This is a genomic window from Sphingomonas sp. JUb134 (genome assembly GCF_004341505.2).
In the GTDB taxonomy this organism is placed as follows: domain Bacteria; phylum Pseudomonadota; class Alphaproteobacteria; order Sphingomonadales; family Sphingomonadaceae; genus Sphingomonas.
Genome location: NZ_SLYP02000001.1, coordinates 322,610 through 435,681 on the forward strand (window position 1 = coordinate 322,610; position 113,072 = coordinate 435,681).

General features: G+C 68.1%; 98 protein-coding genes, 2 tRNA genes and 1 pseudogene (2 of these 101 running past the window's edge). 37 read left to right on the forward strand and 64 right to left on the reverse strand.

The genetic code is table 11. From position 1 onward, the window contains the following. The 3 genes from EDF69_RS01390 to EDF69_RS01400 form a co-directional block, all read right to left on the reverse strand. Positions 1-431: the 5' portion of a SapC family protein gene (locus EDF69_RS01390; protein WP_132884156.1), read on the reverse strand. 292 nt of this gene lie to the left of the window's left edge; only the first 431 of its 723 coding nucleotides appear in the window; its start codon is at positions 429-431; its stop codon lies beyond the left edge, outside the window. Between the two features lie 134 nt (positions 432-565). Further along, a complete protein-coding gene (locus EDF69_RS01395) occupies positions 566-3,769 on the reverse strand; it encodes a TonB-dependent receptor (protein ID WP_132884199.1) in 3,204 nt (1,067 codons plus the stop codon). 218 nt (positions 3,770-3,987) lie between these two features. Then, positions 3,988-6,807: a cation-translocating P-type ATPase gene (locus EDF69_RS01400; protein WP_132884157.1), complete on the reverse strand. Its 2,820-nt coding sequence runs from the start codon at positions 6,805-6,807 to the stop codon at positions 3,988-3,990. Positions 6,808-6,975: 168 nt separating this feature from the next. Between EDF69_RS01400 and EDF69_RS01405 the strand changes: the two genes are divergently transcribed. Beyond that, positions 6,976-7,587, forward strand: coding sequence for an outer membrane protein (locus EDF69_RS01405; RefSeq protein ID WP_165890063.1), 612 nt, complete (start codon positions 6,976-6,978; stop codon positions 7,585-7,587). On the opposite strand, the gene EDF69_RS01410 is transcribed toward EDF69_RS01405, so the two are convergent. Further along, a complete protein-coding gene (locus tag EDF69_RS01410; protein WP_339537583.1) occupies positions 7,575-9,032 on the reverse strand; it encodes an alginate export family protein in 1,458 nt (485 codons plus the stop codon). The two genes, EDF69_RS01405 and EDF69_RS01410, sit on opposite strands and share 13 nt — an antisense overlap. 209 nt (positions 9,033-9,241) lie before the next feature. Here EDF69_RS01410 and EDF69_RS01415 point away from each other — a divergent pair, with 209 nt between their 5' ends. Beyond that, complete coding sequence (locus EDF69_RS01415; RefSeq protein WP_132884159.1) at positions 9,242-10,234, forward strand: SphA family protein; 993 nt, start codon at positions 9,242-9,244, stop codon at positions 10,232-10,234. Positions 10,235-10,246: 12 nt separating this feature from the next. Here the strand turns inward: EDF69_RS01415 and EDF69_RS01420 are convergent, their stop codons facing one another. Next, positions 10,247-11,146, reverse strand: a complete 900-nt coding sequence (locus EDF69_RS01420; RefSeq protein ID WP_204991413.1) for a formylglycine-generating enzyme family protein — start codon at positions 11,144-11,146, stop codon at positions 10,247-10,249. Between the two features lie 47 nt (positions 11,147-11,193). Continuing rightward, complete coding sequence (locus EDF69_RS01425; protein ID WP_239555235.1) at positions 11,194-11,859, reverse strand: DUF202 domain-containing protein; 666 nt, start codon at positions 11,857-11,859, stop codon at positions 11,194-11,196. 202 nt (positions 11,860-12,061) lie between these two features. Between EDF69_RS01425 and EDF69_RS01430 the strand changes: the two genes are divergently transcribed. From EDF69_RS01430 to EDF69_RS19500, 5 genes are all read left to right on the forward strand, one after another. Further along, positions 12,062-12,916, forward strand: a complete 855-nt coding sequence (locus EDF69_RS01430; RefSeq protein ID WP_165890064.1) for a transporter — start codon at positions 12,062-12,064, stop codon at positions 12,914-12,916. Between the two features lie 262 nt (positions 12,917-13,178). Continuing rightward, positions 13,179-14,711 carry an arylsulfatase gene (locus EDF69_RS01435; protein WP_132884162.1) on the forward strand — a complete coding sequence of 511 codons (1,533 nt, stop codon included), beginning with the start codon at positions 13,179-13,181 and terminating at the stop codon, positions 14,709-14,711. A 104-nt stretch (positions 14,712-14,815) separates the two neighbouring features. After that, positions 14,816-15,637: an acid phosphatase gene (locus tag EDF69_RS01440; protein ID WP_132884163.1), complete on the forward strand. Its 822-nt coding sequence runs from the start codon at positions 14,816-14,818 to the stop codon at positions 15,635-15,637. Between the two features lie 106 nt (positions 15,638-15,743). Beyond that, a complete protein-coding gene (locus EDF69_RS01445) occupies positions 15,744-16,529 on the forward strand; it encodes a DUF2092 domain-containing protein (protein ID WP_132884164.1) in 786 nt (261 codons plus the stop codon). A 496-nt stretch (positions 16,530-17,025) separates the two neighbouring features. Next, positions 17,026-17,247, forward strand: coding sequence for a hypothetical protein (locus EDF69_RS19500; RefSeq protein WP_132884165.1), 222 nt, complete (start codon positions 17,026-17,028; stop codon positions 17,245-17,247). A 43-nt stretch (positions 17,248-17,290) separates the two neighbouring features. Here the strand turns inward: EDF69_RS19500 and EDF69_RS01455 are convergent, their stop codons facing one another. Next, complete coding sequence (locus tag EDF69_RS01455; protein ID WP_132884166.1) at positions 17,291-17,722, reverse strand: EF-hand domain-containing protein; 432 nt, start codon at positions 17,720-17,722, stop codon at positions 17,291-17,293. 438 nt (positions 17,723-18,160) lie between these two features. On the opposite strand from EDF69_RS01455, the gene EDF69_RS01460 reads away from it, so the two are divergent. After that, the gene (locus EDF69_RS01460) at positions 18,161-19,153 is read left to right on the forward strand and encodes a porin family protein (RefSeq protein ID WP_132884167.1); all 993 of its coding nucleotides are present in this window, start codon (positions 18,161-18,163) and stop codon (positions 19,151-19,153) included. 11 nt (positions 19,154-19,164) lie between these two features. Here EDF69_RS01460 and EDF69_RS01465 read toward each other — a convergent pair whose 3' ends face one another. Then, complete coding sequence (locus tag EDF69_RS01465; protein WP_339538693.1) at positions 19,165-19,809, reverse strand: BamA/TamA family outer membrane protein; 645 nt, start codon at positions 19,807-19,809, stop codon at positions 19,165-19,167. Beyond that, on the reverse strand, positions 19,701-20,042 hold the full coding sequence (locus tag EDF69_RS01470; protein WP_165890067.1) for a DUF1622 domain-containing protein: 342 nt from the start codon (positions 20,040-20,042) through the stop codon (positions 19,701-19,703). The genes EDF69_RS01465 and EDF69_RS01470 overlap by 109 nt, the downstream gene beginning before the upstream one ends. A 254-nt stretch (positions 20,043-20,296) precedes the next feature. On the opposite strand from EDF69_RS01470, the gene EDF69_RS01475 reads away from it, so the two are divergent. Then, complete coding sequence (locus EDF69_RS01475; RefSeq protein ID WP_132884169.1) at positions 20,297-21,493, forward strand: sensor histidine kinase; 1,197 nt, start codon at positions 20,297-20,299, stop codon at positions 21,491-21,493. Between the two features lie 111 nt (positions 21,494-21,604). Here the strand turns inward: EDF69_RS01475 and EDF69_RS01480 are convergent. The 5 genes and pseudogenes from EDF69_RS01480 to EDF69_RS01500 form a co-directional block, all read right to left on the reverse strand. After that, positions 21,605-22,162: pseudogene (locus tag EDF69_RS01480) on the reverse strand (response regulator); the annotation flags it as partial. Positions 22,163-22,618: 456 nt separating this feature from the next. Further along, positions 22,619-23,503, reverse strand: a complete 885-nt coding sequence (locus EDF69_RS01485; protein WP_132884170.1) for a hypothetical protein — start codon at positions 23,501-23,503, stop codon at positions 22,619-22,621. Positions 23,504-23,551: 48 nt separating this feature from the next. Then, entirely contained in the window at positions 23,552-24,676 is a 1,125-nt protein-coding gene (locus EDF69_RS01490) for a BamA/TamA family outer membrane protein (RefSeq protein ID WP_204991287.1), read from the reverse strand. 160 nt (positions 24,677-24,836) lie between these two features. Further along, positions 24,837-25,205 carry a response regulator gene (locus EDF69_RS01495; RefSeq protein ID WP_165890069.1) on the reverse strand — a complete coding sequence of 123 codons (369 nt, stop codon included), beginning with the start codon at positions 25,203-25,205 and terminating at the stop codon, positions 24,837-24,839. Positions 25,206-25,207: 2 nt separating this feature from the next. Then, positions 25,208-25,933 carry a sensor histidine kinase gene (locus EDF69_RS01500; RefSeq protein ID WP_132884173.1) on the reverse strand — a complete coding sequence of 242 codons (726 nt, stop codon included), beginning with the start codon at positions 25,931-25,933 and terminating at the stop codon, positions 25,208-25,210. A gap of 231 nt (positions 25,934-26,164) precedes the next feature. Between EDF69_RS01500 and EDF69_RS01505 the strand changes: the two genes are divergently transcribed. After that, positions 26,165-27,202 (forward strand): cupin-like domain-containing protein, encoded by a 1,038-nt coding sequence (locus EDF69_RS01505; protein ID WP_132884174.1) that lies wholly within the window; start codon positions 26,165-26,167, stop codon positions 27,200-27,202. 23 nt (positions 27,203-27,225) lie between these two features. Here EDF69_RS01505 and EDF69_RS01510 read toward each other — a convergent pair whose 3' ends face one another. Genes EDF69_RS01510 through EDF69_RS01530 form a run of 5 tightly spaced genes read right to left on the reverse strand, consistent with a single transcriptional unit; the run spans position 27,226 to position 34,367 of the window. Then, positions 27,226-28,236, reverse strand: coding sequence for a cupin-like domain-containing protein (locus EDF69_RS01510; protein WP_132884175.1), 1,011 nt, complete (start codon positions 28,234-28,236; stop codon positions 27,226-27,228). Then, positions 28,233-29,765 carry a tryptophan 7-halogenase gene (locus EDF69_RS01515; RefSeq protein ID WP_132884176.1) on the reverse strand — a complete coding sequence of 511 codons (1,533 nt, stop codon included), beginning with the start codon at positions 29,763-29,765 and terminating at the stop codon, positions 28,233-28,235. Before EDF69_RS01515 ends, EDF69_RS01510 begins: the two co-directional genes overlap by 4 nt. Beyond that, positions 29,762-31,366, reverse strand: a complete 1,605-nt coding sequence (locus EDF69_RS01520) for a tryptophan halogenase family protein (RefSeq protein ID WP_132884177.1) — start codon at positions 31,364-31,366, stop codon at positions 29,762-29,764. Before EDF69_RS01520 ends, EDF69_RS01515 begins: the two co-directional genes overlap by 4 nt. Continuing rightward, positions 31,363-32,850 carry a tryptophan 7-halogenase gene (locus tag EDF69_RS01525; protein WP_132884202.1) on the reverse strand — a complete coding sequence of 496 codons (1,488 nt, stop codon included), beginning with the start codon at positions 32,848-32,850 and terminating at the stop codon, positions 31,363-31,365. The genes EDF69_RS01520 and EDF69_RS01525 overlap by 4 nt, the downstream gene beginning before the upstream one ends. A 2-nt stretch (positions 32,851-32,852) precedes the next feature. Further along, on the reverse strand, positions 32,853-34,367 hold the full coding sequence (locus EDF69_RS01530; protein ID WP_132884178.1) for a tryptophan halogenase family protein: 1,515 nt from the start codon (positions 34,365-34,367) through the stop codon (positions 32,853-32,855). A gap of 233 nt (positions 34,368-34,600) precedes the next feature. On the opposite strand from EDF69_RS01530, the gene EDF69_RS01535 reads away from it, so the two are divergent. Continuing rightward, the gene (locus EDF69_RS01535) at positions 34,601-38,140 is read left to right on the forward strand and encodes a TonB-dependent receptor (protein WP_339537594.1); all 3,540 of its coding nucleotides are present in this window, start codon (positions 34,601-34,603) and stop codon (positions 38,138-38,140) included. Between the two features lie 121 nt (positions 38,141-38,261). Here the strand turns inward: EDF69_RS01535 and EDF69_RS01540 are convergent, their stop codons facing one another. The 3 genes from EDF69_RS01540 to EDF69_RS01550 form a co-directional block, all read right to left on the reverse strand. Beyond that, positions 38,262-39,389: an endo-1,4-beta-xylanase gene (locus tag EDF69_RS01540; protein ID WP_132884179.1), complete on the reverse strand. Its 1,128-nt coding sequence runs from the start codon at positions 39,387-39,389 to the stop codon at positions 38,262-38,264. A gap of 50 nt (positions 39,390-39,439) precedes the next feature. Beyond that, on the reverse strand, positions 39,440-41,266 hold the full coding sequence (locus EDF69_RS01545; RefSeq protein WP_239555237.1) for a glycoside hydrolase family 9 protein: 1,827 nt from the start codon (positions 41,264-41,266) through the stop codon (positions 39,440-39,442). A gap of 236 nt (positions 41,267-41,502) precedes the next feature. Then, positions 41,503-41,593: transfer RNA gene (locus EDF69_RS01550), tRNA-Ser, on the reverse strand. 102 nt (positions 41,594-41,695) lie between these two features. Here EDF69_RS01550 and EDF69_RS01555 point away from each other — a divergent pair. Beyond that, positions 41,696-42,595, forward strand: coding sequence for a peptidylprolyl isomerase (locus EDF69_RS01555; protein WP_132884180.1), 900 nt, complete (start codon positions 41,696-41,698; stop codon positions 42,593-42,595). A 66-nt stretch (positions 42,596-42,661) separates the two neighbouring features. On the opposite strand, the gene EDF69_RS01560 is transcribed toward EDF69_RS01555, so the two are convergent. Genes EDF69_RS01560 through EDF69_RS01575 form a run of 4 tightly spaced genes read right to left on the reverse strand, consistent with a single transcriptional unit; the run spans position 42,662 to position 46,137 of the window. After that, the gene (locus EDF69_RS01560) at positions 42,662-43,243 is read right to left on the reverse strand and encodes an ABC-type transport auxiliary lipoprotein family protein (protein WP_132884181.1); all 582 of its coding nucleotides are present in this window, start codon (positions 43,241-43,243) and stop codon (positions 42,662-42,664) included. Between the two features lie 8 nt (positions 43,244-43,251). Then, entirely contained in the window at positions 43,252-44,217 is a 966-nt protein-coding gene (locus EDF69_RS01565) for an MlaD family protein (RefSeq protein ID WP_132884182.1), read from the reverse strand. A 7-nt stretch (positions 44,218-44,224) separates the two neighbouring features. Continuing rightward, entirely contained in the window at positions 44,225-45,034 is an 810-nt protein-coding gene (locus EDF69_RS01570) for an ABC transporter ATP-binding protein (protein ID WP_132884183.1), read from the reverse strand. After that, on the reverse strand, positions 45,031-46,137 hold the full coding sequence (locus EDF69_RS01575) for an ABC transporter permease (protein WP_425336569.1): 1,107 nt from the start codon (positions 46,135-46,137) through the stop codon (positions 45,031-45,033). Before EDF69_RS01575 ends, EDF69_RS01570 begins: the two co-directional genes overlap by 4 nt. Positions 46,138-46,199: 62 nt before the next feature. Between EDF69_RS01575 and EDF69_RS01580 the strand changes: the two genes are divergently transcribed. Then, positions 46,200-46,874, forward strand: a complete 675-nt coding sequence (locus EDF69_RS01580) for an HAD family hydrolase (protein WP_132884185.1) — start codon at positions 46,200-46,202, stop codon at positions 46,872-46,874. A 19-nt stretch (positions 46,875-46,893) separates the two neighbouring features. Here EDF69_RS01580 and EDF69_RS01585 read toward each other — a convergent pair whose 3' ends face one another. The 3 genes from EDF69_RS01585 to EDF69_RS01595 all read right to left on the reverse strand — a co-directional run bounded on the left by EDF69_RS01585 (position 46,894) and on the right by EDF69_RS01595 (position 52,748). Further along, positions 46,894-48,159 (reverse strand): DUF445 domain-containing protein, encoded by a 1,266-nt coding sequence (locus EDF69_RS01585; protein ID WP_239555239.1) that lies wholly within the window; start codon positions 48,157-48,159, stop codon positions 46,894-46,896. A gap of 250 nt (positions 48,160-48,409) precedes the next feature. Next, complete coding sequence (locus EDF69_RS01590) at positions 48,410-51,550, reverse strand: efflux RND transporter permease subunit (protein ID WP_125959434.1); 3,141 nt, start codon at positions 51,548-51,550, stop codon at positions 48,410-48,412. A 4-nt stretch (positions 51,551-51,554) separates the two neighbouring features. Then, a complete protein-coding gene (locus EDF69_RS01595) occupies positions 51,555-52,748 on the reverse strand; it encodes an efflux RND transporter periplasmic adaptor subunit (protein WP_132884186.1) in 1,194 nt (397 codons plus the stop codon). A 208-nt stretch (positions 52,749-52,956) separates the two neighbouring features. Here EDF69_RS01595 and EDF69_RS01600 point away from each other — a divergent pair, with 208 nt between their 5' ends. Next, positions 52,957-53,685 (forward strand): SIMPL domain-containing protein, encoded by a 729-nt coding sequence (locus EDF69_RS01600; RefSeq protein ID WP_132884187.1) that lies wholly within the window; start codon positions 52,957-52,959, stop codon positions 53,683-53,685. A gap of 78 nt (positions 53,686-53,763) precedes the next feature. Here EDF69_RS01600 and EDF69_RS01605 read toward each other — a convergent pair whose 3' ends face one another. The 5 genes from EDF69_RS01605 to EDF69_RS01625 form a co-directional block, all read right to left on the reverse strand. Then, positions 53,764-54,015, reverse strand: coding sequence for a GlsB/YeaQ/YmgE family stress response membrane protein (locus EDF69_RS01605; protein WP_125959437.1), 252 nt, complete (start codon positions 54,013-54,015; stop codon positions 53,764-53,766). A 120-nt stretch (positions 54,016-54,135) separates the two neighbouring features. Further along, positions 54,136-54,909, reverse strand: coding sequence for a TSUP family transporter (locus tag EDF69_RS01610; RefSeq protein WP_125959438.1), 774 nt, complete (start codon positions 54,907-54,909; stop codon positions 54,136-54,138). A gap of 208 nt (positions 54,910-55,117) precedes the next feature. Beyond that, a complete protein-coding gene (locus tag EDF69_RS01615) occupies positions 55,118-58,477 on the reverse strand; it encodes an error-prone DNA polymerase (RefSeq protein WP_132884188.1) in 3,360 nt (1,119 codons plus the stop codon). After that, a complete protein-coding gene (locus tag EDF69_RS01620; protein WP_239555241.1) occupies positions 58,474-60,729 on the reverse strand; it encodes a DNA polymerase Y family protein in 2,256 nt (751 codons plus the stop codon). Before EDF69_RS01620 ends, EDF69_RS01615 begins: the two co-directional genes overlap by 4 nt. Beyond that, positions 60,647-61,282: an ImuA family protein gene (locus tag EDF69_RS01625; protein ID WP_239555584.1), complete on the reverse strand. Its 636-nt coding sequence runs from the start codon at positions 61,280-61,282 to the stop codon at positions 60,647-60,649. The genes EDF69_RS01620 and EDF69_RS01625 overlap by 83 nt, the downstream gene beginning before the upstream one ends. A gap of 273 nt (positions 61,283-61,555) precedes the next feature. On the opposite strand from EDF69_RS01625, the gene EDF69_RS01630 reads away from it, so the two are divergent. Further along, the gene (locus EDF69_RS01630) at positions 61,556-63,709 is read left to right on the forward strand and encodes a M3 family metallopeptidase (RefSeq protein WP_132884189.1); all 2,154 of its coding nucleotides are present in this window, start codon (positions 61,556-61,558) and stop codon (positions 63,707-63,709) included. Between the two features lie 39 nt (positions 63,710-63,748). Here EDF69_RS01630 and EDF69_RS01635 read toward each other — a convergent pair whose 3' ends face one another. From EDF69_RS01635 to EDF69_RS01645, 3 genes are read right to left on the reverse strand one after another with little or no spacing between them, the layout of a single operon-like run. Continuing rightward, complete coding sequence (locus EDF69_RS01635; RefSeq protein ID WP_132884190.1) at positions 63,749-64,135, reverse strand: DUF1622 domain-containing protein; 387 nt, start codon at positions 64,133-64,135, stop codon at positions 63,749-63,751. 44 nt (positions 64,136-64,179) lie between these two features. Continuing rightward, complete coding sequence (locus EDF69_RS01640) at positions 64,180-64,842, reverse strand: HAD family hydrolase (RefSeq protein WP_132884191.1); 663 nt, start codon at positions 64,840-64,842, stop codon at positions 64,180-64,182. Further along, a complete protein-coding gene (locus EDF69_RS01645; RefSeq protein ID WP_132884192.1) occupies positions 64,842-65,507 on the reverse strand; it encodes a YggS family pyridoxal phosphate-dependent enzyme in 666 nt (221 codons plus the stop codon). The genes EDF69_RS01640 and EDF69_RS01645 overlap by 1 nt, the downstream gene beginning before the upstream one ends. A 58-nt stretch (positions 65,508-65,565) precedes the next feature. Between EDF69_RS01645 and EDF69_RS01650 the strand changes: the two genes are divergently transcribed. After that, positions 65,566-66,057 (forward strand): thiamine phosphate synthase, encoded by a 492-nt coding sequence (locus EDF69_RS01650; RefSeq protein WP_239555243.1) that lies wholly within the window; start codon positions 65,566-65,568, stop codon positions 66,055-66,057. Positions 66,058-66,069: 12 nt separating this feature from the next. Here EDF69_RS01650 and EDF69_RS01655 read toward each other — a convergent pair whose 3' ends face one another. Further along, complete coding sequence (locus EDF69_RS01655; RefSeq protein ID WP_339537611.1) at positions 66,070-66,771, reverse strand: hypothetical protein; 702 nt, start codon at positions 66,769-66,771, stop codon at positions 66,070-66,072. A 204-nt stretch (positions 66,772-66,975) separates the two neighbouring features. On the opposite strand from EDF69_RS01655, the gene EDF69_RS01660 reads away from it, so the two are divergent. The 6 genes from EDF69_RS01660 to EDF69_RS01685 all read left to right on the forward strand — a co-directional run bounded on the left by EDF69_RS01660 (position 66,976) and on the right by EDF69_RS01685 (position 74,680). Next, positions 66,976-67,416: a DUF3576 domain-containing protein gene (locus EDF69_RS01660; protein ID WP_125959444.1), complete on the forward strand. Its 441-nt coding sequence runs from the start codon at positions 66,976-66,978 to the stop codon at positions 67,414-67,416. A 16-nt stretch (positions 67,417-67,432) separates the two neighbouring features. After that, entirely contained in the window at positions 67,433-69,934 is a 2,502-nt protein-coding gene (gene leuS, locus EDF69_RS01665; RefSeq protein WP_132884195.1) for a leucine--tRNA ligase, read from the forward strand. After that, on the forward strand, positions 69,931-70,440 hold the full coding sequence (lptE, locus tag EDF69_RS01670) for an LPS assembly lipoprotein LptE (RefSeq protein ID WP_132884196.1): 510 nt from the start codon (positions 69,931-69,933) through the stop codon (positions 70,438-70,440). Before leuS ends, lptE begins: the two co-directional genes overlap by 4 nt. Then, positions 70,437-71,450 carry a DNA polymerase III subunit delta gene (gene holA, locus EDF69_RS01675; RefSeq protein ID WP_132884197.1) on the forward strand — a complete coding sequence of 338 codons (1,014 nt, stop codon included), beginning with the start codon at positions 70,437-70,439 and terminating at the stop codon, positions 71,448-71,450. Before lptE ends, holA begins: the two co-directional genes overlap by 4 nt. A 323-nt stretch (positions 71,451-71,773) precedes the next feature. Then, positions 71,774-72,799, forward strand: coding sequence for an IS110 family transposase (locus tag EDF69_RS01680; protein WP_132884636.1), 1,026 nt, complete (start codon positions 71,774-71,776; stop codon positions 72,797-72,799). A 309-nt stretch (positions 72,800-73,108) separates the two neighbouring features. Next, positions 73,109-74,680, forward strand: a complete 1,572-nt coding sequence (locus EDF69_RS01685; RefSeq protein WP_132882847.1) for a peptide chain release factor 3 — start codon at positions 73,109-73,111, stop codon at positions 74,678-74,680. A 193-nt stretch (positions 74,681-74,873) separates the two neighbouring features. Here EDF69_RS01685 and ppc read toward each other — a convergent pair whose 3' ends face one another. The 5 genes from ppc to recF form a co-directional block, all read right to left on the reverse strand. After that, the gene (gene ppc / locus EDF69_RS01690; RefSeq protein ID WP_132882848.1) at positions 74,874-77,549 is read right to left on the reverse strand and encodes a phosphoenolpyruvate carboxylase; all 2,676 of its coding nucleotides are present in this window, start codon (positions 77,547-77,549) and stop codon (positions 74,874-74,876) included. 136 nt (positions 77,550-77,685) lie between these two features. Beyond that, positions 77,686-80,205: a DNA topoisomerase (ATP-hydrolyzing) subunit B gene (gene gyrB, locus EDF69_RS01695; RefSeq protein WP_132882849.1), complete on the reverse strand. Its 2,520-nt coding sequence runs from the start codon at positions 80,203-80,205 to the stop codon at positions 77,686-77,688. A gap of 60 nt (positions 80,206-80,265) precedes the next feature. Then, positions 80,266-81,024, reverse strand: coding sequence for a ZIP family metal transporter (locus tag EDF69_RS01700; RefSeq protein WP_132882850.1), 759 nt, complete (start codon positions 81,022-81,024; stop codon positions 80,266-80,268). 95 nt (positions 81,025-81,119) lie between these two features. Beyond that, positions 81,120-82,532: a DEAD/DEAH box helicase gene (locus tag EDF69_RS01705; protein WP_132882851.1), complete on the reverse strand. Its 1,413-nt coding sequence runs from the start codon at positions 82,530-82,532 to the stop codon at positions 81,120-81,122. 188 nt (positions 82,533-82,720) lie between these two features. After that, positions 82,721-83,794: a DNA replication/repair protein RecF gene (recF, locus tag EDF69_RS01710; protein WP_132882852.1), complete on the reverse strand. Its 1,074-nt coding sequence runs from the start codon at positions 83,792-83,794 to the stop codon at positions 82,721-82,723. 80 nt (positions 83,795-83,874) lie between these two features. On the opposite strand from recF, the gene EDF69_RS01715 reads away from it, so the two are divergent. After that, positions 83,875-84,231, forward strand: a complete 357-nt coding sequence (locus tag EDF69_RS01715) for a hypothetical protein (RefSeq protein WP_125959454.1) — start codon at positions 83,875-83,877, stop codon at positions 84,229-84,231. 182 nt (positions 84,232-84,413) lie between these two features. Here the strand turns inward: EDF69_RS01715 and dnaN are convergent, their stop codons facing one another. Both dnaN and EDF69_RS01725 read right to left on the reverse strand, forming a co-directional pair. Beyond that, on the reverse strand, positions 84,414-85,532 hold the full coding sequence (dnaN, locus tag EDF69_RS01720; protein ID WP_125959455.1) for a DNA polymerase III subunit beta: 1,119 nt from the start codon (positions 85,530-85,532) through the stop codon (positions 84,414-84,416). A 180-nt stretch (positions 85,533-85,712) separates the two neighbouring features. Continuing rightward, positions 85,713-86,366, reverse strand: a complete 654-nt coding sequence (locus EDF69_RS01725; protein WP_132882853.1) for an outer membrane protein — start codon at positions 86,364-86,366, stop codon at positions 85,713-85,715. Between the two features lie 135 nt (positions 86,367-86,501). Here EDF69_RS01725 and EDF69_RS01730 point away from each other — a divergent pair, with 135 nt between their 5' ends. The 4 genes from EDF69_RS01730 to EDF69_RS01745 all read left to right on the forward strand — a co-directional run bounded on the left by EDF69_RS01730 (position 86,502) and on the right by EDF69_RS01745 (position 89,684). After that, positions 86,502-87,158, forward strand: a complete 657-nt coding sequence (locus EDF69_RS01730; protein ID WP_132882854.1) for a histidine phosphatase family protein — start codon at positions 86,502-86,504, stop codon at positions 87,156-87,158. Next, complete coding sequence (locus EDF69_RS01735) at positions 87,155-87,640, forward strand: hypothetical protein (RefSeq protein ID WP_132882855.1); 486 nt, start codon at positions 87,155-87,157, stop codon at positions 87,638-87,640. The genes EDF69_RS01730 and EDF69_RS01735 overlap by 4 nt, the downstream gene beginning before the upstream one ends. A 66-nt stretch (positions 87,641-87,706) precedes the next feature. Then, positions 87,707-88,921 carry a 23S rRNA (adenine(2503)-C(2))-methyltransferase RlmN gene (rlmN, locus tag EDF69_RS01740; RefSeq protein ID WP_132882856.1) on the forward strand — a complete coding sequence of 405 codons (1,215 nt, stop codon included), beginning with the start codon at positions 87,707-87,709 and terminating at the stop codon, positions 88,919-88,921. A gap of 7 nt (positions 88,922-88,928) precedes the next feature. Next, positions 88,929-89,684 carry a sulfite exporter TauE/SafE family protein gene (locus EDF69_RS01745; RefSeq protein WP_125959460.1) on the forward strand — a complete coding sequence of 252 codons (756 nt, stop codon included), beginning with the start codon at positions 88,929-88,931 and terminating at the stop codon, positions 89,682-89,684. On the opposite strand, the gene EDF69_RS19505 is transcribed toward EDF69_RS01745, so the two are convergent. The 3 genes from EDF69_RS19505 to EDF69_RS01755 all read right to left on the reverse strand — a co-directional run bounded on the left by EDF69_RS19505 (position 89,685) and on the right by EDF69_RS01755 (position 91,004). Further along, the gene (locus EDF69_RS19505; protein ID WP_239555245.1) at positions 89,685-89,864 is read right to left on the reverse strand and encodes a hypothetical protein; all 180 of its coding nucleotides are present in this window, start codon (positions 89,862-89,864) and stop codon (positions 89,685-89,687) included. A 177-nt stretch (positions 89,865-90,041) separates the two neighbouring features. Next, positions 90,042-90,350 carry a hypothetical protein gene (locus tag EDF69_RS19510; protein ID WP_239555247.1) on the reverse strand — a complete coding sequence of 103 codons (309 nt, stop codon included), beginning with the start codon at positions 90,348-90,350 and terminating at the stop codon, positions 90,042-90,044. A gap of 42 nt (positions 90,351-90,392) precedes the next feature. Further along, positions 90,393-91,004 carry a flavin reductase family protein gene (locus tag EDF69_RS01755; protein WP_125959461.1) on the reverse strand — a complete coding sequence of 204 codons (612 nt, stop codon included), beginning with the start codon at positions 91,002-91,004 and terminating at the stop codon, positions 90,393-90,395. Between the two features lie 69 nt (positions 91,005-91,073). Between EDF69_RS01755 and EDF69_RS01760 the strand changes: the two genes are divergently transcribed. Both EDF69_RS01760 and EDF69_RS01765 read left to right on the forward strand, forming a co-directional pair. Continuing rightward, entirely contained in the window at positions 91,074-91,787 is a 714-nt protein-coding gene (locus EDF69_RS01760) for a cytochrome b/b6 domain-containing protein (RefSeq protein WP_132882857.1), read from the forward strand. Next, positions 91,784-92,545 (forward strand): molybdopterin-dependent oxidoreductase, encoded by a 762-nt coding sequence (locus tag EDF69_RS01765; RefSeq protein ID WP_132882858.1) that lies wholly within the window; start codon positions 91,784-91,786, stop codon positions 92,543-92,545. Before EDF69_RS01760 ends, EDF69_RS01765 begins: the two co-directional genes overlap by 4 nt. A gap of 4 nt (positions 92,546-92,549) precedes the next feature. Here the strand turns inward: EDF69_RS01765 and EDF69_RS01770 are convergent, their stop codons facing one another. From EDF69_RS01770 to ftsE, 4 genes are read right to left on the reverse strand one after another with little or no spacing between them, the layout of a single operon-like run. Continuing rightward, positions 92,550-93,251, reverse strand: a complete 702-nt coding sequence (locus tag EDF69_RS01770; protein ID WP_239555249.1) for a lysophospholipid acyltransferase family protein — start codon at positions 93,249-93,251, stop codon at positions 92,550-92,552. Then, the gene (locus tag EDF69_RS01775; protein WP_132882859.1) at positions 93,248-93,787 is read right to left on the reverse strand and encodes an ElyC/SanA/YdcF family protein; all 540 of its coding nucleotides are present in this window, start codon (positions 93,785-93,787) and stop codon (positions 93,248-93,250) included. Before EDF69_RS01775 ends, EDF69_RS01770 begins: the two co-directional genes overlap by 4 nt. Beyond that, entirely contained in the window at positions 93,784-94,665 is an 882-nt protein-coding gene (locus EDF69_RS01780; RefSeq protein WP_132882860.1) for a cell division protein FtsX, read from the reverse strand. The genes EDF69_RS01775 and EDF69_RS01780 overlap by 4 nt, the downstream gene beginning before the upstream one ends. Beyond that, positions 94,665-95,375: a cell division ATP-binding protein FtsE gene (gene ftsE, locus EDF69_RS01785; RefSeq protein WP_132882861.1), complete on the reverse strand. Its 711-nt coding sequence runs from the start codon at positions 95,373-95,375 to the stop codon at positions 94,665-94,667. The genes EDF69_RS01780 and ftsE overlap by 1 nt, the downstream gene beginning before the upstream one ends. Positions 95,376-95,526: 151 nt before the next feature. On the opposite strand from ftsE, the gene EDF69_RS01790 reads away from it, so the two are divergent. Beyond that, the gene (locus EDF69_RS01790; protein ID WP_132882862.1) at positions 95,527-96,321 is read left to right on the forward strand and encodes an MJ0042-type zinc finger domain-containing protein; all 795 of its coding nucleotides are present in this window, start codon (positions 95,527-95,529) and stop codon (positions 96,319-96,321) included. Here EDF69_RS01790 and EDF69_RS01795 read toward each other — a convergent pair. After that, a complete protein-coding gene (locus EDF69_RS01795; RefSeq protein ID WP_425336570.1) occupies positions 96,318-97,721 on the reverse strand; it encodes an MATE family efflux transporter in 1,404 nt (467 codons plus the stop codon). The two genes, EDF69_RS01790 and EDF69_RS01795, sit on opposite strands and share 4 nt — an antisense overlap. A gap of 208 nt (positions 97,722-97,929) precedes the next feature. Here EDF69_RS01795 and EDF69_RS01800 point away from each other — a divergent pair. Then, positions 97,930-98,016 (forward strand) — tRNA-Leu (locus EDF69_RS01800). Between the two features lie 177 nt (positions 98,017-98,193). Here the strand turns inward: EDF69_RS01800 and EDF69_RS01805 are convergent. From EDF69_RS01805 to crtY, 4 genes are read right to left on the reverse strand one after another with little or no spacing between them, the layout of a single operon-like run. Then, on the reverse strand, positions 98,194-99,159 hold the full coding sequence (locus EDF69_RS01805; protein WP_204991288.1) for a phytoene/squalene synthase family protein: 966 nt from the start codon (positions 99,157-99,159) through the stop codon (positions 98,194-98,196). 4 nt (positions 99,160-99,163) lie between these two features. After that, on the reverse strand, positions 99,164-99,745 hold the full coding sequence (locus tag EDF69_RS01810) for a TIGR00730 family Rossman fold protein (protein ID WP_132882863.1): 582 nt from the start codon (positions 99,743-99,745) through the stop codon (positions 99,164-99,166). Between the two features lie 35 nt (positions 99,746-99,780). Continuing rightward, a complete protein-coding gene (locus EDF69_RS01815) occupies positions 99,781-101,259 on the reverse strand; it encodes a phytoene desaturase (protein WP_132882864.1) in 1,479 nt (492 codons plus the stop codon). Next, entirely contained in the window at positions 101,256-102,437 is a 1,182-nt protein-coding gene (gene crtY, locus EDF69_RS01820) for a lycopene beta-cyclase CrtY (protein WP_132882865.1), read from the reverse strand. The genes EDF69_RS01815 and crtY overlap by 4 nt, the downstream gene beginning before the upstream one ends. Positions 102,438-102,520: 83 nt before the next feature. Here crtY and EDF69_RS01825 point away from each other — a divergent pair, with 83 nt between their 5' ends. The 3 genes from EDF69_RS01825 to EDF69_RS01835 all read left to right on the forward strand — a co-directional run bounded on the left by EDF69_RS01825 (position 102,521) and on the right by EDF69_RS01835 (position 104,643). Further along, positions 102,521-103,345 carry a sterol desaturase family protein gene (locus EDF69_RS01825; RefSeq protein ID WP_132882866.1) on the forward strand — a complete coding sequence of 275 codons (825 nt, stop codon included), beginning with the start codon at positions 102,521-102,523 and terminating at the stop codon, positions 103,343-103,345. Next, complete coding sequence (locus EDF69_RS01830; RefSeq protein WP_132882867.1) at positions 103,251-103,700, forward strand: DUF2141 domain-containing protein; 450 nt, start codon at positions 103,251-103,253, stop codon at positions 103,698-103,700. Before EDF69_RS01825 ends, EDF69_RS01830 begins: the two co-directional genes overlap by 95 nt. A 70-nt stretch (positions 103,701-103,770) precedes the next feature. Then, positions 103,771-104,643: a MipA/OmpV family protein gene (locus tag EDF69_RS01835; RefSeq protein WP_239555251.1), complete on the forward strand. Its 873-nt coding sequence runs from the start codon at positions 103,771-103,773 to the stop codon at positions 104,641-104,643. Positions 104,644-104,706: 63 nt separating this feature from the next. Here EDF69_RS01835 and nth read toward each other — a convergent pair whose 3' ends face one another. The 3 genes from nth to EDF69_RS01850 all read right to left on the reverse strand — a co-directional run bounded on the left by nth (position 104,707) and on the right by EDF69_RS01850 (position 106,554). Then, positions 104,707-105,372, reverse strand: coding sequence for an endonuclease III (gene nth / locus EDF69_RS01840; RefSeq protein WP_132882868.1), 666 nt, complete (start codon positions 105,370-105,372; stop codon positions 104,707-104,709). Continuing rightward, a complete protein-coding gene (gene dapB, locus EDF69_RS01845) occupies positions 105,369-106,097 on the reverse strand; it encodes a 4-hydroxy-tetrahydrodipicolinate reductase (RefSeq protein ID WP_132882869.1) in 729 nt (242 codons plus the stop codon). Before dapB ends, nth begins: the two co-directional genes overlap by 4 nt. Before the next feature lie 130 nt (positions 106,098-106,227). Next, a complete protein-coding gene (locus tag EDF69_RS01850) occupies positions 106,228-106,554 on the reverse strand; it encodes a hypothetical protein (RefSeq protein ID WP_239433888.1) in 327 nt (108 codons plus the stop codon). A gap of 123 nt (positions 106,555-106,677) precedes the next feature. On the opposite strand from EDF69_RS01850, the gene EDF69_RS01855 reads away from it, so the two are divergent. Then, on the forward strand, positions 106,678-107,382 hold the full coding sequence (locus EDF69_RS01855) for an NAD-dependent deacylase (RefSeq protein ID WP_132882870.1): 705 nt from the start codon (positions 106,678-106,680) through the stop codon (positions 107,380-107,382). A gap of 3 nt (positions 107,383-107,385) precedes the next feature. Here the strand turns inward: EDF69_RS01855 and era are convergent, their stop codons facing one another. From era to lepB, 3 genes are all read right to left on the reverse strand, one after another. Continuing rightward, positions 107,386-108,288, reverse strand: a complete 903-nt coding sequence (era, locus tag EDF69_RS01860; protein WP_132882871.1) for a GTPase Era — start codon at positions 108,286-108,288, stop codon at positions 107,386-107,388. Positions 108,289-108,358: 70 nt separating this feature from the next. After that, entirely contained in the window at positions 108,359-109,030 is a 672-nt protein-coding gene (rnc, locus tag EDF69_RS01865) for a ribonuclease III (RefSeq protein ID WP_425336664.1), read from the reverse strand. After that, a complete protein-coding gene (lepB, locus tag EDF69_RS01870; protein ID WP_125959477.1) occupies positions 109,027-109,833 on the reverse strand; it encodes a signal peptidase I in 807 nt (268 codons plus the stop codon). The genes rnc and lepB overlap by 4 nt, the downstream gene beginning before the upstream one ends. A 114-nt stretch (positions 109,834-109,947) precedes the next feature. Here lepB and pgi point away from each other — a divergent pair, with 114 nt between their 5' ends. Then, positions 109,948-111,447, forward strand: a complete 1,500-nt coding sequence (gene pgi / locus EDF69_RS01875; protein ID WP_132882872.1) for a glucose-6-phosphate isomerase — start codon at positions 109,948-109,950, stop codon at positions 111,445-111,447. Positions 111,448-111,558: 111 nt separating this feature from the next. After that, positions 111,559-112,908: a glutathione-disulfide reductase gene (gene gor / locus EDF69_RS01880; RefSeq protein WP_132882873.1), complete on the forward strand. Its 1,350-nt coding sequence runs from the start codon at positions 111,559-111,561 to the stop codon at positions 112,906-112,908. A 162-nt stretch (positions 112,909-113,070) separates the two neighbouring features. On the opposite strand, the gene EDF69_RS01885 is transcribed toward gor, so the two are convergent. After that, positions 113,071-113,072, reverse strand: a 2-nt sliver of a protein-coding gene (locus EDF69_RS01885) for a dicarboxylate/amino acid:cation symporter (RefSeq protein ID WP_132882874.1). 1,282 nt of this gene lie beyond the right edge of the window; just 2 of its 1,284 coding nucleotides fall inside the window; the start codon falls outside the window, past its right edge; only part of the stop codon is in view: it crosses the right edge, with 2 bases visible at positions 113,071-113,072.

Consider the following 113,072-nt stretch of genomic DNA (forward strand, 5'->3'; position numbering starts at 1 on the left):
ACGCCCGTCATGGCGTCCAGATAGGGAGAGTTACCGCCGTGGGGCAGGAAAATCGCCTGTGCCTGCGCGCCGCCGACCCGGGGATGGTCGAGGTCGACGTGGATCATCGGTTCCGCCTCCGCGCCATCTTCCGAAGCCTGGAGCCCGATGGAAAAAGGCCCGCGCTGGTGCAGGGCGGGCACGTAGCGACCGTCCCAGACGCCATCACCGAGGAACAGGTTCTCGTCGCGGTCGAACCCGAGCAGCAGCACCGACTGGAGCCGCCCGTCGTCGCCGCGACGGAACAGGATCGGGTATTCGCGCTGCGCCTCTTCCCATTCAGTCGGGAAGACCAGCGTCTGGTTCACCGCGTCGCCGAACTCCGGGCCGTGGCCGATCGCGACCGTGAGATCCGCGTGGTCGACATTGTTGAGGAGGACGATGTTCGTCACGTTGCGCCCTTTGCGGCTTGCAAGCGTTCGCGCCGCAGCCGCGGCATCATGCGGGCGCCGGTGCTTGAGTGCAATCCGCCCAACGACGATGGGGCCGCCTCTGCAGACGGCCCCATCTTCTTCAAGCTCCGCGCTCAGAAGCGGAAGCGGCCACCCAGCAGGAACCGGCGCTGGAGTTCCTGCGCGAACCAGAGCTGGCTCTTGCTGCGGGCATAGGTCCGCAGCGACTCCTCGGTCAGGTTGATGCCTTCGAACGAGACCGCGAAGTTGGGCGTGATGTCGTAGCTGATGTTGAGATCGAGCTGCCCGAACGGCTCGGTGAACTCCGGATTGCGCGAACCCTGGCGGTTGATGCCCGACAGGAACTTGTCGCGCCAGTTGTACGCCACCCGGGCCGACAGGCCGTTCTTGTCGTAGATCAGCGTCGCATTGAACGTGTCGGAAAGGCCGAGCAATGCGAACTGGTCCTGCGACGGGCTGGCACCGATGTTGAACCCGACGTCGCCACGCACCAGCGTATAGGCGGCGCCGATACCGAACCCGGTCGATCCGAAGAAATGCTGCCCCGCAATCTCGAGGCCGTAGATCTCCGCATCGCGGTTGTTGACCGGCTGGGTCACCTGGAACTGGTAGAGCACGTCGGTGCCGTTCGCCACGACGTCGCGCGCGCTGTTGATCTGCTTGACGAAGTCGTCGTTCAGCGAGCCGGTCGTGGTGTTGTAGTTCGCCTGGAACGCGGCCGTGGCAGCGGCGACCGAGCCGGTCTGGTCGATCAGCGCCGTCAGCGCGAACAGGTTCACGTCGCTCTGGTCGGCACCCAGTGACTGCAGTGCTGCGCGTGCTTGGCCGGACCGGGTGCCTTCGGCGCCCGAGCTCGGGTCACGCAGGCCGAACAGTTCCGAGGTGAACTGCCCGTTGCCGATGAAGTTGCGCACGCGCTTGTCGAACAGGCCGAGCGAGATGTAGCTGTCCGGCTTGTAATACCATTCGATCGACGCATCGAAATTGTCGGATTCGAGCGGGATCAGCCGGGCGTTGCCGGTGGAGCCGGTCGCGACGCCGCCGTTGGCGATCGGGCGCGGCGGCCCGCCGACGCTGGTGGAGGTGAACAGGCTGCCATATTCCGGCCGGGCGATCGTCTTGCTGTACGACACGCGGCCGATCACGTCGGGACGCAGCTCGACCTGGAAATCGATCGAGGGCAGGAAATTGTCGTACGAGCCGCCGTCCGTCAGGAAGCTGTTCTCGTTCGAGATCACGACGGTGAAGTCGTTGTCCGACACCCAGTTGATGGCCGCCGGCACTGCGACCAGCGAGGTCGATTCCGAATCGGTGTGTTCATAGCGCAGACCGCCGACCAGCGTCGCCGGGCTGTTGCCGATGTCGCCCTTCCAGGTGACCTGGGCATAGAGCGACCAGATCTTCTCGCGGACGCGATTGTCCTCGTTGCTGGTCGTGCCGATCGCATTGCCTTGCCCGGCGTAATAGGGCGAGAGGATCGAATAGATGTTGGCCGCATCCCCGCGGAAGGCCGTCTGCGAGTCGGGATCGTTCCCCGGATCGAAGGCGTTGAACTTGCAGACCAGGCAGAAGGTCTGGAGTGCGCCCGGCGCCAGCCGCTCGATATCGCCGGGGCTGGTGATGCCCCAGTCGCCGAGCGTCTGCTGGGTGGCCACGCGGGTCTGCCGCATGCGCGTGTCGCGATAGTTGCCGCCGAAGTCGACGCGGCTGCCTTCACCCAGGTCCCAGCCGAAGTCGGCACGCACCTCCTTCACCGTCTGGGACTGGGACGACGCATAGGTGCGCCCCATCTGCGACCCGACTTCGGCGAGGGTGAGCGGGCCGTTCAGGGTGACGTCCTGCTTGGGGATGTCGCCGCTATAGTCGACCGAATGCTCCGTCACGACGTTGGCGCCGATACCCACGAGGGTCGAGCTGTTGCCGTTGGGATTGTTCGGGCGGCTCCACGCCTTGCTGTAATGGCCGTCAAGGTTGAGCGAGAAGTTGTCGGCGATGTCCCACTTGCCGTTCAGGCCATAATCCTGGATCCGGCTCTTCTGGCCGCGGTTCTGCGCCTCGAAGCCTACGTCCTTGGCGCCGTTGATGGTTTCGTGGAGGTAGGTGGCGGTCGCAACGGTGGGGTTGCCGTCGAACTGCACCTCATCGAACGGCCGGCTGAACCAGTTCGACAGGTCGGACCGGACTTCCTCCTGGGTGTTCTGCGCGAACAAGGTGTCCGCGGTCAGCGTCAGCGTCTCGACCGGCCTGAACTGGAACACCGCCTGGCCGTTGATGCGCTCGCGGCTGCCCTCGGCATAATGGTAGCGGCTGTCGTTCGGGACGCCCACCAGCTGGTCCGGATCGGAAGGTGCGCCGGTGATCTCGGTGCTGCCGTCCGCCTTGACGAACCCGCCGCTCAGGAAGGTGCTGTAGGGAATGATGTTCCAGTCGTTGGACGTCGCGCTGATCGAGGTGAAGTTGCGCTTCTGGTAGCTGCCGAACAGCGACACGCCGAAGCGGTTGGTCGGATTGGCCCAGCTGACGACGCCGGACAGTTCGGGCGTCACCTTGGATCCGCAATCCAGGCAGCCGTGGGTGCTGGTGTCGTAGAGCGCCTTGGCGCCGATGCTGCCGGTGAGACCGCCCTCGCCGTCGAGAGGTCGGCGGGTGACGATGTTGATGGTCGCGCCGATGCCGCCGGTCGGGATCGAGGCGCGGCCGGTCTTGTAGACCTCCAGCGTCCGCACGCCTTCGGAGGCGAGGTTGGAGAAGTCGAACGAGCGGCTCGATCCTTGCGCGCTGTCCGAATTCTGGTCGCCGCCGACCACCTGCACGTTGGCAGTGGCGAGCTGGCGCCCGTTCAGGGTCACCAGATTGTAGCTTGGCCCGAAGCCGCGCACCGTGACCTGGGAGCCTTCGCCGTTGGTGCGGTTGATCGACACGCCGGTGATGCGCTGGAGCGACTCGGCGAGGTTGGTGTCCGGGAACTTGCCGATGTCCTCGGCCGAGATCGCATCGACGATGCCGGTCGAGTTGCGCTTGATGGCGATGGAGCGCTCAAGGCTGGCGCGGATGCCGGTGACGACGATGTCGCTGCCGGTCGAGTCCTGATCGGTCGACGCGGCCTCCGACGTGGGCGCCGCCTGCGGCGACGTCAGCTGGCCGGCGTCGCCCGCCGGATCTGCCGTCGTGCCCGGAGCCGTGGTCGGCTGCGCATTGGTCGCTTCCGCGCCGCTTTGCGTCTGCGCAAAGGCAGCCCCCGAGACCGTCAGACACGTGGCGAGCGCCATGCCGGAAGCCGAGCGCGCGAGCGCCGACGCAAGACCCTTGGCCTTCATCATCATCCCCTCCCTAGTCGCGGTCGCTGACCGCGTATGCTTTTCCGGTCGTACGCCGGCTATGTGACCGCTATCGTAACGCCAGTTCTTCGGCTTTCACAAGCGCTTTCAAGACCAGCGGGAGCAGTTTTCTTGAACTTGGCTTCGCAGCTTTAATCATACGAAATATTTGTCGGACATTCGGCAGGATACCGATAGATGTCCGGAATACAGCCGGATCAAGCGCTCGCCGGAACCGCCGCCATCCGCCGAAGCAGCCATTTGCGCGCCTCGGCGAACCACAGCACCGCGCTTCCCATGCCCAGGCACAGCAGCCAGTCGGCACCGGTGAGCGGGGTGGTGCCGAACGCGGTGTTGAGAAGGGGCAGATGGACGACCGCGACCTGCAGCAGCGCCGAGAGGATCACCGCGCCCCACAGCCAGTGATTGGCAAATAGGTGGCGGAAGGCGCTGGCTGTTTCTGAGCGGGCGCTGAAGCAGTTGAACAACTGGGCGAACACCAGGACCGTGAAGCCCGCCGTTCGCGCATATTCGAGCGCATGGCCTCCCTCGAACAGCCCGCCGGGCAGGAACAGGTCGATGGTGAGGAGCGTGGCGATCGCCATCACCAGGCCCATTTCCAGGACACCGCGCCACATGGCGGCGTCGATCGCGGGCTCTCCGGACCGCCGCGGCGGGCGGGTCATCACGTCCTCCGTCTCCGGATCGACTCCCATCGCCAGGGCGGGACCTGAATCGGTGATGAGGTTGATCCACAGGATCTGCGTCGCAAGCAGCGGCGCGACCAGTGTCTTGCCATCGCCGGCCTCGTTCAATCCGATGAACCCGGCCGCGATCACGCCCAGGAAGACGGTAAGCACCTCGCCCATGTTCGAGGACAGGAGGTATCGCAGGAACTTGCGGATGTTGTCGAAGATCGCGCGCCCCTCGCGCACGGCGACGACGATGGTCGCGAAATTGTCGTCGGCCAGGATCATCTTGGCCGCTTCCTTGGTCACCTCGGTACCGGTAACGCCCATCGCGATGCCGATGTCGGCGGACTTGAGCGCGGGCGCATCGTTGACCCCGTCGCCTGTCATCGCCACGACCTCCCCGTTCGCCTGGAGCGCGTCCACGATCCGCAGCTTGTGGACCGGGGCGACACGGGCATAGACCGAGGTCTCGCGCACGGCCTTGGCGAGTCCGGCCTCGTCCAGCGCCTCCAGATCGGTGCCCGTCAGCACGGGAGCATCCGCCGGCGCGATGCCCAGCAGTGCGGCGATGCGGGCTGCGGTTCGGGGATGGTCGCCGGTGATCATCATCACCCGGATACCGGCGCGGTGCGCCTCGGCGATCGCGACCGCCGCCTCTTCGCGCGGCGGATCGATGATGCCGACGGTCCCGACGAAGATCAGATCGCGTTCCAGAGCCGGATCGAGGGACCGTTCCTCCCCCTTCGCCAGCGGACGATAGGCCACCGCCAGCGTGCGCAGCGCCTCGCCGGAGAGCCGCTCGACCTCACCCGCGGCGCGGGCGCGATGGCCTGCGTCGAAGGGAAGTACCTCCATGCCGACGCGCACGCGGGTGCAGCGCTGCATCAGCACATCGGGCGCCCCCTTGGCGACGAGCACCAGTTCGCCGCCATGCTCCATGTCGCGGGCGATCGTGGACATCATCTTGCGTTCGGACGTGAAGGGAAGCTCCGCGACCCGCTCGAAGCGCGTCTGGCGCCGCCGGTCCGCGCCCAGCTTCTTCTCGGCGACCAGGAAGGCGGCTTCGGTCGGATCGCCCTCGATCTCCCACACGCCGTTCGGCGTCTGATGCAGGCCGGCGTTGCTCGCCAGGCTGCCGCCGCTCAGCACCACGACGAGCTCCGCCTTCAGCGCGCCTGCGATTGCGGCTTCGCCCGGGGCGGTGATGGCGCCCTCCGGGACATAGCCGACGCCTGCCACGCGGCTGTCGCCGGACGCGGTGGCGATCCGCTGGATCGTCATCTGCGAACGGGTGAGCGTCCCGGTCTTGTCGGAGCAAATGACCGTGGCGGCGCCCAGCGTCTCCACCGACGAAAGCCGCTTCACCACCGCCTTGCGCGCTGCCATGCGCTGGACCCCGAGCGCCAGCACCAGCGAGAGGATCGCCGGCAGCCCTTCGGGCACCGCCGCGACCGCGAGGGAAACGCCGAGGAGCAGCACCGCGACGACACCGCTGAAGGTGGCGACGTCGGACACGGCGAATACCGACGCGATCACGATCAAGGCGATGACGACCACGGCGAGGCCGAGCATGCGGCCGATGCGGGCGACCTCCTGCTCCAGGGGCGTCGTGCTCTCCTCGGTCGCGTCGAGCAGCGTGGCGATCGCCCCCATCTGCGTGTCCATTCCCGTGGCGGTGACGACGGCCCGCCCCGTTCCCTGCGCCACGGCGGTGCCCTTGAAGACCATCGACGTGCGATCCGCGAGCGGCGCGGCCGCGGCGAGCGGGTCCGGGCTCTTTGATACGGGTTCGCTTTCTCCCGTCAGCGACGCTTCCTGGACGCGAAGCGCCGCAGCGGCGATCAGGCGCGCGTCCGCGCCGACGGAGTCGCCTTCCTCCAGCAGCAGGATGTCGCCGGGAACCAGTTTGATGCTCGGGATCCGATGGCGCTCGCCCGCCCGCAGCACCGACGACGTCACTTGCGTCATCCGCCCCAGGGCGGCGACCGCATCCGCGGCCTTGTTCTCCTGGGCAAAGCCGAGGGCCGCGTTGACCAGCAGCACCGCCAGGATGACGATGGTGTCGATGGGCCAACCGCCCTCATGCTCGAACCACCAGGCGAGGAACGCGACCGCGCTGGCGCCGAGCAGCAGATAGACGAGCGGATCCCGGAACTGCGCGGCGATCCGGCGCCAGAGCGAGGGGCCAGCGGTTGTTCGAAGCGCATTGGGACCATGGTCGGCCAAGCGCCGGGCCGCTTCCCCGGCCGACAGACCAGACTCCGGATCCACGCCCAGCGATGCGGCCACGCCCTCTGCCCGCTGCGTCGAGGGATCGGCGGTCGAGGCTGACTCGGTCCTGCTCATGCGCCTGGATTAGCGTCTCTCCACGCCCGCTTCGATCCCCCTCTCACGGGCGCGGCGCTGCGCCGGGACGGGAATAGGGCGTGATCGCGTCCGCTTTGCGGGTTTTGGCCGATGTTGATGCCACTGCGCATGCGCAACCTAGACGCGGCAAGCAGAAAGGGAAGTTCGATGCGTGTTCTGAGTACGGCGACCATCTTTCTCGTCGCGGCCGGGTTTGCCGCTCCGGCGTCTGCCCAAGAGGACGGGAGTTTCACGGGCCCCAGGGTCGAGGCAATCGCGGGCTGGGACAATTTCAGCGCCGGACACGGCGAATCCGATTCCGAGGACGACTTCGTGTTCGGCGGTGCGATCGGCTACGACTACCAGATGCAGAACATCGTCGTCGGTGCCGAGCTGGAACTCACCGGCGCCGGCACCTCGTCGACGGTCAGGAGCTACATGACTCCGTCCGATCTCTTTCGCGTGGAAGCGGATCGCGACATCTATATCGGCGCACGGCTGGGCTACGCCTTTACCCCGCAATTCCTCGGCTATGTGAAGGCAGGCTACACCAACCTGCGCATCGAGAGCACCTACATCCCGAGCGTGCCGGGCCAGAACACCATCGACGATGCGGCGGACAGCGACGGCTTCCGGGCAGGCCTGGGCCTGGAGTACCGCTTCTCGCAAGGCTTCTATGGCAAGGGCGAGTATCGCTATTCGAACTATGGGGACGTCCGGGGCTACGACCTCGACGTCGACCGGAACCAGATCGTCGTCGGCCTCGGCTACCGCTTCTGAACGACGCTGCCGAAGGGGATCGACAGCGACACCGCGCCATAGAGCGTATCCCCCGTCGACGGAGCATTGGGCGCTTCCTTGAGGAAGCGCCCTTTCTTTAGCCAGGCCGCATTCAACTCGAGCTGCGCCCGGTGAGGCAGCAGCCACCAGCGGACCCGCCCCTCCACCTGGTGCCCGGCAAAGCGCCCCGATCCGCCGGAGGCGTCGCGCACCGCCGTGGTGGAAAAGCTGTCCGTGCGGGAATCAAGCCACATCGCCCGATAGGCGAGGAAGCCGTCGAGCCGCTGGTTCGGCGTCACCTCCAGGCGGACCGACGGCGTTAAGATGTTCGCCCGCCCGACCGCACCATAGATCGCGCCTGGCCCGAGGTCCGACCGCCGGGCCCCGAACAGCGTGTCGAACCGGCCGTAGCGCCCGCCCGATCCGTCGCCGCTCGCCTGATCATAGGTCAGGGAGACCCGTGCATGAGGGGCGCCGGGGAATCGATAGCCGGCGGCCGCGTGCACGAACCAGGCGGAGACCGGCAACTCGGCGGCATCGGCGGTCGTGTCGGCGCGGATCGAGCCGAACTGGTACACTGCCTCCAGTTCGAAATCGGCCCCGTCCCGCCCCGGCGCATCGGCCAGCCGCAGGTCCAGGCTGTGCAGCTTGCGATTGCGGGTGGGCCTGTCCGGCGTGTCCCGCTCGTTCAGCCCGAAATAGCCGATGTCCAGCGTGCCCGAGCCGATCGGGACCCCGGCCAGGTGCGTGCCCCAGAACTGCAGATCGAACCCCTCATGATCCCATTGCACCCGGTTGGCGAGCACCGCATCCTGGTCGTCGGGGCGGTGCTGTTGCGGCAGCGTGTAGAACAGCGTCGCCGTGCCGCCACTCGCCGGGAGAGTCGCGACCAGGCCGGTGAAGGCACTTGCCGTGTTCCGGTAATCATGCGCCGCGACGAGCCGCCGAGATCCGACGTCGAACTTGACCCGGCCGATCCGGACGAGGCCTTCGCTGCCCACCGTCAGCCCGGCATAGGCCTGGATCCATTCGAACGCGTTCACGTCGTTCGCGCTCACTTCGCCGCCCCGCTTTCCGAAATAGCCGCGGCTGTCCTGGAGTTCGACGCCGGCGCGCAGCCGGTCCTGGGCATAGGCGAGCAGCACCGTGGTCCGGATGCTGAGCAGCGAGTCCGTGTCCGGAAACCCGGCATGGGCCTGGCCACGCAACGCTTCGTAGCGCACGCGCATCGACCCGGTCAGGGAAAGGGGATGGTGCGGCGCCGGCTCGGGAGCGCTGGTTTCCGCCTCCTGCGCATGTGCGGCAGGCGCGCCGGTCCACGCCAGCGGCAAACACGAGAGCAGCAATCCCAGCCGCACTGCCCGGCCGGAGCGCGAGCTCGGGCGGAACGTCGCGCCGGGACCGGAACGCACCCGCTGCCCGCCACCGACCCGATCCAAGGACACCGCGCCGCCTCCTCCACGGGCCGGAGAATGCGCCGCGGTGGCCGGGTCTCGCGATCGGCGATTCCCCGGACCCATGCGCAAACGCGCTCCGGAGAACGATCCCGAGGCGAACCGGGGGGAGTTCCCCCCGCCCCGTCTCGGGGATGTCCCGATGCTGGCGGCTCAGGAAGGTCGATACCGACTAGGGGTCCGCAATAGGGGTGAGTGTCATGCCGCGTGATCCTTTGCACCAGAATAGCTGCCTGTTCCTGATCGCGGCCGCGGTGCTCCCGCTAGGAGCAGTGCCCGCGATGGCCGACGAAAACGGCGCAAGTCTCTATCTGCTGGGGTCGGGCGGGCCAGGCGCGGCGGTCTCGCCGCCGCTGCCGGGCGTGTACCTGGACAATATCGTCATGGTCTATGATGCCAGCTCGCATGCCAGCCGGGACCTCACCATCGGGGGCAACGTCGTGGCGGACGTCGATTCGACGGTGGCCGCCAACTTCACGACGCTGCTCTGGGTCCCGAGCACGAACGTGCTCGGCGGCACCCTGACGGTCGGCGGCACGCTGCCGGTCGGCGCACCGATGATCGATGCCTCTGCCGTGCTCACCGGACCCCGCGGGCGCCAGCTCGGCGTCCGCACCCATGACTCCGCACTGATGGTCGGAGATCCGATCGCCACGGCGATGATGGGCTGGAAAAGCGGCAACATGCATTACGCCGTCAGCGGCATGCTCAACGTTCCGGTGGGGCATTATCGGGTCGGCAGGCTTGCCAACATCGCCTTCCACCGCTGGGCCGGGGACGTTTCCGTCGCCGCGACGTGGCTCGACCCGAAGACCGGCTGGGACGTCAGCGGCAAGGTCGGCTTCACATTCAACGGTCACAACGAAGACACCGACTATAATTCCGGCAACGACTTCCACGCGGAGCTGGCAGCGGAGAAAAAGCTCTCCTCGAAGTTCTCGCTGGGTGCCCAGGGCTATTACTTCCAGCAGGTGAGCGATGACACCGGCGCGGGCGCGAAGCTGGGCGCCTATCGAGGACGCGTGCTCGCGGCGGGTGGGACGCTGGCGTATGACACCGTGCTCGGACGCAGCCCCGCGACGATCCGGCTGCAGGTCCTGCAGGAGTTCGATGCCAAGAACCGCGTCGAAGGCACGAACTTCATGCTGAGCCTCAGCCTGCCGTTGCACATGAAGATGCCCGCAAAGGAGTGAGCGGCACCCGCGTCAGGGGCGCCGCACGCAGCGGAAGCCGACGTGCGACGTGGACGTGTCGATCGGATGCGCATGGCGCGCCGCCGGCCGATAGCGTCGGCAATAGTTGGGCGCACACAGGTGCGATCCGCCCTTCAGCACCTTGCGGGCGATCCGGGCGGCATCGCCGGGATCGGCGCTGGCCTTGACCTTGTCTTGCAGGGACGCGCCGCAGCAACTTCCGCGCATGGCGCCCGGCGTGCTCCACCAGTCGGCCGTCCACTCCCAGACATTGCCGATCATATCCACCAGGCCATAGCCGTTGGCCGGGAAGCTGCCCACCGGCGAGGTCCGCTCCCATCCGTCCAGCGCGAGGTTGCGGTGCGGGAACTCGCCCTGCCAGGTGTTGGCCATGTGGGCGCCGTCCACCAGCAGCGCATTGCCCCAGGCGAACTCGGCGCTCTCGAGGCCGCCGCGCGCGGCAAACTCCCACTCGACCTCGTTCGGCAGGGACAATCCCGCCCAGGCGGCATAGGCCTCCACGTCCGCAAGCGCGACGTGAACCACCGGATGGTCCTCCAGCCCCTCGATCGTGCTGTCGGGACCCGTCGGGTGCCGCCAATCCGCGCCGGGAACGAAGCTCCACCATTGCGACGAAGGACCTCGCGGATCGATCGCGCCCGCAGGCGGTGCGAACACGAGCGACGCAGCCACCAGCATCTCGGGAAGCGCGCCGGGGTAGTCGGCCGCATCCGGCGGCGTTTCGGCCATCGTGCGATGTCCCGTCGCAGCGACGAAGGCGGCGAACTGCCGGTTCGTCACCGGCGCACGGTCGATCCAGAAGCCGCTCACCGACGCGCGCCGGCTGGGGCGCTCCTCGGGATAATGATGGTCCGAACCCATGGTGAACGCGCCCCCGCCGATCCAGACCATATCCGGGTGGGAGTTGCCGCGACCATCTGCTTCGAAACGCGTCTCGGTCATGCGCCGAATACCTCGATGTGGAACACGATGCCCGTGATCGCGAGAACGCCGATCGCGAGCAGCAGGATGCTGGTGATGAGCGTGAGGGAGACCGGATAGTCCATCTCTCCGTGGACGAGCCCTGCCTCCTTCAGTTCGGCCCGGACGTGGCGCAACTGGAACGCGAACTGCAGGTGACGCGAGATGCCGCCGACCAGCAGCAGGATGCCGAGGACGATCAAGGCTGCGCCAAAATTCCGAGGCGCTGCCGAACTGCGGATCGTGCCCATGTCGTGCAGTTTGTCGAACGTCTGGTACAGCGTGAAACCAAAGCCGATCAGCGAAAGCGACGTCCGCTGCACCGACATCAGCGTCCGATCCGCGCTCATCCTGGTGCGCTGGATCGACATGCCGGTCCGGCGCATCGACATCTCGGTACGTTCGCCGGACAGATCGGTACGGTGCTCCGAAAGATCGGTACGGTGCTGGGAAAGGCTGGTCCGGAACTCCGAAAGGTCGGTGCGGTGTTCCGACATGCGGCTGCGGAGTTCGGAAAGCTCGCTGCGGAAGCGGGAAAGCTCGACCGATGCCGCACCGGTTTCCTGGCCAGCGGTGTCCGGAACGGGCGGTAGCGGCGGCAGGGCCATGGGCGCCGGGCGCTGGAGATGAGAATCTTCGGCCATCGCTTTCCCCATTGCTGTCGGGGGCAAGAATCGCCGAGCGGTCGCGGCAAGCCCATCGGGACAACTCCCGAGCGGCGCGAGCGCCAGAACCCCGGCTTGAGGACGATCGCTCCGGCTTGTGCCCTGCCCTGCCAGCGGGTTGATCCCGATGGCTGGCCTGCGGGTCCGTGGCGACGATGGCCCATCAGCCAGGGAGGCCGCCATGACCCTTTTCAGCGCAATCGGTGCCGTACTCCTGATGGCGGACCCGACGTCCGCCGGTCCCGAGGATCCGCCCGTGGAGCAGGGTGCGCTGGCACCGGCACCGGCACCGGCAGCGCAGGGTGTCGGCACGCCGGGGAGTGATGCCAATCTGGCGCAACAGGTTGCGAACCCGGTGGCGGAACTGATCAGCGTGCCGTTGCAGAGCAATCTCGATTGCTGCTTCGGCCCCGCCGACGCGAACCGCTATACGCTCAACATCCAGCCGGTCATCCCCGTCCGGTTGAACTCGGAACTGAGCCTGATCACGCGCACGATCCTGCCGTTCATCGCGCAGGAACGAACCGTCTCGGACGGGCGCGGCACGAACGGCTTCGGCGACATCACGCAGAGCTTTTTCTTCAAGCCCCAGATCAACGGCATCACGATCGCCGCCGGACCGGCTGTCGTCTGGCCGATCGGGAACAAGGAATTCGGCAGCGGGAAGTGGTCGGCAGGCCCGACCGCCCTTGTGGTTAAACAGACGCCCAAGGGGACCACGCTCGGCATGCTCGCCAACCATCTCTGGTCCTATGCGGGCAAGGATGACCGGCCGGGCGTCAGCGCCACCTTGCTGCAGCCGTTTGTGACACAGACGTTTCACAACGGCATGAGCATCGGTGCGAACACCGAGGCGAGCTACAACTGGAAGCAGAAGCAGTGGACCGTGCCGATCGACATCACGCTGGGCCAGCTGATCCGCATCGGCCGGCAGCCCATGCAGATCTCGATGAGCGGCAAATATTATGCCGAGCGGCCGAGCGGCGGGCCCGACTGGGGACTGCGGTTGACCCTGACCTTCCTGTTCCCCGAATGATGGCGTCAGCGACTCGCCGCTGACCTCCTCGACTCGCTGATCGCCGCGTGCCGGCGCAGGGCGCGTCGTCCCTTCTCAACAACTGCTCAAGACCAAGTCCCTGCGGCTTCGCAGCGGGCCGCTGCTAGGCTGCGCGCAGCGCCGGTGGCGCGCAGACCGCCGCCCCGGGACTCGACCGATGCTGGTCCGCGGGAAACCCCTGATGCCAGCCGGTCTCGGGACTCGGCACCCTTCCGGCGCAACGGCAAGAAGGAGTCCGATCATGCCCAAAGGCAAACCAAACATCCTTGTGATCTGGGGCGACGACATCGGCATCAGCAATCTGAGTTGCTACAGTCACGGGCTGATGGGCTATCAGACGCCCAACATCGACCGGCTCGCCCGAGAGGGCATGATGTTCACGGACAGCTATGGCGAGCAGAGCTGCACGGCCGGGCGCTCGTCCTTCATCACCGGGCAGAGCGTGCTGCGCACCGGCCTCTCCAAGGTCGGCATCCCCGCCGCGCCGATCGGCATGAACGAAAAGACGGCGACCATCGCCGCGCTCCTCAAGGAGCAGGGCTATGCCACCGGCCAGTTCGGCAAGAACCACCTGGGCGACCTCAACCACATGCTGCCCACGAACCATGGCTTCGACGAGTTCTTCGGCAACCTCTACCACCTCAACGCCGAGGAAGAGCCGGAGATGACGGATTATCCGAAGGATCCGCGCTTCCACGAGGCGTTCGCCCCGCGCGGCGTCATCCATAGCTGGGCCACCGATACCGACGATGGTACCGAGCACGAGCGCTGGGGCCGCGTCGGCAAGCAGCGGATCGAGGACACGGGCCCGCTGACCAAGAAGCGGATGGAGACCGTCGACGACGAATTCGCCGCGGCCGCCAAGGATTTCATCAAGCGGGCCGCCAACGACGACCAGCCGTTCTTCCTGTGGCTCAACACCACCCACATGCACCTGTTCACCCACCCCAAGCCCGAGAGCAAGGGACAGGCGGGCCGCTGGCAATCCGACTATCACGACACCATGGTCGATCACGACAAGCTGATCGGGGAGGTGCTCGCCTTCCTCGACGAGCTCGGCATCGCCGACGACACGTTCGTGCAATATTCGACCGACAACGGCCCGCATCGCAACACCTGGCCGGACGGCGGCATGACGCCGTTCCGCAGCGAAAAGAACACCAATTGGGAAGGCGCCTTCCGCGTGCCCTTGCTCGTGCGGTGGCCGGGCAAGATCGCGCCCGGATCGATCGCCAACGGCATCGTCCAGCATCACGACTGGCTTCCGACGTTTCTCGAGATGGCCGGAGCCCCGGACGTCGTTGAGAAGCTGAAGAGCGGCTATGACGCGATCGGGCGCACCTACAAGAACCACATCGATGGCATGAGCCTGCTCGGCTATATCACCGGGGAGGAGGAGAAGAGTCCACGCGAGTTCTTCTTCTACATCAGCGACGATGGCGACATTCTCGGGATGCGCTACGACAATTGGAAAATCGTCTTCATGGAGCAGCGTGTCGCCGGCACGATGCGGGTGTGGGCCGAGCCTTTCACCCGGCTGCGGCTGCCGAAGGTCTTCAACCTGCGCACCGACCCGTACGAATATGCCGACATAACGTCGAACACCTATTACCACTGGTTCCTGCACAACGACTATTTCATCTTCATCGCACAACTCGCTGCGAAGAAGTTCGCGGAAACGTTCCGAGAGTTCCCGCCCGTGCAGCGGCCGAACAGCTTCACGATTGACGATGCGATCGCAAAGATGGCCGACGCGAACGCCGGCGCCAGCTGACGCGGCGCATCATCACGCGGGCTCCGCTTCCTCTCCGGCGGAGCCCGCACCCGCCGCACCGCTCAAGGACGGGCGGCATTTCGAACCGGAATTCGGAGGTTGCGATGGCGCCTTTCCACCGAACCGCCGGGCGTCGGGCGGCGCGTGCCGCCGCCCTCGCCGGCACGTTGCTTCTCTTGTCGAGCGGCGCTGTCTCACAGGACGCGCCGCCGTCGATACCGCCGTCGCTGCAAGGCGCCCATGCGACCCCGCAGGGCTATCTTGCGCCCTCGGAACTTCCCGACAGCCTGGCGCTGCTGCCGCCCCCGCCGCCGCCGAACTCCGCGGGCTTTGCCCGGGACGAAGCGGTCAGCAAGGCCATGTCCCTGCCGCCGGGAAGCAGTCGCTGGACGCAGGCGGCGCAGGACGCGGACCTGACCTTCGGACATCTGACACAGACCTTCGACTGCGCGGCAGGATTCGCTCCCGATCCCAAGCGGACCCCGGTGCTCTACCGGCTGCTCCAGAAGTCGATGATCGACATCGGCCTTTCGACCTACAAGGCCAAGAACCACTATCGCCGGACGCGGCCGTTCGTCGCCCATGCGGGCGCGACCTGCTTCCCCAAGGATGAGGCGGCGCTGCGTACCGACGGCTCCTACCCTTCCGGACACAGCGCGATCGGCTGGGGCTGGGCGCTGATCTTTACCGAGATCATGCCGCACCAAGCCGACGCCATTCTCGCGCGCGGTCGCGACTTCGGCGAAAGCCGCCTGGTCTGCAACGCGCACTGGGAAAGCGACGTGGAGGCAGGTCGGACGATCGCGGCCGCCACGGTAGCGCGACTCCACGGCGATCCCGGCTTCCGCCGCGACATCCTGGCCGCCCAGGCCGAGGCGACACGCGCGCCCCCGCCCCCGGCCGGTACTTGCCGCGCCGCGTCCTAGAGACGTCGCCCGGCCAAGTCCCGAAAGATTCAGCGGGTTTCCCCTGATTGGAGAGCCAAGGCCCCGGGACAATTCTTTCAAGGTCAACAAGCAATGGAGATGCACGATGTATCGACAAGTGCGATGGAAGCTGGGCTTGGCCGCAGCCGTTCTGATCGGTTCGCCGGCATATGCCCAGAGCGCGCCGCAAGCAGGTGTGGCCGGGACGGCCGCCACCACCGTCGATCCCGTGGCGATCCAGGCGCTTCGATCGATGGGGAATTATCTGAAGACCCTCAACTCGTTCGAATTGCGCAGCAAGGCGACGATCGAGACCAACATGGAGAACACCGATCTCAAGGTGAGCCTCGGTCTCGAGAACACCTATCGCGTGCAGCGTCCGAACGCGTTCTTCATCGAATTGCGCTCCGATCGACAGTACCGCCAGTTCTACTATGACGGGCGCAAGTTCACGGTGAACGTCCCGCGCCAGGGCTTTTATGCCGCCGTCGACGCGCCGCCGACCATCGGCGACCTGATCGATGCCATCTACGAAGACTATGGCATCGCCCTGCCGCTCTCGGACATCTTCTATTGGGCGGATGCCGGTACGCCCACCGAGGATGTGCGCTCGGCGGTACGCGTCGGCTATGCCAAGATCGGCGGCGTCGACACCGACCAGTTCGCATATCGCGGGGACGATCTCGACTTCCAGCTGTGGATCGCGCGGGGGTCACGGCCGCTGCCGATGAAGATTGCGATCATCAACCGCGAAGATCCGATCCACCCGTCCTTCACGGCGGAGCTGACCTGGAACACCAACACCCGGTTCGCACCGTCGACCTTCGCGTTCAAGCCTCCCAGCGGCGCCAGCAGCATCCAGATGGCGCGTCTCGACAGCCAGGAGAAGTAGCATGCGGCAATCCACTTTCCTGATAAGCGCCTGCACCGCCTTCGCGCTCGTGGCAGGGTCGATCGAGGCGGAGGCACAGCGCCGTTTCGGCGGCGGCGGCTTCCACATGCGGGGCGGGAGCATGCATGCGCGCGTACCCACCAACGTCCGCGGACCCGGCAGCGGCAAGATCCATACCGCTACCCCGCCGCGCCCGGCTGGCGGTGGCGCCCGTCCCGCTGGCGGGCCGCCCCCGGGACCGCATCCCGGTCCCAATCCCGGGCCGCACCCCGGCCCCAATCCGGGTCCCGGCCCACATCCTGGACCGGGCCCGCACCCGGGACCTGGACCTGGACCAGCCCCCCATCCCGGGCCCGGGCCGGGACCGGGTCCGCACCCTGGCCCTCCGCCGCCGCCACCGCCGCGGCCGCTGCCGCCGCCCCCACCGCCGCCGCCTGGATGGGGCTGGGGATGGGGCTGGGACGATGATCCGTTCTGGGATCTCGCTGCCGGTGCGGTGATCGCCGGCACGACCGCGGCGGTGGTTTCCTCGGCCACGCAGCCCGACGTGGTGGTGGTCGACACGTCCAACGCACCCGGTACGGTCGTCTATGCGCTGCCGCCGAACTGCCCCAAGGTCATTCGCAGCAACGTCACCTACTTCTCGTGCAACAACGTCTGGTACCGGCCGCAGTATCTGTCCTCGGGCGTCTCGTACGTGATCGTCACCGCCCCCTGAGGTACCTCCTGGGGCCCGCATCCCTGCGGGCCCCTTTTGCGGCTCAACGGCGCTGAGGACGCGCCGCGTCCATTTCGGCACGGGTGACATACCCGTCGCGATCGGCGTCCACCCGGTCGAAGCCCGGTGCCGGCGCCTTTTTCAATTCCGCTCGCGTGACCTTGCCATCGCCGTTGCGATCCGCCTCTCCGAGCAGCGTGTCCAGCCGCGCAGAGGCCTGCGGGTTCCCTGCCGCGCGCGGAAAGTCGGATCGGGTCACCACGCCGTCGCGATCATGGTCGAGCTGGTCGAATCGCTGCGATCGCGCTGCCACATACTCTGCGCGGCTGACGCGCCCGTCCTTGTTGGTGTCCATCTTGGCGAACATCGCCGCGGGATCGGGGCGCGGCGGCGGGTTCTGTGCGAGCGCCGGCATCGCGGATGCGGCAACCACGACGACGAACAGGCTGCGGTGTGACCGGATATGCGGGGTCATGGGAGATTCTCCATCTACGCTGTGCAAAACGCACGCTCGTGGCTTGTCACCTGCGTCGCCGCCTTCGCACCGGGAGATGGCGCAGATTCGTTGCCCACCGCTCCCTAGTTCGCGGATGCGAGCGCATCCGGTGCGCGGTCCGGACTTCCCGCCCGAGCTTCACGGTAGAACCCCCGATCCAGATCGCCCGTTCGGCGGCCCAATCTCGTCATGTCTCCGCTCCCCGCGCAGCTGCATTCCTTTGCCAGGCGCTGCTCATCCCGGTGGAGACAGAAAAGGGGGAGGCTGGGCTGGTTCGGGATCATTCCCGGACCAGCCCACCCTTCGCGGCGGCAGGGCCCAGGCTCGTGCGGCATGCCGCACTCGGTAGTTTGGCCTCGATCGCGGAGAGGGCGTGGGCATGTGGAAGGATGGGATCGCTCCACAGGTACTTCGGCCGTGATCGCCCTCGACGACACCGCCTGGGTTTCCTTGGTGGTTCCGCCGACGCCGGTTCAGGAGGTTGCAGCGGCGCCGGAAGGCGGTCCGACCCCGCCAGACGCGGAGCAATCGGTTGTTCCCGCCGCGCCCGCGAGCGATGCCCCGGTTCCGCCTCCGGAGCCCGTCTCCAAGGGGCTTCGCCTTCCCTTCGGCCGGGATCGCGCCCTCGCGCGGGGATATGAACTGCCGCGCACCGCGGGTCTGAGCATCCTCCTGGTGGGCAATCACCAGAAGCTGGACGCCGGCGATCTGGCGGTGGCGATAGGGACGCCAGCTGGCGTGGCCGGCCGGACGTTGACGCCCGTTCCCTTTGTCACCACCGATCAGATCAAGGCGCACAATCATGTCGTCGAGTTCAAGGCGGACGTGTGGCTGTTTCCGTACCTCAACCTGTTCGCGAGCATCGGCCGGACGAACGGGGGAATGGACATTGCCGTCAACATCGACCTGACCGGGCTGTTGCCGCCGGTTTTGTGCCGGCCGCCGGCGGACTGCAGCCGCGACCTGCGCTTTCACGCCGAGATCGACAACACCACCCTCACCTTCGGCGGAATGGTCAGCTATGGCGCCGAGGACTGGTTCGCCGCGTTGCTGGCGTCCCGCACGTTGAGCATGTCCAGCCGCGATCGTTCGGACATCACCAGCACCGACGCCGGCTTGCGGGTCGGCCCCCGGCTGAAGCTCCCCTCCAATTCGCGGCTGGCACTCTATGGGGGCGTCAACTACGTCGACCTCGACACCACGGTCGAGGGTAGCCTCTCCGGCGAGGTGCGGGATCCCGCCGGCGCCCCGCTCACGCTGCGGTATCGCACAAGCTTGCACAACCCGTGGAAGTGGTCGGGGCTGGTCGGCGCCAACTTCGAGTTCGCCAGGCGCTGGAATCTTCAGGCGGAGCAGGTGTTCGGCAAGGGCGGCGATCGCACGGTCGTGTCCGCCAGCGTTCGCTTCTGAACGCTTCTCGATCAGAATGCCTCGGCGATGCCCAGGTACAGGCCCGGCCCGTGCCAGCCTACCGCGACATCGAGGCGCAGGTTGACGTCGTTCTTTCGAAACGGCTGGTAGCGCACGCCAAGTCCGGCGCTGGGCAGCAGCGTGCTGTCATCGAGCACATGGCCAAAGGAGGGGGCGATCCCGCCCACGCCAAAGAAGGCGACTCCACCGAACCGTCCTCCCAGATGCTGGCGAACCTCTGCCTGCGCCGCCCAGCTCGCCCGGTCGCGGTAGCGCCCGCTCTCGTAACCGCGCAGATCGGCACCCGAGCCGAAGTCGCAAAGATTGTTGAAGGGCACGTGACCGGTGACCGCGCAGGTCGCCACCCGCGTCGCGAGCACGGTCGTCTTCCGCATGGGCACATACCAGTTGCCCAGGACCTGTAACCGCGTGTGGCCGAAGCTGTTGCCGAGAAACCCCGCTCCGACAAGCCAAGTCGCCGCGGCATAGGTCCCGGAATGCGGCTGCAGCGCGCTGTCGCGCGTGTCGTAGCTCACCGTCGGGCCAATCATCGAGAGGGTGCTGTCGAGTTCCTCCTCCGGAGGTGCGGCGACCTGGTCGACGTCGCCCCTGGGGTTCTTCCAGCGCGAATCGGCGAAGCGCCAGCGCAGGCCGATGCGATCGCCGTGTCGACGAGGTCGGCGGCGAGCGCGAACTCCAGCGCGAGCATCAGCCAGCGCGCAAAGCCCATCCAGATACCGCGCCGGTTTCCCGTCGGGTGCACTCCCGTCGTCACGTACCGCAGCGTCCCGTAGATCGCCACTCCTGCCCCGGCACAGACGGAAACGATCACCAGCGCGTCGAGCAGCAGCGAAACGCCCGCTGCAAAGGCATGAAACCAAGCTTCCATTTGCGTCTCCCGGCCCGATGATGGGGTGCCGGGCCACGCGGGCGGAATCGGGATTTCTATTGGCGTGGCTGCGGTGCCGATGGGGAGCGGGCCGCGTCCGTCGCTGCGATTAAAGGCAAAAGGGCGCTGCCGCTCGTCTCAGGGGTTTCCCTGATAACCTCCCGGCGGCTAAGTGCTCAGTATGTGGTGAAAAACTGTTCGACTGGCTTCCGGCGGATGGGCTCCCGGAGGCTCAAAAAACAGGGGAACGGACGATGACCAGCGAGTGGCCTCGAAAGAGGAGGGGCGGCAATGCGGCTTCAACCCCTGCCAAGTTGGGGGATGGCCCCGATCTGCTTGCCTTTCGGACGCTCCCGGTCCTGAAAGATCCGGCGCTCGAGCAACCGCCCTTCCGCAATCCGCCCGTTGCGCTTGCCGACCTCAATTGGCGCCTGCTGACCGGCGATCCCGGCACGTCCCCGCACGATCCGTGTGCGCGCCTGTTCGGGCACGTCGCCCCGGGCGACGATCTCCTCGCACGCATGAGGGTTTTGGCGGAGCGCGATCCCGCACAGTTCGCTCCGCTGCTCGGGGCGATGCGCGCCGTGGCTGCCGGGGAGCGCGCGGAGTCGATCCACCTTTACACTGCACCGGACGGGGGCGAGGAACGGCAGCAATTGTGCCTCGGCAGGCTGGAAATCGCCGGGGTGCCGTACCTCAAGCTGACATGGCTGCCGGCGACCGAGATATTCGCGCTTCGCAAGGAACGCCAGCGGCTGGGCCGCTTGCTGATGCGCAGCCAGGCCGACCTCATCCGGGCGCAGGAGCAGGAGCGCCAACGCGTCGCGCGCGACTTGCACGACAACGCGGCCCAATATCTGGCCGCGTTGAGCCTATCCATCGCGCGTCTGCAGTCGATCAACAAGGATCCCGCCGTCGCGGCGGTGGCTGCCGAACTGAGTGAGTTCCTGGCGAACTATCATCGCGTGGTTCGCGGAATGACCTACGCGCTCCACCCGCCGGATCTCCAGCAGCACGGCTTGAATGCGGCAGTGCATGGGTTGTGCGAAGGCCTGACGCGGCGCAGCAATCTCGCGATCGCTCTGCAGATCTATGGGCTGGACAGACGCCGGGGAACTGCCGTCGAGAGCGCCGTCTTCCGGCTCGTCCAGGAGGCACTGAGCAACGTGCAGGCGCACGCCGGGGCGGGTCGCGTGCGCGTGCGGCTCGTCGGTCGCGAGTGCTGCCTGCTCGCGGTCGTCCAGGACGACGGCAAGGGGCTCCCCTCGGACTGGCAGGATCGCCCGTCGATCGGAGTGGGTATTCCGGGCATGGCCCGCCGGATCACGGAACTGGGCGGCACGATCCGCATCCGTGCAAGGCGCTCTGGCACCGGTACCATCGTCGCTGCTGTGATACCGCGCAGTGGCGCGCAGGATTTCGTCTTTGCGGCGGGGAGCTTCCCGGCGTGAACCGCAGTGAAGAACCGACAGGTCGTCAGGCTTGGATGATGTCGTTGCAACTGCGAAACGGACCAACTCGGCAGTGGTGCGCAGCTTCAGTTTCTGCATCGCAGACGCGCGATGCGTCTCGACCGTCTTCACGCTGATATCCAGGATGAAGCCGATCTCCTTGTTGATCTTACCTTCGGCGATCAACTGGACCACTTCGCGCTCCCGGTGGGTCAGAGTAGCCTGGGTAGCTGGCGACGACTTCAGAAATCGTTCGAGGAGCGTTTCCGAAACCACGTCCGAGAAATACGGTCGCCGGACCGAGAGTGCGTCGACCGCAGCCAGCAGATGTTTCTCCGTATCGGACTTGAGGACATATCCGCGTGCACCAGCTCGCAATGCGTCCAGCGCGAGATCCTCACGATCATGCATGGTGTAGACCATGATCTCGATGCGAGGAAGTTCCAGCTTCAAGGCGACGGTGAGATCGAGGCCATTTAGTTCCGGGATCGAAAAGTCGACGATTGCAATGTCCGGCTTGACTGCTCGTGCATCTTCCAGAGCTGCCCGCCCTGTCGGAGACTCGGCGACGACACAAAGGTTAGGCCTCGTCTCCAACAGATTCCTGACGCCCCGACGCACCGCGTAATGATCATCTGCGATCAGGACTCGCCGAACCGGACTGCTCATCGCCGAAAGATCCTTCCATGTTAGAATGGAATCGGTTGTTCAGGCCATTCTCGATCTTTTTCTATTTGTATTTTCCGTTTCTATTTGCGCGAAGTCAATCAGAATTAAGTAATAATAATGGTGTAACGAACATTAACCCGTTCTGCAGCTTATACGATATCCGCGTGCGTTTCTTTTTGTTGCTGAAGTAGGCGAAGACCGCGCGCGGAGTTGCCGGGGAGCCCTGCACTAGGCTTCGGGTATGCGCTGACCAGCGATGGCTCGTTGCAGGGCGTGGCGGCAGATCGCTGTCCCTATCTGCCGCCACGCCGCGGTACGCGGCACGCACCCTGGGGGGCAGGTGCGCTTACGCACATTGCGGGCGGGGGATCTGCGTTCGCAAGGATCTTGGTCCGCCCGCTAGGATACAATGGCCGACGAACGCGCCCACGCCGATCGGCACTTACCCCTATAACGTCAGTCGGCTGCTCCGGAGGGGGCCTCGCGTGAGATTGCGCCGGGCGCGCTCCGTCGGAGCCAGGCTTGGTACAAGGCGACGATCACCGCGCTGTTCAAAAGAAACAGCAGGATCGCGACCGTCGTCTGCGTGCTGCCGCCGCTCGCCTGGCTGATCGCGATCGCCATGCCGGGGTGGCGGATCGCCGCGGTGATACCCAGCGTAGCCCGCCCCGTGCGATCTGGGCCGCCGAGCCAATATCCGGCAAGCAACGCGCCGAAAGCCGTGCACGCGAAGGCGATGATCGTGCCATCGCCGAGCAGCTCCAGGAATTCGCGCCCCTCTGCCCACAGCAGCAGCAGCACGAACAAGAGCAGGATCAGGTTCGACAGGATCTTCAGCACCCGGGCTGCGCGCCGGGCGAGCGCCGGCAGCAGCGCCGCGAACGCCAGCCCAAGGACGATCGGCAGCAGGCCCGACACCACCACGATGCGCGCGATCAGTGCGACCGGGGCATTCGCATGATGCGCGAAGAACGGGTTGATGATCACGACCGTCAAGGGGACCAGGAAGATCGCCAGTGCGATCAGCACCGCGTACAGCGCCAGCACGTCCGATCGGTCCGCACCGGATTTGAGGGCGTTGCCCGGCACCAGCGGCGCGAGCGGCGAGACCGACATCAGGATCAGGCCGGCGGCGACCGGCGGATCGAGCGCCATGATCTTCACCAGGATGAAGGCCAGCAACGGCACCACGACGTTCACGGCGATGATGGCCCGCAACAGGCGTGCCGGCTGGCGCAGATGCGCAAGCACGGATCGCCAGTCGCTCTCCATCGCCACTGCCGCGATCATCAGAAACAGACTGGCCTGCACCAGCAACCCGATCATCTGCTTAGGCTCCATGTGGGTCTTCCTCCTCAGCCGTGGCCGCTGGCACGGGCGTGCCGGCGATCAGAACGCCTCGCCGATACCGAAATAGACTGCGTGGCCGTCGATCCCGGCCGCGAAGTCCAGGCGCAGGTTGACGTTGTTGCTCTTCGACGCCTGGTAGCGGAGGCCCGCGCCCACCGAGGGGAGGACCTTGCTGTCGCCAATCTGGTCCGCACTCGGCGCCACACCCCCGACCCCGCCGAACGCCACCGCGCCGAACTTGCCGAACAGCTTCTGGCGAAACTCGCCCTGAAACGCCCAGGTGAAGCGGTCGCGATAGCGCCCGGCCTCATAGCCGCGCAGATCGCCGCTCTGGCCGTACATGCACAGGTCGTAGAAGGGCACGCGCTTGGACACGCTGCAGGTCGATCCGCGGAAAGCCGCGACCGTCGTTTTGGTGACGGAGGCATAGAAGTTGGCGCCGACTTGCAGTTTGTCGTGCGAGAAGTCGCTGCCCAGGAACTTGCTGCCGAACGTCCAGAACGCCGTCACGTAACTGCCGCGGCTGGGATTGAGCGAACTGTTGCGGCTGTCATAGGTCAGCGACGGCCCGAGCATCGCCAGCGTGCTCTTGAGCTCCAGCGGCGGCAGGTTCAGGTCCGGATAGTTGGGGTGCGGGATCTCGGCGGTCGAATCGACGTTCAGATATTCGAGCCGCACCCCGCCGTAGAGATGGTTGGCGAGGCGGACCTGCGCCTGGGCGAGGCCGCCCAGGCCCTTGTCCTCCAGGTCGACGTGCACGCCCCGGGCGCCCGCATCGGCGCCGATGCCATAGAATTTCAGCTTCGCGTCGGCATAGCCTGCGAACACCAGGAAGCGAAAGCGATCGTGATCCAGCGACATGCTGTGGAACGCGCCGGCCCCCTTGGTGCCAGTGCTGGTCGCCATGACCCCAACGCCGGAAATCCAGGGCTGCGGGGCGTCGTTGGGATTGTAGAACACCACCCCCGTCAGCATGGCACCGGTCCCGAGCGCCGGGTTCGTGAGCGGGATCGGCACGACCAGCAGGTCCGCCTTTTTCGATTTCGGCTCTGGCTCCTCGGTCGCGGATCTCGCGCGCGGAAGGGTTTCCAGCTCGTCCCGCACCTCGGCGATGGGCTGCTGCTGCGCAAAGGCGCCGGGCGCACCGAATGCTGTCGATGCCAACACCGACGCCAGGGAGAGCGCCCAGATGCGGCACCCAGCACGTACGCGCCCACGTCGATTTCGCATCGCTTCCTCCTGAGCCTCCGCCCAGACCTTAGGGAAGCCCTGTACCGCGGCCATCAGGATCACCCCGCAGGTCGCGGACGGAACGTATCCGACGTCAGGCGAGAAGGCGGGTCAGGGCACGGACCACTTCCGCCGCGCGCATCGGCTTGCGGCAAACGGGAATCTTGCGGTGCGCATGGGGGAGCGCCGGCAGATCGAGCCCGGTGACGAACAGGATGGGCACTTTCCGCTTGGCCAGCGCATCGGCGACCGAGAAACTCTGGCTGCCGTTCAGATCGATGTCGAGGATCGCTGCGTCCGGGTAATCGCGTTTTAGGAGAAGCGCGAGTGCTTCCTCCACATGGGAGGCCGGGCCCAGTACGCGGCCGCCGGCCTGCTCGATCGCCGCGCACAAATCCTCTGCGATGAAGTAACTATCTTCCAGGACAAGGACCACCCGGCCGCGAAGGACGTCTCGGATCATGATCAGGATCGCGCTTGCGGGCCGGCGTCGAGCGGCAGGTCGATGGTGCAATGGACACCATCGGGTTTGAAATCGTAGCCGGTCTTCGCGCCGAACTGGAACGGAAGCGCCCGCTCGATCAGTTCGCGCCCATAGCCGCCTCCGCCCGCCGACGGCGGAGCGATGGAGACGGGGCACGTCTCCTGCCATTCGAGCCTCACGCGTTCGCGCGCACCGCTCCCCTGCACATCCCAGCCGATCGATACCTGCCCCTCGTGCCGCAAGGCGCCGTATTTCAGTGCGTTGGTCGCGAGTTCGTGCAGCACGAGCGCGAGAACCTGTGCGGACGCGGCCGGCAGTTGCACGTCGACGGTTGCCGACACGCAAATGCGTTCGCGCGACCTTCCTGGTTCCGGATAGCCGATCGCCCGGAGTTCGGCCTCCACCAGTTCCCCGAGCGTGATCGGAGCATGGGTCTCGCCGCGCGTGAGCAGGTCTTGCACGCGGGCAAGCGCCGCCAGCCGCTCGTCGAAGGCTTCGATGAAGTCGTCCGACGAGCGGGTCTCGGCCATGGTGCGGCTGGCGAGCGTACGGATCACCGCCATCAGATTGCGCGCGCGGTGTTGCAGTTCGAGAACCACGACTTTCAGGCGGCCCAGCTCGTTCTTGAGCGCCTCCCTCTGCAGCGACGCAACGGGCCGGCGCCTCGCTCGGCGCGTGCGAATCGTGGGTCGGCCCGTCGATTTCATTTTTTCCCCGTGGCTTGCTGGCGCCAATCTGCGGTCCGGGTCCGGCTCCCGGTATCCCGGCTTTCCACTAGCGCCGGATGGAGAATGTACGGGTTCGGCGGCCCGAATCGGGTGTCAGCATTCCGAACCGCCATGCTGCTGTGGCGGCATCCTTGGAGCCGGTATCGACGGCGCCCCGGCCACCCCGTCATTTTCTCTGACGGTTGCGCGGGAATGCACTAGCTTCGAGGCATGGCCAGCACCCCCTCCATCCCCCTCCCCGGCCGCGTCGCGGACCGCCCCGCCGTCGATGCGGAAACCTTCTCAAAGGAAATTCTGCAGGAGTACCGGCCCGTGATCTTGCGGGGGCAGGTGCGGCACTGGGCCGCGGTCCGGGCGGGCGCGCACGGCGATCGGGCGATGGCCGAGTATCTCGCGGGTTTCGGCGGCGGCCGGCCCCTGGAGGTGATGATCGGCGCGCCGGAGATTGCGGGGCGGTTTTTCTACAATGACGATCTGTCGGGCTTCAACTTCCAGCGACAGCAGGTGACGCTCGGCCAGTTGCTCGGCGAACTCCTTCGCTTTGCCGAGCAAGACGTGGCCGATCCGCACGCGCTCTATGCCAATGCCGCGACGGCACCGGAGCATCTACCCGGCTGGGACGCCGCGAACGCGCTCGACCTTCCCACCGGAAATGCGCCGGCGCGGCTTTGGATCGGCAACGCCACCCAGGTGGCGACCCACTATGACCAGTCGAACAACATCGCCTGCGTCGTCCACGGCCGCCGCCGCTTCACCCTGTTCCCGCCCGATCAGATCGCCAACCTCTACATCGGCCCGCTCGACCACACGATGGCGGGGCCGCCGTCGAGCATGGTCGATCCCGACGCACCGGATCTCGCGCGCTACCCGCGGTTCGAGGAGGCGATGGCGCATGCCCAAGTCGCCGAGCTGAAGCCCGGCGACGCGATCTTCATTCCCGCGATCTGGTGGCATCATGTCCGCGCGCTCGACCGCCTCAACGTGCTGGTGAATTACTGGTGGAGTGCGGAGGCGACGGCGTCCCCCTTCGGAGCGCTGATCCACGCCCTGATGAGCATCCGCGACCTGCCGGCACCCGAAAAGGCGGCGTGGCGATCCTGGTTCGACCATTATGTCTTCGGGCCCGAAGCGGGCAGAGCTGCCGAGCACCTGCCCGCGTCCGCGCGCGGGATCCTGTCGACGGCGAGCCCGGCGCGCACCGAGCGGCTGCGCGCTTTTTTGATCCGGATGCTCGGCGGCCGGGTCTGAGCGGCTCCTCGCCTCCCCCGAGGTCAGGAGCGCGAGAAACTGTCCAGCAGCGTTGCCCGCATCCGCGCAGCAGTGACGGTGTCCGGGCGACCGAGAACGCCCTTGACCTCTTCGGGCAGGTGCGCCGCCGGCTCGCCGTTGCGGCGAAAGACGAGGTGGTCGAACACGGTCCGATACACTTCCCGCTGGTCTTCCGGCAGCGATCCGATCGCGACCAGCGCGTGGAGCAGCGCGTCATAGGGATTGCCCATGCCGGCCGGCGCCGGGTTCCACCAATAGTTGACGAAGGCGTTGACGGGATCGAGCGATTCCACCGCGTGCCACCAGTGGAAGGGGATGTAGATCGCATCGCCCGGCTCCAGCGTGGCAGACTGCGCCTCCTTCGCGGCGTCGGCAAAGCGCGGAAAGCGTTCGAGGTCGGGCGCATCGGGATCGACCAGGCTGATCGGTGTCCCGGCGGGGGTCAGCTCCAGCGGCCCCATGTACAGGTTGGCGATCTGGTCGGGTGGAAACAGGGTGAAGCGCCGCCGGCCCATCACGACGACGCCGATGTTCTCCATCAGATCGTAATGGGTGGCGACGCGGATCGCGTTGCCCAGCCACATGCGCGGGATGACGGAGGTTGGCAGCAGGCTGGTCGCGTTCTCGTCGGTAAAGCCGGGCAGGAGTTGCGGCAGCGGCACGGACTGGACCGCCATGGCATAAGGCCGCGCATGATCGCGATCCCGCAGCAGCCGGTCCAGGAACGGACCGAGCGGGCTCTGACCGCGGACGAAGTTCAGCCCCTTCAGATCGGGCGTGTAGAAAAAGCGCCCGCCGATCTCTGGCTCGCCGAGGATCGCGGACACGGGCTGCGGATGGCTGAAGCGCTTGAGATAGGCGATGCCAACGTCGGCGGACGCCTGCGCCGCCTTCACCGCCGGCCAATCGCGGCCTAGCCCGCGCAGGACCACCGGGCGTGCAGCCGGGCGCACCTCCTCCTCGAAGGTACGGCGGTCGATACCGTGGATCTCGGGCAGCGGCGGATAGGTCATGCCACCACCAGGCTCGGCCTGGGGTCGCAGCCAATCTGGCGAAGATGATCGTCCTGGTGCGGCAGGAGCGAGGCGGTGTCTGCGATAACCTGGCGGATATGCTCCAGCCGCGTCAGCGTCTCTGCATCGGAAAGCAGGTCGGCGGCCGGATGATAGCCGCCCGCTTCCACCCCCTGCCCCACCATCACCGACAGCCAACTCGTCTCGGTAAAGAGCTCATTGCCTTCCCGGAAGATGCGGCCGTTGGCACCGAAGATGGCCAGCTTGCTTGCGAGCCCCGGCGGCGGTTCGAGGGCGCGGCAATAGTCCCAGAACGGCGTATCGTCGCGCTCGGTCGCCTTGTAGTGCAGCACCAGGAAGTCGCGGATCTCCAGGTAATCCGAGACATGGGCGGCGTTGAAGCGGTCGATCTCCAGCTGGTCGAACCGGCGCGTCGGCCAATAGGTGAGCAGCCGGGCGATCGCCGACTGGACCAGGTGGATGCTCGTCGATTCCAGCGGTTCGAGAAAGCCGCCGGCAAGGCCGAGCGCGACGACGTTGCCCACCCAGGCACGCCGGCGGTGCCCGGCGGTGAAGCGCAGCAGCCGCGGATCGGCGAGCGGTGCGCCGTCGAGGTTGGCGAGCAGGGTTGCGGCCGCTTCATCGTCGGAAAGATGGACGGAGGAATAGACATAGCCATTGCCGATGCGGTGCTGGAGCGGGATCCGCCACTGCCACCCGGCACCGCGTGCAGTGGAGCGCGTGAGCGGCTGGCGGTCGCCGCCGTTCGCGCATGGCACCGCCACCGCCCGGTCGCACGGAAGCCACTGCGTCCAATCCTCGAACCCCGCCGCCATCGCGCCTTCGATCAGCAGCCCGCGGAAGCCCGAGCAGTCGAGGAACAGGTCGCCTTCGATCCGCGCGCCCGATTGCAGCACCACCGCTGCGACATGCCCCGTCTCCCCGTCGCGCTCGACGTCGACGATGCGGCCCTCGGTGCGGGTGGCGCCGTTGGCTTCCGCCAGCCGGCGCAGGAAGCGCGCATAGAGCCCCGCATCGAACTGGAAGGCGTAGCCGAGCTTGGACAGCGGCGAGGACGGCTGGTCCGGGCGCGGGTGCGCGAACCGCCCCTGAAGGCCGCCGACGATGCCCAGCGAATAGGCGTCAAGCGGCGTCGGATCGCCCAGCTCCCGGCCCTTCAGCCAGAAATGGTGGAACTCGATCCCCTTCATGTCGAGGCCGTAGAAGCCGAACGGATGCACGTAGCGATGGCCCGGGCGAAGCCAGTCGACGAACTCGATCCCCAGCTTGTAGGTCGCGCGGGTTTCGCGGACGAACTCCGCCTCGTCGATGCCGAGCATCTTGTTGAACAGCACGATCTGCGGGATCGTCGCCTCGCCGACGCCAACGGTGCCGATCTCTTCGGATTCGACGAGCTCGATCGACAGGCCCGGCATCTCGCCCAGGACGCGGGTGATCGCCGCCGCCGCCATCCACCCGGCGGTGCCGCCGCCGACGATCACCACGCGGCGGATCGCATCGGGCCTCACAGCGGATTGGCCGAGAAGTTGAACGGCGTCTCCGACGCAAAGGAGAAGTTCGGTTCCCCCGGCACCTCGGCGGGTTGCGGAGGTGCCGGCGTGTTCGCAAGCGAGGCTCCGGTGTGCCGCAGGAACTCCGCATGGGTCGGCAACTGCGCCGCCACGCGAAGATAACCCTGCCGCATCTCCTCCAGGGCGGCCGCCACCTTGTCCTCGTCCAGGGCGTCGGCGGCAGGCTCGTGCTCTTCCGGCACGATATGCTGGCCCAGGCAGACCGCGACCCAGCTGGTGGTCGCAAACAGCTCCGCGCCATCGCGGAACACCCGCCCCTTGGCGCGGAACAGGTCGATCTTGCGCTGCAGGCTCTCGGGCACATCCATGGTGCGGCACCGCTCCCAGAACGGCGTGTCGCGCCGCCTGGTCGCCTTGTAGTGGAGGATCACGAAATCGCGGACGTCTTTATAAAGGTCGCGCATCTGGCGGTTGTACTCGTCGCGCTCGACGGGATTGAAGCGCCGGTCCGGGAACAGCGAGATCAGCCTGGTGATGCCGGCCTGGACGAGGTGAATCGACGTGGATTCCAGCGGCTCTACGAAGCCCGACGACAGCCCCAGCGCGACGACGTTGCGGTTCCAGCCGAGCTTGCGTCGGCCCGTCACGAACGAGAGGTGGCGCGGCTCGGCAAGGGGCTCGCCCTCCAGGTTGGCGAGAAGTTCGCGTTCCGCGGCTTCTGCGGTCATGAAGTCGCTGCAATAGACCAGCCCGTTGCCCATCCGCTGCTGCAGCGGGATGCGCCATTGCCAGCCGGCACCGCGTGCGGTGGCGCGGGTGAACGGATCGGGGTCGCCGGAATAGCTGCTGGGGACCGCCACGGCGCGATTGCACGGCAGCCACTGGCTCCAGTCCTCATAGCCGGTCTCCAGCGCTTCCTCGATCAGGAGACCGCGGAAGCCGGAGCAGTCGATGAACAGGTCGCCTTCGACCGCCTGCCCGTTCTCCAGCTTCACGGCGGCGACATGGCCGTCCTCGGGGCGCAGCGCCACCTCGACGATCTTGCCCTCGATCCGCTGGACGCCGCCCGCCTCGGCATAGCGGCGCAGGAAGCGCGCATAGAGGCTGGCGTCGAAGTGGAATGCGTAGAGCAGCTCCTTCACCGCCGACTGCGCACCTTCGGCCGGGCGCGCGAACTTTCCGGCCTGCGCGGCGACTGCGCTCATCGACCAGGCGGAGATATCCTGCATCACCCGGCGCTTGCGCTCGCGCAGGTACAGCTGGTGGAAATGAATCCCGCCGAGATCATGGCCATGCGCGCCGAACGGATGGAAGTAGCGCTCCCCGATGTCGCCCCAGCCGTCGAACTCGATGCCCAGCTTGTAGGTGCCGCCGGTTTCGCGAATGAAGTCGTTCTCGTTGATCCCCAGCATGCGATTGAAGTTGAGGAGCGGCGGAATGGTCGCCTCTCCCACCCCGACCGTGCCGATTTCCTCGGACTCGATCAGCGTGATGCGGGTCACGCCATTGTTGAGAAAGCGGGAGAACGCCGCAGCGGCCATCCAGCCGGCGGTGCCGCCGCCGACGATGACGACATTGCGGATCATGTGTTCGTTCATCGGGTAATCCGTGCGTGTTGCGCTGCGTGGTGCTGCGCAGCGGTGGGGAATTGCGGCAGTGCGCGTGCGATCGCGGCGCGGTATCCGGCCATGGCTGCATCCGACTGGTGCGCCGGCGTGGCGCCGATCAGCGGGTCGATCCGGCGCGGTATCAGGCCCTGGCCGAGCAGGATCGCGAGCCAGCTGTCGCGCGTGAAGGTCTCCTCCTCGAAGAAGGGCAGCCGCCCGCGCTCGGCGAACAGGCGAAGGGTGCGCGCGAGGCTTTCGGGCAGCGCGGCACGCGGCTGCCAGAAGGGCTCGGGCCGCCGCGCAGTCGCATAATGGCAAAGAACGAAGTCGCGGACGCGCGTGACCTCGGCGACGGCCTGGCGGTTATAGTCGGCGATCTCGAGCGGATGGCAGGCGCGGCCCGGCATCGCCGAGATGATCCGGTCGATCGCGCTGTGGGCGAGGTGGAGGTTGGTCCATTCGAGCGGCTCGATGACCACGGCCGCGTCGCCGATCGCCACGCAATTGCGCAGCCAGGGTTCGGGACGCGTGCCTTGCCGGAACCCGATGGCCGGCCGGGGCTCGACCCCGCTCACCTCGGCGAGCAGTCGGTGCGCATCCTCGTCGCGCAGAAAGCCGCTGGCGTAGCAGAGCCCGTGCGAGGTCGCGCCCGGCAGCGCGCTTTGCCAGCGCCAGCCGCCGGAAAGCGCCACGACATCGTCCAGCGTCGACGGGGTCGCCGCCGCCGACGACGCCTGCATCAGGCGATCACAGGCGAGCCACGGTCGCCAGTCCTCCCACGCGGTGTCGATGGCGCCGCGCACGACACTGTCAGGCCCCGAGGCATCGACGAAAAGGTCCGCCTCGACCGATCCGCCATCCGCAAGCGCCACGCGCTCGATGAAGCCGTCTCCACCGCGAAGCCGCACCTCCACGACCTCGCCCGCGCGCACGACGACACCCAGATGGCGCGCGAAGGCTTCGAGCATGGCGCGGTAGCGTCCGATATCGAGCACGAGGCCTGCCTGAATATCCGCGAACGGCGATCCGGGCTCCGGATTCGGCGGAAGCATCCGCCCGGCCCGCGCGAGCATTGCCGCCGGCGAATGCGCGTCATAGGGCGCGGCCGACCCGGCATGGGCGGCACGCGTCCAGTGATGGTGGAACGACGCCGTGCCGAACGACTGCCCATAGCTCCCATAGGCGTGGACATAGGCCGGCTGCCCCTCGGCCCAGCCCTCGAACAGCGTTCCCAGGCGCCAGCCGCTGCCGGTGCGCAGCACCGCGTCTTCCTCGCGCAGCCCGACGTCGTCGTGGAACCCGATCGCCGACGGGAGCGTCTGCGGCATCCGGTCCGCGAGAGCATTGGCAGGCGGCGCCACCGGGACGATCGTCACCGACACTCCGGGCACGCGCCGCTTCAACGCGACCGCGGCGGACCAGCCGACGATGCCGCCGCCGACCACTGCGACGCTGCGTACCGGCTCGTCGAGCATCGTCACGCGGCGGCCGCCATCGGGCAGTAGCGCCCGAGATAGGAGAGGTGATCGGGCATGGCGGCCGCCGCCGCATGGATTTCCCCCTGCATCTGCTTCATGCCCGCGACGAGACTTTCGAGCGTCGGCCCGGACGCGCGTGGATCAAAGCCGGCGGGCATCACGCGCTGGCCGAGGTAGACCGACACCCAACTGGCATCGAGGAACGCCCCTTCGCGGTACTTCACGATCCGCCCGCGGCGGCGGAACAGCTCCATTTTCTCCGCTAGGCTGTCCGGAATGGCCATGGTCCGCACGTAGTTCCAGAACTCGGAGTCGGCGCGTTGCGTGGCGTGGTAATGCAGGATCAGGAAGTCGCGCACCCGATCATATTCCATGTCGACGACGCGGTTGAACTCGTCGCGATCGACTGGGGAGATGCGAGGCTCCGGGAACAGCTCCAGCAACGCGGTGATCGCCTGCTGGACCAGGTAGATGCTGGTGGACTCCAGCGGCTCCAGGAAGCCGCCCGACAGCCCGATCGCCACGACATTGTGCGCCCAGCTGCGTTCGCGCCGCCCGGCGGTGAACCGCAGGACGCGCGGGCTCGCCATCGGCATGCCCTCCACCGCGCTCGTCAACGCGTCGGCGGCATGCTCGTCCGAGAGGAACGCACTCGAATAGACATAGCCGTTGCCCGTGCGGTGCTGGAGCGGGATCCGCCAGCGCCAGCCCGCCGGCATGGCGACGGCGCTGGTGTAGGGAGTGACTTCCGTCACGGTGCGACACGGAAGCGCCACGGCTCGATCGGCGGGCAGCCAGCGCGACCAGTCCTGAAACGGCTCTCCCAGCGTCTTGCCGATCAGCAGCGACGCGAAGCCCGAGCAGTCCACGAACAGGTCGCCCTCGATCCGCCTGCCGCCCTCCAGCAGCACCGCGGTCACATCGCCGCTCTCGCCGTCGCGCTCGACATGGACGATCCTGCCCTCGGTGCGCTCCGCCCCCAGCCCCTCGGCCAGGCGGCGCAGGTAGGGGGCAAACGCGACGGCATCGAACTGATAGGCATAGCCGAAGGTGGACGCGATCTGGCGCGGGTCGGTGGACGGCGGCGCGAACCGGTTCGCCCGCGCCAGCGTGCACGCCATGGAGAATGCCTCGATCGGCGGAAGCTGGACGCCCGCGTGCAGGAGCCGGGCGTAATAGTGATGGAACTGGACGTCCCCGGCGCCACGCCCGAACGTGCCGAACGGGTGGATGTAGCTGTCGCCGATGCGTGCCCAGTCGCGGAATTCGATGCCCAGCTTGAACGTGGCCCGGGTGGTGGCCATGAACTCGGCTTCGGGGATGCCCAGGCGCTCGTTGAAGGCGCGGATATGCGGCAAGGTCGCCTCGCCGACTCCGATGATCCCGATCGCCTCGGATTCGACGAGGTGCACCTGGCAGCGATCGGGCAGCAGCTTCACCAGGGCGGCCGCGGTCATCCAGCCCGAAGTGCCGCCTCCCACCACCACGACACGCTGCCGATCCGGCCCGGTCATGCCCCCTCCTGCCCCTCTTCCTGCGCTTCGCTCTGCGGCGAAGCTTCCCCTCGCTCTTATCAGTCGCCGGACCGTTGGCCAGCGCTATAAGTGACTATAAAGCAACATCATCCGAAATAAAGTTAGCGCGAACATTTCTCTTGCGAGGGAGAAATCGCAGTCGTAGCCTCCCTGTTGAACGATGCGGCGCAGTATGACTGCGACACGACATCGACGTACATGGGAGGGGGACTATGCGCACCGATGCGACAGAAGAAGCACGCCTGAAGATCAGCGCCCGCAAGAAGGCGTTCCGACTCGGCGTTTCCGCGACGGCAATGTGCATGTTTGCGCTGGGTGCACCGGCGCATGCGCAGACGGGCGCGGCGAGCGGCCAGAACACGGCGGGCGGGACTACCGCCACCAGCGGCCCCGGGGCCGATCAGGCCGCACCACAAGATCCGGTCGAAAGCCTGCCCGATGATGGGGGAAGCGGGAACGAAGTCGTCGTTACCGGCATCCGCCAGAGCCTCGCCAATGCGCAGAACATCAAGCGCAACTCCGACACCGTCGTCGACGCGATCACGTCGCAGGACATCGGCGCGCTGCCGGATCGCTCGGTGACGGAAGCGCTGCAGCGCGTGCCCGGCGTCTCGATCAACCGCTTCGCCGGCAACAACGACCCCGACCACTTTTCGGTCGAGGGTTCGGGCGTCAACGTGCGCGGCCTCAATTTCGTGCGATCCGAATTCAACGGCCGCGACACCTTCTCGGCCGGTATCGGCGGTCAGGCGATCAACTTCGCCGACGTGCCTTCGGAACTGCTCGGCTCGGTCGAGGTCTACAAGAACGCGACTGCCGACCTGATCGAGGGCGGCCTTGCCGGCACGGTCAACCTCAACACCCGCAAGCCCTTCGACAACAGGGGCTTCCACATCGGCGGCGGCATCGAGGCGAACTATGGCGACTTCGCGAAGAAATGGTCGCCGACCGGCTCGCTGCTGATCAGCAACACCTGGGAAACCGGGATCGGCACCATCGGCGTCCTCGCCAACGGCTCCTATTCGCGGATCAAGAGCCGCGCCGACGGTATCCAGGTCACCAACTTCCAGACGCGCGACGGCGTCCAGGCCGCGACCGGTACGGGCACCAATACCACCGTCACCTGCCGCAACCAGCTTCCGGGAAACACGGACAGCACCACCTTGCTGCCGGGCACCATCACCGGCGTCGGGGGGGCCTCCTTCCCCAATCCGGCCAATGTCTGCGGCGCCACCGGGAGCGCCGGCGCGGATGGCTTTGCCGACCCGATGAGCCTGGCCTATGCGCCCATCGGCGGACAGTTCCGAAGCCAGGACTACGACCGCAAGCGCGACGGCCAGGCGATCGCCGTGCAGTGGGAGAGCACCGACCAGCGCACGGTGCTGACCGCGCAGTTCATGCGCACCCACTCCAGCAATGCCTGGGGCGAGCACACGTTCGAAACGGCGCCCGACCTGTCGGAGTACAACACCTATCCCGCAGGCTGTCAGCAGAACGGCAACGGGCCGCTCAACGGCGCGGGCAACACGACCACGCGTGCGGAGTGCCGCCTCAACGGTTCGGGTGAGTTCGCATTCGGGGAGAACCAACGCGGCAATGGCTATAACCCGACCGGCAATGCGTTCCCCAACTTCGTGTACGACAGCAACGGCCTGTTCCAGAGCGGGTTCATCACCCTGCCGGGCTCAGGCTGGCGCACGGCCTCCAGTGGTTCCGCTACCACCACGGTGCCGACCGGCGGCATGCAGCAGTCGCTCTCCCGCCGTCAGGTCTATGACGAGAACCTGGTCAAGGACGTCGGCATCAACCTGAAGATCAACCCCGACGATCACTGGTCGATCGGCCTGGACGTCGACTATACCTACGCCAAGCACGACGTCACCGACCTGAGCGTGTTCGGCTCGACCTTTGCCGACGAAGAGCTGGACCTGACGGGCAAGATCCCGGTCGTGATCCCGCACAAGCCGCTGACGCTGGCGGCGAACTGGGCGTCGCCGAACCCGGCGATGGCTGCCGCGAGCGATTCCGAATATTTCCAGAGCCGCGACTTCCAGTTCTGGCGCGCCGCGATGGACCACATCGAGCACAGCAAGGGCGACGAATATCAGATCAAGGGCGACTTCGCGTACAAGTTCGACGACGGCGAGTTCCTGCAGCGGATCAAGTTCGGCGCGCGCTATGCCGAACGTTCGCAGGACGTACGCTATTCCGCCTATAACTGGGGCGCGATCAGCGAAGTGTGGTCGGGTGCTCCCGTCACCTTCAACCAGGGCGATACCAGCCGCTCGTCGCTGTACAGCTTCGACAACTTCTTCCGCGGCAAGACGTCCGCTCCGCCCAGCGCCTATTACTACAACGGAGACCTGATCAAGGGCTACTCCGACGCGGTGTCCTTCTTCCAGGCGCAGAACGACATCTGGCGCGAGACGAATGGCGCGACGGCGAGCAACCGCTTCCTGGGTGCAGGCCAGCGCGCCGGCGCCATCCCGGGCTCCGACTTCCTGCCGTCGGAGGTGTCGAACGTCCGCCAGGAAGACTCCGCAGCCTACGCGATGGTGCAGTTCGGCAACAACGACCCGATCTTCGGCAATGTGCGGATGTCGGGCAACGTCGGCGTCCGCTACGTCCACACCGATGTCTATTCGCGGACGGCCACCGCAGTACCGAACCGGACGGAACTGGGCGTCGCCGACCCCTACTCCACCCGCTGCGTCGCGACGATCCGGACCTTGCCGGACGGAACGACGGAAACCGTCCAGCCGGGCGGCGTCTGCAATCTCGGCGCTGTCGAATATGAGCGGCTGCGCGAGTTCGCGGTCGACGGCTATGCCGCCGTGCCAGCCTCGTTCAAGAACAGCTACAGCTACTTCCTGCCCAGTGCGAACCTGAAGTTCGGCCTGACCAACGACCTGATCCTGCGCCTCGCCGGGTCGAAGGTGCTGACCCGTCCGGACTTCGCCAACATCCGGCCCTATGTCACCTATGCGCTGGAACCTGGCTCCGGCACCGTCACCATCAATGCGGGCAATCCGAACCTGAAGCCCGCGACCGCGTGGCAGTTCGACGTGACGCTGGAATGGTATTTCGGCCGGGTGGGGCAGCTGTCGTTCGACGCCTTCTACAAGACCGTGGACGGCTTCTTCTACCAGTCGCTCGTCAACCGCTCCGTCACCAACAACGGCATCACCCAGAACATCCAGGCGCGCGGTCCGGAGAATTACGACGGAAAGGGCAAGATCAAGGGCTTCGAGGTCGCCTATCAGCAGACCTTCGACTTCCTGCCGGGGGCGCTCAGCGGACTGGGCTTCAACGGCAACTACACCTACATCGACAGCTCCGGACTTCCGAATTCCTTCCTGAACGGGGGAACGCCTTCGTCCAACTCGACGGTCGCGAAGGGGAATTTGCCGCTCGAGGGGCTTTCCAAGCACAACGTCAACGCGACGCTGTTCTACGAAAAGGGGCCGATCTCCCTTCGCGCCGCGTACAACTGGCGATCCCGCTTCCTCCTGACGGCGGCGGACGTGATCTTCCCGTACACGTCGATCTTCAACGACGATACCGGCCAGCTCGACGCGTCGGCGTTCATCAACATCAACAAGTGGGTGAAGCTGGGCGTGCAGGGGGTGAACCTCACGAACACGACGACGAAGCTTCTTCAGGCGTACAAGTCGGGATCCAACGATCTTGCGCCCCGGTCCTTTTTCACGAACGACCGGCGCTACTCGATCATCCTGCGCGCGAACTACTAAGACCAGCCCATCGAAACGCGAAGGGAGGCGGTGCTACGGCGCCGCCTCCCTTTTCTTTGCCAGCCTTTGCTGAAGTCCCAGGATACTCGGGCCCGGTGGTTTACCGCCGCTCCTTCGACCCTCACGCCGTTCGCTGCGGGGCGCCGGCCAGCGCTGCCGCGATCGCATCGCGGAGCGGCTTCGCACGATATCGGGCGTCATAGGGGCACGGGCGGCGCGGCGCCTTGTCCGCCCTGGGCTCGAACCCTTCGATCCAGCTGAAGCGGTCCGTCATGCCCCAGGCGACCACGTCCCGCAGCCGCGAATAGGAGAGGGTCACGTCGAGATAGGCCCGGGCATAGTCCGCCACGCCCCGGTCGCGGGCCTTGGCTTCGACGGGCAGGCCGTTGTCGCGCACGTCCAACTCGGTGACGAGCAGGCGATAGCCCATCGCCGTCACGGCATCGAGAAAGCGGCGCCAATCATCTTGCTGAGCAAGGATGCTCTTGTGCGTGTCGGGTCCCGAGGTGACGAGGTGCGACTGGATCCCGAGCGCATCGACCGGCGTGCCACGCCGGCGAAACCCCTCGAGCAAGCGGAGCACACCCGCACGATGCGTGGCGTTGCCCGGCTCCCAGCTCATATAGTCGTTGTAGACGAGCTCGGCGTGCGGCGCGGATGTGCGCGCGGTCCGGAACGCGAGGTCGATCGTCGCTTCGGTGCCGCCCATCGCCTGGCTGAGCGCGGTTTCCTCCAGCGCGCCGGTCTCGGGCGTCACGGCTTCGTTCACGACATCATAGCTCTGGATGCGCGTTTCGTAGCGGCGCGTCACCGCCTCGATGTGCTCCACAAGGATGCGCGCGGCCTCGGTGGCGGGACGCGCGCCGAAGTCGTGCGCCTCCACCCAGGCGGGCATCCACTTGCGGCGCTGCCACAGGAGATTGTGTCCACGCATCGCCATCCCGTTCTGCTCCGACCAGGCGAGCATGCGATCAAACGCGGCGAAGTCGAACTGGCCGGGGGCCGGTCCGACATGCTGCCACTTCATCTCGTTCTCGGCCACCAGCAGCCCGCAGTCGGTGCGGAGCAGCGCCGCATAGTCAGGGTTGGTGAACGAGCCCGTCCGGGGATTGGCCGACACCGCCGAACCGAAGCGCATGCCCTTGGTGCGCGCGATCGCATCGAGGCCGCGCGCCGGCGCGGCGCCGGCCGAACGCGGGCAGAGCGCCACCGCAGCCAGCAACCCGACCGCCTCTCGTCTCGTCGGCATCAGACCCATGGCATTCCTCCCTCACGAACGATCGCCCGGCACGATCAGCGTTAGGCGCCGCCGTCCAGATAGGCTGCCACCCACAGCAGCGGCGCGTTCCAGTTGATCGCGACCTCGTTCAGCGCATAGGCCGAGATATCGTCCTTCCAGCAGCGTTGGGGCGCGCACTTCCCCTTCATCGTCAGGGCGATCGGATCGCTCATCGATGTCGAGTTCGGCCCGCCCGAGACGACGCCGGGCGGCGGCCCGGGCAGCGACGGGTCCAGCTGGTGCGCCCAGAAACGGTGGTGCGGGTTCAGGAGAGGCCGCGCCCCGAAGCCGGAGACATAGCTCTGATCGAGCGGATTGCGGCCCAGCATGTAGTCCATCGCGTCGACCACGCCGACGCGATAGCGTGCCTCCCCGGTCAGGCCATGCGCCACTCCCAGGATCATCGCCCGGTTCAGGATCGAGGAGTTGGATCCCCAGGGATAGTCGAGCGTCGCATAGGGGATGCGGTAGCCGGACCGCTCCGTCTCCGCCAAAAAGCCGTCCGCCGCCGCGACAAGTGCGGCGCGGGCTCGCGCGGCATCAGCCTGGGGGATGCCCGGCGCCGTGGCGAGGGTGAACGTGCCGAGCGCGGCGACATTGCCCCAATTCGGCTCGCCGACCGGCGCGGACCGGGCAGGCATCGCCGCCAGCGCGTCGCCGTACACGGCCTCGCCCGTCGTCGCCCACAGCTCGGCGGTCGCCCAATAGAGTTCGTCCGACAGGTCATTGTCGCCGTAGCCGCCGCTGCCGGTGAAGCTGTTGGTCGCGTAGACCTGCGGATTGCGTAACGCTGCCCGATAGGCGCGTTTCGCCGCCGTCAGGCAGGTCGCCGAAAATGCCGGATCGACGCTCCGCCAGATTCGCGCGCACTGCGCCGCAACAGCTGCCAGGTTGAGCGTCGCACCCGTCGTCGGCGGGTAGAGCAGCCGGTCCTCCTTGTCCTTGTGCGGCGGCGTCGGAAGCGGGGTCCAGTTGCGATCTGCGACCTTCTGGTGCGCCATCCCCCCGGCATCGATGGTGCGAAGCGTCAGCGGGCCGGCTGACGGCAAGGGTCCGACGGGCACTTCCGCACGGACCCCATCGGGTATCTGCATGGCAAGCAGGAACCGCATCTCCCACCGTGCCTCGTCGAGGAGGTCGTTGATACGGTTGCCGGCTTCCGGCAAGCGGGCCCGCCCGTCCGCGAAGGTGAACCGGCCGCTGGCGGCCTGGCGCTCGTACAGGTTCTGCAGCGTCCAGAGCGAGATGCCGCCGTTGACGACATATTTGCCCTGGTCCCCCGCGTCGTACCAGCCGCCGGTCACGTCGAGCGTATAGCTGCAGCCGGGCCAGACGGTGCCGCGCTCGTCCGTGCCCCGGAAGCAGGTCGCGATCTCCCGGGGATGCCCGGCCGGCCGCGCCCACTGCGTTCCCCCGGCATAGCGCGCCTCGATCGGGACCCCTGCCCGGTTCTGGTAGAAGAAGTTGAGCGCGGCGGACGCCAGCGGCGCGTACAGCCCCGTCCGCACCGCAAAAGCGCGGCTGGTCTGATCGGAGATCCGGATGCGGTAGGTGCCGGGCTTCGTCACCTGATCGAAGCGGACGAGATGGACATTGTCGCCCGATGCGCGATCGGTCCCGACCACCGTCGTCTGCCCTGCGGCGGCCGTTTTCCCCTGCGCATCGAGCACCCGCCACCGGAGCGGCACGGTGGAGTCACTCGCAACGACCGCGCGCTTTACCGTATCCGGCAGGAAGCCGATCTGGTTCAGCCGGATCACGGGCCTGGCGTCGCCGGCAGCACCGATTGTTGATGCGGCAATTGCTGGCAGTACCAAGACGCGCAGATGGGCGGGGAGCAGCTTCAAGGTCGTCTCCGATAGATGCCTGCGGTGTAGCACTATTCCAGCGACCCGTAACGGAATACGTCAGGTGCTCTAACGGACGCGGCGCCACCTGCTTCCTACCTCGGAACGGCAGATTGAAGCTCTCGACTTGGTTCTTGCGCCAGCGATCAGCGCGGCATTTTCGAAACCAAGTTCATCTATTGGCGCACGTCTATCCAGCCGCGGTGGAGACGATCGTGCTACGGGGGGAGAGATAATGGCGGAGCGGGAGGGATTCGAACCCTCGATACGGTTTTGCCGTATACTCACTTTCCAGGCGAGCGCCTTCGACCACTCGGCCACCGCTCCGCATGCTCTGGAAAGCGGCCCGTACCGCGCGTTGCGCCGGGGCGCAAGGCTGATGCGCGTGCAGTTGCCAGCAGCCGCAGGCGCGTGGCACGCTGCGGGGTGATGCTGACCGCCCTTTTCTCGCTCGCCCTGCTCGGCACAATCTCCGCCGAGCCCGCACCCGGCCAGTCCGCGGCCCCCACACCACAGACGGCCGCCACGCCGCTCGCTGCGGATTGGCGACCGATCCCCGACGACGACGTGCTGGTGATGACGCTGGCCGGAGACCGGCGGGTTGTGATCCGGCTCGCGCCCGCAGCGGCGCCCGTCCACATCGCCAACATCCGCACGCTTGCACGGGCGCATTGGTGGGACCGGACCAGCGTCTACCGCGTCCAGGACAATTATGTCGCGCAATGGGGCGATGCGACCGAGACAAAGGCGCTGCCCACGGGTGTCGTCGCCAACCCGCCTGCCGAATATGGCATGTCCGCCCCGAAGCTCGCCGCTGAGCTGACCCGGGCGGACCCCTATGCCCGCCAGATCGGCTTCACTGCCGACGGTTGGCCGGTAGCCCGCGGCAGCTGGCTAGACCAGGGAGCGGAAGCGTGGCTGCCGCACTGCTATGGCATGGTCGGGGTCGGGCGGGACATGGCCCCGAGCACGGGCAGCGGGGCCGAGCTCTACGCCGTGATCGGCCACGGGCCGCGCCATCTCGATCGCAACATCGCGCTGGTGGGACGCGTGATCGAGGGGATCGAATATCTGTCGGCGCTGCCGCGCGGCACCGGCGACCTCGGCTTCTACAAGACCGAAGCGGAGCGTACCCCGATCCTGTCGATCCGGCTGGCGAGCGACATGCCGGCCACCGAGCGCCCGCGCTTCGACTATCGCGCTGCCGACAACCCGCGCTTTGCCGCCTATGTCCGCGATCGTGAGAACCGCCAGCCGCCGTTCTTCACGGTTCCAGCCGGTGGAGCCGACATCTGCAACGTGCCGCCGCAGGTCCGCCGCAGGCCCTGAGCAGCCACTCCGGCTACACCGCGCAGGCGCGCGGCAAGCCGGACCGTCTGTTGCGAGGGCGAGACGTCAGCGGCCGATCCAGTCGGCGACCTCGACCGCCACCTGGTTCGCTGCCTGGTTGATCGCGGGCGCAACCGTTTCCGCAGTGATCGTCGTCACCGGCACGCGTGCCTCGAAGCGACGCTTTTCCACCGCCTCGGGCCGGCCGACGCGGATCAGCGCCGCGTCGAAGGTGACGACCGCCTCGTTGGTGGTCGCATCCATGCCGAACGACCGGAGTTCGCCCGAGAGCTGCGAGCTCGGATCGACGCTCGCCTGCCGCAGGCTGAGGACCACCCGGCCGGTACGCGTCGTCACCGTATCGCTCAGCAACCGGGCGAACAGGCGCCCGGGCTGCTCGACCCACTGCGCATCCTTGACATAGGCGAGCGAGGTGTCGGTCGCGCGCACGGGAACGCGCGTCACCGCCAGCTCCTGCGGCACGCTCGGCACGGCGATCAGGATCGACTTGGCCGCGCCCGAATTCTGCGCATTGCCGACCGGCACCGCCTGCGAGGGCGTGAGGGTGAGCAGCGAGGGCGGTGGCTCCGCACCCAGGCGGATGCAGGCGGAAAGCGGCAGCAGCGCGAGAATGGCGAGCTTCTTCATGAATTCCCTCACTTGCCTTCGTAGTCGGGCAGCTTCTGGCGGCCGATGATCGAGCTGGCGCCCCCCTGGTCCACCCGCTCCGCCACCGCGGCGAGTGCCGTGGTCATCTGGCGCAGATCGGCAACCAGCTGGCCAACCTCGGGGACCGTCCGCTTGGAGAAGGTCTGCAGGCCGGGGCGGGCATCGCCGATCGCGTCGTTGAGCGTGTCGGCGCTGCGCTGTGCCGACTCGATGGTGCGGTTCAGGTTCTGGAGGGTCGGGCGCACGTCGTTCGCGAGCACGCCGTTGCTGGTTTCCGCCAGCTGGCCGATCTGCTCGGCGGCGACGCCCGCGCGCTGGATGGCGATGCGCGTCTCCGCGAGCGTCGCGGCGATCTCCGGCCCGCGATCCGCGAGCGCGTCGGTCAGGCGATTGGTGTTTTCCAGGATCGCAGCGATAGAATTCTGGTTGCGATCCGAGAGCAGCTCGGTCAGCCGCTCGGTGAGCGACGTCAGCCGCTCGAGCAGCCGCGGCGCGGAGCTCAGGATCGCGCCCAACCCACCGGGACGAGTCGGAATCACCGGCACGCCCATCGGGCAGGAGGTCTCCGGATGCACTTCGGGGCAGGCGATCGGCGGGGCGCCCTTCACCGCGCCGTCGAGCGCGATCTGGCTGACGCCGGTGAAGCCCACGCCCTGGATGGTGGCGGTGGTGCCCTCCAGGATCGGCACGCCCTCGTTGACCGCGATGCGGACGCGCACCAGCGAGGGGTCCGGCTTGAACAGGGCGATCTCCTTCACCTGGCCGGACGGCACGCCGGAAAAGGCGACGGGCGAACCCTTGTTGATGCCGTCCACCGCCTGCTTGAAGAAGATGTCGTACTCCAGTTCGGTCGCGCCGTTCACGCGCGCCAGCCAGACGGTGAAGATCGCCAGCACGGCGAGCAGGATCAGCACCACCGCGCCGACCAGGACATGGTTCGATCGGGTTTCCATCAGCCTCTCAAGCCCCCTGTGTCCGGCGCGCGTCCGCGCTGCCGGCGCTGGCCACCGCGGCACGTCCGCGGGGTCCTTTGAAATATTCCTGGATCCACGGGTGATCCAACGCGAGCAGTTCGTCGATCGTGCCGACGGCGATCACCTTCTTGTCCGCCAGAACGGCGACCCGATCGCAGATCGCATAGAGCGAATCGAGATCGTGGGTGATCAGGAACACGGTGAGCCCCAACGTGCGCTGGAGCGACCGGGTGAGGTCGTCGAAGGCCGCCGCACCGATCGGGTCGAGCCCGGCGGTGGGCTCGTCCAGGAACAGCAGGTCGGGGTCGAGCGCCAGCGCCCGGGCGAGGCCGGCACGCTTGCGCATGCCGCCGGACAGCTCCGCCGGATATTTCGGCGCGGCATCCGCCGGCAGGCCGGTCATGACGACCTTGTAGGTGGCGATCTGCTCCAGCAATGTCTCGCTCAGCCGCGGGTAGAATTCGCGCAGCGGCACCTGCACATTCTCCCCCACCGTCAGGGTGGAGAACAGCGCGCCGCCCTGGAACAGCACGCCCCAGCGCTTGCGGATCTCGACCGCCTCCGTCTCCTCGCGGTCGAGCGTCGATTCGCCGAAGACCGAGATCTCGCCCGCCGCCGGAGTCTGGAGGCCGATGACCGAACGCATCAGCACCGACTTGCCGGTACCCGATCCGCCGACGACGCCCAGGATTTCGCCGCGGCGCACGTCCAGGTCCAGCCCCTCGTGCACGACCTGCTCGCCGAACATGTTCTTGAGCCCGCGGACGCGGATCACAATGTCCTCGTCGGTCGTCATATCCAGCCGATCCGTTCGAAGAACACCGCGAAGAAGGCGTCGAGCACGATCACCAGGAAGATCGCCTGCACCACCGCAGAGGTCGTGCGCAGGCCGACCTGCTCGGCATCGCTTTCCACCTGCATGCCCTGGAAACAGCCGGAGATCGCGATGATCAGGCCGAACACCGGGGCCTTGATCAGGCCGACGTACAGGTCCGTGATCGGCACCACCTCACGCAGCCGCTGGATATAGGTGATCGGCGGGATGTCGAGCGTCGCCCAGCACAGGAGGCCGCCCCCGATGATCGCAATGAGCGAGGCGTAGAAGCCGACCAGCGGCATCATCAGCACCGCCGCCAGGGTGCGCGGCAGCACCAGCGCCTCCATCGGCGAGACGCCGATGGTGCGCATCGCGTCGATCTCCTCCGTCAGCTTCATGGTACCGAGCTGCGCTGCAAAGGCAGAGCCGGAGCGACCGGCGACCATGATCGCCGTCATCAGCACGCCCAATTCGCGCAGCGTGATGCGGCCGATCAGGTTGATCGTGAACACCTCGGCGCCGAACTGGCGCAGCTGGACCGCGCCCTGTTGCGCGATCACGATGCCGATCAGGAAGCTCATCAGCCCGACGATGCCGAGCGCCGAGACGCCGACGACCTCGAACCGCTGCACCGTCGCATTGTACCGAAAGCGCCGCGGGTGGCGGATCACGTTGCCGGCCGCGATCACCGTTGCGCCGAGAAAGCCGAGGAGGCCCAGCAGCGTGCGGAACGACAGCACCGTTGCCGTGCCGAGTTCGTCGAGCACCCGCGCCACGGGTGGCAGCGGCTTCGCCTTCTGCACGACGGGCTGGTCCGCCTCGCCCACTTGGTCGATCAGGTGCTGGCCGTCTTCGTCCAGCCCTTCGATCTTTGCGTCGTGGGCCACAGCGAAGCGGCGCACGATCCACGCGCCGACCGTGTCGATCCGCTGCACGTCGGAAAGGTCGATCCGGTCGACCGCGCCCTCGTGCCGATCCAAGCGCTCGGGAAGACTCCCGAGCCGCGCAAGCGTGAGTTCCCCGGTGAACCGCAGCACGCGCTGGTCCTGCGGATCAGGGGAAAAGTCGACGGCCACAGTCATCGCCATGCTCCATCGGCGATTTCCACTAGAACGGCAAGGCGCGAGCTTGCAGAGACGCAGCAATGCACCGTCTCGCAATCTACGACATGGACCGGACGATTACCCGTGCGGGTACCTGGACTCCCTTTCTTCTCCACACGCTCGAAGGCCGGCAGCGCTGGCGGGTGGCGCTGCTGCCGCTCGCGGTGCTGCTCGCGGCCGGCTATGCCGGAAAGCTCTACAGCCGGGGCCGGTTGAAGGAACTGACCCACCGGCTGATGCTGGGCCGCACCGTCCCGGCCGAGACGCTCAAGACGCTTTCGCACCGCTTTGCCGAGCGGACGCTCGAAAAAGGCGTTTTCGCGGATGCGGTGAAGCAGATCGAGGCCGATCGGGCCGAGGGGCGCACCCTGGTGCTCGCCACCGCCTCCTACCGCTTCTACGCGGCCGAGATCGCGGCACGACTGGGCTTCGATCATGTCATCGCGACCGATTCGAAGCTCAGCGAAGCCGGGGCGCTGCTGCCCCGCATCGACGGCGAGAACTGCTACGGTCCCGGCAAGCTGCGGATGATCGAGTCGTGGTATGCGGCCCAGGGCCTGCGGCGCGAGGATACCCAGGTCCGCTTCTACAGCGATCATGTGTCGGACGCGCCGGTGTTCGAATGGGCCGACGAGCCGGTGGCGGTCAATGCCCATGCGCCGCTGCGCCTGCTCGCCAAGGCACGGGGCTGGCGCATCCTCGACTGGGCAGCCTGAACCCGCATGCGCGGACCGCTCAGAGCAACACGTCGATGCTGTGGATGCACAGGCCGACGAGACCGCCCACGAGCGTGCCGTTGATGCGGATATACTGAAGGTCGCGGCCGACGGCATTCTCCAGACGACCGGTGATGGTGCGCGCGTCCCAGCCGCGCACCGTGTCCGACACCAGCCGCACGATCGCGTCCCCATAGTCGGCGACCATGCCGACGGCCGCACGGCGCACGAAGCGGTTGATGGTGCGTGCCAGCCGCGGATCGCGCTGCAGCGTCTCGCCCAGCTGGCGCAGCGCATCGCCCATGCCGCCCGCCATCGCCCGGTCCGGATCCCGCACCAGCCGCAGCAGCGCGGCGCGGCTGCGCTCCCACATGCCGTCCAGCCACCGCTGCAGCGCCGGGTTGCCGATCATGTCCTCCTTGAACTGCTCGACCCGCGCCTGGAGCGCCGGATCCGACTGAAGGTCGGCGGCAAGCTTGGCGAGCCCCTCCTCCGCCTTGGCGCGCAGCGGATGCTGCGAGTCGGCGGCGATGTCGTCGGCGAGCTTGCGCAGGCCGTCCAGGATCTTGTTGGCGAGGGTCTCGTCGAGCCCGGTCCAGCGCAGGATCGATCCGGCGCGGTCGTGCACCATCGCGCGGATGACCTGCTCGTTCGCCTCCACGGCGCGCGCCACGAAGCGGATCATGCCGTCGATCAACGGCACGTGGCGATCCTCGGCGATGGCGGCCTGGATCGCCTGCCCCAGCAGCGGTGCCACCTCCGTCGATCGCAGGCGATTGGCAATCGCACCCTTCACCATGCCGCCCAGCCGCTGCTGGTCGAACGACTGGATCAGGCTTGCGGCAAGGCGAGAGGCGCCATGGCGCAGGCGCCCTTGCCCGCCCACAGGATTGGCGAGCCAGCGGCCGACGACCGCCGCCACGTCCAGCCGCCGCATTCGCCGGGCGACCACATGGGCGGTCAGGAAGTTGTCGCGCAGGAAGATCGCCAACGTGTCGCCGATGCGGTCCTTGTTGCGGGGGATGATCGCGGTATGCGGCACCGGCAGCCCGAGAGGGTGCCGGAACAAGGCGGTCACCGCGAACCAGTCCGCCAGGCCGCCGACCATGGCCGCCTCGGCAAAGGCCTGGACGAAGCCCCATGCCGGATGCCGCGCCTCCAGCGCGCGCGAGGCAAGGAACAGCAGCGCCATCACCACGAGCATGGCGGTGGCGACGCGGCGCATGCGGGTGAGCGCGGGAGGGACGGCGCCTCCGGTTCCGGGAACGCGCGCGAACAGGGTCATGCGTGAAACAATCCCCGAAAGCGGGGAAGGTTCAAGCCGGTCGCCACATGCGGCGCGGTGGATGCGCCGGTATCCGCCAGCTTGACACGTCAGCAGCCCCGAAGCCGCCTCTCCATCGTCATGCTGAACTTGTTTCAGCATCCACCGCGTCTTAGCAGCCTCGCAGGTGGAAAGATGGACCCTGAAACAAGTTCAGGGTGACGGCTCATGGGAAGGGCTTCGGCGCGTGCGCTCGAACAGCCCCCACCGATCACTCGGCAGGAGCGGGCCCCTCCTGCCCCTTCCCCTGATAGCCGATGTGCCCGCCCGGCTGGTGATCGATGACCGGCTGGCCCGGCAACTCGTCACCCGGGCGATAGGTCAGCAGCCGCCGCGAAAGCCGCGGCCCGACCCAGCGTTCGACGCCCACCGCCAGGCTGAACGTCGCCGGCACGATCAGCAGCGTGAGCATGGTCGACAGCACCAGTCCGCCGATCACCGTGATGCTCATCGGGGACCTAAACGACGCGTCGCCGGTCAGCGCCAGCGCCGTCGGCACCATGCCCGCCACCATCGCGACCGTCGTCATGACGATCGGCTGCGCGCGCTTGTGCCCGGCGTCGAGGATGGCGGCGGACTTGTCGACGCCCTTGGCCATCTCCTCCAACGCGAAGTCGATCAACAGGATCGAGTTCTTGGCGACGATGCCGAGCAGCATCAGCAAGCCGATGTAGACCGCCATGGAGACCGGATGCCCGGTGACCCAAAGCGCCAGCAGCCCGCCCAGCGGCGCCAGCAGCAGCGAGCCGATGTTCACGAACGGCGGCATCAACCGCTTGTAGAGCAGCACCAGCACCGCCAGCAGCAGCAGCAGGCCCGAGATCACGGCGATGATGAAGTTCTGGATCATCTCCGTCTGCCACTTGGCCTGGCCGAGCGTCAGCTCGCGCACGCCGATCGGCAGGTTCTGCATGGTGGGCAGCGCATGGATTTGCTTCATGGCGTCGCTGTTGATGACGCCCGACGCCAGATCGGCCCCGACCACCAGCTGGCGCTGCTGGTCGACGCGCTCGATCTTGGTCGGGCCGGCGCCGAAGCCGATTTCCGCAACCACGCTGAGTGGCACCGATCCGCCGCTGCTGGTGGGCACGGGCAGGTTCTGGATCGTCGACAGCTGGGTACGCGAATCCTCTGACAGGGCGACCCGGATCGGGATCTGGCGGTCGGACAGCGAGAAGCGCGCGCTGTTCTGGTCGATGTCGCCCAGGGTCGCGATGCGGATCGCGTTGGAAAGCGCGCTGGTGGTGACACCCAGGCTGGCGGCCAGGTCGAGCCGCGGACGGATCACCAGTTCGGGCCGCTGCAGGTCGCCGCTGACGCGCGGGGCGACGATCGTCTTCAGCCCGGCCATCTCCTGGACCAGCTTGTTCGCCGTCTCGTTGAGCAGCACGGGATCGTCGCCGCCCAGCACGATCGAGAGGTCACGGTTGTTCGACCCCCAGCCGAATTGCGAGCGGAACGCCACGCGCGCATCGGGAATGGCGCTCAGGCGCGGCGCCAGGCCGCGCTCGAACTCGGTGCTGGTCATCTCGCGATCCTCGGCGAGCTCCACGCTCACCCGGCCGCTCCCGACCATGGTGGTCGAATAGGCCGAGGTGACGATCGGCTGTGCGCGAAGGATTTCCTCCACGTGCTTCACCACGCGCGCGGTCTGCTCCAGCGTGGTGCCCGGCACCATCTCGATCATCGCGGTCGAACGGTCGCGGTCCTGCGGCGGCTGGAAGGTCGCCGGCAGGATCGAGAACATGAACAAGGTGCCGGCAAAGGCGGCGACGCTCGCCACCACCGCCGTCCAGCGGTGCTTCAGGGTCCAGCGCAGCGTCCGCATATAGACGCGCATCGCCCAGCCATCGCCCTTCTCCACATGGCCGTGGCCCTTGAGGAAATAGGCCGCGATCATTGGCGTGATCATACGCGCGACGCCCAGGCTCATCAGCACCGCGGCGACGACGGTCAGGCCGAAGTTCTTGAAGAACTGGCCGGCAATGCCCGGCATCAGGCCGACGGGCAGGAACACCGCGACGATCGCCATGGTGGTGGCGAGCACCGCCAGGCCGATCTCGTCGGCGGCGTCGATCGACGCCTGATAGGCGGTTTTGCCCATCCGCATGTGGCGGACGATGTTCTCGATCTCCACGATCGCGTCGTCCACCAGCACGCCCGCCACCAGGCTGAGCGCGAGCAGCGTCATCTGGTTGAGCGAGAAGCCCATCAGATCCATGAACCAGAAGGTCGGGATGGCGGACAAGGGGATCGCCAGCGCCGAGATCAGCGTCGCGCGCCAGTCCCACAGGAACAGGAACACGATCACCACCGCCAGCACGGCGCCCTCGATCATCGCGTGGATCGCGGATTCGTACTGGATCTCGGTATATTTCACGCTGTCCGACAGCAGCGCGAAGCGCACCTGCGGATTGCGCTCCTCCAGCGCCTTCAGGCGCTTTTCCGCCTCGTGGAAGACGGTGACGTCGGACGCGCCCTTGGCCCGCTTGATGTCGAACGACAGCACGCGCCGGCCGTTGTAGGCGGCGGCTGAACGCTGCTCGGCATAGGCGTCGCGCACATTGGCGATGTCGGCCAGCCGCACGGTGCGGCCGTCGCCGAGCGCGATCTGCGTCTGCCCGAGTTCGTAGGCGGAGGCGGCGTTGCCCAGCACGCGCACCGACTGTTCCTGGCCGGCGATCTCGGCGCGGCCGCCGGCTGCGTTGATGTTCACCTGGCGCAGCGCCTGGTTCACTTGGCTGGCGGTGATCCCCATGCCCTGCAACTTAGCAGGATCCAGGATCACGCGGATTTCGCGGTCGACGCCGCCCACCCGCTCCACCGTGGACATGCCGTCGATCGACAGCAGTTCCTTGGCGACCGTGTTGTCCACGTACCAGCTGAGCTGTTCCTCGGTCATGTCGCTGGCGATGGCGGTCCAGCTGGCGAGGTCCTCGTCGGTGGTGTTGGCGCGGTAGATCTGCGGCTCGAGAATGCCTTCGGGCAGTTCGCTGCGGATTTGGTTCACCGCCTCGCGCACGTCCGTGACCGCGCGATCGATCGGTGTGCCGATGTCGAGCTGGACGACCGTGGTGGTGTTGCCTTCGCTGACTTCCGAATTGATCTCGTCGATGCCCTGAATGCTGCGCACCGCCGCCTCGACCCGCTGGGTGATCTGCGTCTCCAGCTCGGTGGGCGCGGCCCCCGGCTGGTTGATGACGACGATCACCACCGGGAATTCAATGTCCGGGTCCTGGTTGACGTCCATCCGCATGAAGCTGACCAGGCCCGCGATCGTCAGCGCAATGAACAGCACCAGCGGCGGGATGGGGTTGCGGATCGACCAGGCGGAGATGTTGCGGAAGCCCATGGCGTTAGCGTCCCGTCTTGCGCAGTGCCGGATTGACCTTCTGCCCGGGGTTCAGAAAAGCGCCCGCGCTCACCACCACCCGCTCGGTGCCGTTGAGCCCGTCGGCGACGGCAACGCCCGCGTCCGACACTTCGCCGACGGTCACCGCGCGCCGCTGCGCCTGATTCTTGTCGTCGAGAACATACACGTAATTGCCCTTGCCGTCGCTCAATACCGCCGACTCGGGAAGCAGCGGTGCGGCGCGGGCGCCCGACAGGATGCGCGCGGTGGCGAAGCCGCCGGGCCGCAACGCGGGGTCGTAGGACAGCGCGATGCGCACCGTGCCCTGGCGCCGATCGGGATCGATCACGGGCGAGACCTGCCACACCTCGCCGCGGAAGGTCCTGGTGGTGCCGACCGGCGTCACCTCGGCCGGAACGCCCACGGTCATGCGGGCGATGTCCGCCTCGGAAAGCTGGGCCCGCATCTCCATCTGTCCGCCCATCGCCATGCGGAACAGCGTGCCGCTGCCCGAGGAGACGATCTGTCCCGGCTCGACGGTGCGGGTCAGCACCAGTCCGGCCGCAGGCGCGCGAATGTCGAGCCGGCGGTTGCGCGCCTGGGTCTCGGCAAACTGCGCTTCGGCGACGCGGACCCGTGCTTGGGCAGCGTCGCGAGTCGCGGTCTTGCGGTCGATGTCGGCCTTGGAGACGAAACCGCGGCCGAGCAGCTGCTGCGAGCGATCCAGCTCGGTCTGGGCGATGCGCGCGTCAGCCCGCGCGACCCGCACCTGAGCCGCCAGCGATTCGGCCGTCTGCGCCTGGACCGAACGATCCACCGTTGCGAGGACCTGCCCTTCGCGCACCCAGCTGCCGGGCTCGACCAGCACGCGCGTGACTTCGCCGCCCTCGCCGGCGACGCCGATCGGCATCTCGCGACGTGCGGCAAGCGAACCGGTTCCGGTGACGACCGTCTGGATCGATTCCCGCCCGGGCACCATCACACTGACGGTCGGCACCTGCGAATCGCTCGTCGGCGGCGCACCGGCCGCGGCTGCGCCCTCCTCCTCGCCGCGACCGAACGCGAACCAGCCGACCAGCACAAGCAGCAGCAGGATTGCGGCAGCGATGATCCATTTGCGGCGGCGGCGCACCGGCGCCTCCGGCCCGCTCAGCTGAGGGCGATCCTCCCCATCGATCGCCTTCGCCTCATACTCCATCTACGCCCACTCCCCCGACCGGCTGTCTGCATTACTGTGTTATAGTAATAGGGCACCCACCTCAAGGGCATCCGGTCGCCGGGGATTGCCCGCTGGCACGGCCGCTCGCAAGTGAAACCGGCGTTCAGCTTGCGTTGTCGTGCGAAGAGGCAGGAGAAGACCACCACCGGGGCGCCGCCCCCCAAAGTTCTTGTGGAGAAAAACCTCGATGCGCAGCCTTCCTGTTCTCGCCGCCGCTCTGGCCACGGGCATTGCCGGGATCGCGGTGCCGGCCGCCGCACAGCAGGTCGCCCCTGCGCCGGTGTTGCTCGATGCCACGCTGCTGGACGTGGTCGCCCAGGGGAAGGCGACGCGCGTCCCCGACGTGGCGACGTTGCGGGCGGGTGTCGTGACCCAGGCCGCGACCGCTGCGGCCGCCCTTCAGGAAAATTCCACCCGCATGAACCGCGTCGTGGCCGCCCTCCGCAAGGCCGGCGTCGCCCCGCGTGACATCCAGACCGCCCAGATCGGGCTCCAGCCGCAGTATCGCTATGCGGAGAACGTGCCGCCGGTAATCACGGGCTATCAGGCATCCAATCAGGTGTCGGTGCGGTTCCGGGACATTGCGAAGAGCGGCGCCATCCTCGACGCGCTGGTGGCCGAGGGCGCCAACCAGATCCAGGGACCCGATCTCTCGGTCGACGCCGCCGACCAGGCGCTCGACGAGGCACGGGCGGATGCCATCGCCAAGGCGCGCGCGCGCGCCGAACTCTATGCCAAAGCCGCGGGGCTGCGCGTCGACCGCATCCTGACCATCGCGGAAGGCGATGTGCCCTCCGCGCCGCCGCCGGTGATGGTCCAGGCTCGCATGGCGTCCGTGGCTGCCGATTCGACGCCGATGGCCGCCGGCGAGCAGGACATCACCGCAACCGTGACGGTCCGCTTCCTGCTCCGCTGATCGCCTGCGCGGCACATAGAAGAAGGGCCGCCCCGGAAGGGACGGCCCTTTTCTTTGGATCCGGAGATCGTCGCTGTTTTAGCGAACGGTTCCGCGACGGACCAGGTTCACGATCGCCAGCAGGATGATCGCGCCGACGAGCGAGGTGATGAACGACGTCACCGTGATACCGTCGTTGATGTTCGCGCCGAAGATCAGCGACGCAATGAACGCGCCGATGATGCCGACCACCACGTTCAGAATGATTCCCTGCTGTGCGTCAGTCCGCATGACCATGCTGGCCAGCCAACCCACGACACCGCCAACGATAAGCCAAATAATGACGCCCATTGTACTCGTCCCTCCGTTTCGACCGCCTGTCGGGTCTGTTGAAGCTAGGACTCGCAAGCCGGCGGAAGGTTCCGGCGCCGTCACGAATATTGGCGGTCGTGTGGCGCCGGCGGTGGCAGTCTAGAACAGGGTCCAGAGCGGATTGGCGGGGTCGGCCAGCAACTTGATCGTCAACGCCGCGGACATGAGCACCAGCAGCGGGCGGATGCCGCTGCCGCCGAAGCGGATCGCCAGGCGGGCGCCCAGCTGGTTGCCCGCGACGTTCGCCGCCGCCATCACCGCCCCCAGCTGCCACAGCACATGGCCCCCGGCCACCATCGCGATCAGGGCGGCGACGTTCGTCGACAGGTTGAGCAGCTTGGTGTTGGCGATCGCGCGCACCAGCCCCAGGCCGCCCAATGCCACCAGCGCCAGCGTCAGGAAGGATCCGGTGCCGGGACCGAAGAAGCCGTCGTAGAAGCCGATTCCTGCGACGATCAGGGTGATGCCCGCTCTGCCCATCCGCGCGTGGCGATCCACCTGGCTCATGGGTGGCGCGAGCAGGAAATAGAGGCCCATCGCGATCAACAGCACCGGCATGAACGCAGCGAGGAACGCGGAGCTGATGTGCTGCACGGCGGTCGCGCCCAGTGCCGATCCGGCAAAGGCGGCGGCGGCCGGCACCGCGAACTGGCGCAGGTCGACATGGCCCGCCCGCCAGAAGGTGTGGAAGGCGGACGCGGTGCCGATCGTGCTTTGCAGCTTGTTGGTGGCAAGCGCCGCCACCGGTGGCACCCCGGCCGCCATCATCGCCGGCAGCGTCAGCAACCCGCCCCCGCCCGCCAGCGCGTCGATGGTGCCGGCAAGGAAGGCGATGGCGGCGAGGAAGGCAAGCGTTTCGGCGGCGAACTCCATACGCCGCGCTTAGGCGCAGGTGGCGGTGGAGGCCAGCGGGTCCGGCCTTCACCAGACCTTCGCGAAACGCACGCTGGCCCGGAGCAATGGACGTATGCCCCCGCCGGCAGGGATCCAGGGCCCAGCAGAGCACCGGCGATAGCGCCAGAGCCCTGGGGCCTTTTCGGGAGTACGGCAGGTGTTGCGGGCGCCTTTCGGATCGCGCACCTTAATGAAAATCGTACGAGCGGATCGGAATCACGTCCTCGGGGGCGCAGCCGGTGCGGAACGGCGGGTGGTAGTGAGTGCGCGGCTTCCACACCGCCGGCGGCTTGGCGTCGCGCGGGTCGGGGCCGCTGCCATGGGTGGCGCCATCGCCGCGGCCGGTGAGGCGCGGCAGCTCGAGGTCGCCGATGCTCCGCAGCATCGGGGTGCGATCCACCACCCGGTCGGTGATGACATGGATCACCTCGCCCTCCCGCTGCACCCGGCCGACGATCGACACCATCGCCGCCGACATGACGGTGCGGCGCTGCTTCTCGAACCGGTCCGGCCACAGGATCGCGTTGGCGACCCCGGTCTCGTCCTCGATGGTGATGAACAGCACGCCCTTGGCGCTGCCCGGCTTCTGGCGGACCAGGATCACGCCCGCCACCTCGACCCGCCGCCCGTCCTTGAGCGAGCCGAGCGCCTTGCACGGGACGACGCCCTCGCCCTCCAGTTCGCCACGCAGGAAGGTGAGCGGGTGGGCGCGCAGCGACAGCTGGGTGGCGCGGTAATCCTCCACCACCTCGCGCCCGGCGGTGAGCGGCTCCAGCGTAACCGGCGCCTCCGCCACTTCCGGCGTCAGCCCGCCCGCGCGCGCGTCGGCCGCGGCGAACAGCGGCAGCGGCGCCGCCGCCAGCCCCTTGATCGCCCATAGCGCCTGCCGCCGGTCGAGCCCCAGCGCCTGGAACCCGTCGGCGCGCGCGATCTTTTCCAGCGCCGCAAGCGGCACGCCCGACCGCCGCCACGCATCCTCGACCGAGGTGAACGGCGTTGCACCGCGCGCCATCACCAGCCGTGCGGCATCGCCGTTGGACAGGCCGTGCACCACCTTGAACCCCAGCCGCAGCGGCAGGCGCATCGCGGCCGCTGCCTCCGGTTCCAACGTCTCCGGCGACGCCCCCAGCAGCCGCGTGTCCCAGCGGCTGTCGTTGATACACACCGGCCGTACCTCCACGCCATGCTCGCGCGCGTCGCGGACGATCTGCGCGGGCGCGTAGAAGCCCATCGGTTGCGCGTTGAGCAGCGCCGCGCAGAACACGTCGGGATGGTGGCACTTCATCCACGACGAGGCATAGGCGATCTTGGCGAAGGAGGCGGCGTGGCTCTCGGGAAAGCCATAGCTGCCGAAGCCCTCGATCTGCTTCACCAGCCGATCGGCGAAGCCTTCGGAGATGCCGTTCTTGTTCATGCCGGCGATCAGCTCCTCGCGAAACTGGCCCACGCCTTGCGTATATTTGAACGTTGCCATCGCCTTGCGCAGCTCGTCGGCGCGCGCAGGCGTGAAGCCGGCGCCCTCGATCGCGACCTTCATCGCCTGTTCCTGGAACAGCGGCACGCCCAGCGTCTTTTCCAGCACCGCCTTCAGCCGCGGGCTCGGATAGTCGAACTCGATGTCGGGGTTGCGCCGCTTCTGCTCGCGCCGCTTGAGATAGGGGTGCACCATGTCGCCCTGAATCGGGCCGGGGCGGACGATCGCGACCTGAATCGCGATGTCGTAGAAGGTCTCGGGCAGCATCCGCGGCAGCATCGCCATCTGCGCGCGGCTCTCGATCTGGAAGACGCCCAGCGTGTCGGCGCGCTGGATCATCGTAAAGGTGGCCGGATCCTCCTTCTGCAGCTCGGGCGAGGCGAGCGTCAGCGCCAGCCCCTTGTGCTCGCCCAAGAGGTCGAACGCGCGCCGCATGCAGCCGAGCATGCCGAGGCCGAGGATATCGACCTTCATGAAATTGAGTTCCTCGATATCCTCCTTTTCCCATTCCACCACCCAGCGATCGGCCATGGCGGCGGGCTCTACGGGCACCAGCCCATCGAGCCGGTCGCGCGCGAGCACGAAACCGCCGGGATGCTGCGACAGGTGGCGGGGCGTGCCGATCAGCTCGCGCGCCAGCTCCAGCGTCAGCGCCAGCCGCGGATCGGAACGGTCGAGGTTGAGCGCATCGACATGCGCGTCGGCCACGCCCTCGCTCGACCAGCCCCACACTTGGCCGGCGAGCGCACCCGTCATGTCCTCCGGCAACCCGAGCGCCTTGCCGACCTCACGTACCGCGCCGCGTGCGCGAAAGCGGCTGACCACCGCGGTCAGCGCGGCATGGTCGTGGCCATAAGTCTGGTAGATCCACTGGATCACCTCCTCGCGCCGCTCATGCTCGAAGTCGACGTCGATGTCGGGCGGTTCGCCGCGATTGGGGGAAATGAATCGCTCGAACAGCAGCTGGTGCTCGACCGGGTCGATCGAGGTGATGCCGAGCACATAGCAGATCACCGAATTGGCCGCCGAGCCCCGCCCCTGGCACAAAATGTCCTGCGCGCGGGCATAGGTGACGATCGAATTGACGGTCAGGAAATAGGCCGCATAGTCCATCAGCCTGACCTGCTCGAGCTCATACTCCAGCTTGTCGATGTAGCGTTGGTCCGGCCGGCCGTGGAACGGCGGCTGCTGGAACAGCGCGTCCAGTGCCTTGCGCGCCAGCTGCTCCAGGGCTTCCTGCGGCGTCCGGCCGTGCATCACGATCTCGTCGGGATAGCGGTAGCTCAGTTCGGTCGGCGAGAAGGTGCAGCGCTCGACGATCGCCGCGCCGGCGTGGATCGCCTCCGGCAGATCGGCGAAGCGACGCTCCATCGTCTGGGGCGGCACGAAGCAGCGATCGGCTGAACGCTCCCGACGCAATCCCAGGTCGTCGATGGTGCATTTGCAGCGGATCGCCGTCACCACGTCCTGCAGCATACGGCGTCCGGGCTCGTGGTAGAGCACGTCGCCGGTGGCGAGCGGCCGCAAGCCGAAGCGCGCGGCCTCCTCGGCCGTGCGATGCAGCCGCAGCCGGTCTCCGGGCCGGCGGTGATAGGTCAGGCAGACATGGCCGCGGTCCGACCCGAACAGGTCGGCCATCCAGCGCAGCTCCTCCTCGCGCACGCCGTCGATGCCGGGCACGAGCGATCCGACCAGCCCCTGCGTATCGGCCAGATCGTCCCAATGGAGGAAGCACTGCCCCTTTTCGCCGTGCTGCGGATCGGCGCGCTTCTTGCCCAGCGTCAGCAACCGGGTGAGCCGCGACCAGCCCGCCAGATCCTCCGGCCACACCAGCAGCGACGCGCCGGAGACGAGGTCGAGCCGGCACCCGGCCACAAGGCGGATGGGGTTGCCCTGCGCGCTCACCTCACGCGCGGCGACCAGCGAGCGGACGATGCCCGCCACCGAATTGCGGTCGGTGATGCCGAGTGCCGGCATGCCCATTTCGGACGCGGTGCCGAACAGCTCCTCCGCCGACGACGCACCGCGCAGAAAGGAGAAGTGGGTGGTGACCTGAAGCTCCGAATAGGTCATGCGAACATGCCCTGGAGCCACCAGCTGAGGTCGCCCGTCTCCCCACGCAAGCCATCGCCGCTACGGTACAGCCAGAAGCGATGGCCGTGCTCGTCCTCCACCCGGAAATAGTCGCGCACCGCATCGCGCTCGGCCGGGCGGCGCCACCATTCGCCCGCGATCCGTTCCGGTCCGTCGGCATGCACCACCACATGGGGCACCCCGCGCCAGGTGAAGCGCCGCGGCGGCTGGTCGGGCAATTCGGCCATGACATGATCGAGCCGCTCGGGCCGGCGCAGCACGCGCACCGGACGCGGCCAGCGCAGGTGCCAGGGGTGGTCGGCCTCGCGACCGTCGAGCCGGCGGACGTCGTCCTCGCGCAGCTGCGCCGCGGGTGTATCGGTGGGGTCGAGCGGCGCCACCCGCGTGGATGCGCGTTCGGGCACATCGCTTTCCACCGGGACCACCCGCCACATGCGCTGCGCGCCGATGCGGTTGACGATCTGGTCGACCAGCGGCCCCAGGTCCGGCGGCGTGTCCTCGACCAGCGCGGCACCCAGCGTCTCCGCGCCCAGCGGCTCGGCGCGGCGCACGTGCAACGCCATGGCGTCGATGCCATAGCCGGGCTCCACCGTCTCGATCCGCCGCCCCAGCAGTCGCAACAAATGCTCGGAGTCGCGGCTGGCACGCGCGAGCCCGATGCGCAGCCGCTGCGGCACGCCGTCGACGCGATCGAGCACCAGTTCCACCTGGCGTGCGCCCAGCCCGGCTTTCCGCAACACCGCCACCAGCCGGGGCACCAGTTCGCCCAGCCAGTGCGCGATCGCCTCTGCGGTGGCGATCGGCTCGGCGAAGCGCTGGCGGACCTGAACGCGCTCCGGCGGCACCACCGGATCGAGCGGTTCGGCACGCGCCCCCAGCGCCTGGTCCAGCCGGGCGAGCACCGCATCGCCGAACCGCCGGGCCAGCTGCCCGCGAGGGAGCGCCCGCAGCTGGCCGATCGTCGTCACGCCCAGTCGGGCGAGCAGCTCGATCGCGCTTTCCGGAAGCCGCAACAGCCCGACCGGCAGCGGGTCCAGCGCCTCGGCTTGGGCACCGGGCGGGCAGATCCGCACCACTGCCCCACCCTGCCGGGCCAGCGCCCAGGCGGCACCGGCCGTATCGGCAATGCCGACGCAGGCGTTGACGCCATGCCGCGCGAGCAGGCGCACCAGCCGCAGTGCCATGCGCACCTCGCCGCCATGCAGGTGCGCGACCCCGGTGAGGTCGAGCAGCAGCCCGTTGGGATCGGACAGGTCGACCACCGGCGTCCAGCGGCGCGCGAGCAGCATCGCCAGCCGGCGCAGATCGGCCCGGTCGCCCGCCGGATCGGCATCGCGCACCTGAAGTTCGGGCACCTGCGCGCGTGCCTGGGTGAGCGCCATGCCCGGCCGCAGCCCCAGCGCCTGCGCCGCCGGAGACGCCGCCGCGATCGCCACGCGTCCTCCCTGGCGGGCAACGGTGACCAGCGCTACCACATCCCGCACCGGGGCGAGTCTACCGGGCACTTCCTCCACGCACACCCGCGCGACCAAGTCGCCGAGCGTGCGTCCGGTCTGGAAGAATCGGCCCGCGGCGGCATAGCCCGCGATCGGCTCGCGGCCGTGCGCGTCCGGGTGCGGCCCCTCGCCCGGATATTGCACTGCCGGCATCGCCGCCATCTGCGCCAGCGTCGGCCGGTCCGATCGGGGGAACGCCTGCGGCTGGGCGAGTGCGTGATGGCTGCACCCGCCCTCGTCCGGCGGCATCGCTTTGAACGGATGGTCCATCACCTCCGACCGCCGGCTGAGCTCGCGGAACGGCGGCTGCTGGTGCAACGGCAGCGCCGCGATCGCGCGGTCGACCGCCTCGGCATCTGCGGCCCAGGCGGCGGATGCGGGCGAAGCATCGAGCGGACGGCCCTGGCGGTGGACGTCCTTGAACGGCCCCTCTGCCTTGAAAGGATGGTCGGCGGCCACGCTGGTGCGGCCCAGCTCCCGCTGCGGCGGGCGCTGGTGCGTGGGCAGCTGCTCGATCGCAGCCTCCACCTCGGCCCGTGCCCAGCGCGCACCGGGGCGCCAGCCGCCCTCTTTGGGCACCGAGCACTGGCTGGCGCGTTCGGCCTCGGCCACGCGGCCGATCGCAGCGAAGGCGGAGCCCGAGCGTCCCGCTTCAGGCGGCGCGACGGTTCGCTCTGCCTGCCGCAGCCGGTCGATCGGCCAGTCGGGCAGGAAGAGCGCAGCGACCCGTTTCATCGCATGCCTCCACGGTCCAGTCGCGGGGCTCGCCCCCCTTTTGGCGGACGAGCGAGAGTTTCCAGCGGGCGCGGCCGACGCCGGCCACCGGCAGCGGCGTGGAGGGGGCCGACGCCACCCGCCAGCGCGTCGCTGCGGCCGAGGGCACCGCCAGCGGATCGGCGCCTGCGCGCCCATGCCGGCGCAGCAGCAGCGCGATGGTGCGCCCGCCCTCCGCCGCCAGCTGCAACCGGCGGGTGGCGGTCATGGGCACGCGCTTGGCCTCGCCGATCACGGCGCCCAGCCCCCGGTGGCGCAGCCCCTCCTCCATTAGCTGGAGCAGCTCGGCATCGTCGGCAGCCTCGGCATAGAGCACCCGGTGCGGCCCAAGCCCCACCTGCGCGAGCCCCGGCGCGAACAGGTCGCGGCGGCGCACCACCCACAGCACGGGCCCCCAGGCGCGCGCGGCGATTCCGGCCAGGAACAGCGTCGCCGCGCAATCGTCGGCCATGTCCGGCCCGGCACCTGCCACCTCGTGCAACGCATCGAGCGCGAGCCCCCCTCCGGCCAGCATCTCGTCGAGCGCCGGCACGCCGAACGGCAGCACCTCGCGCCGGCGATAGCGGCCGCATTCGATGGCGCGCAGCTGCGCGCGCAAGGCGTCCAGGACAGGGGCTTGAGCTTGGGTCACGACAACAGCTAGGACTCACGAGGGACTCGACATGTTCCTATTCTGTTCTAATGCCCTCCCGAGTCAACCGCCGATCGCACGACCCTTGCGCGGGCGCCGGCTTGCCATTCCTTTCCCGATGCTTAGGCTCGCCTGCGACCCTTATCGGAGCCCCTGATGACCGCACGCCTGCGCGCCGTTCTGGCCGCGACCACGATCCTCGCCCTTTTCCCTGCAGGAGCCGCCATGGCGCAGACTTCCGCCGCTGCGGCCCCCTCCTCGACTTCCGTCGATGCAACCCCGCTGCTCGCCCCCTGGGGCGGCCCCTATGGCGGCGTGCCGCCCTGGGACAAGGTGACGCCGGCGATGTTCCCCGCCGCTTTCCCGGTCGCGATGGCCGAGCTTCGCCGCGACGTGCTCAAGATCCGCGACGACACGCGCCCGGCGACCTTCCAGACCGTGATCGAGCCGATGGAGCTCGCCGGCGACACGATGGACCGCGTCGAGTCGATGTGGGGCGTCTATTCGAGCAACCTCGCCACCAAGGAGGTGCAGGCGATCGACCGCGAGTGGAGCCCCAAGCTCTCCGCCTTTTATGACGAGCTCTACCTCGACCCCAAGCTGTTCGCGCGGGTGAAGGCGGCGTACGACAGCCGCGCCAGCCAGAAGCTCGATCCCAAGCAGCTGCGGCTGCTCGAGCGCACCTATCGCAGCTTCGTGCGTCGCGGCGCGCTGCTCACCGATGCGCAGCGGGCGCAGGTGTCGCAGCTCAACCAGGCACTGTCGGTCGCCTACAACGCGTTCAGCGAAAAGGTGCTGGCCGACGAGGAGACCTGGATCGTCGTCGACGATGCCAAGCAGCTTGCGGGCCTGCCCGACAGCTTTGTCGCCTCGCTCAAGGCCGCGGCTGACGAGCGCAAGCTCCCGGGCAAGTGGGCGATCGTCAACACCCGCTCCTCCGTCGCGCCGGTGCTGACCTACGCCACCGATCGGGCATTGCGCGAAAAGGTGTGGCGCGCCTTCGTCAACCGTGGCGACAACGGCGGCGCCAACGACACCAATGCGACGATCGCCGAGATCCTGAAGCTCCGCCAGCAGCGCGCCAAGCTGCTCGGCTTCCAGAACCACGCCTGGTACCGCATGGACGACACCATGGCGGAGACGCCCGCCAATGCCATGTCGCTGATGATGCGCGTGTGGCCGGCCGCCGTCGCCCGCGTCCACCAGGAGGTCGCCGACATGCAGGCGCTCGCCAACCAGAGCGGCGCCAAGATCACCATCGAGCCGTGGGACTATCGCTTCTACGCAGAGAAGGTGCGCAAGGCGAAGTACGACCTCGATGAGAGCGAGGTGAAGCCGTACCTCCAGCTCGACAACATCCTCCAGGGTGCACTCTACGCCGCGGGCCGACTCTACGACCTGGAGTTCAAGGAGAACACGGGGCAGATCCCGGTGTTCGATCCGGCGGTGCGCACCTTTGTCGTCACCGACAAGCGCGACGGGCACAATGTCGGCGTCTTCTACTTCGATGCCTACGCTCGGTCCGGCAAGCGCTCGGGCGCCTGGGCTACGGCCTATCGCCGCCAGCAGGAGCTGGGCGGCCACCGGAACGTGCTGGCGTCCAACAACAACAACTTCGTGAAGGGCGCCCCCGGCCAGCCGACGCTCATCAGCCTGGACGACGCGACCACGCTGTTCCACGAGTTCGGCCACGCCATCCACAGCTTCCTGCAGAACGTGAAATATCCGGGGCTCGCCGGCACGCCGCGCGACTTCGTGGAGTACCCCAGCCAGGTGAACGAGAACTGGCTGCTCACCCGCGACGTGCTCGATCGCTATGCCAAGCACTATCAGACCGGCGCGCCGATGCCGCAGGCGCTGGTCGACAAGATCGAGAAGTCGTCGACCTTCAACCAGGGCTTCGACACGGTCGAATATCTCTCGTCGGCGATCGTCGACATGAAGCTGCACGACCGCGACACGCCGGTGACCGACGTCGATGCGTTCGAGCGCGAGACGCTGGCCCAGCTCGGCATGCCGAAGGAGATGGTGATGCGGCACCGCCTGCCGCAGTTCAACCACCTGTTCTCGTCCGACGCCTATAGCGCCGGCTATTACAGCTACCTGTGGTCGGAGACGATGGACGCCGACACCTGGGCGGCGTTCACCGAAACGGGCAACGTCTGGGACAAGGCGACCGCCGATCGCTTCCGCACCGTGCTGCTGTCGACCGGCAACGAGACCGATCGCAAACAGGCCTATCGCGCGTTCCGCGGCCGCGACCCGGACGTCAACGCGCTGTTCAAGCGCCGCGGCTTCCCGGTGCAGTAAGCGGCAGGAGGTCCGCGGCGCCAGCCGGTGCCGCGGACCTCAGCCGGAGGGCTGCTCACGGCCGCCATCGGGTTCGTTCCTGGCCTGCCACGGCCAACGCCCGTCGATCTCCACCTCCAGCGAGAAGCTGAGGAAAGTACGGATCAGGACGATGCCGGCGAGCACCGCCAGGCTTTCGAGCGTCGGCTCGATCGCCACCGTGTTGATGATGTCGGCCGCGACCAGCAGCTCCAGCCCCAACAGGATCGAGCGGCCCAGGTTGGATCGCAGCCGCTTGTAGGCGACGCCTGCCGGGCACTGCCGCAGATCGCGGACATAACGCACGCCGGACACGGCGGCGCCGAGCAGCAGCACCGTGACACCGATGACCTCCACCGCGCGCGTGACGCCGTGGATGGCCGAAAGCAGCAGGGAATCGTCGATCATTTCCCGTCAACCCGCCGGGCAGGACCGGCGTTCCGGCCAAGCGATCAGGCGACCAGCCGCGCCACCTCTTCGAAATCCCCGGCGATGTCGTGCACGCCGATCCGGCGCAGCACGTCCGCGTGGCCGATGCCGCAATGCTGGCCGGCGCACAGGCCGATGACGTGCGCACCCGATGCCACCGCACCTGTTGCGCCCACCGGCGAATCCTCCAGGATCACGCAGCGTTCGATCGGCACGCCGAGCGCGTCGGCAGCAAAGAGATAGAGGTCCGGTGCCGGTTTGCCGCGGGTGACATGCTCGCGTCCGCTGAACACCTTGTCGCCGAACGCGTCGCGCAGGCCCAGATGGTCGAGATGCGCGGTGATCCAGCGCGTCGAACTCGACGAGGCGATCGCGCGCGGCAGTTCGCCCGGCAGCGAACGGACAAAGGCAACCGCACCCGCCACTTCCTCGATCCCCTCGGCGACCGCGCGCGCATCCTCGGCAGCGCGGGCCTCGTGGAAATCGGCCGGGATCGGGCGCCCCAGGAACGCCTCCACCTCGTCCAGGAAGTCCTTGCCGGCGCGGCCCATGAAGCGCGCCATCGCCTCGGCGGTGTCGATCGGGTGGCCGGCAGCCGTCAGGTAATCGGCGAGGTGGCGGTTCCCCGCCCATTCGCTTTCCAGCAGGACACCGTCGAAGTCGAACAGGATCGCGTCGAACCGCATCAGCGTGCCCCGAACAAAGCGGTGCCGACCCGCACATGGGTGGCCCCCAGCGTCACCGCCGTCTCGTAATCGCCGGACATGCCCATGCTGAGCCCCGGCAGGCCGTTGTCGTCGGCGAGCTTCGCCAGCAGCGCAAACCAAGGCGCCGGCTCCAGCTCCAGCGGCGGGACGCACATCAGCCCGATTACCGGCAGTTCGGCGCTCCGGGCCTCGGCAAGCAGTGCCGGCAATTCGGAGACGGCAACGCCGCCCTTCTGCGGCTCGTCGCCGATGTCGACCTGCACGAAGCAGGCGGGGCGTCGGTCGTGCCGGTCCATCGCCTTGGCGAGGGCGGCGACCAGCGACGGCCGGTCGAGCGAATGGATCGCGTCGAACAGCGCCACCGCGTCATCAGCCTTGTTGGACTGAAGCTGCCCGACCAGGTGCAGCTGGATGTCCGGGGTCCCCTGGCGCAGCGCCGGCCATTTCGCCTGCGCCTCCTGCACGCGGTTCTCGCCGAACACGCGCTGGCCCGCGGCGATCAGCGGGGCGATGGCGGGGGCCTCGTGCGTCTTGGAGACGGCGATCAGGCTGGTGGCGCCGGCCGGGCGCTTGGCGAGCTGCTCGGCGCGCGCGATCCGCTCGCGCACATCGGCCAGCCGCTGGGGGGCATCGTCGGTGGTCATTGCCGGCGCTATAGGTAGCGCGATGCGTGCCCGCCAGCCCCTCCCCCGCCAATGGCTGATGACCGACCCGCGGATGGGCGAGGCGCTATGGGACGCGCTCGAACGGCTGCCGCGCGGCGCGGGCGTGGTGTTCCGCCACTATCAGCTGCCGCCCCAAGAGCGGGCCGCGCTGTTCGCGCGTGTTCGACGCGTCGCGCGGCGCCGGCGGCTGGTGCTGCTCGTCGCCGGCGCCCGCCTGCCAGGCGCCGACGGTCGGCATGGCATGCGCAGCGCAGTCCCGAAGCAAGGGATCGCGACTCGGCCCGCACACCATCGTCGCGATGTGGTGGCCGCCCGCCGCGACCGAGTCGACGCCGTGTTCGCCTCCCCGGTCTTCGCCACCCGCTCGCACCCGGGCGCTCCCGCGCTCGGACGAGTCCGCTTTGGAAGGATGATTCGAGGAGCCGGCATCCCGGTGATCGCACTCGGCGGCATGGATGCACGGCGCGCGCGCAGCCTGGCCGGCTTCGGCGTTCACGGCTGGGCTGCGATCGATGCCTGGACGCGGTAGCGCCCGGCCGGATCAGAAGCGGAAGGCGGTGCCCACGTAGAGCGCCTGGCTGTCCCGACGCGTGTCCTCGGTCCGCAGGAGCCGGTCCTTGTCGGACTTGTAGCGCACGCCTGCCGTCACGTCGAAGTGGCGGGTCAGCGAATAGGAGCCCCCGACGCCGATCGACGCGCTGGGTACATCCGCCACCAGCTTGGCCTGGTCGATGAGCGGCTTGTCGCCGCCCACGGTCACGCTGCTGGTACGACGCGTCGACTTGCCGACCGCCGCACCGATGCGATCGCGATTGCCCGGCTGCGCACCCAGGTCGAGCTTGGCGAGATCGCCGACGGCGGCGAAACGCTTCCAGCCGACCGAAGTCCCGAGATTATAGGCGATAGGCGCAAGCGTCGGGCCGACGTTGGTGTCGACCGCCGCATGTTCCGAAGCGGCAGCCGGCTGCGTACGCGCGCGCACCGCAACGGTCACGGCACGCTTGCTGATTCGCTGGCCTTCCGAAGGCGTAAAGCGGAAGCTGCTGCCGTCGATCCCGCTGCGCGCGAGAACCGCGGCGAGCTTGGGATCGGCAGACGAGGGCGTGAAGCCGCCGATGCTGCTGACGGGGGCCGCACGGCGAAAGGCCACGGCACGCGAGCCTTCCGGGGCACCCAGCGCAGGCGCGATCAAGGCTCCGGCGGCGCTCAGCACCCCGATCCCCAATCCAGCCATGGCGCGCATCGTAAGCACCCCGTTTCTCCTCCCGCTTCAAAAGTGCGCTAGCATGATTCGGTTGCATGTCGCCACCGGCCGAACACGATTCCGGTGAACTGTTGCAATCCGCCCACATGCCGCCCGGTACTGCCTGCGGGGCCGCGCCGCTTGCGGCGGCACCGCGACCCTCTATAGAAGCAGCCGATGTTCCGTTCTTCCAAGGAAACGCCGATGATCCGCCCGTTGCGCACCGCGATCCTGGGTCCGCTCGCGATTGCCCTCACGCTCACCGCCTGCGGCAGCCGCAAGGACGATCTGAAGGCCGATCTCGCCGCCTCCCAGGTGACGACCATCGGCGTCAACAGCTATCTGTGGCGCGCCAGCCTCGACACGCTCAGCTTCATGCCGCTGCTCCAGACCGATTCGAACGGCGGCGTGATCGTGACCGACTGGTATGTGAACCCGGCCACGCCGACCGAGCGCATGAAGGTCACCGTCAGCATCCTGGACCAGGATCTGCGCGCCGACGCCCTGCGCGTGGCGGCGCTCCGCCAGGTGCAGCAGAACGGCCAGTGGGTGGAGGCGCCAGTGCAGGCCGCCACCGTCCAGAAGCTGGAAGACATTATCCTGACCCGTGCGCGCGACCTGCGCCGCGGCGCGCTGATCGGCTGAGGCAAGCACCCCTGAAATGGCCTCGCGTTTCAATGCACTGAAGGCGGATGCGGCCTGGCAGAAGCTGTGGGAAGACCGCCGCACCTTCGCCGCCCGCGACGACAGCCCGCGCCCCAAGAGCTACGTGCTCGAGATGTTCCCCTATCCGTCGGGGCGCATCCACATGGGCCACGTGCGTAACTACACCATGGGCGACGTGCTCGCGCGCTTCCGCCGCATGACCGGATACGAAGTGCTCCACCCGATGGGCTGGGACGCGTTCGGCATGCCGGCCGAGAACGCCGCCATGGAAAAGGGCGTGCACCCGGGCGGCTGGACGCGCGACAATATCGCCACGATGAAGGCGCAGCTGAAGCGGCTGGGCTTCGCGCTCGACTGGACGCGCGAGCTCGCGACCTGCGAGCCGGACTATTACGGCCATGAGCAGGCGCTGTTCCTGCACCTCTATGCGGCCGGCCTCGTCTACCGCAAGGAATCGGCGGTGAACTGGGACCCGGTCGACATGACCGTGCTCGCCAACGAGCAGGTGATCGACGGCCGCGGCTGGCGCTCGGGCGCGCTGGTGGAGAAGCGCAAGCTCTCCCAGTGGTTCCTCAAGATCACCGATTTCGCAGACGAGCTGCTCGACGGCCTCCAGACGCTCGATCAGTGGCCCGACAAGGTCAAGCTGATGCAGGAGAACTGGATCGGCAAGAGCCGCGGCATGAAGATCCGCTTCCAGGTGTCGGACGGCCAGCCGGTCGAGGTCTTCTCGACGCGCCCCGACACGATCTTTGGCGCGAGCTTCGTCGCGGTCGCAGCCGACCATCCGATCGCCCAGGCGGCGGCGTTGCGCGATCCGGAAGCACAGGCGTTCATCGATCGCTGCAAGCAGGGCGGCACCACCGCGGCCGAGATCGAGACCCAGGAAAAGCTCGGCTACGACACCGGCGCCACCGCGACGCACCCGTTCACCGGGCTGCCGATGCCGGTGTTCATCGCCAACTTCGTGCTGATGGAATATGGCACCGGCGCCGTCATGGGCGTTCCGGCGCACGACCAGCGCGACCTGGACTTCGCGCGCAAATACCAGCTGCCGGTGCGCCGCGTGGTGGCCGACGGGGAGCGCCGCGATCCGCTGTTCGAGGGCGACGAGGCCTATACCGGCGGTGGCCAGCTGGTGAACTCCGACTTCCTCGACGACATGGACGTGGACGCCGCCAAGGCGGCGGTGATCGCACGCGGCGAAGCCGACGGCTGGGGCGAAGGCACGACCGTCTGGCGCCTCCGCGACTGGGGCGTCAGCCGCCAGCGCTATTGGGGCACGCCGATCCCGATCATCCATTGCGAGGATTGCGGCGCGGTGCCGGTCTCGCAGGACCAGCTGCCGGTGGTGCTGCCCGAGGACGTCAGCTTCGACGTACCGGGCAATCCGCTCGATCGCCATCCGACCTGGAAGCACGTCGACTGCCCGACCTGCGGCAAGTCGGCGCGGCGCGAGACCGACACGCTCGACACCTTCGCGGATTCGTCCTGGTACTTCATCCGCTTCGCCAGCCAGCCCAAGGACAAGCCGTTCGACAAGGATGTCGTCGCCCAGTGGCTGCCGGTCGGGCAGTATATCGGCGGCGTCGAGCATGCGATCCTGCACCTGCTCTACGCCCGCTTCTGGACGCGCGCGCTCAAGCGCACCGGCCTGATCGACGTGGCCGAGCCGTTCACCGGCCTGTTCACCCAGGGCATGGTGACGCACGAGACCTACAAGTCCTCGGACGGCCGCTGGCTGGGTCCTGCGGAAGTGCAGGACGGCGTGGAGATCGCGACCGGTGAGGCCATCACGGTCGGCCGCGTCGAGAAGATGTCCAAGTCCAAGAAGAACACCGTCGATCCCGGTCCGATCGTCGACCAGTACGGCGCGGACGCGGTGCGGTGGTTCATGCTGTCCGACAGCCCGCCCGAGCGCGACCTGCCGTGGAGCGAGGCGGGCATCGAGGGTTCGTGGCGCTTCGTCCAGCGGCTGTGGCGGCTGTTCGACGGCCTCGCCGAACAGGCGGGCACCGAGGGGGCCGACAAGGCGCTCGACCGCAAGCTGCACCAGACGATCGCCGGCATCGCCGCCGACGTCGAGGCGCTGGCGTTCAACAAGGCGATCGCCAAGCTCTATGAGCTGACCGGCATGATCGAGAAGGCCGCGCCATCCGCCTCGCGCACCCAGGCAATCCGCACGCTGATGCGGCTGGTGGCGCCGATGGTGCCGCACATCGCCGAGGAAGCCTGGGCCGCGAACGGCGGCGACGGGCTGATCGCCGACGCACCTTGGCCGGAAGTCGACGCCGCACTGCTGGTGGAGGACGAAGTCACCGTCGCGGTGCAGGTCAACGGCAAGCTGCGCGACACGCTGACCCTGCCCAAGGGCACCTCGCGCGAGGATGCGGAGGCCGCGGCGCTCGCCTCGGCCAACGTCCAGCGCGCGATGGAGGGCAAGCCGCCGCGCAAGGTGATCGTGGTACCCGATCGCCTGGTGAACATCGTCGCATGATCCGGCGCGCCGCCCCGCTGCTGCTCGCCTGCCTGCCGCTGGCCCTCACCGGCTGCGGTCTGCGGCCGCTCTATGCGGGCGGCGAGTCCGGACCGGTGCGGGCGCTGCTCTCGGGCGTCGAGGTGGCCCCCATCCCCGGCCAGAACGGCTGGCTGATGTCGACGGCGCTGCGCGACCGACTGCGTGCCGAAGGCGCACCGCGCTACCGGCTGCAGGTGACGCTCGATGACGAGATCACCGGCCTGGGGGTCCGCCGCGACGATGCGGTGACGCGCGAGCGCCGGACGCTGCGCGCGCGCTACCAGCTGGTCGATGCGGCGAGCGGCGAGACGGTGCTTGACGCCACTGCGGGCTCCGATGTCGGCATCGACGTGGTGAGCTCCGAATACGCCACCATCGCCGCCGAACAGTCGGCGCTGGAGCGGCTGTCGGGCATCGTCGCCGACCAGATCATCAGCCGCCTAGCGCTCTACGCGCAGCGGACCGACCTCCCCGCCGGGCAGTGAAGGCCAAACCTGATACCCTCGGGCCGCGGCTCGACAAGCCCGCTCCCGACATCCGCCTCTACCTGCTGCACGGCCCCGATGAGGCCGGTGCGGCCGAACTCGCGCAGCGGCTCGCCCGCGCGATGGGCCCCGAGGCGGAGCGCATCGAGTTCGAGGGCAGCGCGCTGAAGGCACAGCCCGGTGCGCTCGCCGACGAAGCCGCCTCGCTCTCGCTGTTCGGCGGTGCCCGCTACATCCGCGTCAACGCGATGGGCGAGGAATCGCTGGAGGCGGTGACGCTGCTGCTCTCCGCCGAGCGCGCCGGCAACCCGGTGGTGGCGCTCGCCCCTGCAGTCAAGGGCACGGGCAAGCTGGTGAAGCTCGTGTCGGCCGCGTCCAACGCCTTTGAGTGCGCCTGCTACGTGCCCGATGCACAAGCCGCCGCCCGACTGGCGACGGCGCTCGGGCGCGACCAAGGCCTGCGCCTCAGCCACGAGGCTGCCGAGCATCTTGCGGTGGCGAGCGGCGGCGATCGCGCGATCCTGGCGCGCGAGATCGAGAAGCTGGCGCTGTTCCTCGACGCCGCGCCCGACCAGCCCCGCGACGCCGGCTTGCCCGCACTCGACGCGATCGGCGCAGACCTGGGCGAGGCGGAGATGTTCGGTGCGATCGCCGCGATCGTCGGCGGCGACGCCGCCACCGCCGGCGCCGAGGTCGCGGCGCTGGAGGCCGGCGGCAACCATTCGGTGCCGCTGCTGCGCATGACGGTCCGCAAACTCCTGTCGCTCGCCGAGATGCGCGCCGAGATCGACGCGGGCGATCGCCCGGCCGACGTGATCGAGCGCCACCGGGTGTTCTTTCGCGAGAAGCAGCCGACGATGGACGCGCTGCGCCGCTGGAGTTCGCCGCAACTTGCCCGCGCGATCGACCGGCTGCGACAGACCGAGCGCGCCACCATGTCGGGCGCGAGCGCGGGGGACGTGCTGACCGCACACGTTGCGGTGGCGGCTGCGCGGAGTGTGCGGCGGTAGGGGGCGACGCCCCTAACCCTACACGCCCAATCCTGACCTGCACCTCCCCTCCCCCACCCCCCGTTCATCCCGAGTAGCCGTCGAGTAGCGGCGCAGCCGCGTATCGAGACGGCGTATCGAGGGAGGGTTGCCGCGCGGGACCGCACCTCGATACGAGCTCTCGGTACGCTGCTTCCGCAGCTACTCGACCTCTACTCGGCACGAACGGGAGGAGAAGGTAAGGGAGCACCCGGCTCCGACGCCCCCCTTTATGGATGGCTCGCCCCTTATCTGAACCGTTGTTGCTTCACGACAGCGGGTCGTTTGCGGAAGGAGCGAAGGTCATGGACATTTCTGTGCTCGGGATCGATCTTGGCAAGAACAGCTGCAGCGTGGTTGGGCTGGACGCAATTGGCAAGGTTGTCGTCCGCCGACGAATGCGGCGCGAGACAGTCATCACCTACGCGGCGACCTTGCCGGCCTGCGTTGTGGCGATGGAGGCCTGCTGCGGTGCGCATCACATGGGACGTGCCTTGGCGCGACAAGGCCATGCGGTACGATTGATGTCGCCGGAATACGTCCGCCCTTACGTCAAGGCGCAGAAAAACGATGATCGTGATGCCGAGGCGATCGCCGAGGCGGCGACACGGCCGACTATGCGGTTTGTCGAGCTAAAGACCGAGGAGCAACTCGACATGCAGACGCTCCATCGTATCCGTGACCAGCTTGTCGGAGACCGCACCTCCCTGATGAACCAGATCAGGAGCCTCCTCCTCGAACGCGGTTACATCGTCCCACAGGGGCGTGCAAAGCTTGCCCTTCGGCTGGGTGAGATGCTGGATGGTGACGAACCGGTACTCGGCTCCCGCATTCACCGGCTGGTGAGCGACATGCGCCTGCGCTGGAGCGCGCTCGACGAACGGATCGCAGATCTCGATGCCGAGTTCACCGATGCGGCTCGGGCGGATGAACGGACACGGCGATTGCTGACCATTCCCGGCATCGGTGCGCTTAATGCCACTGCGCTGGTGGCAGCGATCGGGGATGCCCGGACCTTCGGGCGCGGGCGCGACCTTGCCGCATGGCTGGGCTTGGTGCCGCGGCAGGCAACGACCGGAGGCAAGCCGCGGTTGCTCGGTATCACCAAACGTGGGAGCCGTTACCTGCGCAAGAACCTGATCCAAGGTGCGCGTGCGTCCCTGCCGGTCATGAGCAAGAGCGATACGCGACTTGGCGCCTGGCTGCGCGGTCTCCTCTCACGTTCTCATCACAACACCGTCGTGGTGGCATTGGCCGCCAAGATGGCGCGTATCGTGTGGGCGCTGCTGCGACACGAGCGCACCTACGATCCGGTTGCACAAGCAGCCTGAACAAGCTCGGCCGGCGCGCCTTGCGCCAGCTAAATGATGTCTGCGGGAGGTGAGTGAAAGATGGCCTGACAGTCGACCGGTGTCCCGGAACCCTATGGCTAAAAATGGCACTCGATGCCGGCCCCTTTATGAGGACCAGGACGCGCGGATCTCCATCTTGGCCAACAACCTCGTGTTGGAAGGCCGGATACGTTTTCGCAGACTGCTCAGAACATCAGACACAAACCGCTTGCCGACGGGGCGAGCCATACGTTTGACGCCCGCGCAAAAGCAGGGCAGGGCGTCCGCAACCCCTTTCCTGGATTCCCGATGCCCACCGCTTCCGACCGCCGCACCTTTGCGATCATTTCCCACCCCGACGCCGGCAAGACCACGCTCACCGAAAAGCTGCTGCTGTTCGGCGGCGCGATCCACCTGGCGGGCGAGGTGAAGGCGCGCGGCGCCGCCCGGCGCGCGCGCTCCGACTGGATGAAGATCGAGCAGCAGCGCGGCATCTCCGTCACCTCCTCGGTGATGACGTTCGAGCGCGAGGGCGTGACCTTCAACCTGCTCGACACGCCAGGCCACGAGGATTTCTCGGAAGACACCTATCGCACGCTGACCGCGGTCGACTCGGCCGTGATGGTGATCGACGTCGCCAAGGGCATCGAGAGCCAGACGCGTAAGCTGTTCGAAGTGTGCCGCCTGCGCAACGTGCCCATCATCACCTTCGTCAACAAGGTCGATCGTGAGGGGCGCCCGGTGTTCGAGACGTTGGACGAGGTCGCCGACCTGCTCCAGCTCGACGTCACGCCGATGACCTGGCCGGTCGGCATGGGCGGCGCGTTCGAAGGCATCTATGACCTGCGCAGCAACCGCCTGCTGCTGCCGGAAGGGCCGAGCCGCGAGTTCCAGGGCAAGGTGGTCGAGACCACCGGCCTAGACGATCCTAAGCTCGACGAACTGCTCTCGGCGGAGGGCCTCGCCAATCTGCGCGAGGACGCCGAGCTGGCGATGGCCGGCTATGCCGAGTTCGATGGCGAAGCCTATCGCAACGGCGACCTGACGCCGGTCTACTTCGGCTCGGCGCTCAAGGAGTTCGGCGTCGACTCGCTCATCAAGGCGCTTGCCGAATACGCCCCGCCGCCGCGCCCGCAGCCCGCCGAGCCGGCGCCGGTCGACCCGAGCAACCCGGAAGTCACCGGCTTCGTGTTCAAGGTCCAGGCCAACATGGACCCCAACCACCGCGACCGCATCGCCTTCATGCGGCTGTGCTCGGGCACCTTCAAGCGCGGCATGAAGCTGATCCCCTCAGGCCATGGCAAGCCGATCGCGGTGCACTCGCCAATCCTGTTCTTCGCGCGCGAGCGCGAGCTGGCGGACGAGGCGTTCCCGGGCGACATCATCGGCATCCCCAACCACGGCACGCTGCGCGTCGGCGACACGCTGTCGGAGCGTGCCGATGTGCGCTTCACGGGGCTCCCGAACTTCGCGCCGGAAATCCTGCGCCGCGTGGCGCTCAAGGACCCGACCAAGACCAAGCAGCTGCGCAAGGCGCTCGACGACATGGCCGAGGAGGGCGTGACCCAGGTCTTCTATCCGGAGATCGGCTCGAACTGGATCATCGGCGTGGTCGGCCAGCTCCAGCTCGAGGTGCTGCTGAGCCGCCTCGACGCGGAATACAAGGTCGCCGCCGGGCTGGAGCCCGCGCCGTTCGAGACCGCGCGCTGGGTGTCCTCGGAGGATCCGGCGGACCTCAAGACCTTCGCCGACCTCAACCGCACCGCCATGGCCAAGGACCGCGATGGCAACCCGGTGTTCCTCGCCAAGTCGGCGTGGGAAGTCGGCTATGTCGCCGACCGCTACCCCAACGTCCGCTTCGCTGCCACGCGCGAACGGTAAGGCCTATCCTGCGCAGGCAGGAGCCCAGGGCCACGGGCGCTGCGCTCCAAAGCCCTGGCTCCTGCCTACGCGGGAGTACCGCGTCGCCCGCAATCCCCTTCCCGTTCGCTTCGAGCTTGTCGAGAAGCAGCCCCGAACCTCGCACAAACGCTTCTCGACAGGCTCGAAGCAAACGGGTGTGTTCGCCTCGCCCTCACCCGCTATTCCGCAGCGCCGTCGCGATCGCGTTGATCGACAGCAGGATACCCTCCCCGATCCGCGCATCCTCCTCGCCGGCACGATGCCGCTTCAGCAGCTCGATCTGCAGCAGGTTGAGCGGTTCGATGTACGGCAACCGCAACCGGATCGACGTCTCCAGCGCCGGGTGCTTCTCCAGCAGCCGCGTCTGGCGGGTGACGGTGAGCAGCCCATCCTGCGTCGCCTGCCAGCCGTCGCGGATGCGCCCGAAGATCGCCTCCCCAAGCGCCCGATCCTCGACGAGCGCTGCGTAGCGCGCGGCGATCCCCATGTCGGACTTGGCCAGCACCATCTCCATGTTGGCAAGCGTCGCGGCGAACAACGGCCAGCCCGACGCCATCTCGCGAAGCAGCCCCTTGTCCTCGAACGCGGCGATCGCCTGGCCGACGCCGTACCAGCCGGGCAGCATCACCCGCGCCTGCGCCCAGCTGAACACCCACGGGATTGCGCGCAGGTCCTCGATCGCGTCGGATTTCTTGCGGCTCGCCGGGCGCGATCCGATCTTGAGTCCCGCGATCTCGCTGATCGGCGTCATTTGGCGGAAGAAGGTCCGGAAGCCTTCGGTCTCATAGACCAGCCCGCGATAGGCGCGGAACGCCGTCTCGGAGAGCGTGTCCATCGCCGCGGCGAAGCGCTCGTAATCGGCTGGTGCCAGCCGCTCCGGCTCCAGGCTGGCCAGCAGGGTCGCGGAGGCCATCGCCTCCAGGTTCGTGGTGGCACTCGCGCGCGTGCCATATTTCGCGGCGATCACCTCGCCCTGTTCGGTGATGCGGATGCGGCCCTGTACCGTGCCGGGCGGCTGCGCCTGGATCGCCGCGAACGAGGACCCGCCCCCGCGCCCGACCGCGCCGCCACGGCCGTGGAACAGCTGCATGCGGACTCCGGCCTCTTCGAACACCGGCCGGAGCGCGGTCGACCCGCGGCTCAGCTGCCAGGTGGAGGTCAGATAGCCGCCATCCTTGTTGGAGTCGGAATAGCCGATCATCACTTCCTGGTGCCCACGCACGCTTGCCACCGCGGCGACCTCGGGCAGCGCGAACCAGGCGCGCATGATCTCGGGCGCCGCCTCCAGGTCGCCGATCGTCTCGAACAGCGGGATCGCCATGACATGCGCCTGCGGCGGCGCGCCCGGCACGTACAGCCCTGCTTCCTTCAGGAGCAGGTTGACCTCCAGCAGGTCCGACACGGATTGCGCCATCGACACGATATAGTGGCGGATGCAATCGCGGCCGTAGCGGGCATGGGCTTCGGCCGCAGCATGGAGAATCGCCAGCTCGGACGCCGTCTCCTGCGAATAGACAGCATAGGGCGAGGTCAGCGGCCGGGGGCTCGCCAGCTCGCGGCGGAGCAGCGCCACCCGCGCGTCTTCGTCGAGGGCGGCATAGTTCTCCACGACCCCGCCGGCCTTCAGGAGTTCGGCGACGACGCGCTCGTGCACGGCGCTGTTCTGGCGCATGTCGAGCGTTGCCAGGTGGAAGCCGAAGGTCTCCACGGCCCGGATGAGCCGGCCCAGGGCGCCGCCGCTCGCCAGGGGGCCGTTGCCGCCGATGGTGAGCGCATGCGCAAGCGCCGTCAGATCCTCCCGCAACGCAGCCGGGTCGGGATAGCGTTCCCCGTCCAGGCCGGCCGGCCGCGGCGACGCCTTGCCTGTCAGTGCCCGATAGGTGGCGGCAAGCCGTGCGTAGATGCCGGACAATGCGCGGCGGAACGGTTCGTCGGCGCGGCTTGCGGCCGTATCCCCGCTCCGCTCCGCCAGCGCCTCGACCCCTGCGTCGACGGTCGCATGTTCGGTCGAGATCGACAGCTCGGCGCCCAGCGCATGCACCGCATCCAGATAATAGCCCAGCACCGCCTCGGCCGAGCGCGACAGCGCCAGCCGCAGCGAGTCCGCGGTGACATAAGGGTTGCCGTCGCGATCGCCGCCGATCCAGCTACCGGGGCGCAGGAACGATGCGGGCCGCGCGCCCAGCGCCCGTTCCCAGCGCGCGTAGAGCGCGGGCAGCGTCGGCAGGAACACGTCCCGCAGGTAGCTGAGCGCGGTCTCGACCTCGTCCGCCACATACAGTCGTTCGCGGCGCAGCACGCGGGTCTGCCACAGGAGCGCGATCTGCCGGAGGATCGCCTCGTCGACCTGGTCGCCGTCCTCGGTCTCCTCCACGCCGCCGTCCCGCAGCGCCATCAGTTCGGCGATGCGGTTGCGGTGGTCGATCATGCTCTTGCGCCGCACCTCGGTCGGATGGGCGGTGAGCACCGGCATCAGCAGCGCGTCGTCGAGCAGCGCGAGCACCGCATCGCGGCCGATGCCGTGCTTCCCCAATCGCTCCAGGGCATGGGCGACGTCCGCCCCGGCCTCCGCCGCCACGCCCTGCCGGTCCTCGGCGAGGTTCGCCAGCATCGAGAACAGCATGAAGCCGCGCACGAACGCGATCGTTTCGTCCAGCGTCAGCCGGTCGAGCCCCGGGTCGATCGCGTCCGCGCCAGCCACGCCGCGGTGGCGATCGACCGAAGTCGCGCGGATGTACTCGATCCGCTTGAACAAATCCTCGCCGCCATAGGCGCGGATCACGTCGCCCAGCAGGCGACCGAGAAAGCGGACATCGGGATTGTTGGTGATCGGGGGGAGGCTGGCCATGCCGGGTTGCTGCGCTGCGGAAGCGCTCCGGTCAACCAGCTCTTTTCTTTTCGTGCGTCATAGCGCTTCTTTCCGAAGCAATATTACCGCTACCAGAAGTTCTGCCCGGCGGCACCACACCGCCGGGCAGCACAAATTACACGTCGAGGTTGGCGACGCTCAGCGCGTTCTCCTGGATGAACTCGCGGCGGGGCTCCACCACGTCGCCCATCAGGCGCGTGAAGATCTCGTCCGCGACGTCCGCCTGCTCGATCGCGACGCGGAGCATCGAGCGGTTCTGCGGATCGAGCGTGGTTTCCCACAGCTGTTCCGCATTCATCTCGCCCAGCCCCTTGTAGCGCTGGATCGACAGGCCCTTGCGCCCGGCGGCGAGGATCGCGTCGAGCAGCTGGCTGGGCCGGGCAATCAGTACCTCGCCCTTGGCGGCGGTGACCGGCGTCGCTTCGCTCTCCTCCAGCTCCGCGACCGGATTGTCGGCATCGCTCGCCTGGGCGCCGCGCGCCGGCACCAGCTTGGCCGTGGCGGCATAGCTCTCGGCCTCCTCCGCCGTCAGCGCGTGGAGCTTGCGCCCCTCGGCCGAGGTCAGGAAGGCGGCCTCGATCACATGATGATCGGTGACGCCGCGCCACACGCGACGGAAGTGGAGCGCCCCCTCTTCGGAGATGCTGGCACTCCAGCGGGCGTCGCCATCGGTGCTGTCGAGCCGGCGGACCGCATCCGCCAGCCGCTCCTCGCGCTGGCCGCGGGACGCTTCTGGATCGAGCGTGCCGGACAGCGCCAGCACCTCGACGATCTCGGGCGCATAGCGGCGGGGGACGTAGCGCATCAGCGTGCGCATGCGCCGCGCATGATCCACCAGCGTCTTGAGGTCGCTGCCGCTGCGGCCACCGGCCGGCGTCTCCAGCACCTGCGCGGCAACGCCCGCGTCCACCAGATAAGCGTCCAGCGCTGCGTCGTCCTTGAGGTACACCTCCGACCGGCCGCGCGTCGCCTTATAGAGCGGCGGCTGGGCGATATAGAGGTGCCCCGCTTCGATGATCTGCGGCATCTGGCGGTAGAAGAAGGTCAGCAGCAGCGTGCGGATATGGGCGCCGTCGACGTCCGCGTCCGTCATGATGACGATCTTGTGGTAGCGCAGCTTCTCCAGGTTGAAGTCGTCACGACCGATGCCGGTGCCCATCGCCTGGATCAGCGTGCCGATCTCGCGCGACGAGAGCATCCGGTCGAAGCGCGCACGTTCGACGTTCAGGATCTTGCCGCGCAACGGCAGGATCGCCTGGAAGTGACGGTCGCGGCCCTGCTTGGCCGAACCGCCGGCCGAGTCACCCTCGACCAGGAACAGCTCGGACTTGGCGGGGTCGCGCTCCTGGCAGTCGGCAAGCTTCCCGGGCAGCGAGGCGATGTCCATCACGCCCTTGCGGCGGGTGAGCTCGCGCGCCTTCTTGGCGGCCTCGCGCGCGGCGGCGGCGTCAATCACCTTCTGGATGATCTGGCGCGCGACCGCCGGGTTTTCCTCCAGCCACTCCGCCAGCTTGTCGGCCATCAGGCTTTCGAGCGGCTGGCGGACTTCGGAGGAGACCAGCTTGTCCTTGGTCTGCGAGCTGAACTTGGGGTCCGGCAGCTTGACCGAGACGATCGCGGTCAGCCCCTCGCGCATGTCGTCGCCGGTGAGGGTGACCTTCTCCTTCTTCAGCGCGCCCGACTTGTCGGCATAGTTGTTGATCGTGCGGGTCAGCGCCGCACGGAACGCCGCCAGGTGCGTGCCGCCATCCCGCTGCGGGATGTTGTTGGTGAAGCACAGCACGTTTTCGTAATAGCTGTCGTTCCACTCCAGCGCGACGTCGATGCCGACATCGTCGCGATGGCCGGTGATCGCCACCGGATCCGGCATCAGCGGCTGCTTGTTGCGGTCGAGCCACTTCACGAAGGCAGCGATCCCGCCCTCGTAGAACAGCTCCACTTCGCGCCGCTCCTCGTGCCGGGCATCCGCCAGCACCAGCCGCACGCCCGAGTTGAGGAACGCCAGTTCGCGATAGCGATGCTCGAGCTTGTCGAAGTCGAACTCGATGTGGTTCTTGAACGTGCCGCCGTCGCCCGGGGCCTTCTCGGTCGAGGGCAGGAAGGTCACGCGCGTGCCGCGCTTGCCCTCGGCCTTCCCGACCACCTTCAGGGGCGCCACGGCATCGCCATGGCGGAAACGCATGTAATGCTCCTCGCCGTCGCGCCAGACGGTGAGGTCCAGATATTCGGACAGCGCGTTCACCACCGACACGCCCACGCCGTGGAGGCCGCCGGACACCTTGTAGGCGTTGTCGTCGGACGTGTTCTCGAACTTACCGCCCGCGTGCAGCTGAGTCATGATGACCTCGGCCGCCGAGACGCCCTCCTCCGGGTGGATGCCGGTCGGGATGCCGCGACCGTTGTCCTCGACCGAGACGGACCCGTCGGGATTGAGCGTGATGAGCACCCGGTCGCAATGGCCGGCAAGCGCCTCGTCGATCGCGTTGTCGCTCACCTCGAACACCATGTGGTGGAGGCCCGAGCCGTCGTCGGTGTCGCCGATGTACATGCCGGGGCGCTTGCGAACCGCGTCCAGGCCCTTCAGGACCTTGATCGATTCCGCGCCATATTCATTGGAGTTGGGGTTCGTCGCCATACCGAGGACATAGGGATTCACCCCCAGGAACGGAAGCAAAATGCGGGCGTTCGGGCCCCCTCAGCCGACCTTGCTGAGCCAGAAAGCGGCCAGGAAACCGGCGACGGCGATCAGGCCGGTATATTCATGCGTGTTCTCGGTCGCCTCCGGGATCATGGTGTCGACCAGCATGGCAAGGATCGCGCCCGCGGCAACAGCGGTGATCACCGCAACCAGATCCGCACTCGCGTCCGCCAGCAGCAGATTGCCGAGCAGCGCCGACAGCCCCGACGCAACCGCGATCGCGGTCCATACGCCGAAGATATAGGCGGTGGACCGCCCCGCCTTCTTCATGCCGGCGGCAGAAGAAAGACCCTCGGGGATGTTCGAAAGGAACACCGCGGCGACCACCGTGGTGCTCACCCCCGTCCCGCCGATCAGGCTGATGCCGATGACGATCGACTCCGGAATGCCATCCAACAGGGCGCCCAGTGCGATGGCGCCGCCGCCCCCTTCGCTCGCGTGCGGCTGCGTCTCCGTACTCTCGGTTCCCGAGCGCTTGCGGTGCCGGGCGCCCCGGCGCGAGAGCCAGACGTTGCCGAAAGTGTAGAGGGCTGCACCGCCAACGAACCCGGCGGCGGTCGCACCGAGCCCGCCACGGGCGAACGCGTCGTCCATCAGATCGAAGGCCACGGCCGAAATGAGGACGCCCGAGCCGATTGCCATCACGGCGGCGATCAGCCGCTGCGGCAGCTGCACCGCCCCGGCGATCGCCGCGCCGATCAGGAGTGCAGAGCCGCCGAGCAAGCCCCACAGCCCTGCCTCGAGCCAGCTCGGCATCACCGCGCCCGCATCGTCAGGAAGGAAGCGCCACGCCGCATGGGCACCTCAACGCAGCAACGGCGCTTCGGTGCCCCGGAAAGTCGGTCGCGCCCTTAGCGCGCGACGCCCTGACCGCCGCCACCCGGACGACGACCGCGGCCGCCGCGACGCGGGCCACCCGGACGCGCACCGGCCGGACGCTCGCCTGCGGGCCGATCACCCGTCGGCTTGCCTTGGCCACCGCGCGACGGATTGCCGACCGGGCCACGGCCCGAGCCTGCCGGCTTGGCGCTGTGCGTGGCGCGCGGACGCGGCAGCTGGCGATCGCCCGGAGCGCGCTCGGGCCGATCGGGCGCATGCGGTGCGCGCGTCGCCTTGATGTTCGCCGCCTCGGCCAGGAAGTTCTCCGGCAGCGGCACCACCTCGATCTTCTGACGGGTCAGCTTCTCGATCTGGCGCAGATAGGGGCGTTCGTCCTCGGCGCAGAACGCAAAGGCGATGCCGTCGGCACCCGCGCGCGCGGTGCGGCCGATGCGGTGGACGTACTGCTCGGCCACGTTCGGCAGCTCGAAGTTGACGACATGGCTGACGCCCGAGACGTCGATGCCGCGCGCGGCGATGTCGGTCGCCACCAGGATCGGCACCTTGCCCGAACGGAACTCGCCGAGCGCACGCTCACGCTGCGGCTGCGACTTGTTGCCGTGGATCGCGTTGGAGGCGACGCCGTTGGCGGCCAGCAGCTTCACGACGCGGTCGGCGCCATGCTTGGTGCGGGTGAACACCAGCGAGCGATCGATCTTGTTGTTGCGGAAGAACAGGGTCAGCAGCGCCTGCTTTTCCTGCTGCTGCACGAAGGTGACGTACTGCTCGACGCGCTCGGCGGTGGAGGAGACGGGCGCCACCTTCACCTCGGCCGGGCTGGTCAGATACTTGTCGGCCAGGTCGCGGATGTCCTTGGGCATGGTGGCCGAGAAGAACAGCGTCTGGCGATCCTTGGGCACCATCGACACGATGCGGCGCAGCGCGTGAATGAAGCCCAGGTCGAGCATCTGGTCGGCCTCATCGAGCACCAGGATCTCGAGCTCGTTGAGTGCCAGGCAGCGCTGGTCGATCAGGTCGAGCAGGCGGCCCGGGGTGGCGACCAGGATATCGACGCCGGCGGCCACGTCGCGGATGTTGCGGGCGACGGGCACGCCGCCGAACACGGTCGCGACGTTCAGCTTGGTATACTTGGCATAGGTGCGCGCATTGTCGGCGATCTGGCTGACCAGCTCGCGCGTCGGCGCCAGCACCAGCATCCGGCACCGCATTGGCTTGCGGCGGACGTTGGCCTTCACCAGCAGGTCGAGCGAGGGCAGCACGAAAGCCGCGGTCTTGCCGGTGCCGGTCTGGGCGATACCGAGCAGGTCGCGCTGCTCCAGCACGATCGGGATGGCGTCGCGCTGAATCGGCGTCGGCTCGGTGTAATTCTTCTCGGCCAGGGCATCGAGAAGCGGCTTGGAAAGACCAAGGGACTGGAAGGACATGGAATACCTGTCAGTAGCCGGCACGCGCGGCCAGACGGCACGCACGGGAAGGCGGGGCAAAAAAAATGCGACCCGCGTGACTTGGGAAGCCGGTGGAGCGCGACGCGAGCCTCGGCCGCAAGGCCGGATCACGCTGCTTGTTTGAAGCGTCGCTGCGGTGTGGCAGATGCGCCCGCCACCCCGAAAAGTCAAGGTTGCGGCCCGACCACCCGTCCATCGACGACGTGGAACCGCGTCGCCTCTGTCCCGATCGCGTCGAACAAGCCTGGCTCGGTGCCGGTCAACCAGACCTGGCCGCCGCCTGCCAGCCGCTCGAACAATGCCGCCCGGCGGCCGGGATCGAGATGCGCCGCCACCTCGTCGAGCAGCAGCAGCGGCGGGCGCCCGGCCCGCTCCGCGACCAGTGCGGCATGGGCAAGCACCAGCCCCAGCAGCAGCGCCTTTTGCTCGCCCGTCGAGCAGCGATGCGCCGCCTGTCCCTTTTCCAGGTGCACCACCGCCAGGTCGGACCGATGCGGCCCCGCCAGCGTCCGCCCCGCCGCCGCGTCGCGGGAGCGCCCGGCGGCGAGTTCCGCCCGCAGCCGATCGGCATCGCCGCCCCACCCCTCGATCGAGAGCCCGGCCCGCGGGAAGGCACCGGCGGGGCTCGCCGCGATCCGCTCTGCCAGCATGGTCACCGTCGTCCGGCGCGCCGCATCAACCGCCGCGCCATGTTCGGCGATCCGCGCCTCCAGCGCCGCCAGCCACTCGGGATCGGCCGGGCGATCGTCGGCCAGCAGCCGGTTGCGCTCGCGCATCGCCGCTTCGTAGCGGCTGGCGTGGTTGGCATGGCCGGGTGCGAGCGCCAGCGCCAGGCGGTCGAGGAAGCGCCGACGCTCGCCCGCGGGTTCGACAAACAGCCGGTCCATCGCCGGGGTCAGCCACAGCACCGTCAGCCACTCGGCCAGCGCCATGGCCGTCGCGGGCGCGCCGTTGATCCGCACCAGCCGCCGCTCGGGCGCATCGGGGCGGGTGCCGGTGCCCAGCGCGGTGTCGTCCACCAGCACCGCTGCCACGCCAAAGCCACCGCTGCCGCCCTGGCGCGCCATCTCGGACAAGGGCACGCGCCGGAGGCCGCGACCCGGCGCCAGCAGCGACACCGCTTCCAGCACGTTGGTCTTGCCCGCCCCATTGTCCCCGGACAGCACGACGAAGCCCGGCCCGGGTGCGAGCACCGCGTCGGCATGGTTGCGAAAGTCGGTGAGGGACAGGCGCGCGAGCATCGTTGGCGCCGCTGTAGCGCAAGCCGCGCCCCAGCGCGACGCAACCTTCCGGCCCGCAGGGAATTGCCTTCAGCGGAACGATGAAAAAGGGGACGGTGATGCGGAAATGGTGGATTGCGGCGGCAGCACTGGCAGTGGCGGCCTGTGGGGCGCAGACGCCGCAGGAGCGCGAGGCTGACCAACTGCGCGATGCCGCAGAGGCGCAGGCCGACGCCATCGAGGCGCAGGCTGGAAACGTGTCGGCAGGCATGAAGGCCGAGGCCGAGCAGCTGCGCCAGCAGGCCGGCCAGGGCGGCGGCTATGATGCCCAGCGCTTGCAGGTCCGCGCCGAAGCCCGCGAACGCGAGGCCAAGCTGGTCGAGGAACAGGCCGAGGCAAAGGCCCGCGCCGTCCGCGACGAGGGCAAGGCAAAGGCCAGCGCGCTGCTGGCGAAATAGGGGCCGGCCGGTCAGGGCGCAGCGAGGCCTGCGTCCTTTAGCACCTGTACCCCGGCGAAGGCCGGGCCCCAGTTGGGAAGCATCGGCGAGGAGCGCGTGGCCTTACCGCGTGCGCGGCAACTGGACCCCGGCCTTCGCCGGGGTACCGGATGGGTCAGGGTGCAGGAGAGCCGAAGCCCGCCTCACACCCGCATCGGCATCAGCACGTACAGCGCCGGCGACTTGTCGTTCTCGCGGATCAGCGTCGGGGCTGCCGCGTCCGCCAGGTGCACCTCGCAGAGGTCGCCCTCGATCTGGCCCAGGATGTCGAGCAGGTAGCGGCTGTTGAAGCCGATCTCGAACGGCAGCGCGCTATAGTCGCCGGGCACTTCCTCGGCAGCCGCGCCGTTCTCGGGGCTGGTCACCGACAGCGTGATCTTGTCGCGATCGAGCGCCATCTTCACCGCGCGGGTCTTCTCCGTGGCGATGGTCGACACGCGGTCGACGCCTTCCATGAAGCTCTTCGGGTCGAGCTTGAGGAGCTTGTCGTTCGCGGTCGGGATGACGCGCGAATAGTCCGGGAAGGTGCCGTCGATCAGCTTGGAGGTGAGGATCGCCTGGCCGAGGTCGAACCGGATCTTGGAACCCGACAGCGACACGCCGACCGATCCGTCAACCTCTTCGAGCAGCTTGCGCAGCTCGGCCACGCACTTGCGCGGCACGATCACGTCCGGCATCTTTTCGGCGCCTTCCGGGCGCGGCAGCGTCACGCGTGCCAGCCGGTGGCCGTCGGTGGCCGCCGCCTTCAGCACCGGCTCGCCGCTCGCATCCTCGGACACGTGCAGGAAGATGCCGTTCAGATAATAGCGCGTTTCCTCGGTCGAGATCGCGAAGCGCGTCTTGTCGATGATCTGCTTGAGCATTTCCGCCGGCAGTTCGAACTGCGTCGGCAGCTCGCCCTCGGCGATCACCGGAAAATCGTCGCGCGGCAGCGTCGCCAGGTTGAAACGGGCGCGGCCCGCGACCACCGTCAGCCGGCCCTCGGCCGCCGACAGCTGCACCTGGGCGCCCTCGGGCAGCTTGCGCGCGATGTCGAACAGCGTGTGCGCCGAAACCGTGATCGCGCCGGGCTGGTCGACCGCCGCTGCGATCGTCTCGTCGATCTGCAGATCGAGATCGGTCGCCATCAGCCGCATCGAGCCGTTCTCGGCCGCCTCGATCAGCACGTTCGACAGGATCGGAATCGTGTTCCGCCGCTCGACGACGGATTGGACGTGGCTCAGCCCCTTCAACAGGGTCGCGCGTTCGATCGTCGCCTTCATCTTTTCAAAACCCCCGGGCGCCCGCCCTAGTCCTGGCCACCCGGTCGGGTGGGATTGGTCCGTTGTCTCACCTCTAGCGCGCAAAAAAGGGCCGGAGCAAGCTGCTCCGGCCCTCCTTGTTTCCGATTGCGCATGCCGTCTGCGGGGTATGGCCCTGACGGCGCGGCAAGCGGCGCTCGCTTAGAAGCGCATGCCGACGCCGACCAGCACCTGGTGACGGTCGGTATCCACGTCGAAGCTGTCGGTCGTGTTGCCGTCGAAGCGGAAGTCCGCGCTCGAATAGTTCGAGTAGCGGTACTCGAGCTTGGCATAGGTGTTGGTGCCGATCGACTGCTCCACGCCGGCGCCGACGCGATAGCCGTCCAGCTCATAGTTGCGGTCGAGGTCCACGTCGCCGTTCACGCCCTGCACGTTCAGCTTGGCGTTGGTGTAGCCGGCCTTGGCATAGACCAGGGTCTGCGGCGTCGCGAGGATACCGGCGCGCACGCCGACATAGATGTCGCGGCCCGGTGCCACGCGGCCATAGCCGAAGTAGTTCGGATCGCGCGTGTCGGTCTTGGTCTTGCCGGTCGAGTCGGTCAGTTCCGCCTCGAGGCCCAGCACGGCGCCGGAAACGGCGAAGTCATAGCCGACGTCCACACCATAGAGGAAACCGTCCACGGTCTGGTCGTCGCCGTCGATATCCGAATCCTCGCTGCTGCCCGGACGAACCGCGTCATAACCCGCGACCACGCCGACGCGCGGGCCGGTGAAGTTCGGGTTGACGTCCTGCGCCATCGCCGGGGCGGCGAATGCGGAGGAAGCGGCCAGCAGGCCCAGAGCGACGTAACGCATAACAAACTCCTGAATTGCTGCCCGAGGTACGCCGGGCACAGCGCTCAAATAGGCGACGCGCCGGCAGGTTTCATGAACCCCAGCTAAACAGGGATTTTCGTTGCATTCGCGCAACAGGGGCTTGAAAGCAGGGCCATGGTGAACAAGGCACGGCAGGGGCGCGACTTCATCGCGCGGCATGGCGAGACGGTCTACAACGTGGCCCGGCGCATGCAGGGCGACCACCTCCACATTCCGCTCACGCGCGCCGGTTTTGCCCAGGCGGATGCGATGGGGGCCGCGCTTCGGACGCTGCTCGGGCCGAAGCCGAAGCTGACGCTGTGGGCGTCGACCGCGGGCCGCGCGCTCCAGACGCTGGCGATCATCGCCGAACATCTCGAGCTCGACTGGCACCAGGCACGCACGGACGCGCGGCTCGTCGAGATCGGCATGGGGCAGTGGACGGGGCGCTACTATCGCGATGTCGCGGCCGAATCGCCCGACTTCATGGACTATAAGCATCGCCTCTACCGCCGCCCGCCGCCGGGCGGGGAGTGGTATGATGCCATCGCGGCGCGGGTGTCGGGCTGGCTTGCCGATACCGCCGAGGATCCCGGCGACCGGCTGGTGATCATGCACGGTATGTCGAGCCGCGTGCTGCGCGGGGTCATGACCGGCCTGGACGTGATGCCGCAGTTCGCCGCGCCCGTCGCGCCCGACCTGCCGCAGGGTTCGATCGTCCGGATCGAACACGGCGTCGAGACGGTCGTGCATCTCGGCAGCGGCGACATCGCGCACTCGGCGCCGGCATGATCGCAACGCTGCTGGCGGCAGCCGCACTCGCGCAGGTGCCGGCTGCCGCATCGCCGGCGCGGCGCACCCTCGGCATCTTCGAGCGCTGGGGCGCCTTCGCCGACGCCGCCCCACGGCGCTGCTATGCGATCGCGAAGCCGATCTCGCGGCGGACCGCGCTCTATCCGTTCGCCAGCGTCGCGACCTGGCCCGGTGCCCACGCCCGCAGCCAACTCCACCTTCGGCTCAGCCGGCGGCGTGCGCCCTCGGCGCAAGTGACGCTTTCCGTCGGCGATCGTCGCTTCCCGCTGCGCGCCGGAACGCTGGACGCCTGGGCGCCGGACGCCGCCGCCGATCGCGCGATCGTGTCCGCGATGCGCTCCGCGCGCAGCATGAGCGTGGAGAGCCTGGCCGAGGGCGGCCGTCCGTTCGTGGACGTCTATGCGCTGAAGGGCGCAGCGACCGCGATCGACGCGGCGGCACTCGCCTGCCTGCCCGGGTAGCCTGTCCCGAAACGAGGCCAGCGGCGGGCATGGAAATTGCCTGCAAATTCGACTATATGCGCGCCCATGCTGACAGTGTCGACGCCGCCGATGCCCATTCCGGGGCACATCGATCCCGTGCCCGTGCCCCGCGCCGCGGCCAAGGCGCCGCGCCCCGACGGCCGCGTCGACCTGGTCGGGCTGTCCAAGCCTGCGATCCGCGAGGCGCTGGAAACTGCGGGCATGGAGCCGAAACAGGCGAAGCTTCGCGCCAAGCAGCTGTGGCACTGGATCTACAACCGCGGCGCCACCGAATTCTCGGCAATGACCGACATCGCCAAGGCGCAGCACCCGTGGCTGGCCCAGCGCTTCGTCGTCGGCCGGCCGGAGGTGGTCGAGGCGCAGGTCTCGTCCGATGGTACGCGCAAGTGGCTGCTGCGCTCGCCCGACGGGCAGGATTACGAGATGGTGTTCATCCCGGACGCCGACCGCGGCACGCTGTGCGTCTCCAGCCAGGTGGGCTGCACGCTCAACTGCCGCTTCTGCCACACCGGCACGATGCGGCTGGTGCGCAACCTGACCGCGGGCGAGATCGTCGGCCAGGTGATGCTCGCGCGCGACGCGCTCGGCGAATGGCCGTCGAGCCCGGAAGGGCGCATGCTCACCAACATCGTGATGATGGGCATGGGCGAGCCGCTCTATAACTTCGACGAGGTCAAGACGGGCCTCCAGATCGTCATGGATGGCGACGGTCTCGCCCTGTCCAAGCGCCGCATCACTCTCTCCACCTCTGGCGTGGTGCCGATGATGGCGCGCGCGGGCGAGGAGATCGGCGTGAACCTGGCGGTCTCGCTCCACGCCGTGACCAAAGAAGTGCGCGACGAGATCGTGCCGCTCAACAAGAAGTACGGCATCGAGGAGCTGCTGCAGGCCTGCGCCGACTATCCCGGCGCCAACAACGCGCGGCGCATCACCTTCGAATATGTGATGCTCAAGGACAAGAACGACAGCGACGCCGACGCGCACGAGCTCGTCCGCCTGCTGCGCAAGTACCAGCTGCCGGCCAAGGTCAACCTGATCCCGTTCAATCCCTGGCCGGGTGCGCCGTACGAATGCTCGACGCCGGATCGGGTCAACGCCTTTTCCGACATCGTGTTCGAAGCGGGCATTTCCGCGCCGGTGCGCCGCCCGCGCGGCCGCGACATCGACGCCGCCTGCGGCCAGCTCAAAACCGCCGCCGAGAAGAAGAGCCGCGCGCAGCTGGATCGCGAGGCCGAGGAGAAGATGGCGGCGCTCGGCTGAGCCCGTCATGGACTGGAGTGTCATCGGGCTTGCCGCCCTGGCCGGCTGTGTCGGCGGCGCGATGAACGCGCTCGCCGGCGGGGGCGCCTTCGCAACCATGCCGGCGCTGGTCGGGATCGGGCTCCCCGCCACGATTGCGAATGCCACCAGCAACGTCGCGATGCAGCCTGCCGCCATGGCGAGCGCCTGGACCTACCGCCGCGGACTCGCGCCGCTGGGCGGCCTTTCGATCCGGCTGCTGAACAGCGTCAACTTCGTGGCGGCGCTGGTCGGCAGCTATCTGCTGGTCGTGACACCGCCAACGGCGTTCGACGTGATCGTCCCCTGGCTGCTGCTCTTTGCGTTCGGAGCCATCGCTGCCGGCCAGCGCGGCGCCGCCTGGCTGCGTGCCCATGCAACGATCGGCCCGCGCACGCTGATCGCTGCCCAGCTGCTGCTCGGCGTCTATGGCGGCTATTTCGGGGGCGGCATCGGCATGATGATGACGGCGGTCTTCGGGCTGCTGGTCGGCACCGATCCCAAGCGGATGGCCGCACCCCGCACGCTGATCCTCGCCACTGCGAACCTGGCCGCCGCCGGCGTGTTCGCGGCCTTTGGCATGGTCGCCTGGGCAGCCTGCATCCCCATGCTCCTGGGCGGCATCCTGGGCGGCTGGGGCGGCGCCTGGCTGGGCGATCGCCTGTCGGCGCGCACCATCCGGCTCTGGACCATGGCGGTGACCGGCGTCACCACCGCCGCCTTCTTCTGGCGCGCCTACGGCTGATCAGCCCGGCCGTCGCATCGCCCGCTCGATCGCCGGCCGATCAAAGGCATGCTCGGCATATTGGCCATCCCGTTCCACCCAATGCAGGAACAGGTGCGCGGACCAGCTGTTCGGATTGGGCTCAAGCCGCCCGTGCAGCCGGTGCGTTCCCTGGTAGAGGACGGCATCGCCCGGCGCCATTGCCACGGATCCATATCTGCGCGATCCGAAATCTTCCGTCACCTCACCCGTCGGCCGCTCCCCCGCCTCGGTCGCGACGGAGAGCGCCCAGGGCTTGTCCTCCCCATAGGCGATGGTCAGCGAGAGGCTGTGCTCGCAGGAAGGCCGGTCATAATGGACTCGGCAGATGTCCCCCTGCTAATAAGCCCGGAAATAGGCGTAGGTGGGCAGCAGCGCCCGCCCTGTCGCCTGGGCCATGCGCGGGGTTAGCCCCCAGAGAAAAGCTAGCATCGGGGCATACTGGTACGCGTAAAGCTCGATGGCCCGCCCGCGCAGCAACGGTCCTTCCGCCACAAAGGACTGCAGTGGCCTGCCGGCCGCCTCCAAATCGGCGCGCATCCGCATGTAGAAGGCGTCGAGAATCTCGCGTGGAAATAACCCCCGAAGCGGGACATAGCCATCCCGCCAGTAGGTTTCTGTCTCGGAAGCTCGATCCTGGTCCGTCATGAGATCAGAATACGGATGTCGCAGCACGAGTGCGAGCGCCTTCTATGCCGGCCGGCGCATGTGGAACAGCGCGTCTTCGGCGATTTCGAAGTAATCGGCCGGGCCGCCGCCCCGTACGATCGGGTGCGCACGGGCGGTCTGGTAGATGCCGTCTTCCAGCAGCGCCGTGTCGATGTGGATGCCGACTGCCTCGCCCAGCACCAGCCACTGGTCCAGCGCCCGGCCTTCCTTGGTCTCCAGCCGGACGATCTGGGTCACCTTGCATTCGAACTGGACCGGGCTGCCCGCCACCCGCGGCGCCGCCACCAGGCGGGAGGGCAGCGCCTCCAGCCCCGCAAGCGTGAACTCGTCCGCATCGGCCGATGCCGAACTCGCGTTCATCGCTTCTGCTTGCGCACGCGTCACCAGGTTCCAGACGAACTCGCCCGTCGCCTCGCAATTGGCGAGGCTGTCCTTGCGGCCTTGGGAGGCGAAGCCGATCAGCGGCGGCCGATAGTTGAACGCGTTGAAGAAGCTGTACGGCGCGAGGTTGCGGCGGCCGTCGGCACCCAGCGTGCTGATCCAGCCGATCGGACGGGGCGCGACGATCGCGTTGAACGGATCGTGCGGCAGGCGGTGCCCGTCGGCGGGCTCGTAGAAGTGGAAGTCGGTCATGCCCGATCCTAACGCGCAAGCCGGCCGGGGGGCTACCCGCAGGCGGCCGCACGGTCTATCGTCCCGCCGGTGAGCCGCCAGCCGCCCCGCGCCGTCTATCGGCACCGTCCGCTCACGCGGCTGTGGCACTGGGTCAACGCCGTGGCGATCTTCGTGATGATCGGCAGCGGGCTCATGATCCTGAACGCCCACCCCCAGCTCTATTGGGGCGAGTATGGCGCGAACTTCGACCACGCCTGGATCCGGTTCGATCGGTTCCCCGGCTGGATCACGATCCCGTCGACCTACAATCTCGCGCTCGCGCGCCGCTGGCACCTGTTCTTCGCGCTGGTTCTCGCGTTCGGATTGCTGATCTTCCTGATCGGCAGCCTCCTCAACCGCCATCTCTCGCGCGACCTTACGATCCGCCGGGGCGAGCTGTCACGGCGGCACCTGGCGGCGGACTTCCGCGCCCACCTGGCCTTCCGCTTCCACGATCCGGAGGCGCCGCGCGACTACAACAGCTTCCAGAAGCTCAGCTATATCGCGATCCTGTTCGTCGCCCTGCCGGTGGTGATCCTGACCGGCCTCACCCTCTCGCCCGGCATGAACGCGGCCTGGCCCTGGCTGCTCGACCTGTTCGGTGGCCGTGCTTCGGCCCGTTCGATCCACTTCCTCGCCGCCGCCGCCATCACGCTCTTCACGGTGGTGCACCTGGTACTGGTGATCCTCGCCGGCCCGATCAACGAAGTGCGCTCGATGATCACCGGCTGGTGGCGCGTACCCGAAGAGGAGCAGCCATGAGCCGCATCCTCACCCGGCGCCGCGTGCTCGCCGGCATGACCGCAGGCGCCGCCGGCCTCGTTTCCGGTTGCGACCAGCTGGGCGAGTCGCCCGCCGTTCGTGGCCTGCTGTTCAAGGGCGAGGACGCGCAGCGCTGGCTGCAGCGCGGGCTCACCGCCCGCAACGCGCTCGCGCCCGAATACCGCCCTGATCAGCGCTCGCCGATCTTCCGCTCCAACGGCACCGCACGGCCCGACTCGGCTGCCTATGCCGCGCATGCGGCCAGCAACTTCGCCGACTGGCGGCTCGCCGTCGACGGCCTGGTCGCGCGGCCGCTGTCGCTCTCGATGGCACAGATCCGCTCGATGCCGGCGCGGACCCAGATCACCCGCCACGACTGCGTGGAGGGCTGGAGCGCGATCGGCAAGTGGAGCGGCCCCCGCCTGTCGCGTCTGCTCAACCTCGCGGGCCTTCGCGACCAAGCCCGCTACATCGTCTTCCACTGCGCCGACCGGCTGGGCGGGCGACCCTATTACGAATCGATCGACCTGATCGACGCCTTTCACCCGCAGACGATCCTCGCCTGGGCGATGAACGATGCGCTGCTGCCGATCCCCAACGGCGCGCCGCTGCGCCTCAGGGTCGAGCGCCAGCTCGGCTACAAGCACGCCAAGTACATCGAGCGGATCGAGGCGGTGGCGAGCCTGGACGGCATCGCCGGCGGCAAGGGAGGGCTGTGGGAGGATATCGCCGACTACGATTGGTACGCCGGCATCTGACGCCTCAGTCGGCGGAGAACGCCGGCTCCAGCGCGTTGATGCCGGCATGGACCCGCGCCTCGATCTCGGCGCGGGAGAGGCCGGCCGGGATCGGCGTGCCGAAGCGCAGCGTGATGATGCCCGCATGCTTCACGCCTTTGCGCGGCCACAAAGGCCCGCTGTCGAGCGCGACCGGCACCACCGGCATCGCCAGCGCCTTGTAGAGGCCGGCAAAGCCCGAGCGCAGCGGCGGCGTCTCGCCCGGCAGGACGCGGGTGCCCTCCGGGAAGATCAGCACCGCGCGGCCGGCGCGGCGCGCCTCCTTGGCCTCGCGCAGCATCGCGCGCAGCGCGTCGGCGCCGCCCGCCCGGTCGATACCGATGCTTCCGTAGCGCTGCGCCGCACGGCCCCAGAACGGAATCTGGGTCAGTTCGCGCTTCATCACGATCACCGGCGCGCCGATCCGCCACGCCAGCTCCAGCGTCTCGAACATCGCCTGGTGCTTGGCCGCGAACAGGAACGGTCCTTGGGGAATTTCCCCCTCGATCCGGACATGGATGTCGAGCAGCCAGCGGGCGAGTGCGCCCTGTGCGCGCGCCCACCCTTCCGCATGGCGCCGCAGCGCCTGGGGTCCCGCCAGCGCGACCAGCGGCGCGGCGAGAACGATGGCGATCGTGAGGGCATAGAAGACGAAGTTGAACGCAAGCGTCCGCAGCCATGCGATCATACGCCCAGCCCCAGCCACAGGACCACGCGCCGGACCAGATATTTGTTGTACTCGTCGAACAGGATGCCGAAGCGCGGCGTGCCGGGGACGGGATCGGCGATCACCTCCACCCGATCGTCGAGCGCGTGGCGAAGCTCCAGGGCGGCGCGTGCCATGTGCCAGTCCGACGTCACCAGCCGCACGGTGCCATAGCCGTGGGTCCGAACCCAGTCGGCGGTCTCGTCGGCGTTGGAGCGGGTATCGACCGCCTCATGGCCCAGGTCCACGCAGCAGGCGAACACCCGCGCCGGCACCTTGTAGGCAACGGCCAGTTCGCCGGGGCGCACGTCCGGGTCGACGCCGGTCACCAGCATCCGCTTGGCGTTGCCGGCGCGCACGACCGCCAGGCCGCGGTCGATCCGGCCCGGCGCGCCCGTCGGCACGACCACCGCGTCGGTCACCAGCCCATCCGGTGCCGGCCGAGGCAGCGCGACGGTGAACAGCGCGAAGCCCAGCACCCAGGCGATCAGCGCCACCGAGAACAGCCGCCAGATCACAGCACCTGCCCCAGCGCGCGCAGCACCGCGATGCGAGCGGCCACCATCGCCAGCAGCATGAAGGCGATCGGGGTGGCGACGATCAGCAGCCAGTCGGCCGTCGACAGCGCGAGCCCGGCGAGCACCTGCGACTCCAGGCCGCCGATCTGCAGTCCCACCACCAGCACGACCGCGAGACCCGCGACGGTGCCGATCAGCCCGCCCGTCAGCGTGTCGACGGCGATCCGCTGCTGGAACAAGCGGGCGATCTGGACATCGGTGGCGCCGAGCATGTGGAGGATGTCGATGGTCCCGCGGTGCGTGTCCAGCCCTGCCCGCGCGGAAAGCAGCACGACCGCCGCCGTCGCGGTCGCCATCACCGCGACCAAGCCGAATGCGACCCAGCCAAGGGTGCGCAGGAAACCCCGCACCGGCGCCAGCCAGCTCGCGTGCCAGTCCACCCGCGCAGCCGGCGTCGCCGCGTGGGCGATGCGGGTCACGGCCGCAACCGCCGTGTCGTCGCTCTGCCGCAGGTCCACGTCCACCATCGCCGGGATCGGCAGGTCGGCGTTCAGCCCCGCCTCCCCGAGCCAGGGGCGCATCAGCTCGGCCAGCTCGGCCCGGTCCACTTCGACGGCCTGCGTCACCATCGGTGCCTTGCGCAGCCCGGCGAGCAGCCGTGCGACCGCGGCATCGCGCTTGGCGGCGTCCGCCTCCACCACCTGCACGGTGAGCCGGCCGGCGAGCTGCCGGTCCAGCGCGCTGCCGGCACCCGCCACCGACAGGCCCATGGCGGCCGCCAGCACCGTCAGGAAGATCATGATGGCCATGATCCACACCATGGTGCGGCGTCCCTGCCGGTCGCCCAGCAGGCGCCGGTCGCTTGCGCGCATCGCCATCAGCGCACCCCGTCGGAAGCGGGCGGGAAGCGCATCTGGCCGGTGGGATCGATCAGCTTGCCCCTCTCCAGCCGCATCATGCGCGCAGCCGGGATCCGCTGGAGCAGCTCATAGTCATGGGTCGCCACCACCACCGTGGTTCCCAGCCGGTTGAGCGAATCGAACAGGTGCAGCAGCCGCTCCGCCATATCGGGATCGACGTTGCCGGTCGGCTCGTCGGCGACCAGGATTTCGGGCCGGCCGATCACGGCGCGCGCGATCGCGATGCGCTGCTGCTCGCCGCCCGACAGCGTAGGTGGCGGTGCGTCGGCCCGGTCGGACAGCCCCACCCAGGCGAGCATCTCGTTGACCGGCACCGCCACGTCCGCCTCCGGCACACCGGCCACCCGCAGCGGCAACGCGATATTGTCATAGGCCGACAGGTGCGGGACCAGGCGGAAGTCCTGGAACACCACGCCGATCCGCCGGCGAAAGCCCGGCAGGCGCGCGCGCGGCAGCGTCACCGCATCCTCGCCGAACAGCCGGATCACCCCCCGGCTCGGCCGCTGGGCGAGGTAGAGGAGCTTCAAGAGCGAAGTCTTGCCCGCACCCGACGCGCCGGTGAGGAAATAGAAGGAGCCCGTCGTCAGCGTGAAGCTCACGTCCGACAGCGTCTCTGCCCCATTGCCGTAGCGAAGGCCGACATTCTCAAACTGTACGATATTGGCCATCGCTGGCGCCGGCCACCCCGTTTGAAGCTTCGCGGGCGCCGCCATCGCACAGCCGCCGGACCTGCTCAAGCGGGGGACGCTGCTGCACCCTTGCCAGCACGGCTTTCCGCATGCTTAGGATCGCTATGCCCAGATCGGAATTGCCGCGTCGATGATCCTCGAGTGCACCCAATGCCACATGCGCTATGTGGTGCCCGACCATGCGATCGGGCCCGACGGACGCACCGTCCGCTGCGCAAGCTGCAAGCACAGCTGGTTCCAGCGGCCACCGCTGCTGGACTTGGGCGCGGCGGAGGCACTTCCCGCGCAGGAGCCCGCACCGGCCGCGGCAGCGTCTCCCCCGATGGCCGAGCCGGTTGCCGCGCCGACACCGGCAGCGCCACCCGCACCGGCTGCGCAAGCGACCTCGCCCGCCGCCGCCCAGCCATCGCACCGCTATGTCGATCCGGAGGGCGAGCGTGCCGAGCGCGGTGAGCCGCGCCGCTACGACGCCTTTGCGCCGCGCCCGCCGTTCCGCCCGCGCCGCAATCCGTTCCGCCGCTGGACCGCGGCCGCCGTCGCCGCCAGCGTCGCGATGCTCATCGGCATCGCCGCCATCCTCTATCTCGGCACGCCCGGCATCGCTGCCAAGGTCGGCCTGCCGATCGGCAAGATCGAAACGCCGCTGCTGTTCGCCGACAAGCAGATCGAGCGCCGCAACCTGTCCAGCGGCAACGAGCTGTTCGCCATTTCCGGCAAGGTCGTGAACCCCACCGGCGAGCGTCAGCGCGTGCCCGACATCCGCGTCGATCTGAAGGATCAGCAGGAGCGCGTCGTCTACAGCTGGACGATCACGCCGTCGCAGCGGGATCTGGGGCCCAGCGGCACCATCCTGTTCAACTCGGCGAAGCTCGACGTGCCGGCGAACTCAAAGATGCTCGAACTCAGCTTCGTGAACGGCCTCTAGGCACTGGCGCCGGGCCGCGGTGGCCCGGAAACCTTGCCCATCCGGCGCGCGAGCTGTGCCAGCCGCGCGCCATGGAGCAGCGCCGCCACCAGCATGCCGAGGCCCGATGCCCAGGCGAGCGCCAGCGGGCCGACGCCCGCCCCGACCAACAGCCAGCCCGCGCCGCCGGTAACCACGAAGAAGGCGAGGATGCTGTTGGCGCCCGCCATCACCTGATCGCCGAGCGCCCGCAGCGTATAGACCAGCACCACCTGCACCCCGTCGAACAGGATGAAGGGCGCCCAGCGCAGCAGCATGGCGCCGGCAAGGAGGTGCACGTCGGCCGTCGCGGGGAACAGGCCGGTGATCCAGCCCGCGGACAAGAGCAGCACCAGCGCGAGCAGCCCGGTCGCGGCGGCGGCCAGGACGGCAGCGACCACGCCCCGCTGGATCGCGCGGTGCGGCACGCCCTCTCCCACGCCATTGCCGACGCGCACCCCTGCGGCCGAGCCCAGCCCCAGCGCCACGGCAAAAGTGACGTTGTGGATCGAGAACACGATCTGGAAGGCGTGCGCCGTTTCGGTGCCGAGCTGGGTCGACAAGCCGATCAGCACCGCGAAGCCGACCAGCTCCAGCCCGGAGGCGATCGCCGGCACGAGCCCGAAGCCCAGTAGCGCGCGCACGCCCGACCAGCGCGGCGCCGCCTCCCCGCGCCAGCGGCCGACGTGGCGGACCGCCCTGTCCGGCAGCCGCAGCACGCACGCGAGCAGGACGATCGCTCCGATCGCCGATGCGATCGCGGTGGCCGCCGCCGCGCCGACCGCGCCCAGTGCCGGCAGCCCCAGATGCCCACCGACCAGTGCCCAGGCGAGCAGCGCGTTGATCGGCAGCACGCCCAGGTTCACCGCCGTCACCAGCCGCGGACGGCTGATACCCTCCAGGAAGAAGCTCGCCGCAATGGTGAGCAGCTGGAAGGGATAGGCAAAGGCCATGGCGCGCACCACCGCGGCAGCTGCCGGCGCAAGATCGGGCGAGACCCCGAGCAGTCGCAACAAGGGCTCCGCGAAGGCGAGCAGAACGCCGCCGCTCGTGAGGCCGAGCAGCAGCGCCGCCACCAACCCCTCGTGCAGCACCCGGCCGGTCGCTGGCAGGTCGCGCGCACCATCCGCGCGGGCGGCGAACACCAGCACGCCCGACAGCCAGCCGAGCACCACGACGATGCCGACGAAGGTCAGCGACCGGCTCGCACCCAGCGCCGCCACCTCGTCCGTGCCTGCGAGGCCGACCACGACCACGTCCGTCACGTGGAGCAGCGTCCAGTTGAGGCTGGTGAGCATCACCGGCCAGGCGAGCGCCAGCAGCCGGCGAACCTCGGATCGGGGGGAGGGAGCATCAGAGGCGGCAACGGGATTCGAGGACACGGGAATACTCAAGGACAAGAGGCGACGGACAGAGCCCTAGCGGCGGGTTCGGCAAAGCGGAACGCCTGGCATCCCGCCGGCACGCGTCAAAAAAGGGCTCCGGCGCACCATCCGCCGCAGGAAAATCGCGAAGTCGGTTGCATGCCGCCGAATCGACTGCTAGGGGCGCTCGCCTACCAGCCGGGGGTTCTCCCCACGGTGTTCATGTGCGGTCGTGGCGGAACTGGTAGACGCGCAACGTTGAGGTCGTTGTGGCCGAAAGGCCGTGGAAGTTCGAGTCTTCTCGACCGCACCACAACTGCTCCGGTTCCCAGGCTCAGGCCGGGAACCGGAGGCGGTTACCCCTCCCAAGACAAGCATCGTCAACCTGGCGGAAGTCAGATCCAGCGTGACGTGCGAAGCCGCTGATGCAGCGGCTGGAGGCAAGCCCGCGTGGCTGCCGGTCGTAGCCCTCAGCCTGCGAGCCGCCCCTTCACCCGTGCCGAGGCCGCGTCCACAGCTCCGGATCGCGCGGCGTCCGCGGATAGCGCTTCGCCCGCCCCTGCGCGGCTGCAAAGGCCCGCGCGATCGCGGCGATCTTCTGCGGCTTGGAGGTGGTCACGCGGTGATCCCAGGCATGCTCCCCGCGCGCCCTGACGGCGCGCCCGATCCCGCCATAGATGTCGGCCGCCGCTAGCACCGCCCAAGCGGCGCGGAACGGCAGTGCAGGCGTGCCTTCGCGCGCACTTGCCTCATAGCGCTCGGCCTGGTCCGCCAGCCGCCGCGCCAGCATCGCGATCCGCGGCCGAAGGTGCGGCTTCATATGCTCGCCCGGTGGCGCGTCGATCTCGACCAGCCACGCCACCGGCAGGTAGCAGCGCCCCGCAGCCGCATCCTCCGCCAGGTCGCGCGCGATGTTGGACAGCTGGAACGCGATGCCGAGGTCGCACGCACGGTCGAGCGTGTCCTGATCGGCCGGATCGACTCCCATCACCACCGCCATCAGGCAGCCGATGGCGCCGGCGACATGGTAGCAATAGCGGTAGAGGTCGTCCTCGCTGCGCGGGCGCCACTCCTCGGCATCGAGCGCAAAGCCCGCGATCACGTCATGCACCAGCGCGGGCGGCAGCCGGGCTTCGGCGGCCACGATCCGCAGCGCATCGAACGCAGGATCACCGACCCATTCGCCGGCCAGCGCGGCGTTCGTCTTGGCAGTAATCTCCGCCAGCCGCTCGGGAGCATCCGCAACCGCCGTCATGCCATGGCCGAGCTCCTGCCCGTCGGCCAGGTCGTCGCACGCCCGCGCCCAGGCATAGAGCAGCCACGCACGTTCCCGCGTCCGCCGGTCGAACAGCCGGCTCGCCGCGGCGAAGCTCTTGGATCCCGCCGCAATCGTCTCACGCGCGGTGGCGACGATCGCATCGCGGCTCGGGCGATCGGCATGCACCACGGCGGTCATGAAGCTAGAGCTCGCTGCTCGACATCGAGAAGATCGGCCGCGCAACCTTGTGCCCGGCCATGCGATCGAGCAGCGAATCGAGCTGGTCGTCGATCAGCAGGATGTCGCGATGCATCGGCCGCAGGAAGCCGACCTCGGCCATCTTGTCCACGAACGCGATCAGCCCGTCGTAATAGTTCGCGACGTTGAGCAGTCCGACCGGCTTGGTGTGATAGCCGAGCTGCGCCCAGCTCATCGCCTCCCACAGCTCGTCCATGGTGCCGGTGCCGCCGGGAATGGTCACAAAGCCGTCCGACAGGTCGGTGAAGGCCTGCTTGCGCTGGTGCATCGTCTCGACGATGTGCAGCTCGGTGCAGCCGCGGTGCGCGACCTCGGCATTGACGAGCGCGGTCGGGATCACGCCGATCACCTCGCCGCCCGCCTCCAGCGCGCCGTCCGCCACCGCGCCCATCAGGCCGAGGCGGCCGCCGCCATAGACGACGCCGATGCCGCGTTCCGCCAGCGTGCGGCCGACGAAGCGCGCATTGTCGATGTAGACGGGGTCCGACGGGGTCGCCGAACCGCAATAGATGGCCAGTCGCTTCACGTAATTTATCCTTGGAATGTCGATGCAGCCGCGGGTCAGCGGCCGCGTTCCAGCATCAACGAGGCGGTCGCCTTCGCACTTCCCACCACACCCGGAATGCCGGCGCCGGGATGCGTGCCCGCCCCCACGAAATAGAGGTTGGGAATATGATCGTCGCGATTGTGCGCGCGGAAGAAGGCGCTCTGCGTCAGGATCGGCTCCAGCGAGAAGGCCGAGCCCAGATGCGCGTTGAGGTCCTTTGCAAAATCGGGCGGTGCATAGCTGAACTTGGTGACGATCCGATCGTGGATGTCGGGGATCAGCCGGCGGCCGACCTCGTCCAGGATGCGCTTCTCGTACATGGGGCCGATGGTGTCCCAGTCGATCGGCAGCTTGCCCATGTGCGGCACCGGCGCCAGCGCGTAGAAGGTGGAATGCCCCTCGGGCGCCAGGCTCGGATCGGTGACGGTCGGGTGGTGCAGGTAGAGCGAGAAATCCTCCGACAGCACGCCATGGTCGTAGATGTCGGACAGCAGCCCCTGATAGCGCGGGCCGAACAGGATCATGTGGTGCGGGATGCCCGGCCACGTGCCCTTGATCCCGAAATGCACCAGGAACAGCGACGGCGAGAAGCGCTTCTTCTCCAGCCGTGCCGTCGTCCGGCGCGCGCTGCGGGAGTTGCGCAGCAGGTCCTTGTAGCTGTGCATCAGGTCGGCGTTGCTCGCCACCGCGTCCGACGCGATGCGCCTGCCGCTGCGGGTCACCACGCCGGTGGCATGATCCCCCAGCGTCTCGATCTCGGTCACCGGATCGCCCAGGATCAGCGTGCCGCCCAGCCGCTCGAACAGCGCGACCATGCCCGAGACCAGCTGGTTGGTACCGCCCTTGGCGAACCAGACGCCGCCGTCGCGCTCCAGCTTGTGGATCAGCGCGTAGATCGCGCTCGTCGTGCTCGGGTTGCCGCCCACCAGCAGCGTGTGGAAGCTCAGCGCCTGGCGCAGCTTCTCGTTCTTCACGAAAGTCGAGACCATCGCATAGACCGAGCGCCACGCCTGGTATTTCGCCAGCGCCGGCGCCGCCTTCAGCATGGAGCGGAAGTCGAGGAACGGCTTGGCGCCGAGCTTCACATAGCCTTCCTCGTACACGCCCTTGGCGTATTCCAGGAAGCGCGCGTAGCCGTCGACGTCCTGCGGATCGAGCTTGGCGATCTCCGAGCGCAGCGACACATCGTCGTTCGAATAGTCGAAGTTGGTGCCGTCCGCCCAGTTGAGCCGATAGAAGGGCGTCACCGGTTCCAGCGTGACGTCCCACGCCATCTCGTGCCCCGACAGCTGCCACAGCTCGCGCAAGCAGTCGGGATCGGTGATCACCGTGGGGCCCGCGTCAAAGGTGAAGCCGTCGCGCTCGAACACATAGGCGCGGCCGCCGGCCTTGTCGCGGCCTTCGATCAGCGTCGTTTCGACCCCGGCCGATTGCAGGCGGATGGCGAGCGCCAAGCCGCCGAATCCTGCGCCGATCACCGTTGCCGTTCTCAAGTCCGTTTCTCCCGGCCGCCAGCCTGCATGTCCCAAATCGCCCGTACCGCGCGTGCCACCGGGACCGGCGGCTTGCCGGCGAGCACACGCACCTTGTCCGCCCAGTTCGACCGGCCGGCATAGAAGCGTCCGATCAGTCCCGCGTCCAGCCGATAGAAACGCTCCAGCACACGATAGCGCGCCTCAGGCTTCGCTGCCCTGAACAACATGGCGGTAAGCATGCGGTAGAATCCCCGCGCACGCCATGTCGTGCGCGCAAGGCCGTGCGTCAACTCGGCGAGGCCTGCGGCGGACAGATCGCGCGCCCCTGCGATCGCCGCCGCCGTCCGCACCGCGTCGGGCAGGGAATAGCCGGTCAGCGGGTGGAACAGCCCGGATCGCATGCCCGCCTTCGCGACCGGCGGGGTGGAGTTCCAATAGGCGTCGAAGTCGCCCCCGAACGCGACCGGCAGCACGCCCCGCTCCTCGCGCGCCACCTCGGCGATGTGCCAGCCCTGCGCCTCGGCATAGGCGCGGATGCGCTGCCGCAGCACCGCCGCATCGATCTCGGGACCGTCGCTGTAATAGGTGTCCTCGACGAACATCCGGTCGGGGCCCAGCGGCAGGCAATAGACGAAGCGGTAGCCGTCGAGCTGTTCGACGCGCGCGTCCATCACGGTCGGCCGGGCGCGCCCGTGCGGCTGTTCCAGCACCAGCTCCTGCCCGACGAACTTCTGCCATCCGCATTGGAGGCGCGACAGGTCGCCGGGGCCGCGGCAGTCGATCACGCCCTTGGCGTCGATCCGGCTGCCATCGTCCAGCACCACGCCGGTCGCCCCCACCTCCACCACGCGCCGGCCGGTGAGCAGCGCGTCGTCCGGCAGGGTCGCGCGTAGCACCGCATCCAGCCGCTCCGATTCCACGCTGTTGTAGGTGGCGTCGAGCGTGCGGCGGTGGTTTGGAAAAGCGACATCATAGCCCTGCCAGCGATGGCCCACGATCGGCTCGATGATCCAGCGATCGGCCGCCGCGACATCGCTGTCGAAGAAGGACCACAGGTGATTGCCGCCGAACCGCTCGCCCGCCTCCACCAGCCGCAGCGACAGCTCCGGCCGGCGCTCGGCCAGCGCCAGCGCGATCAGTCCTCCGGCGAGTCCCCCGCCCAGGATCGCCAGATCGCAGTGATGATGGGTCGGCATGCCCCTCGCCTAGCGGAGCTTGCCGAGCGGCGAAAGGGCAGCGCGCCATGGCGCCGGGCCGACGGAACCGCTAAAGCCCGCCCATGTCCGTTGCCCTCGCCATCCTGCTGTCCGCGCTTGCGATGACCGCGATCGTGGGCGTGCGCTACCTGCTCGCGTCCGGCGGCTTCGCGTTCGCGACGCGGCTGCGCCAGCCGGGGCTCTACCAGGGACTCGACCGGCAGATCGTGAAGGAGATCCGCTGGAGCCTGATCTCCGCCGCCATCTATGGCATCCCGGCCGGCGTCGTCGCCTGGGGCTGGCAGAACCGGGGCTGGACCCGGATCTACACCGACGTGCACGACCGGCCCTTGTGGTGGCTGCCGCTGTCGGTGCTGCTCTATCTCTTCGCGCACGACACCTGGTTCTACTGGAGCCACCGCTGGATGCACCGCCCGCGCGTGTTCCGGGTGGCGCATGCGGTCCACCACGCCAGCCGGCCACCGACGGCCTGGGCGGCGATGGCGTTCCACCCGATCGAGGCGCTGACCGGCGCCTTCGTCATCCCGCTGCTGGTGTTCCTGATCCCAATCCATGTCGGGGCGCTGGGCGTGGTGCTGACGGTGATGACGGTGATGGGCGTCACCAACCACATGGGGTGGGAGATTTTCCCGCGCGCGGTCTGGGCCGGGCCGCTCGGCGGGTGGCTCATCACGGCCAGCCATCATCAGCGCCACCACCAGCGCTATGGCTGCAATTTCGGCCTCTATTTCCGCTTCTGGGACCGCCTGTGCGGCACCGATGACGGACTCGGCAGCTTTGGAAAGAACAGGAATGATCAAGCAGGCGTGCGCAACAGCGATACGGTTCGGCTGGGGCGCAGCGGGACTGGTGCTGCTGACGGGAGCCACGCCGACCACCGAGCTTGAAGTCACCCTCAACCAGTTGCGCTCTTCGAAGGGCATGATCCGTCTGTGCGTGACCGCGAACCCGAAAAGCTTTCCCGGCTGTGCCAAGGACGCGCATGCCATCACCCGCTCCGTCCCCGCCGGCGAGCATGTGATCCGCGTGCAAGGGCTTGTGCCGGGCACCTATGCGCTCTCGGTGATCCACGACGAGAACGGCAACGGCAAGCTCGACACCTTTGCCGGTATCCCGCGCGAGGGCTTCGGCTTTTCCAACAATCCGGGCCTCGGCTTCGGACCGCCGCGCTTCGCCGCCGCGCAGTTCGCGCTGTCAGGTGATGCCGATCGGCAACAGGTAAAGATCCGTTATCTGTTTTGAGCGGAACCCCGGGAGCCAAGGGTGTTGCGCGGCGTTACGCTCCAGCAACATTCCATAAAGGCACCTGTCCTTGACTACGATCTTCCGCACCGCCTCTGCCGCGCTGGTGCTTTCACTTTCTGCCCTCGGCACCACTCCTGCACTGGCGCAGGACGGTGATTCCACCACCATCCACAATAACGATGACGGCAGCGACTACGCCGTGCTCGGGTTGGGCGGCGCGATCCTGACGGACTATGAGGGTTCCGACGACTACAGCTTTACGCCGGTCCCGATCGGCATCGGCCGAGTTTCGGGCTTCAACTTCCTGCTCGCGGGCAACCGGCTGAGCGTCGACCTGATTGCGGACAACTTCGGCCCCGGCCTCGATTTTCAGGCCGGTCCGGTCGCGGCGCTGAACTTCAACCGGAGCAGCACCAAGAGCATCGACGACGAGCGCATCAAGGCGCTCGGCAAGCGCAAGACCGCGCTCGAGGTCGGTGGCTATCTCGGCATCGGCCAGACCGGCGTCTTCACCAGTGAGTTCGATCGTCTCTCCGCCTCCGTCAGCTATCGCAAGGGCGTGACCGGGGCGCACTCCGCCGGGATCTTCACGCCGACCGTCACCTACATGACGCCGCTCAGCACCAAGTCGGTCGTCACCATCTTCGTCGCGGCCGAGCGCGCGGAGAAGGGGTACGCGCAGAGCTACTTCGGCATCAATCCGCAGCAGAGCGAGGATAGCGGCCTGCCCGTCTACAACGCGCGCGGCGGCTGGAAGAACTGGACGCTGGGCGGGGCCGGCGCCGTGTCGCTGACCGGCAACCTGCGCAACGGCCTGCAGGCGTTCGGCGGGGTCGTCTATCGCCGCATGCTCAACGACTTCGCCGAAAGCCCCGTGACCAGCATCGCGGGCGACCGCGATCAGTGGCTGGGCTCGGTGGGCCTCGCCTACAGCTTCTAACGCGCTTGGGAGAGCCCCGGCTGCCGGTCCGCAAGGGCCGGCAGCCGTGTGGGGCTCGGCAGTTCAGACGCCAGCAGCGGCCTTGCGGGCCGCGGGCTGCGGTGTCTTGGGCTTGTAGGCGCACAGATCGACCACCGGGCAGCGCCAGCATTCCGGGGTCCGCGCCTTGCACACATAGCGACCGTGCAGGATCAGCCAGTGGTGCGCGTGCAGCCGAAACGGCTGCGGCGTCACCCGGTCGAGCACCAGTTCCACCGCCAGCGGCGTCTTGCCCTTGGCCAAGCCCGTGCGGTTGCCGACCCGGAAGATGTGGGTGTCGACGGCGAACGTCTCCGCGCCGAACGCGACGTTCATCACGACGTTGGCGGTCTTGCGTCCCACGCCGGGCAGCTTCTCCAGCGCCTCACGGCTCGCCGGCACCTTCCCGCCATGCTCGGCGATCAGCGCCTCAGACAGCGCGATCACGTTCTTGGCCTTGGTGTTGAACAGGCCGATGGTCTTGATGTGCTCCTTCAGCCCCGCCTCGCCGAGCGCCACCATCTTCTCCGGCGTGTCGACCTCGGCGAACAGCCGGCGCGTCGCCTTGTTGACGCCAGCGTCGGTCGCCTGCGCCGAGAGCACGACCGCAACCAGCAGGGTGAAGTCGTTGACCGATTCGAGTTCGGTCTCGGGGTGCGGATTGGCTTCGGCCAGCCGCCGGTAGAATTCGAAAACGTCGGCCCGCTTCAAAGGCCCAGCACCGCGTCCATGCTGTAGCGCCCCGGCGCCTGCTGCACGAGCCACTGGGCCGCCTTCACCGCGCCACGCGCAAAGATCGCGCGGTCGTCGGCGCGGTGGCCGAGCTCGATCCGCTCGCCCTCGCCCGCGAAGATCACCTGGTGGTCGCCCACCACGCGCCCGCCGCGCAACGCCGCAAAGCCGATCGTGCCCTGCGCCCGCGCGCCGACCAACCCGGCGCGGCCGACGACGGCCACGTCCGACAGCTCGACGCCCATGCCCTCGGCCGCGGCCTCGCCCAGCATCAGCGCCGTGCCCGACGGCGCATCCACCTTCATGCGATGGTGCATCTCGACGATCTCGATGTCCCAGTCGGAACCGAGCCGCTCGGCCGCCTCCCGCACCAGGCGCGACAGCAGCGCCACGCCGAGCGACGTGTTGCCGGTCTGCAGGATCGGGATCTCCTCGGCGACCTGGTCGATCAGCGCATGCTGCGCGCGCGACAGGCCGGTGGTGCCGATCAGGATCGGGGTCGCCGTAGCGCGGGCGGCGGCGATATGGGCATCGACGGCAACCGCTGCGGAGAAGTCGACCAGGACGTCGGCCCTGCGCGCGATGCCCTCCGGATTCTCGCCGGCATCGGCGCCACCGGCCAGCGTCGCGCCCAGCTCCGGGATGACGGCGGCGATGGCCTGTCCCATGCGGCCCAGCCGCCCATAGATGCCGATGCTTGCCATGATGCTCCGCCTTGCCGTGCCCGGCGGCCCAACGCGCGTCGGGAGCACCGGCTCCCCGCCTCGACGACCGGTCCGCGGCTCATGGCAGAAAGCCGCCGCCCCCGACAAGCGGAAGCGACAGCGAAACGGATCAGGCCGCGACGTGCGCGACCGGTGCCTCGGCGTATTTCGGATCTTGGGGATTGAACTCGGGGAACGGCGTGAACAGGCGCGAGGTCAGCGCGACGCCGTTCAGCCCGGCGAGCTTGAAGGTGCCGAGCTTCGCCACCTTGGGCGCCCCGCCGGCACGCTCCACGGTGACCGCATCGACGTGCAGGTCGCCATGCTTGGTCCACAGCATGTGGGGGGCGAGCAGCATGTCCATGTTGTTGTACACCACCGACACGCAGATGCGCTGCATCATTGCGAAGCGCAGGATGTCGCTGATGCTCGCGCGGTCTTCTTGGGCGTCACTCACGGGGGTGGAACGGGCTAGTTCGAGCATTTGTTGCATTGCGGCACGCAGCTAGTCGTACGCCGCCACCGCTTCAAGCGTGTTTGTGGATTGGCGGCTGTCCCGTCCCGGGGCTAGATCCTCCCCATGCACGCCATCCGCAACATCGTCGTTCTCACCGGCGCCGGCCTTTCCGCCGAAAGCGGCTTGGCGACCTTCCGCGGCCCCGGCGGCCTGTGGGAAGGGCATCGTGTCGAGGACGTGTGCACGCCCGAGGCGCTGGCGCAGGATCCGGCACTGGTGCACCGCTTCTATGATGCGCGGCGGGAGGCGCTCGATACCGTGGAGCCCAACCCCGCGCACCAGGCCCTAGCGCGCCTGGATGCCGCATGGGCGGGCGAGTTGCTGATCGTCACCCAGAACGTCGACGACCTGCACGAGCGCGCCGGTGCGCAACGGCTGCTGCACATGCACGGCGCGCTGCGCTCCGCCCTTTGCGCGGCGTGCGGCACCCGCATGCCGCACGAGGGCGCGCTGCCTCCGGGCAGCGGCTGCTCGGCATGCGGCGCGGCGGCGTTACGCCCCGACATCGTCTTCTTCGGCGAGATGCCCTACGACATGGATCGCATCGAGGCGGCGCTCGCAGACGCGGACCTGTTCGTCTCCATCGGCACCTCCGGTGCGGTCTATCCCGCCGCCGGCTTCGTCCAAATGGCCGCGCACTTCGGCGCCGCTACCCTGGAACTCAACCTCGAACCCTCGGCCGGCAGCCACTGGTTTGAGGAAAGCCGCCTCGGCCCGGCAACCCGATTGGTGCCGGAGTGGGTCGAGGAACTGCTCGCCGGGCGCTGAGCCTCACTCCACCCAGTCGAGGCCGATGTCGCGATAGAGGGTGCGGTCCTCCTCCCAGTCGGGCTTCACCTTGACGTGGAGGTAGAGGTGGACGCGCACACCCATCAGCGTCTGGAGCTCGGCTCGCGCCTTGGCGCCGATTTCCTTGATGCGGGCCCCGCCCTTGCCCAGCACGATCGCGCGCTGGCTCTCGCGCCCGACCAGGATCTGCTGGTGGATCTCGACCGACCCGTCCTCGCGCTCCTTGTAGAGCTCGGTGTCGACCGCGATCGCATAGGGCAGCTCGGCGTGGAGCTGGTGGTAGATCTGCTCGCGGGTCATCTCCGCCGCCAGCATCCGGTCGGTGGCATCGGAGACCTGGTCCTCCGGGAAGTGCCACGGCCCTTCCGGCATGCGCGCGGCGAGCGCAGCCTTGAGCTCCGGCACGCCGTCGCCGGTTTGCGCGCTCACGAAGAAGGTCTCGTCGAAGCCCATCTGTTCGTTCAGGCGCGCGGCATGCGTCAGCAGGCGCGGCTTGTCGGCGATGTCGACCTTGTTGAGGATCAGAAGCTTGGGCTCGCGGCGGTGGGCGAGCCGCTCGGCGATGTCCGTCACCTTGGGGCCGAGGCCGCCCTTGGCATCCACCACGAAGGCGATGGCATCCGCGCCTTCGGCACCTTCCCAGGCGGCGGCGACCATCGCGCGGTCGAGCCGGCGGCGCGGATCGAAGATGCCGGGCGTGTCGACCAGCAGCAGCTGCGTGTCGCCTTCGATGGCGATGCCCATCAGGCGGGTGCGCGTGGTCTGCGCCTTGGCGCTGGTGATCGCGACCTTCTGGCCGACCATCGCGTTGACGAGCGTCGACTTGCCCGCATTGGGGGCGCCGACCACGGCAACGAGGCCACAGCGTTGGGTGGAGGGGTTCATATGCAAGCCTAAATGCTAAGAGAGAAATTGTGGGCCGCGAAGCCCGGCCGTGCAAGCCACCGCTGTCGCGTCAACGCTCCAGCTGGCGCAACAGCGCCTTGGCGGCGGCGGTTTCCGCCTCCTGCTTGGACGTACCCTGCGCGGACGCCTCGGCGAGCTTGCCGATCGACACCTTGACCGTGAATCGCGGCGCGTGGCCGGGCCCGGAGCGATCGACCACCGTATATTCGGGCGGGCGCCGGTCGTTTGCGGCTGCCCATTCCTGAAGCGCGGACTTGGGGTGCTTGGGCGCACGCACCTGTGTTTCGATGCGATCGGCCCAGATCCGGCGCACGAAGCCGCGCGTCGCCTCCAGCCCCGCCTCCAGATAGAAGGCGCCGATCAGCGCCTCCATCACGTCGCCGAGCACATTGTCGCTCTGCGTCGCGCCGTCGTCGCGCGCCTGCTTGCCGAGCCGCAGGTGCGGCACCGCGCCCAGTTCGCGCGCCAGTTCGGCGCACACCGCACCCGTCACCAGCGCGTTGATCCGCCGCGACAGCTTGCCCTCGGGCTCGTCCGGGAAGCGCTCGAACAGCCACTCCGCCATCAGCAGGCCGAGCACGCGATCGCCCAGGAATTCCAGTCGTTCGTAGCTTTCGCCGGCATGGCTGCCATGCGTCACCGCCCGCTCGAACAGCGGCAGCGGCAGGTCGTCGCGGCCGAAGGTGGCGGCGATCCAGGGGGCGAGCGGGGGCGTGCTCAGAAGCCTTCCCCGATCCGATCGAAGCGCGCAGCGCTGACCCAGGTCCAGGGCAGCAGCCACTGCGCGCTGCCGTCGGTCGACCAGAAGTTGACCACCGCCTTGCCCTCCAAATTCTCCATCGGCACGAAGCCGATGCCCTGGTTCGGCATCGCGGGGAAGCGGCTGTCGGCGCTGTCGTCGCGGTTGTCGCCCATCAGGAAGACATGCCCCGCGGGCACCGTGTAGACGCCGGTGTCGTCGGCGGGCGTCTCCGCCTGGTCGAGCACGCGATAGCGCTTGCCGTTGGGAAGCGTCTCCTCGAACTGGGGATAGCGGCAGATCGGCTTGCCGGCCGCATCCTCGTCCTGGAACTCGAACTGGCAGCCGAAGTTCGGCGACACCGGCAGCACGAAGTCGGCGATGCGCTGCTTCGGGATCGGCTTTCCGTTCAGGAACAGCTGGCCGCGCTGCATCTGCACGCGGTCGCCGGGCAGGCCGATCACGCGCTTGACCCAATTGTCCTCGGCGGTCGGCGGTGCCTTGAACACCACCACGTCGCCCCGCTCGGGTGTGCTTGCGAACACGCGCCCGGGGATCAGCGGCAGGCTCCACGGCAGGCTGTGGCGCGAATAGCCATAGTTCCACTTGGTGATGAACAGATAGTCGCCGACCAGCAACCGCGGGAGCATCGAGCCCGACGGGATGTTGAAGGGCGAGAAGAAGAAGCTGCGGATCACGAACACGAAGATCGCGAGCTTCACGAAAAACAGCACCGTCTCGCGCAGTTCGGAGCGCTGGCGACGGGCGGCGGGTTTGCTGGCCATGGCGCCTGCTGTGCGGGGGACTCCTGCCCACGTCAACCCAGGCTGTTGGGGAGTAGCGGAGCGGCCTGTGCCGCGCTAGGTCGCGCCACGACGACGGCTTGAAGGAGAAAACGCATGACGGACACCGCCTGGCAGGCCGTGGAGGCACTGGCGCCCAAGCGCCTGACCGAGTTGTTTGCAGCCGAGCCGGACCGGCTCGAGGCGCTGACGCTCGACGTCGCCGGCATTCATTTCGACTGGTCCAAGACGCACCTCGACGCAGCCGGGCTCCAGGCGTTCGCGCAGCTGGCCGATGCCGCCGGCCTCGCCGCACGCCGGGACGCGCTGTTCGCGGGCGAGCCGGTCAACGTGACCGAGGGCCGCGCCGCCGAGCATGCGGCCCAGCGCGGCGAAGGCCATCCGGAGAGTGTCGCCCAGGCGCGCGGCTTCCACGCCCGCATGCGTGCCCTCATCGACGCGATCGAGGCCGACGCACTGGGTCCGATCCGGCACGTGCTGCACATCGGCATCGGCGGCTCGGCGCTCGGTCCCGACCTGCTCATGGACGCGCTCGGCCGCGATTCGGACCGCTACGACGTGGCGATCGTCTCCAACGTCGACGGTCTCGCGCTGGAGGAAGCGATCGAGGATTTCGATCCCGATGCGACGCTGCTGGTGATCGCGTCCAAGACCTTCACCACCACCGAGACGATGCTCAATGCAGAGAGCGCGATCGGCTGGATGACCGAGAATGGCGTCGCGGACCCTTATGGCAAGGTGATCGCGCTGACGGCGAACCCCGAGCAGGCGATCGCATGGGGCGTCGACGAGACCCGCGTGCTTCCGTTCTCGGAAAGCGTCGGCGGCCGCTATTCACTGTGGTCGTCGATCGGCTTCCCGGCCGCGATCGGCCTTGGCTGGGACGTGTTCGAGGAACTGCTGGAGGGCGCGGCCGAGATGGACCGCCACTTCCGCCTAGCCGAGCCGCTGCGCAACGCGCCGGTGCTCGCGGCCTTTGCCGACCTCTACTACACCCAGGTCCGCCACGCCGAGACCCGCGCCACCTTCGCCTATGACGAGCGGCTGCGGCTGCTGCCCTCCTATCTCCAGCAGCTGGAGATGGAGTCGAACGGCAAGCGCGTGACCGCCGACGGCACGCCCGTCACTCGCCCGACCGCGCCGATCACCTGGGGCGGCGTCGGCACCGACGCGCAGCATGCGGTGTTCCAGCTGCTCCACCAGGGCACCCACCTGGTGCCGGTCGAGTTCATCGCCGCGATCGAGCCGGGCGATGTGCTGAGCGAAGCGCATCACCGCCAGCTGCTGCTGAATGCGCTGGCCCAGGGCGCGGCGCTGATGGCCGGCCGCGACAACGAGGACCAGGCGCGCGCCTATCCGGGCGACCGGCCGTCGTCGACGCTGCTGCTGGACCAGGTGGACGCCCGCACGCTGGGCGCGCTGATCGCCTTCTACGAGCACCGCACCTTCGTCAGCGCGGCACTGCTGGGCATCAACCCATTCGACCAGTTCGGCGTCGAGCTCGGCAAGGAAATGGCCAAGGCGGCGGACAAGGGTGGCCAGGCGTTCGACGCTTCCACGACGGACCTGCTCCGCCGCGCCGGTCTCGCCGGCTGATCGACGCAGCCGATCGGCGTGAGGAAGGCATTGCGCCACCCTCACGCCGTTTCCGCGTTATAGAGGCAGTTCCTTCGCGCCCTTCCGCGCACCTTCCTGCAGGCGAGCATCATGGCAGACTTTGACTACGACCTCTTCGTCATCGGTGCCGGCTCCGGCGGCGTGCGCGCCGCGCGCGTCTCCGCAGCGCATGGCGCCAAGGTGGCGATCGCCGAGGAATATCGCGTCGGCGGCACCTGCGTGATCCGCGGCTGCGTGCCCAAGAAGCTGCTCGTCTATGGCGCGCACTTCGCCGAGGACCTGCGCGATGCCAAGCAGTTCGGCTGGGACGTGCCGGAGCCGTGCGCGTTCAGCTGGCCGCGGCTTCGCGACAATGTGCTGAGTGAGGTCGATCGGATCAACAAAGCCTATACCGCCACCCTCACCAACCATGGCGTCGAGATCATCGGCGAGCGCGCCACCGTCTCCGGCCCCCATTCGGTGACGCTGGCCTCCGGCCGCACGATCACGGCCGGCAAGATCCTGGTGGCGGTCGGCGCGCGTCCGGCGATCCCCGTCTGCCAGGGCCATGAGCATGGCATCACCTCCAACGAGGCGTTTCACCTCGACGCGGTGCCCAAGCGCATCCTGATCGCCGGTGCCGGCTATATCGCCAACGAATTCGCCGGCATCTTCAACGAGTTCGGCAGCAAGGTCACGCTGATCAACCGCAGCGACGTGATCCTGCGCGGCTATGACGAATCCATCCGCGACCGGCTGCTCCAGATCTCGATGCTCAAGGGCATCGACTTCCGCTTCCATGCCGAGTTCGAAGGCATCGAGAAGGGCGAGGACGGCTGCCTCACCGTCACCATGTCGAACCACGAGCCGATCACGGTCGATTGCGTGCTGTTCGCCACCGGCCGCGTTCCCAACACCGAAGGGCTCGGGCTTGAGGCGGCCGGAGTCGAGCTGGACGACAAGGGCGCGATCAAGGTCGACGCGGACAGCAAGTCGAGCTGCGACAGCATCTATGCGGTGGGCGACGTCACCAACCGGGTGCAGCTGACGCCTGTGGCGATCCGCGAGGGGCAGGCGTTCGCCGACACCGTGTTCGGCGGCAAGCCGCACCGCGTCGATTACGAGAACATCCCCGCCGCCGTGTTCAGCCACCCGCCGATGGCGGGCGTCGGTATGACGGAGGCGCAGGCCAAGAACAAGCTCGGCTCGGTGAAGGTCTACCAGTCGGACTTTCGCCCGATGAAGAACGTGCTCGCCGGCCGCAACGAGCGCGCGCTCTACAAGATGATCTGCGAGAGCGAGACCGGCCGGGTCGTGGGGCTGCACATGATCGGCCCGGACTCGCCCGAGATTCTGCAGGCCGCCGCGATCGCGGTGAAGGCCGGCCTCACCAAGGACGACTTCGACCAGACGGTGGCGCTCCACCCGAGCATGGCCGAGGAACTGGTGCTGATGCGCTGAACGGGCGAGGCCTCGAGCCCCGGAGGAAACCGTTGGTGCTGAGTTGGGGCTGAGCGAAGTCGAAGACCCGTATCGAAGCACCTGAGCAGGTCCTTCGATACGCCAATTCGACTTCGCTCGATGGCTACTCAGGACAAACGGATCGCATTGCGATTGTCTGTCCT

What these genes read in the sequence shown, in the direction of transcription:
- EDF69_RS01685 (WP_132882847.1), top strand. Translation starts at nt 73,109, where the DNA reads ATGCCCACCGCTTCCGACCGCCGCACCTTTGCGATCATTTCCCACCCC.
- EDF69_RS01590 (WP_125959434.1), bottom strand. Translation starts at nt 51,550, where the DNA reads ATGGGCTTCCGCAACATCTCCGCCTGGTCGATCCGCAACCCCATCCCG.
- EDF69_RS01765 (WP_132882858.1), top strand. Translation starts at nt 91,784, where the DNA reads ATGAGCCGCATCCTCACCCGGCGCCGCGTGCTCGCCGGCATGACCGCA.
- EDF69_RS01605 (WP_125959437.1), bottom strand. Translation starts at nt 54,015, where the DNA reads ATGGGCGTCATTATTTGGCTTATCGTTGGCGGTGTCGTGGGTTGGCTG.
- EDF69_RS01555 (WP_132884180.1), top strand. Translation starts at nt 41,696, where the DNA reads ATGCTGACCGCCCTTTTCTCGCTCGCCCTGCTCGGCACAATCTCCGCC.
- EDF69_RS01530 (WP_132884178.1), bottom strand. Translation starts at nt 34,367, where the DNA reads ATGACCGGGCCGGATCGGCAGCGTGTCGTGGTGGTGGGAGGCGGCACT.
- EDF69_RS01715 (WP_125959454.1), top strand. Translation starts at nt 83,875, where the DNA reads ATGAAAAAGGGGACGGTGATGCGGAAATGGTGGATTGCGGCGGCAGCA.
- EDF69_RS01455 (WP_132884166.1), bottom strand. Translation starts at nt 17,722, where the DNA reads ATGACCCCGCATATCCGGTCACACCGCAGCCTGTTCGTCGTCGTGGTT.
- EDF69_RS01575 (WP_425336569.1), bottom strand. Translation starts at nt 46,137, where the DNA reads ATGACTGTGGCCGTCGACTTTTCCCCTGATCCGCAGGACCAGCGCGTG.
- EDF69_RS01855 (WP_132882870.1), top strand. Translation starts at nt 106,678, where the DNA reads ATGCACGCCATCCGCAACATCGTCGTTCTCACCGGCGCCGGCCTTTCC.
- EDF69_RS01625 (WP_239555584.1), bottom strand. Translation starts at nt 61,282, where the DNA reads ATGCTGGCCGGAGGGGGGCTCGCGCTCGATGCGTTGCACGAGGTGGCA.
- EDF69_RS01540 (WP_132884179.1), bottom strand. Translation starts at nt 39,389, where the DNA reads ATGCCGACGAGACGAGAGGCGGTCGGGTTGCTGGCTGCGGTGGCGCTC.
- EDF69_RS01440 (WP_132884163.1), top strand. Translation starts at nt 14,816, where the DNA reads ATGGCGCCTTTCCACCGAACCGCCGGGCGTCGGGCGGCGCGTGCCGCC.
- EDF69_RS01585 (WP_239555239.1), bottom strand. Translation starts at nt 48,159, where the DNA reads ATGACCCTGTTCGCGCGCGTTCCCGGAACCGGAGGCGCCGTCCCTCCC.
- leuS (WP_132884195.1), top strand. Translation starts at nt 67,433, where the DNA reads ATGGCCTCGCGTTTCAATGCACTGAAGGCGGATGCGGCCTGGCAGAAG.
- EDF69_RS19505 (WP_239555245.1), bottom strand. Translation starts at nt 89,864, where the DNA reads ATGGCGCCGGGCGATGCCGTCCTCTACCAGGGAACGCACCGGCTGCAC.
- EDF69_RS01395 (WP_132884199.1), bottom strand. Translation starts at nt 3,769, where the DNA reads ATGAAGGCCAAGGGTCTTGCGTCGGCGCTCGCGCGCTCGGCTTCCGGC.
- EDF69_RS19510 (WP_239555247.1), bottom strand. Translation starts at nt 90,350, where the DNA reads ATGACGGACCAGGATCGAGCTTCCGAGACAGAAACCTACTGGCGGGAT.
- era (WP_132882871.1), bottom strand. Translation starts at nt 108,288, where the DNA reads ATGAACCCCTCCACCCAACGCTGTGGCCTCGTTGCCGTGGTCGGCGCC.
- EDF69_RS01425 (WP_239555235.1), bottom strand. Translation starts at nt 11,859, where the DNA reads ATGGCCGAAGATTCTCATCTCCAGCGCCCGGCGCCCATGGCCCTGCCG.
- EDF69_RS01645 (WP_132884192.1), bottom strand. Translation starts at nt 65,507, where the DNA reads ATGACCACCGACGATGCCCCCCAGCGGCTGGCCGATGTGCGCGAGCGG.
- EDF69_RS01825 (WP_132882866.1), top strand. Translation starts at nt 102,521, where the DNA reads ATGTCCGTTGCCCTCGCCATCCTGCTGTCCGCGCTTGCGATGACCGCG.
- EDF69_RS01655 (WP_339537611.1), bottom strand. Translation starts at nt 66,771, where the DNA reads ATGCGCGCCATGGCTGGATTGGGGATCGGGGTGCTGAGCGCCGCCGGA.
- crtY (WP_132882865.1), bottom strand. Translation starts at nt 102,437, where the DNA reads ATGCCGACCCATCATCACTGCGATCTGGCGATCCTGGGCGGGGGACTC.
- EDF69_RS01790 (WP_132882862.1), top strand. Translation starts at nt 95,527, where the DNA reads ATGATCCTCGAGTGCACCCAATGCCACATGCGCTATGTGGTGCCCGAC.
- EDF69_RS01560 (WP_132884181.1), bottom strand. Translation starts at nt 43,243, where the DNA reads ATGAAGAAGCTCGCCATTCTCGCGCTGCTGCCGCTTTCCGCCTGCATC.
- EDF69_RS01405 (WP_165890063.1), top strand. Translation starts at nt 6,976, where the DNA reads ATGCGTGTTCTGAGTACGGCGACCATCTTTCTCGTCGCGGCCGGGTTT.
- EDF69_RS01445 (WP_132884164.1), top strand. Translation starts at nt 15,744, where the DNA reads ATGTATCGACAAGTGCGATGGAAGCTGGGCTTGGCCGCAGCCGTTCTG.
- dnaN (WP_125959455.1), bottom strand. Translation starts at nt 85,532, where the DNA reads ATGAAGGCGACGATCGAACGCGCGACCCTGTTGAAGGGGCTGAGCCAC.
- EDF69_RS01630 (WP_132884189.1), top strand. Translation starts at nt 61,556, where the DNA reads ATGACCGCACGCCTGCGCGCCGTTCTGGCCGCGACCACGATCCTCGCC.
- EDF69_RS01805 (WP_204991288.1), bottom strand. Translation starts at nt 99,159, where the DNA reads ATGACCGCCGTGGTGCATGCCGATCGCCCGAGCCGCGATGCGATCGTC.
- EDF69_RS01510 (WP_132884175.1), bottom strand. Translation starts at nt 28,236, where the DNA reads ATGACCTATCCGCCGCTGCCCGAGATCCACGGTATCGACCGCCGTACC.
- EDF69_RS01580 (WP_132884185.1), top strand. Translation starts at nt 46,200, where the DNA reads ATGCACCGTCTCGCAATCTACGACATGGACCGGACGATTACCCGTGCG.
- EDF69_RS01470 (WP_165890067.1), bottom strand. Translation starts at nt 20,042, where the DNA reads ATGGAAGCTTGGTTTCATGCCTTTGCAGCGGGCGTTTCGCTGCTGCTC.
- EDF69_RS01430 (WP_165890064.1), top strand. Translation starts at nt 12,062, where the DNA reads ATGACCCTTTTCAGCGCAATCGGTGCCGTACTCCTGATGGCGGACCCG.
- rlmN (WP_132882856.1), top strand. Translation starts at nt 87,707, where the DNA reads ATGCTGACAGTGTCGACGCCGCCGATGCCCATTCCGGGGCACATCGAT.
- EDF69_RS01615 (WP_132884188.1), bottom strand. Translation starts at nt 58,477, where the DNA reads ATGACCTATTCGGAGCTTCAGGTCACCACCCACTTCTCCTTTCTGCGC.
- EDF69_RS01680 (WP_132884636.1), top strand. Translation starts at nt 71,774, where the DNA reads ATGGACATTTCTGTGCTCGGGATCGATCTTGGCAAGAACAGCTGCAGC.
- EDF69_RS01700 (WP_132882850.1), bottom strand. Translation starts at nt 81,024, where the DNA reads ATGCCGAGCTGGCTCGAGGCAGGGCTGTGGGGCTTGCTCGGCGGCTCT.
- EDF69_RS01565 (WP_132884182.1), bottom strand. Translation starts at nt 44,217, where the DNA reads ATGGAAACCCGATCGAACCATGTCCTGGTCGGCGCGGTGGTGCTGATC.
- EDF69_RS01770 (WP_239555249.1), bottom strand. Translation starts at nt 93,251, where the DNA reads ATGATCGCATGGCTGCGGACGCTTGCGTTCAACTTCGTCTTCTATGCC.
- gyrB (WP_132882849.1), bottom strand. Translation starts at nt 80,205, where the DNA reads ATGGCGACGAACCCCAACTCCAATGAATATGGCGCGGAATCGATCAAG.
- EDF69_RS01640 (WP_132884191.1), bottom strand. Translation starts at nt 64,842, where the DNA reads ATGCGGTTCGACGCGATCCTGTTCGACTTCGACGGTGTCCTGCTGGAA.
- EDF69_RS01495 (WP_165890069.1), bottom strand. Translation starts at nt 25,205, where the DNA reads ATGATCCGAGACGTCCTTCGCGGCCGGGTGGTCCTTGTCCTGGAAGAT.
- EDF69_RS01730 (WP_132882854.1), top strand. Translation starts at nt 86,502, where the DNA reads ATGGTGAACAAGGCACGGCAGGGGCGCGACTTCATCGCGCGGCATGGC.
- EDF69_RS01705 (WP_132882851.1), bottom strand. Translation starts at nt 82,532, where the DNA reads ATGTCCTTCCAGTCCCTTGGTCTTTCCAAGCCGCTTCTCGATGCCCTG.
- EDF69_RS01475 (WP_132884169.1), top strand. Translation starts at nt 20,297, where the DNA reads ATGACCAGCGAGTGGCCTCGAAAGAGGAGGGGCGGCAATGCGGCTTCA.
- EDF69_RS01600 (WP_132884187.1), top strand. Translation starts at nt 52,957, where the DNA reads ATGCGCAGCCTTCCTGTTCTCGCCGCCGCTCTGGCCACGGGCATTGCC.
- EDF69_RS01745 (WP_125959460.1), top strand. Translation starts at nt 88,929, where the DNA reads ATGGACTGGAGTGTCATCGGGCTTGCCGCCCTGGCCGGCTGTGTCGGC.
- EDF69_RS01420 (WP_204991413.1), bottom strand. Translation starts at nt 11,146, where the DNA reads ATGGTCTGGATCGGCGGGGGCGCGTTCACCATGGGTTCGGACCATCAT.
- gor (WP_132882873.1), top strand. Translation starts at nt 111,559, where the DNA reads ATGGCAGACTTTGACTACGACCTCTTCGTCATCGGTGCCGGCTCCGGC.
- lepB (WP_125959477.1), bottom strand. Translation starts at nt 109,833, where the DNA reads ATGGCCAGCAAACCCGCCGCCCGTCGCCAGCGCTCCGAACTGCGCGAG.
- ftsE (WP_132882861.1), bottom strand. Translation starts at nt 95,375, where the DNA reads ATGGCCAATATCGTACAGTTTGAGAATGTCGGCCTTCGCTACGGCAAT.
- EDF69_RS01520 (WP_132884177.1), bottom strand. Translation starts at nt 31,366, where the DNA reads ATGAACGAACACATGATCCGCAATGTCGTCATCGTCGGCGGCGGCACC.
- EDF69_RS01400 (WP_132884157.1), bottom strand. Translation starts at nt 6,807, where the DNA reads ATGAGCAGGACCGAGTCAGCCTCGACCGCCGATCCCTCGACGCAGCGG.
- EDF69_RS01435 (WP_132884162.1), top strand. Translation starts at nt 13,179, where the DNA reads ATGCCCAAAGGCAAACCAAACATCCTTGTGATCTGGGGCGACGACATC.
- EDF69_RS01755 (WP_125959461.1), bottom strand. Translation starts at nt 91,004, where the DNA reads ATGACCGACTTCCACTTCTACGAGCCCGCCGACGGGCACCGCCTGCCG.
- EDF69_RS01830 (WP_132882867.1), top strand. Translation starts at nt 103,251, where the DNA reads ATGATCAAGCAGGCGTGCGCAACAGCGATACGGTTCGGCTGGGGCGCA.
- EDF69_RS01500 (WP_132884173.1), bottom strand. Translation starts at nt 25,933, where the DNA reads ATGAAATCGACGGGCCGACCCACGATTCGCACGCGCCGAGCGAGGCGC.
- EDF69_RS01735 (WP_132882855.1), top strand. Translation starts at nt 87,155, where the DNA reads ATGATCGCAACGCTGCTGGCGGCAGCCGCACTCGCGCAGGTGCCGGCT.
- EDF69_RS01610 (WP_125959438.1), bottom strand. Translation starts at nt 54,909, where the DNA reads ATGGAGTTCGCCGCCGAAACGCTTGCCTTCCTCGCCGCCATCGCCTTC.
- EDF69_RS01485 (WP_132884170.1), bottom strand. Translation starts at nt 23,503, where the DNA reads ATGGAGCCTAAGCAGATGATCGGGTTGCTGGTGCAGGCCAGTCTGTTT.
- EDF69_RS01595 (WP_132884186.1), bottom strand. Translation starts at nt 52,748, where the DNA reads ATGGAGTATGAGGCGAAGGCGATCGATGGGGAGGATCGCCCTCAGCTG.
- EDF69_RS01780 (WP_132882860.1), bottom strand. Translation starts at nt 94,665, where the DNA reads ATGGCGATGCGCGCAAGCGACCGGCGCCTGCTGGGCGACCGGCAGGGA.
- EDF69_RS01725 (WP_132882853.1), bottom strand. Translation starts at nt 86,366, where the DNA reads ATGCGTTACGTCGCTCTGGGCCTGCTGGCCGCTTCCTCCGCATTCGCC.
- EDF69_RS01415 (WP_132884159.1), top strand. Translation starts at nt 9,242, where the DNA reads ATGCCGCGTGATCCTTTGCACCAGAATAGCTGCCTGTTCCTGATCGCG.
- EDF69_RS01535 (WP_339537594.1), top strand. Translation starts at nt 34,601, where the DNA reads ATGCGCACCGATGCGACAGAAGAAGCACGCCTGAAGATCAGCGCCCGC.
- EDF69_RS01650 (WP_239555243.1), top strand. Translation starts at nt 65,566, where the DNA reads ATGACCGACCCGCGGATGGGCGAGGCGCTATGGGACGCGCTCGAACGG.
- EDF69_RS01620 (WP_239555241.1), bottom strand. Translation starts at nt 60,729, where the DNA reads ATGAAACGGGTCGCTGCGCTCTTCCTGCCCGACTGGCCGATCGACCGG.
- EDF69_RS01635 (WP_132884190.1), bottom strand. Translation starts at nt 64,135, where the DNA reads ATGATCGACGATTCCCTGCTGCTTTCGGCCATCCACGGCGTCACGCGC.
- dapB (WP_132882869.1), bottom strand. Translation starts at nt 106,097, where the DNA reads ATGGCAAGCATCGGCATCTATGGGCGGCTGGGCCGCATGGGACAGGCC.
- recF (WP_132882852.1), bottom strand. Translation starts at nt 83,794, where the DNA reads ATGCTCGCGCGCCTGTCCCTCACCGACTTTCGCAACCATGCCGACGCG.
- EDF69_RS01505 (WP_132884174.1), top strand. Translation starts at nt 26,165, where the DNA reads ATGGCCAGCACCCCCTCCATCCCCCTCCCCGGCCGCGTCGCGGACCGC.
- lptE (WP_132884196.1), top strand. Translation starts at nt 69,931, where the DNA reads ATGATCCGGCGCGCCGCCCCGCTGCTGCTCGCCTGCCTGCCGCTGGCC.
- EDF69_RS01525 (WP_132884202.1), bottom strand. Translation starts at nt 32,850, where the DNA reads ATGCTCGACGAGCCGGTACGCAGCGTCGCAGTGGTCGGCGGCGGCATC.
- EDF69_RS01660 (WP_125959444.1), top strand. Translation starts at nt 66,976, where the DNA reads ATGATCCGCCCGTTGCGCACCGCGATCCTGGGTCCGCTCGCGATTGCC.
- EDF69_RS01570 (WP_132884183.1), bottom strand. Translation starts at nt 45,034, where the DNA reads ATGACGACCGACGAGGACATTGTGATCCGCGTCCGCGGGCTCAAGAAC.
- ppc (WP_132882848.1), bottom strand. Translation starts at nt 77,549, where the DNA reads ATGGCCAGCCTCCCCCCGATCACCAACAATCCCGATGTCCGCTTTCTC.
- pgi (WP_132882872.1), top strand. Translation starts at nt 109,948, where the DNA reads ATGACGGACACCGCCTGGCAGGCCGTGGAGGCACTGGCGCCCAAGCGC.